This is a genomic window from Sinomonas flava (genome assembly GCF_039531875.1).
Classification (GTDB): domain Bacteria; phylum Actinomycetota; class Actinomycetes; order Actinomycetales; family Micrococcaceae; genus Sinomonas; species Sinomonas flava.
In genome coordinates, this window is record NZ_BAAAQW010000008.1 from 1 (window position 1) to 112,302 (window position 112,302).

107 protein-coding genes and 1 tRNA gene (1 of these 108 only partly in view) are annotated in these 112,302 nt (G+C 71.2%); 56 read left to right on the forward strand and 52 right to left on the reverse strand.

The window, feature by feature from the left end; translation table 11 throughout:
• Positions 1-121: 121 nt before the first annotated feature.
• The 10 genes from ABD298_RS13795 to ABD298_RS13840 form a co-directional block, all read right to left on the reverse strand.
• Positions 122-1,621 carry a nucleobase:cation symporter-2 family protein gene (locus tag ABD298_RS13795; RefSeq protein WP_344300319.1) on the reverse strand — a complete coding sequence of 500 codons (1,500 nt, stop codon included), beginning with the start codon at positions 1,619-1,621 and terminating at the stop codon, positions 122-124.
• Between the two features lie 172 nt (positions 1,622-1,793).
• On the reverse strand, positions 1,794-2,729 hold the full coding sequence (gene pucL / locus ABD298_RS13800) for a factor-independent urate hydroxylase (protein WP_344300320.1): 936 nt from the start codon (positions 2,727-2,729) through the stop codon (positions 1,794-1,796).
• Between the two features lie 4 nt (positions 2,730-2,733).
• On the reverse strand, positions 2,734-3,075 hold the full coding sequence (uraH, locus tag ABD298_RS13805; protein WP_208710368.1) for a hydroxyisourate hydrolase: 342 nt from the start codon (positions 3,073-3,075) through the stop codon (positions 2,734-2,736).
• 4 nt (positions 3,076-3,079) lie between these two features.
• Complete coding sequence (gene uraD / locus ABD298_RS13810; protein ID WP_344300321.1) at positions 3,080-3,616, reverse strand: 2-oxo-4-hydroxy-4-carboxy-5-ureidoimidazoline decarboxylase; 537 nt, start codon at positions 3,614-3,616, stop codon at positions 3,080-3,082.
• A gap of 539 nt (positions 3,617-4,155) precedes the next feature.
• Positions 4,156-4,629: a thioredoxin-dependent thiol peroxidase gene (bcp, locus tag ABD298_RS13815; RefSeq protein ID WP_344300322.1), complete on the reverse strand. Its 474-nt coding sequence runs from the start codon at positions 4,627-4,629 to the stop codon at positions 4,156-4,158.
• A 31-nt stretch (positions 4,630-4,660) separates the two neighbouring features.
• Positions 4,661-6,016, reverse strand: coding sequence for an allantoinase AllB (allB, locus tag ABD298_RS13820; protein WP_344300323.1), 1,356 nt, complete (start codon positions 6,014-6,016; stop codon positions 4,661-4,663).
• A complete protein-coding gene (locus ABD298_RS13825; protein WP_344300325.1) occupies positions 6,013-7,173 on the reverse strand; it encodes a glycerate kinase in 1,161 nt (386 codons plus the stop codon). The genes allB and ABD298_RS13825 overlap by 4 nt, the downstream gene beginning before the upstream one ends.
• A 23-nt stretch (positions 7,174-7,196) precedes the next feature.
• Positions 7,197-9,008: a glyoxylate carboligase gene (gene gcl, locus ABD298_RS13830; RefSeq protein WP_344300326.1), complete on the reverse strand. Its 1,812-nt coding sequence runs from the start codon at positions 9,006-9,008 to the stop codon at positions 7,197-7,199.
• A 137-nt stretch (positions 9,009-9,145) separates the two neighbouring features.
• A complete protein-coding gene (locus ABD298_RS13835) occupies positions 9,146-10,078 on the reverse strand; it encodes a 2-hydroxy-3-oxopropionate reductase (protein ID WP_344300327.1) in 933 nt (310 codons plus the stop codon).
• A gap of 34 nt (positions 10,079-10,112) precedes the next feature.
• Positions 10,113-10,904, reverse strand: coding sequence for a hydroxypyruvate isomerase family protein (locus tag ABD298_RS13840; RefSeq protein ID WP_344300328.1), 792 nt, complete (start codon positions 10,902-10,904; stop codon positions 10,113-10,115).
• Positions 10,905-11,022: 118 nt separating this feature from the next.
• Between ABD298_RS13840 and ABD298_RS13845 the strand changes: the two genes are divergently transcribed.
• Positions 11,023-11,421 carry a hypothetical protein gene (locus tag ABD298_RS13845; protein WP_344300329.1) on the forward strand — a complete coding sequence of 133 codons (399 nt, stop codon included), beginning with the start codon at positions 11,023-11,025 and terminating at the stop codon, positions 11,419-11,421.
• A gap of 285 nt (positions 11,422-11,706) precedes the next feature.
• Here ABD298_RS13845 and ABD298_RS13850 read toward each other — a convergent pair whose 3' ends face one another.
• A complete protein-coding gene (locus ABD298_RS13850; RefSeq protein WP_344300330.1) occupies positions 11,707-12,897 on the reverse strand; it encodes an MFS transporter in 1,191 nt (396 codons plus the stop codon).
• A gap of 56 nt (positions 12,898-12,953) precedes the next feature.
• Between ABD298_RS13850 and ABD298_RS13855 the strand changes: the two genes are divergently transcribed.
• Positions 12,954-13,226 (forward strand): dihydrofolate reductase family protein, encoded by a 273-nt coding sequence (locus ABD298_RS13855; RefSeq protein ID WP_344300331.1) that lies wholly within the window; start codon positions 12,954-12,956, stop codon positions 13,224-13,226.
• Positions 13,227-13,244: 18 nt separating this feature from the next.
• Positions 13,245-13,559 carry an MmcQ/YjbR family DNA-binding protein gene (locus tag ABD298_RS13860; protein WP_344300332.1) on the forward strand — a complete coding sequence of 105 codons (315 nt, stop codon included), beginning with the start codon at positions 13,245-13,247 and terminating at the stop codon, positions 13,557-13,559.
• 147 nt (positions 13,560-13,706) lie between these two features.
• Here the strand turns inward: ABD298_RS13860 and ABD298_RS13865 are convergent, their stop codons facing one another.
• From ABD298_RS13865 to ABD298_RS13880, 4 genes are all read right to left on the reverse strand, one after another.
• Positions 13,707-14,519 (reverse strand): bifunctional allantoicase/(S)-ureidoglycine aminohydrolase, encoded by an 813-nt coding sequence (locus tag ABD298_RS13865; protein WP_344300333.1) that lies wholly within the window; start codon positions 14,517-14,519, stop codon positions 13,707-13,709.
• Between the two features lie 18 nt (positions 14,520-14,537).
• Positions 14,538-15,890 (reverse strand): DUF6986 family protein, encoded by a 1,353-nt coding sequence (locus ABD298_RS13870; protein WP_344300334.1) that lies wholly within the window; start codon positions 15,888-15,890, stop codon positions 14,538-14,540.
• Positions 15,890-17,488 carry a malate synthase A gene (gene aceB, locus ABD298_RS13875; protein ID WP_344300335.1) on the reverse strand — a complete coding sequence of 533 codons (1,599 nt, stop codon included), beginning with the start codon at positions 17,486-17,488 and terminating at the stop codon, positions 15,890-15,892. Before aceB ends, ABD298_RS13870 begins: the two co-directional genes overlap by 1 nt.
• A gap of 68 nt (positions 17,489-17,556) precedes the next feature.
• Complete coding sequence (locus tag ABD298_RS13880; protein WP_344300336.1) at positions 17,557-18,939, reverse strand: NAD(P)-dependent malic enzyme; 1,383 nt, start codon at positions 18,937-18,939, stop codon at positions 17,557-17,559.
• 203 nt (positions 18,940-19,142) lie between these two features.
• On the opposite strand from ABD298_RS13880, the gene ABD298_RS13885 reads away from it, so the two are divergent.
• From ABD298_RS13885 to ABD298_RS13895, 3 genes are all read left to right on the forward strand, one after another.
• The gene (locus ABD298_RS13885) at positions 19,143-19,898 is read left to right on the forward strand and encodes an IclR family transcriptional regulator (protein ID WP_208710352.1); all 756 of its coding nucleotides are present in this window, start codon (positions 19,143-19,145) and stop codon (positions 19,896-19,898) included.
• 524 nt (positions 19,899-20,422) lie between these two features.
• Positions 20,423-20,614 carry a hypothetical protein gene (locus ABD298_RS13890; RefSeq protein WP_344300337.1) on the forward strand — a complete coding sequence of 64 codons (192 nt, stop codon included), beginning with the start codon at positions 20,423-20,425 and terminating at the stop codon, positions 20,612-20,614.
• 92 nt (positions 20,615-20,706) lie between these two features.
• Entirely contained in the window at positions 20,707-21,159 is a 453-nt protein-coding gene (locus tag ABD298_RS13895) for a hypothetical protein (RefSeq protein ID WP_344300338.1), read from the forward strand.
• Positions 21,160-21,336: 177 nt separating this feature from the next.
• Here the strand turns inward: ABD298_RS13895 and aceE are convergent, their stop codons facing one another.
• On the reverse strand, positions 21,337-24,147 hold the full coding sequence (aceE, locus tag ABD298_RS13900; protein ID WP_425564424.1) for a pyruvate dehydrogenase (acetyl-transferring), homodimeric type: 2,811 nt from the start codon (positions 24,145-24,147) through the stop codon (positions 21,337-21,339).
• A 158-nt stretch (positions 24,148-24,305) separates the two neighbouring features.
• Here aceE and ABD298_RS13905 point away from each other — a divergent pair, with 158 nt between their 5' ends.
• Complete coding sequence (locus ABD298_RS13905) at positions 24,306-25,073, forward strand: SDR family oxidoreductase (protein ID WP_344300340.1); 768 nt, start codon at positions 24,306-24,308, stop codon at positions 25,071-25,073.
• Here the strand turns inward: ABD298_RS13905 and ABD298_RS13910 are convergent, their stop codons facing one another.
• A complete protein-coding gene (locus tag ABD298_RS13910; protein ID WP_344300342.1) occupies positions 25,074-25,481 on the reverse strand; it encodes a sterol carrier family protein in 408 nt (135 codons plus the stop codon).
• Between the two features lie 14 nt (positions 25,482-25,495).
• Positions 25,496-26,506 (reverse strand): asparaginase, encoded by a 1,011-nt coding sequence (locus ABD298_RS13915; protein WP_344300343.1) that lies wholly within the window; start codon positions 26,504-26,506, stop codon positions 25,496-25,498.
• A 34-nt stretch (positions 26,507-26,540) separates the two neighbouring features.
• Between ABD298_RS13915 and purD the strand changes: the two genes are divergently transcribed.
• Together purD and ABD298_RS13925 are read left to right on the forward strand one after the other, a co-directional pair.
• Entirely contained in the window at positions 26,541-27,863 is a 1,323-nt protein-coding gene (purD, locus tag ABD298_RS13920; protein WP_344300344.1) for a phosphoribosylamine--glycine ligase, read from the forward strand.
• Positions 27,863-28,774 (forward strand): phosphoribosylaminoimidazolesuccinocarboxamide synthase, encoded by a 912-nt coding sequence (locus ABD298_RS13925; protein WP_344300345.1) that lies wholly within the window; start codon positions 27,863-27,865, stop codon positions 28,772-28,774. Before purD ends, ABD298_RS13925 begins: the two co-directional genes overlap by 1 nt.
• A gap of 60 nt (positions 28,775-28,834) precedes the next feature.
• Here ABD298_RS13925 and ABD298_RS13930 read toward each other — a convergent pair whose 3' ends face one another.
• Positions 28,835-30,106, reverse strand: coding sequence for a helix-turn-helix domain-containing protein (locus ABD298_RS13930; protein ID WP_344300440.1), 1,272 nt, complete (start codon positions 30,104-30,106; stop codon positions 28,835-28,837).
• A gap of 202 nt (positions 30,107-30,308) precedes the next feature.
• Here ABD298_RS13930 and ABD298_RS13935 point away from each other — a divergent pair, with 202 nt between their 5' ends.
• Both ABD298_RS13935 and ABD298_RS13940 read left to right on the forward strand, forming a co-directional pair.
• The gene (locus ABD298_RS13935) at positions 30,309-30,485 is read left to right on the forward strand and encodes a hypothetical protein (protein WP_344300346.1); all 177 of its coding nucleotides are present in this window, start codon (positions 30,309-30,311) and stop codon (positions 30,483-30,485) included.
• A gap of 202 nt (positions 30,486-30,687) precedes the next feature.
• Positions 30,688-33,420: a cation-translocating P-type ATPase gene (locus ABD298_RS13940; protein WP_425564426.1), complete on the forward strand. Its 2,733-nt coding sequence runs from the start codon at positions 30,688-30,690 to the stop codon at positions 33,418-33,420.
• A 68-nt stretch (positions 33,421-33,488) separates the two neighbouring features.
• On the opposite strand, the gene ABD298_RS13945 is transcribed toward ABD298_RS13940, so the two are convergent.
• The 5 genes from ABD298_RS13945 to ABD298_RS13965 form a co-directional block, all read right to left on the reverse strand.
• Positions 33,489-33,565: transfer RNA gene (locus tag ABD298_RS13945), tRNA-Pro, on the reverse strand.
• 100 nt (positions 33,566-33,665) lie between these two features.
• Complete coding sequence (locus ABD298_RS13950) at positions 33,666-35,576, reverse strand: ABC transporter ATP-binding protein (RefSeq protein WP_344300347.1); 1,911 nt, start codon at positions 35,574-35,576, stop codon at positions 33,666-33,668.
• Entirely contained in the window at positions 35,573-37,447 is a 1,875-nt protein-coding gene (locus tag ABD298_RS13955) for an ABC transporter ATP-binding protein (protein ID WP_344300442.1), read from the reverse strand. Before ABD298_RS13955 ends, ABD298_RS13950 begins: the two co-directional genes overlap by 4 nt.
• A 95-nt stretch (positions 37,448-37,542) precedes the next feature.
• On the reverse strand, positions 37,543-38,514 hold the full coding sequence (locus ABD298_RS13960) for a metallophosphoesterase (RefSeq protein ID WP_344300348.1): 972 nt from the start codon (positions 38,512-38,514) through the stop codon (positions 37,543-37,545).
• Between the two features lie 4 nt (positions 38,515-38,518).
• The gene (locus ABD298_RS13965) at positions 38,519-40,810 is read right to left on the reverse strand and encodes a transglycosylase domain-containing protein (protein ID WP_344300349.1); all 2,292 of its coding nucleotides are present in this window, start codon (positions 40,808-40,810) and stop codon (positions 38,519-38,521) included.
• A 36-nt stretch (positions 40,811-40,846) separates the two neighbouring features.
• Here ABD298_RS13965 and sp36 point away from each other — a divergent pair, with 36 nt between their 5' ends.
• From sp36 to ABD298_RS13980, 3 genes are read left to right on the forward strand one after another with little or no spacing between them, the layout of a single operon-like run.
• Positions 40,847-41,005, forward strand: coding sequence for a Sp36 family protein (gene sp36, locus ABD298_RS13970; RefSeq protein ID WP_208710342.1), 159 nt, complete (start codon positions 40,847-40,849; stop codon positions 41,003-41,005).
• Positions 41,002-41,505, forward strand: coding sequence for a RidA family protein (locus ABD298_RS13975; protein WP_344300350.1), 504 nt, complete (start codon positions 41,002-41,004; stop codon positions 41,503-41,505). The genes sp36 and ABD298_RS13975 overlap by 4 nt, the downstream gene beginning before the upstream one ends.
• A complete protein-coding gene (locus tag ABD298_RS13980) occupies positions 41,489-42,469 on the forward strand; it encodes an NUDIX hydrolase (protein WP_344300351.1) in 981 nt (326 codons plus the stop codon). The genes ABD298_RS13975 and ABD298_RS13980 overlap by 17 nt, the downstream gene beginning before the upstream one ends.
• 130 nt (positions 42,470-42,599) lie before the next feature.
• On the opposite strand, the gene ABD298_RS13985 is transcribed toward ABD298_RS13980, so the two are convergent.
• Positions 42,600-43,277, reverse strand: coding sequence for a Crp/Fnr family transcriptional regulator (locus ABD298_RS13985; RefSeq protein ID WP_208710340.1), 678 nt, complete (start codon positions 43,275-43,277; stop codon positions 42,600-42,602).
• A gap of 204 nt (positions 43,278-43,481) precedes the next feature.
• Between ABD298_RS13985 and ABD298_RS13990 the strand changes: the two genes are divergently transcribed.
• On the forward strand, positions 43,482-44,666 hold the full coding sequence (locus ABD298_RS13990) for a MarP family serine protease (protein WP_344300352.1): 1,185 nt from the start codon (positions 43,482-43,484) through the stop codon (positions 44,664-44,666).
• A 14-nt stretch (positions 44,667-44,680) separates the two neighbouring features.
• Here the strand turns inward: ABD298_RS13990 and aroQ are convergent, their stop codons facing one another.
• Together aroQ and acs are read right to left on the reverse strand one after the other, a co-directional pair.
• Positions 44,681-45,154, reverse strand: coding sequence for a type II 3-dehydroquinate dehydratase (gene aroQ, locus ABD298_RS13995; protein ID WP_344300353.1), 474 nt, complete (start codon positions 45,152-45,154; stop codon positions 44,681-44,683).
• 86 nt (positions 45,155-45,240) lie between these two features.
• Entirely contained in the window at positions 45,241-47,208 is a 1,968-nt protein-coding gene (gene acs / locus ABD298_RS14000; RefSeq protein ID WP_344300354.1) for an acetate--CoA ligase, read from the reverse strand.
• 285 nt (positions 47,209-47,493) lie between these two features.
• On the opposite strand from acs, the gene ABD298_RS14005 reads away from it, so the two are divergent.
• The 3 genes from ABD298_RS14005 to ABD298_RS14015 are packed head-to-tail and all read left to right on the forward strand — an operon-like array spanning position 47,494 to position 50,653.
• Positions 47,494-49,146 carry a hypothetical protein gene (locus ABD298_RS14005; RefSeq protein ID WP_344300355.1) on the forward strand — a complete coding sequence of 551 codons (1,653 nt, stop codon included), beginning with the start codon at positions 47,494-47,496 and terminating at the stop codon, positions 49,144-49,146.
• Entirely contained in the window at positions 49,143-49,979 is an 837-nt protein-coding gene (gene nth, locus ABD298_RS14010) for an endonuclease III (protein ID WP_425564435.1), read from the forward strand. Before ABD298_RS14005 ends, nth begins: the two co-directional genes overlap by 4 nt.
• Entirely contained in the window at positions 49,976-50,653 is a 678-nt protein-coding gene (locus tag ABD298_RS14015; protein ID WP_344300356.1) for an NUDIX hydrolase, read from the forward strand. The genes nth and ABD298_RS14015 overlap by 4 nt, the downstream gene beginning before the upstream one ends.
• A gap of 22 nt (positions 50,654-50,675) precedes the next feature.
• On the opposite strand, the gene ABD298_RS14020 is transcribed toward ABD298_RS14015, so the two are convergent.
• Positions 50,676-52,334, reverse strand: coding sequence for a bifunctional 3'-5' exonuclease/DNA polymerase (locus tag ABD298_RS14020; RefSeq protein ID WP_425564428.1), 1,659 nt, complete (start codon positions 52,332-52,334; stop codon positions 50,676-50,678).
• A gap of 158 nt (positions 52,335-52,492) precedes the next feature.
• Here ABD298_RS14020 and ssd point away from each other — a divergent pair, with 158 nt between their 5' ends.
• The 7 genes from ssd to ABD298_RS14055 all read left to right on the forward strand — a co-directional run bounded on the left by ssd (position 52,493) and on the right by ABD298_RS14055 (position 57,669).
• A complete protein-coding gene (ssd, locus tag ABD298_RS14025) occupies positions 52,493-53,644 on the forward strand; it encodes a septum site-determining protein Ssd (protein ID WP_344300358.1) in 1,152 nt (383 codons plus the stop codon).
• Positions 53,641-54,825, forward strand: coding sequence for a TadA family conjugal transfer-associated ATPase (locus ABD298_RS14030; RefSeq protein ID WP_344300359.1), 1,185 nt, complete (start codon positions 53,641-53,643; stop codon positions 54,823-54,825). The genes ssd and ABD298_RS14030 overlap by 4 nt, the downstream gene beginning before the upstream one ends.
• Complete coding sequence (locus tag ABD298_RS14035) at positions 54,822-55,697, forward strand: type II secretion system F family protein (protein ID WP_344300360.1); 876 nt, start codon at positions 54,822-54,824, stop codon at positions 55,695-55,697. Before ABD298_RS14030 ends, ABD298_RS14035 begins: the two co-directional genes overlap by 4 nt.
• On the forward strand, positions 55,694-56,296 hold the full coding sequence (locus ABD298_RS14040) for a type II secretion system F family protein (RefSeq protein WP_344300361.1): 603 nt from the start codon (positions 55,694-55,696) through the stop codon (positions 56,294-56,296). The genes ABD298_RS14035 and ABD298_RS14040 overlap by 4 nt, the downstream gene beginning before the upstream one ends.
• A gap of 461 nt (positions 56,297-56,757) precedes the next feature.
• Positions 56,758-56,892 carry a DUF4244 domain-containing protein gene (locus ABD298_RS14045; RefSeq protein ID WP_425564431.1) on the forward strand — a complete coding sequence of 45 codons (135 nt, stop codon included), beginning with the start codon at positions 56,758-56,760 and terminating at the stop codon, positions 56,890-56,892.
• Positions 56,893-56,966: 74 nt separating this feature from the next.
• Positions 56,967-57,272: a TadE family type IV pilus minor pilin gene (locus tag ABD298_RS14050; RefSeq protein ID WP_486387591.1), complete on the forward strand. Its 306-nt coding sequence runs from the start codon at positions 56,967-56,969 to the stop codon at positions 57,270-57,272.
• 37 nt (positions 57,273-57,309) lie between these two features.
• Positions 57,310-57,669 (forward strand): Rv3654c family TadE-like protein, encoded by a 360-nt coding sequence (locus tag ABD298_RS14055; RefSeq protein WP_344300365.1) that lies wholly within the window; start codon positions 57,310-57,312, stop codon positions 57,667-57,669.
• Between the two features lie 100 nt (positions 57,670-57,769).
• Here the strand turns inward: ABD298_RS14055 and ABD298_RS14060 are convergent, their stop codons facing one another.
• Together ABD298_RS14060 and ABD298_RS14065 are read right to left on the reverse strand one after the other, a co-directional pair.
• Positions 57,770-60,136 (reverse strand): DEAD/DEAH box helicase, encoded by a 2,367-nt coding sequence (locus ABD298_RS14060; protein WP_344300367.1) that lies wholly within the window; start codon positions 60,134-60,136, stop codon positions 57,770-57,772.
• A gap of 57 nt (positions 60,137-60,193) precedes the next feature.
• A complete protein-coding gene (locus ABD298_RS14065; RefSeq protein ID WP_344300368.1) occupies positions 60,194-60,880 on the reverse strand; it encodes a GNAT family N-acetyltransferase in 687 nt (228 codons plus the stop codon).
• 94 nt (positions 60,881-60,974) lie between these two features.
• Here ABD298_RS14065 and trhO point away from each other — a divergent pair, with 94 nt between their 5' ends.
• Complete coding sequence (gene trhO / locus ABD298_RS14070) at positions 60,975-61,919, forward strand: oxygen-dependent tRNA uridine(34) hydroxylase TrhO (protein ID WP_344300369.1); 945 nt, start codon at positions 60,975-60,977, stop codon at positions 61,917-61,919.
• Here trhO and ABD298_RS14075 read toward each other — a convergent pair.
• Entirely contained in the window at positions 61,898-62,482 is a 585-nt protein-coding gene (locus ABD298_RS14075; protein ID WP_344300370.1) for a hypothetical protein, read from the reverse strand. The genes trhO and ABD298_RS14075 overlap by 22 nt on opposite strands.
• A gap of 142 nt (positions 62,483-62,624) precedes the next feature.
• Here ABD298_RS14075 and ABD298_RS14080 point away from each other — a divergent pair, with 142 nt between their 5' ends.
• From ABD298_RS14080 to proC, 7 genes are all read left to right on the forward strand, one after another.
• On the forward strand, positions 62,625-64,193 hold the full coding sequence (locus ABD298_RS14080; RefSeq protein ID WP_344300444.1) for a DUF7059 domain-containing protein: 1,569 nt from the start codon (positions 62,625-62,627) through the stop codon (positions 64,191-64,193).
• A gap of 76 nt (positions 64,194-64,269) precedes the next feature.
• A complete protein-coding gene (locus tag ABD298_RS14085) occupies positions 64,270-64,941 on the forward strand; it encodes a MarR family transcriptional regulator (RefSeq protein ID WP_344300371.1) in 672 nt (223 codons plus the stop codon).
• A 155-nt stretch (positions 64,942-65,096) separates the two neighbouring features.
• Positions 65,097-67,877, forward strand: a complete 2,781-nt coding sequence (topA, locus tag ABD298_RS14090; protein WP_344300373.1) for a type I DNA topoisomerase — start codon at positions 65,097-65,099, stop codon at positions 67,875-67,877.
• Positions 67,874-68,350 (forward strand): SseB family protein, encoded by a 477-nt coding sequence (locus ABD298_RS14095; RefSeq protein WP_344300374.1) that lies wholly within the window; start codon positions 67,874-67,876, stop codon positions 68,348-68,350. The genes topA and ABD298_RS14095 overlap by 4 nt, the downstream gene beginning before the upstream one ends.
• A 7-nt stretch (positions 68,351-68,357) precedes the next feature.
• Positions 68,358-69,377 (forward strand): Ppx/GppA family phosphatase, encoded by a 1,020-nt coding sequence (locus ABD298_RS14100; protein ID WP_344300375.1) that lies wholly within the window; start codon positions 68,358-68,360, stop codon positions 69,375-69,377.
• Entirely contained in the window at positions 69,374-70,204 is an 831-nt protein-coding gene (locus ABD298_RS14105) for a sugar phosphate isomerase/epimerase family protein (RefSeq protein WP_344300376.1), read from the forward strand. Before ABD298_RS14100 ends, ABD298_RS14105 begins: the two co-directional genes overlap by 4 nt.
• Before the next feature lie 455 nt (positions 70,205-70,659).
• Positions 70,660-71,490 carry a pyrroline-5-carboxylate reductase gene (gene proC, locus ABD298_RS14110; RefSeq protein ID WP_344300377.1) on the forward strand — a complete coding sequence of 277 codons (831 nt, stop codon included), beginning with the start codon at positions 70,660-70,662 and terminating at the stop codon, positions 71,488-71,490.
• A 55-nt stretch (positions 71,491-71,545) separates the two neighbouring features.
• Here the strand turns inward: proC and ABD298_RS18710 are convergent, their stop codons facing one another.
• Complete coding sequence (locus ABD298_RS18710; protein ID WP_425564432.1) at positions 71,546-73,066, reverse strand: HD domain-containing phosphohydrolase; 1,521 nt, start codon at positions 73,064-73,066, stop codon at positions 71,546-71,548.
• A 92-nt stretch (positions 73,067-73,158) separates the two neighbouring features.
• On the opposite strand from ABD298_RS18710, the gene ABD298_RS14125 reads away from it, so the two are divergent.
• From ABD298_RS14125 to ABD298_RS14135, 3 genes are all read left to right on the forward strand, one after another.
• Positions 73,159-74,025 (forward strand): alpha/beta fold hydrolase, encoded by an 867-nt coding sequence (locus ABD298_RS14125; RefSeq protein WP_344300378.1) that lies wholly within the window; start codon positions 73,159-73,161, stop codon positions 74,023-74,025.
• Positions 74,026-74,044: 19 nt separating this feature from the next.
• Positions 74,045-74,848 carry an alpha/beta fold hydrolase gene (locus tag ABD298_RS14130; RefSeq protein WP_344300379.1) on the forward strand — a complete coding sequence of 268 codons (804 nt, stop codon included), beginning with the start codon at positions 74,045-74,047 and terminating at the stop codon, positions 74,846-74,848.
• An 88-nt stretch (positions 74,849-74,936) separates the two neighbouring features.
• Positions 74,937-75,767, forward strand: a complete 831-nt coding sequence (locus ABD298_RS14135; protein WP_344300380.1) for a uracil-DNA glycosylase — start codon at positions 74,937-74,939, stop codon at positions 75,765-75,767.
• Positions 75,768-75,832: 65 nt separating this feature from the next.
• On the opposite strand, the gene ABD298_RS14140 is transcribed toward ABD298_RS14135, so the two are convergent.
• Together ABD298_RS14140 and ABD298_RS14145 are read right to left on the reverse strand one after the other, a co-directional pair.
• On the reverse strand, positions 75,833-76,471 hold the full coding sequence (locus tag ABD298_RS14140) for a potassium channel family protein (protein WP_208713080.1): 639 nt from the start codon (positions 76,469-76,471) through the stop codon (positions 75,833-75,835).
• Positions 76,472-76,523: 52 nt separating this feature from the next.
• Positions 76,524-77,936 (reverse strand): TrkH family potassium uptake protein, encoded by a 1,413-nt coding sequence (locus ABD298_RS14145; protein WP_344300381.1) that lies wholly within the window; start codon positions 77,934-77,936, stop codon positions 76,524-76,526.
• A gap of 119 nt (positions 77,937-78,055) precedes the next feature.
• Between ABD298_RS14145 and ABD298_RS14150 the strand changes: the two genes are divergently transcribed.
• The 3 genes from ABD298_RS14150 to ABD298_RS14160 all read left to right on the forward strand — a co-directional run bounded on the left by ABD298_RS14150 (position 78,056) and on the right by ABD298_RS14160 (position 80,571).
• Positions 78,056-79,297, forward strand: a complete 1,242-nt coding sequence (locus ABD298_RS14150; protein WP_425564433.1) for an acetoin utilization protein AcuC — start codon at positions 78,056-78,058, stop codon at positions 79,295-79,297.
• A gap of 69 nt (positions 79,298-79,366) precedes the next feature.
• Complete coding sequence (locus ABD298_RS14155) at positions 79,367-80,086, forward strand: ArsR/SmtB family transcription factor (protein WP_344300382.1); 720 nt, start codon at positions 79,367-79,369, stop codon at positions 80,084-80,086.
• Between the two features lie 329 nt (positions 80,087-80,415).
• Positions 80,416-80,571, forward strand: coding sequence for a hypothetical protein (locus ABD298_RS14160; RefSeq protein ID WP_344300383.1), 156 nt, complete (start codon positions 80,416-80,418; stop codon positions 80,569-80,571).
• Positions 80,572-80,622: 51 nt separating this feature from the next.
• Here the strand turns inward: ABD298_RS14160 and ABD298_RS14165 are convergent, their stop codons facing one another.
• Complete coding sequence (locus ABD298_RS14165; RefSeq protein ID WP_425564437.1) at positions 80,623-81,351, reverse strand: IclR family transcriptional regulator; 729 nt, start codon at positions 81,349-81,351, stop codon at positions 80,623-80,625.
• 216 nt (positions 81,352-81,567) lie between these two features.
• On the opposite strand from ABD298_RS14165, the gene ABD298_RS14170 reads away from it, so the two are divergent.
• The 3 genes from ABD298_RS14170 to ABD298_RS14180 all read left to right on the forward strand — a co-directional run bounded on the left by ABD298_RS14170 (position 81,568) and on the right by ABD298_RS14180 (position 84,354).
• Positions 81,568-82,302 carry a CoA transferase subunit A gene (locus ABD298_RS14170; RefSeq protein WP_344300387.1) on the forward strand — a complete coding sequence of 245 codons (735 nt, stop codon included), beginning with the start codon at positions 81,568-81,570 and terminating at the stop codon, positions 82,300-82,302.
• A gap of 163 nt (positions 82,303-82,465) precedes the next feature.
• Positions 82,466-83,164, forward strand: a complete 699-nt coding sequence (locus ABD298_RS14175) for a 3-oxoacid CoA-transferase subunit B (protein ID WP_344300388.1) — start codon at positions 82,466-82,468, stop codon at positions 83,162-83,164.
• On the forward strand, positions 83,164-84,354 hold the full coding sequence (locus ABD298_RS14180; protein ID WP_344300389.1) for an acetyl-CoA acetyltransferase: 1,191 nt from the start codon (positions 83,164-83,166) through the stop codon (positions 84,352-84,354). Before ABD298_RS14175 ends, ABD298_RS14180 begins: the two co-directional genes overlap by 1 nt.
• Positions 84,355-84,484: 130 nt before the next feature.
• On the opposite strand, the gene ABD298_RS14185 is transcribed toward ABD298_RS14180, so the two are convergent.
• The 5 genes from ABD298_RS14185 to ABD298_RS14205 all read right to left on the reverse strand — a co-directional run bounded on the left by ABD298_RS14185 (position 84,485) and on the right by ABD298_RS14205 (position 89,125).
• A complete protein-coding gene (locus ABD298_RS14185; protein WP_344300448.1) occupies positions 84,485-85,516 on the reverse strand; it encodes a YihY/virulence factor BrkB family protein in 1,032 nt (343 codons plus the stop codon).
• A 182-nt stretch (positions 85,517-85,698) separates the two neighbouring features.
• Positions 85,699-86,361, reverse strand: a complete 663-nt coding sequence (locus tag ABD298_RS14190) for a nucleoside/nucleotide kinase family protein (RefSeq protein WP_344300391.1) — start codon at positions 86,359-86,361, stop codon at positions 85,699-85,701.
• Between the two features lie 64 nt (positions 86,362-86,425).
• Positions 86,426-86,938 carry a hypothetical protein gene (locus ABD298_RS14195; protein WP_344300392.1) on the reverse strand — a complete coding sequence of 171 codons (513 nt, stop codon included), beginning with the start codon at positions 86,936-86,938 and terminating at the stop codon, positions 86,426-86,428.
• Between the two features lie 201 nt (positions 86,939-87,139).
• A complete protein-coding gene (locus ABD298_RS14200; RefSeq protein WP_344300393.1) occupies positions 87,140-87,862 on the reverse strand; it encodes an ANTAR domain-containing protein in 723 nt (240 codons plus the stop codon).
• 240 nt (positions 87,863-88,102) lie between these two features.
• Positions 88,103-89,125, reverse strand: coding sequence for a LacI family DNA-binding transcriptional regulator (locus tag ABD298_RS14205; protein WP_344300394.1), 1,023 nt, complete (start codon positions 89,123-89,125; stop codon positions 88,103-88,105).
• 134 nt (positions 89,126-89,259) lie between these two features.
• Here ABD298_RS14205 and ABD298_RS14210 point away from each other — a divergent pair, with 134 nt between their 5' ends.
• A complete protein-coding gene (locus ABD298_RS14210; RefSeq protein WP_344300395.1) occupies positions 89,260-90,708 on the forward strand; it encodes a sugar porter family MFS transporter in 1,449 nt (482 codons plus the stop codon).
• Between the two features lie 61 nt (positions 90,709-90,769).
• Here ABD298_RS14210 and ABD298_RS14215 read toward each other — a convergent pair whose 3' ends face one another.
• The gene (locus ABD298_RS14215; protein WP_344300396.1) at positions 90,770-91,834 is read right to left on the reverse strand and encodes a LacI family DNA-binding transcriptional regulator; all 1,065 of its coding nucleotides are present in this window, start codon (positions 91,832-91,834) and stop codon (positions 90,770-90,772) included.
• A gap of 132 nt (positions 91,835-91,966) precedes the next feature.
• On the opposite strand from ABD298_RS14215, the gene gdhA reads away from it, so the two are divergent.
• The 4 genes from gdhA (at position 91,967) to ABD298_RS14235 (ending at position 95,123) form a co-directional block, all read left to right on the forward strand.
• Positions 91,967-93,307: an NADP-specific glutamate dehydrogenase gene (gdhA, locus tag ABD298_RS14220; RefSeq protein WP_344300397.1), complete on the forward strand. Its 1,341-nt coding sequence runs from the start codon at positions 91,967-91,969 to the stop codon at positions 93,305-93,307.
• Between the two features lie 242 nt (positions 93,308-93,549).
• The gene (locus ABD298_RS14225) at positions 93,550-94,695 is read left to right on the forward strand and encodes a 3-deoxy-7-phosphoheptulonate synthase (protein WP_344300398.1); all 1,146 of its coding nucleotides are present in this window, start codon (positions 93,550-93,552) and stop codon (positions 94,693-94,695) included.
• 10 nt (positions 94,696-94,705) lie between these two features.
• Positions 94,706-94,915: a helix-turn-helix domain-containing protein gene (locus ABD298_RS14230; protein WP_208710303.1), complete on the forward strand. Its 210-nt coding sequence runs from the start codon at positions 94,706-94,708 to the stop codon at positions 94,913-94,915.
• A 109-nt stretch (positions 94,916-95,024) separates the two neighbouring features.
• The gene (locus ABD298_RS14235; RefSeq protein ID WP_003792170.1) at positions 95,025-95,123 is read left to right on the forward strand and encodes a 30S ribosomal protein bS22; all 99 of its coding nucleotides are present in this window, start codon (positions 95,025-95,027) and stop codon (positions 95,121-95,123) included.
• 132 nt (positions 95,124-95,255) lie between these two features.
• Here ABD298_RS14235 and ABD298_RS14240 read toward each other — a convergent pair whose 3' ends face one another.
• On the reverse strand, positions 95,256-96,065 hold the full coding sequence (locus ABD298_RS14240; RefSeq protein ID WP_344300399.1) for an HAD family hydrolase: 810 nt from the start codon (positions 96,063-96,065) through the stop codon (positions 95,256-95,258).
• Positions 96,066-96,119: 54 nt separating this feature from the next.
• Between ABD298_RS14240 and ABD298_RS14245 the strand changes: the two genes are divergently transcribed.
• Together ABD298_RS14245 and ABD298_RS14250 are read left to right on the forward strand one after the other, a co-directional pair.
• Positions 96,120-96,374, forward strand: coding sequence for a glutaredoxin family protein (locus ABD298_RS14245; RefSeq protein WP_344300400.1), 255 nt, complete (start codon positions 96,120-96,122; stop codon positions 96,372-96,374).
• Positions 96,375-96,514: 140 nt separating this feature from the next.
• On the forward strand, positions 96,515-97,258 hold the full coding sequence (locus ABD298_RS14250) for a redox-sensing transcriptional repressor Rex (protein ID WP_425564434.1): 744 nt from the start codon (positions 96,515-96,517) through the stop codon (positions 97,256-97,258).
• Positions 97,259-97,385: 127 nt separating this feature from the next.
• Here ABD298_RS14250 and ABD298_RS14255 read toward each other — a convergent pair whose 3' ends face one another.
• The 4 genes from ABD298_RS14255 to ABD298_RS14270 form a co-directional block, all read right to left on the reverse strand.
• Entirely contained in the window at positions 97,386-98,054 is a 669-nt protein-coding gene (locus ABD298_RS14255) for a hypothetical protein (protein WP_344300403.1), read from the reverse strand.
• A gap of 4 nt (positions 98,055-98,058) precedes the next feature.
• The gene (locus ABD298_RS14260) at positions 98,059-98,913 is read right to left on the reverse strand and encodes a hypothetical protein (protein WP_344300404.1); all 855 of its coding nucleotides are present in this window, start codon (positions 98,911-98,913) and stop codon (positions 98,059-98,061) included.
• Positions 98,914-99,006: 93 nt separating this feature from the next.
• Complete coding sequence (locus ABD298_RS14265; RefSeq protein WP_344300405.1) at positions 99,007-99,693, reverse strand: hypothetical protein; 687 nt, start codon at positions 99,691-99,693, stop codon at positions 99,007-99,009.
• Between the two features lie 121 nt (positions 99,694-99,814).
• Positions 99,815-100,363: a YceI family protein gene (locus ABD298_RS14270; RefSeq protein WP_344300406.1), complete on the reverse strand. Its 549-nt coding sequence runs from the start codon at positions 100,361-100,363 to the stop codon at positions 99,815-99,817.
• A 208-nt stretch (positions 100,364-100,571) separates the two neighbouring features.
• Between ABD298_RS14270 and ABD298_RS14275 the strand changes: the two genes are divergently transcribed.
• Genes ABD298_RS14275 through ccsB form a run of 5 tightly spaced genes read left to right on the forward strand, consistent with a single transcriptional unit; the run spans position 100,572 to position 105,555 of the window.
• Positions 100,572-101,240, forward strand: coding sequence for a histidine phosphatase family protein (locus ABD298_RS14275; protein WP_344300407.1), 669 nt, complete (start codon positions 100,572-100,574; stop codon positions 101,238-101,240).
• 20 nt (positions 101,241-101,260) lie between these two features.
• Positions 101,261-101,896, forward strand: coding sequence for a TlpA family protein disulfide reductase (locus ABD298_RS14280; RefSeq protein WP_344300408.1), 636 nt, complete (start codon positions 101,261-101,263; stop codon positions 101,894-101,896).
• 1 nt (position 101,897) lies between these two features.
• Entirely contained in the window at positions 101,898-102,647 is a 750-nt protein-coding gene (locus tag ABD298_RS14285) for a cytochrome c biogenesis CcdA family protein (protein WP_208710294.1), read from the forward strand.
• Positions 102,647-104,443 carry a cytochrome c biogenesis protein ResB gene (gene resB / locus ABD298_RS14290; protein ID WP_344300409.1) on the forward strand — a complete coding sequence of 599 codons (1,797 nt, stop codon included), beginning with the start codon at positions 102,647-102,649 and terminating at the stop codon, positions 104,441-104,443. The genes ABD298_RS14285 and resB overlap by 1 nt, the downstream gene beginning before the upstream one ends.
• On the forward strand, positions 104,443-105,555 hold the full coding sequence (gene ccsB, locus ABD298_RS14295) for a c-type cytochrome biogenesis protein CcsB (protein WP_344300411.1): 1,113 nt from the start codon (positions 104,443-104,445) through the stop codon (positions 105,553-105,555). The genes resB and ccsB overlap by 1 nt, the downstream gene beginning before the upstream one ends.
• Positions 105,556-105,600: 45 nt before the next feature.
• On the opposite strand, the gene ABD298_RS14300 is transcribed toward ccsB, so the two are convergent.
• Positions 105,601-105,864, reverse strand: a complete 264-nt coding sequence (locus ABD298_RS14300; RefSeq protein WP_344300412.1) for a PLD nuclease N-terminal domain-containing protein — start codon at positions 105,862-105,864, stop codon at positions 105,601-105,603.
• A 25-nt stretch (positions 105,865-105,889) separates the two neighbouring features.
• Here ABD298_RS14300 and ABD298_RS14305 point away from each other — a divergent pair, with 25 nt between their 5' ends.
• Positions 105,890-106,264, forward strand: coding sequence for a DUF4229 domain-containing protein (locus tag ABD298_RS14305; RefSeq protein ID WP_344300413.1), 375 nt, complete (start codon positions 105,890-105,892; stop codon positions 106,262-106,264).
• Here ABD298_RS14305 and ABD298_RS14310 read toward each other — a convergent pair.
• The 4 genes from ABD298_RS14310 to ABD298_RS14325 are packed head-to-tail and all read right to left on the reverse strand — an operon-like array spanning position 106,261 to position 111,100.
• Positions 106,261-107,976 carry an HNH endonuclease signature motif containing protein gene (locus ABD298_RS14310; protein WP_344300414.1) on the reverse strand — a complete coding sequence of 572 codons (1,716 nt, stop codon included), beginning with the start codon at positions 107,974-107,976 and terminating at the stop codon, positions 106,261-106,263. The two genes, ABD298_RS14305 and ABD298_RS14310, sit on opposite strands and share 4 nt — an antisense overlap.
• Positions 107,977-108,021: 45 nt before the next feature.
• Positions 108,022-108,903: a 1,4-dihydroxy-2-naphthoate polyprenyltransferase gene (locus ABD298_RS14315; protein ID WP_344300415.1), complete on the reverse strand. Its 882-nt coding sequence runs from the start codon at positions 108,901-108,903 to the stop codon at positions 108,022-108,024.
• 53 nt (positions 108,904-108,956) lie between these two features.
• The gene (locus ABD298_RS14320; protein ID WP_344300416.1) at positions 108,957-110,129 is read right to left on the reverse strand and encodes an AMP-binding protein; all 1,173 of its coding nucleotides are present in this window, start codon (positions 110,127-110,129) and stop codon (positions 108,957-108,959) included.
• Positions 110,130-110,137: 8 nt separating this feature from the next.
• Entirely contained in the window at positions 110,138-111,100 is a 963-nt protein-coding gene (locus ABD298_RS14325) for a 1,4-dihydroxy-2-naphthoyl-CoA synthase (protein ID WP_344300417.1), read from the reverse strand.
• Positions 111,101-111,177: 77 nt separating this feature from the next.
• Here ABD298_RS14325 and ABD298_RS14330 point away from each other — a divergent pair, with 77 nt between their 5' ends.
• Positions 111,178-112,131: an L-lactate dehydrogenase gene (locus ABD298_RS14330; RefSeq protein WP_344300419.1), complete on the forward strand. Its 954-nt coding sequence runs from the start codon at positions 111,178-111,180 to the stop codon at positions 112,129-112,131.
• A 65-nt stretch (positions 112,132-112,196) separates the two neighbouring features.
• Here the strand turns inward: ABD298_RS14330 and ABD298_RS14335 are convergent, their stop codons facing one another.
• Positions 112,197-112,302: the 3' end of a VOC family protein gene (locus tag ABD298_RS14335; protein WP_208710284.1), read on the reverse strand. It continues 332 nt past the right edge of the window; 106 of the gene's 438 nt are visible here — the last part of the coding sequence; its start codon lies off the right edge, out of view; the stop codon is at positions 112,197-112,199.

Genomic DNA, 112,302 nt, shown 5'->3' on the forward strand with positions numbered 1-112,302 from the left:
GGCTCTCCGCAGCACGCCGCTGACCCGACAATCACAACCCACTTACACCGAAAAATTGACAGTCCCGGTGGGACGGGACCCCGCAACGGTGGAGGCGTTGCGGGGTCCCTGGCGGAGCGGTTCAGTGGCCGTGGGCGCCGTTGGGCTCCTGGACGGTGATCTCCTTGCCGTCCTTGTCGAGGATCTTCCCGTTCTCGCAGCGGTCGCCCTCCTCGAGGCACTCGAGGACCTGGATCGGGATGACCCGGGTCGGTGCCGCGGCGAACACCGACGGGTCATGGGGGTTGCCCCGCTTCACCACGTTGAAGACGAGGTTCAGCAGGATCGCCATGATTGCGGCCGAGCTGATGCCCGAGTCGAAGATGATCTGGAACCACGTCGGGAAGTGGCCGTAGAAGTCCTTGTTGATCACCGGGATGAGCCCGAACGCGATGGAGGTCGCGACGATGATCAGGTTCATGTTGTCCTTGTAGTCCACCCTCGCCAAGGTGCGGATCCCGGAGGCCGCGACGGTGCCGAAGAGCACGACGCCGGCACCGCCGAGGACCGGCGTCGGCACGGCGGCGACGACCCGTCCGAGGACGGGCAGGAGCCCGAGGAGCGTCAGGACGCCGCCGCCCGCGGCCACCGCGTAGCGTGACTTGATCCCCGTCACGGCCACGAGGCCGACGTTCTGGGCGAACGCGCTCTGGGTGAACGTGTTGAACACGGGCGCGATGGCCGAGGACAGCATGTCGGCGCGGAGGCCGTTCGCGATGCGCTTCGAGTCCACTTTGGTGCCCGCGATCTCGCCGACGGCGAGGATGTCCGCGGTGGTCTCGGTCAGGATCACGAGGATCACGATGACCATCGAGATGATCGCCGCGGGCTCGAAGGTCGGCATCCCGAACGCGAACGGACGCGGGAGCTCGAAGATCGGGCCGGTGCCGACCTTGGAGAAGTCCGCCGTGCCGAGGAAGGCAGCGACGACGGTGCCGATGACGATCGCGAGGAGGATCGACAGCCGCGAGATGACGGCGTTGCCGAGCTTGCTCAGGAGCATGATGACCACAAGGGTCAGGGCCGCGAGCCCGATGTTCGCCGGGGAGCCGTAGTCGGGCGCCTTCGCGTTGCCGCCCAGAGCCCAGTTCGCGGCGACCGGGGTCAGGGACAGGCCGATCGTGGTGATGACGACGCCGGTGACCACGGGCGGGAAGAAGTGGATGATCTTCGCGAAGAACGGCGCGACGGCCAGGCCGATGAGCGAGGCGGCGATGACGGCGCCGAACACCGCAGGGAGCCCGCCGCCGCCGCTCACGATGGCGAGCATCGTCGCGACCGACGCGAACGAGGTGCCCTGCACGAGCGGCAGCTGCGAGCCGAACCACTTGATGCCGAGCGTCTGGAGCAGGGTCGCGAGACCGCCGACGAACAGGCAGGACGTGATCAGCAGCGCGATGTCCGGGCCGCTCAGGCCGGCGGCGGAGCCGATGATGAGCGGCGGGGCGATGATGCCGCCGTACATCGTCAGCACGTGCTGGAACCCGTAGGCGAAGGCGGTGCCAATCGGCAGCCTCTGGTCCTCGGGGCGGACCGCCTCGGCGCTGTTGTGGCCGGGTGCGGGCGCATGGTTTCGGGACATAGCGGACCTCCTTGTCAGCTGTGATATCCGAGCGCGCAACGATGGATTTCGTGGGATGGTGGGGTGCCTCGGGCGAGGCGCGGGGAGCGGAAGGAGGACGACGGCGGCCGGAGTTCACCGCCGTCGTGCCTCCCTCCGGTTCAGCGCTGGGTCAGCGCGGGGCGGAGCCGGGTCAGCAGAAGCCGGTGATGCCGTCCCAGGCGTTGGAGTCATCCGAGATGGACTCGCGCTGGAAGTTCGCCTCGATGAGGCCGTACGGGCGGTCCGCCGCGTAGAAGACCTCGTTCGGGTTGTCGAGGCCGAACGGCGTCAGGTCGACGAGGAAGTGGTGCTTGTTCGGCGTCGAGAAGCGGACCTCCTCGATCTCGAGGTGGGCGTTCAGGACCTTCTGCGCCATCTGGAACAGGGTCTGCTGGAGCGCGTAGGAGTAGCCCTCCGTGAAGCCCTCGAGCAGGAGCGCCTTGACGTCGTCGTACGACTTGTTGAAGTCGACGGAGCCGTTCGCGACAGCCTCGGGGCTGTAGCGCCAGCGGGCCGAGACGTCGGTGGCCAGGATGCGGTCCGTGGTCTCCTCGAGCGTCGTGAAGCGGTCCTTCGGGTAGCCCACGAAGCCCGACTGCGTGGACTTCAGGACCGTGAGGTCGTTCAGGCCGGAGATCACCTGGACGGTGTCGCCGTCCTTCACGACCACCGCGTTGCGCACCTCCTGGCCCTTGCGGACGAACGAGTGGTCGTGGCCCTCGGCCTGGGAGCTCGTGGCGATCCGCTCCCACGCGAACTGCTCGGCCTCCCAGCGGCCGCCCGTGACCCAGTCGAATTCGGACGTGAAGTGGTTCGCGAGGCGGATGAGGAACTGCTCGGGCGAGCCCACGCCGTCGCGGGCGAACCCGAAGACCGTGTTCTTCTGGGTGTCCGTGGGGACCACGTGGCCGTTGTCCCCGTCGAAGTGCGCCGCGTCGAAGTCGCCGCGGAGCTGTGACGTGACGCTCAGGTCCTCGATCTCGTGACGCGCGGTGTCGCGGGTGATCTTGACGACGCGGACCTCGGCCTTGCCGTACTGGTTCTTGCCCAGGACGATCTTGGTGTTCTCAGTGTTGTTCTGCGCCATGGCGCTAGCTCCCTCGGTAAGTGGAAAAGGCGAAAGGACTCAGCAGGAGCGGCACGTGGTAGTGCGCCTCCGCCGCGTCGACCGTGAAGGTCAGCGAAACCTCCGGGAAGAAGGTGTCCTGTCCGATGCCGGCGAAGTACGGTCCGGTCGCGAACTGGAGGCGGTACTCACCGCTGTCCAGCCGTTCGGGGCCGAGCTCTTTCACCCGCCCGTCTGCATCGGTGATGCCCGTGCCAATCCGGGACCATGCGCCGCCGTCGCGGGCGTAGAGTTCGACGGCGACACCTGCGGCCGGCTTCCCGGCAGCGGTATCCAGAATGTGGGTGGTCACATGTGAGACGCTCATGCGCTCATGCCCCCTTCGACGCCCGGTCCGCGGCGAGGCTCTGCTCCAGCCGGAGCACGGCGATCTCGCGGAGCTGTGCGGCGACGACGGGCTCCTCCTGCTCCGGCGTGTGGCCGAGGCGCTCCTGGAGCGCGGAGAGGATCTCCTCGGCGGTGCGGCCGGCAGCGCGGATCAGGAAGACCCGGCCGAACTTCTCCTCGTACGCCCGGTTCCCCTCGGCCAGGGCGGTTGTCACCCTGTGGTCGCGGGGATCGACGCCGGCCTGCTCGCTGCGGGACATCGACGCCTCGGCGCTCTTGCCGGCGGCCCTTTCCCCGATGCGGGGATGGTGGGACAGCGCGCCCTCCAGCTCCTGCGGGGTGAAGGGGTCCGCGGCAGTGCGCGCTGCGGCGAGGAGGTCCTCGACGCTGGCATAGGGTCGGGCCCGGGTGATCTCATCGATCCAGCGGTCGACGTCGAGGCACGGCTTCAGGAGCTCTCTTGCCTGGTCGGCGGGGGCGGCATTGAACTGTTCAAGCAACATGGCTTGTCGGGTCCTCAACTGCTCAATGCTGGCATCCACGGTGACGGCTATACGGAACGTCTTTTTCTAGCGCCTCCAGGGAGCCGGCTAGGTTCCGTATCGTGGAACTGTTATTTCAGCATGTGCAATAAGTCTGCCCCATGGGTGGTGTGACTGTCAACACTATCCGGTGATGTGGGATACAGAAATTCTGCACCCCGTGTCCCCGCCGAGGTCACCCCGTGTGGGGCCGAGGTCACCGGGTGTGGTGTCGAGGTCACCCCGTGTGATGCCGAGGTCACCGGGTGTGGTGTCGAGGTCACCTCGTGCTTTGGAGTGGCTGCCGGCACCCCGGTCGTGACATGGGCGCCGCAGAGGTGATCTGGGAGCCAGAGGGGGTGACTTCAGCGGCAGAGGGGGTGACCTGGGCGCCGCAGGGGGTGACTTCGGCGGCAGAGGGGGTGACTTCGGCGCAGGGGCCGGGCGGGGCAGGGCCGGGACGCAGAAGGCCCCGGTGCCGGTCCACAGGGGACTGGCACCGGGGCCGCACGGCCAGTTGTGGCCGCCAGGGTGCTAGGTCAGAGGCCGAGCCTGTCGCGCAGGGCCGCCACGTGGCCGTCCGCCTGGACGCCGTACTCGATGGACTCGATCGTGCCCTCGGGGGACACGACGGCGGTCGAGCGCAGGATGCCCTCCTTGACCTCGCCGTTGACGATCTTCTCGCCCCACGCACCCCACTCCTTGGCGACCGACGCGCCGTCGTCCGCCAGGAGCGGGAAGGTGAGCGAGAAGTCCTCGGCGAACGAGGCGATGTCCTCGACCGGATCCGGGGAGATGCCGATGACGCTCACGCCGGCGGCGTTGAGGGCGTCGAGGCTGTCCCGGAAGTCGCAGGCCTCGGTCGTGCAGCCGGGGGTCGCGGCCTTCGGGTAGAAGTAGACGACAGCGCGGCGGCCGCGGAAGCCGGCCAGGGAGACGTCGTGCCCCGAGGCGTCCGGAAGGGTGAAGTCCGGGGCCTGCTGGCCGGTGGAGAGCTTGGTGGAGACTGTCATGGTTCCATCCTGGGGTCGGGCGGGCAGTGGATCAGGCAGTGCCGCGGCGGATCAGCCGGCCCTTGGGCTCGCTGAAGTCCACCTCGGTGCCGCGCACGAAGGTGCGGCGCACCACGCCGGAGAGCGCCTTGCCCTGGTACGGCGTGATGTGGTTCTTATGGTGCAGCCTGTCGGCGTCGACGATGAAGGTCTCGTCCGCGGCGAAGACGGCAAGGTCGGCATCGTACCCCGGGGCCAGCACGCCCTTGCGCTGCAGGCGCGCGAGCTCCGCCGGCTTCTCGCCCATCCAGCGCACGACCTGCTCGAGCGCGATCCCACGCCGCCGGGCCTCGGTCCAGATGATCGACAGCCCCAGCTGGAGCGAGGCGACCCCGCCCCAGGCCACACCGAAGTCACCGTTCTCGAGGTCCTTGAGGTCAACAGTGCTGGGGGAGTGGTCAGAGACGATGCAGTCGATCGTGCCGTCCTCGAGGCCCTGCCACAGCAGCTCCCGGTTGGAGGCCTCGCGGATCGGCGGGCAGCACTTGAAAGCCGTCGCTCCGTTGGGGATCTCCTCCGCGAGGAGGGTGAGGTAGTGCGGGCACGTCTCGACGGTCAGCTTCACGCCGTCACGCTTCGCCGAGGCGATCATCGCCAGAGCATCCGACGACGACAGGTGGAGGATGTGCGCCCGCGCGCCGGTCCAGCGCGCGCGTTCGATGACCTCCGCGATGGCCACGTTCTCGGCGCCGCGGGGACGCGAGTGGAGGAAGCTCTCGTAGACGTCGCCCTCGGGGTTCGGGGCGCGGTCGATCGCCCGGGAGTCCTCGGCATGGACGATCATGAGGCCGTCGAAGGACGCGATCTCGGTCAGATCCTTCTCGAGCTCGTCCACCTCCAGGTGCGGGAACTCGTCCACCCCGGAGTGGAGGAGGAAGCACTTGAACCCGAAGACACCCTCGTCGTGGAGTGCGCGCAGGTCCCCCGTGTTGCCGGGGATCGCCCCGCCCCAGAAGCCCACGTCGACGAAGGACTGCGTCTCCGCCGCCGCGCGCTTGACCTGGAGGGCGTCGACGTTGACTGTCGGCGGGATCGAGTTCAGCGGCATGTCGATGATGGTCGTGACCCCGCCGGCGGCCGCCGCCTTCGTGGCGGAGGCGAAGCCCTCCCACTCGGTCCGGCCCGGCTCGTTCACATGCACGTGCGTGTCCACGAGGCCGGGGATGAGGGTCTCGTCCTCGGCCAGCTCGATGGTCTCTCGGCCGGTGAGGCCGTTGCCGAGGGGCTCGAGCGCGACGATGCGCCCGTCGGTGATGCCGACCTCCCGCGGGGCGACGCCCGCCGTGGTGAGGACCCGCTGCCCGCGGATCACCAGGTCGAATGCCGGAGCGCTCTCTGCATTGCTCACGTCACAGGCTCCTTACTGTTCTCAAGGTCAACGATAGAGGCGGCCAGATCGATCCCGATCCGCCTCAGAAGGGCGCTCGCCTCGCGGATGCAGGTCTCCACATCCGGCTCGAGGCCTGTCAGCGCGTGGACCGAGCGGAAGCCGGCCGACGCGGCATTCGCGAGCTGGCTCCGCCCGCACACCGCGACGACCGGGATGCCCTGCGCGGTGGCCTCCTTCGCGACGCCGATCGGGGCTTTGCCCGAGAGCGACTGCGCATCGAGGCTCCCCTCGCCGGTGACGACGAGGTCCGCACCGGCGAGCCTCTCGCGCAGCCCGGTGAATTCGACGACGACGTCGATGCCCCGCCTCCGCGTCGCGCCCAGGGCGAGGGCCGCATACCCGACGCCGCCGGCCGCGCCCGCGCCGGGGAGGTCCTTCGCGGCTGCGGCCACCGGGCCCATGGCCTGGCCGAGGACGGCGGCGAATCGCGCCAGGGCGGCGTCGAGCTCCACGACGTCCGACGGCGAGGCCCCCTTCTGGGGGCCGAACACCGCCGCCGCCCCTTCCGCGCCGAGGAGGGGGTTGTCGACGTCGGCGGCGAGGACGAGCCGGGCGCGGTCGAGGCGGGCGTCGAGGCCCGACAGGTCCGCTTCGGCGATCCGCGCCAGGGCCGCGCCGCCGAGCGGGAGGTCGCGGCCGGCGTCGTCCGTGAAGCGCGCACCGAGGCCGGCCAGCATGCCGGCCCCGCCGTCGGTGCACGCGCTGCCGCCCACGCCGAGGACGATCTCGCGGCAGCCCGCGTCGAGGGCCGCCCGGATGAGCTGACCCGTGCCCAGGCTCGTGGCGCCGCGGGCGTCGCGGACGCCGGCCGGGAGCACGTCCAGCCCGGAGGCGGCGGCCATCTCGATCACTGCCGTGCGCCGGCCCTCGGGGCCTGCGGAGACGGCGAACTCGGCGGTGAGTGTCTGGCCCGTCGGGCCGGCCACGGCCGCCCGGCGTGGGGAGAAGCCCGCGCCGAGCGCCGCGCTCACGGTGCCCTCACCGCCGTCGGCCACGGGGACCAGGACGAGCTCGGCGTCGGGGAGCACCTCGAGGATGCCCTCGGCGAGCGCCTCGGCGACCTGGGCGCCGGTGAGGGAGCCCTTGAACTTGTCCGGGGCGAGGACGATCTTCATTCCTGATCCTGCCTTCGGCCCGGCTAGCTGCCCGCGCCCGCGAGGGCCACGATCGCGGTGGGAGCGTCCTCGGGGGTCTCGGCGAGGCCCTCGAACTCCGTCACGTTGTCCAGCTCGGTGCCCATCGCGATGTTGGTGACCCGCTCGAGGATCGCCTCCACCACGACCGGCACCCTGTGCTCCGCCATGAGTGCACGGGCCTTCTCGAAGGCGGGCCCCAGGTCCTCCGGGTGCTCGACCCGGATGGCCTTGCAGCCCAGGCCCTCGGCCACCTTGACGTGGTCCACGCCGTAGCCTGCGACGGTGCTGCTCATCGTGCCGATGCCCGGTTCCGCGTTGATGTTCTCGAAAGCGAGCGAGACGTGGTAGTCCATCTCGAAGCCGCGCTGCGACTGGCGGATGAGCCCCAGGTAGGAGTTGTTCACCACCACGTGGATGTACGGCAGCTGGAACTGCGCGCCCACGGCGAGCTCCTCGATCATGAACTGGAAGTCGTAGTCGCCCGAGAGCGCCACGACCGTCTCGCCCGGCTTGCCGCGCACGACGCCGAGCGCGGCCGGCCCGGTCCAGCCCAGCGGGCCCGCCTGGCCGGCGTTGATCCACTTGCGCGGGCCGAACACGTGCAGCATCTGCGCCCCGGCGATCTGGGACAGGCCGATCGTGGTCACGTAGGTGGTGTCGGGCCCGAACGCCTTGTTCATCTCCTCGTAGACGCGGAACGGCTTCATGGGCACGTTGTCGAAGTGCGTCTTGCGCTGCATGCGGCCGCGCTTGTCCTGGGCGGCCTCGGCCCACGCGGTGTAGTCGGGCAGCTGGCCGGAGGCCTTGCGCTCGCGCGCCACCTCGAGGACCGCGTCGAGGAACGCGCCGGCGTCGGAGACGATGCCGAAGTCGGGGGAGAACACGCGGCCGATCTGGGTCGGCTCGATGTCGACGTGCACGAACGTGCGCCCCGCGGTGTACTTCTCGATGGAGCCCGTGTGGCGGTTGGCCCAACGGTTTCCGATCCCGATCACGAAGTCGGACTCGAGGAACGTCGCGTTGCCGTACTTGTGCGACGTCTGCAGGCCCACCATGCCGGCCATGAGTCGGTGGTCGTCCGGGATGGCGCCCCAGCCCATGAGGGTCGGGACCACGGGCACGTTGAGGGTCTCGGCCAGCTCGACGAGCTGGGCGGCGGCGTCGGCGTTGATGATGCCGCCGCCGGCCACGATCAGCGGCTTCTGGGCGGCGGTGAGCATGTCCAGGGCCTTCTCGGCCTGCCTGCGGGTGGCGCGCGGCTTCTCGACCGGGAGCGGCTCGTAGGCGTCGATGTCGAAGTCGATCTGGGCCATCTGCACGTCGAACGGCAGGTCCAGGAGCACGGGGCCGGGACGGCCGGAGCGCATGAGCTGGAACGCCTTCTGCACCGCGCCGGGGATCTGGCCGGGCTCGAGGACGGTCATGGCCATCTTGGTCAGGGGCTTCGCGATGGACTCGATGTCCACGGCCTGGAAGTCCTCCTTGTGCAGCTTCGCGACGGGCGCCTGCCCGGTGAAGCACAGCATGGGGATCGAGTCCGCCTGGGCCGCGTACAGGCCCGTGATCATGTCCGTGCCGGCGGGGCCGGAGGTGCCGAGGCAGATGCCGATGTTGCCGGCCTTCGCGCGGGAGTACCCGTCCGCCATGTGCGAGGCGCCCTCGACGTGGCGGGCGAGCGTGTGGCGGATGCCGCCGTGGGCGCGCATCGCGGAGTAGAGGGGGTTGATCGCGGCGCCGGGCAGGCCGAAGGCCTCGGTGGCGCCCTCCTTCTCGAGGATGGCCACGATCGCGTCGACAGTGCGCATCTTTGCCATGTCGGAAGCTCCTTTGGAACGTTTTCGGGTGTGAGAAAGGGGCCGGCCCCGAGGTTGCGCGCCCGGGGCCGGCTGTCTGTGGGGGCACCGCGGTGGGTGCCTGGCGCACGACGGCGAGTGGTCGCCGTCGTGCGCGGCTACGCCTTGCCGGAGAGCCTGTCTTTGCCGGAAGACTCGGCCTTGCCGGAGAGCTCGGCGGTGAGCTTGAAGAGGCCCGAGTGGTCGAGGCCGCCGTCGCCCCGGGCGACGAGGGCCGTGACGAGCTGCGCGACCGCCGCGCCGAGGGGGACGACGACGCCGGCCTCGCGGGCCGCGGAGGTGACGATGCCGAGGTCCTTGTTGTGCAGGGCCAGGCGGAAGCCGGGGTCGAAGTTGCGGTCCAGCATCTTCTGGCCCTTCTGGTCCAGGACCTTCGAGCCGGCGAGGCCGCCGCCGAGGACCTTGAGCGCGGCGTCGGTGTCCACGCCGTACGCCTCGAGGAAGACGATCGCCTCGGAGAGCGCCTGGATGTTGACGGCGACGATCAGCTGGTTCGCGGCCTTGACGGTCTGGCCGGAGCCGGAGGGGCCCACGTGGACGATGGTCTTGCCGACCGCCTCGAGGACCGGGAGCGCGGCGTCGAAGTCCGCCTTCTCGCCGCCGACCATGATGGACAGGACCGCGTCGATGGCGCCCTGCTCGCCGCCGGAGACCGGCGCGTCGAGGGGGCGGATGCCGGCCTCGCGGGCGTCGGCGGAGAGCCGAGCGGCGACGTCCGGGCGGATCGACGAGGCATCGATCCACAGCGCGCCCTTCGGGGCGTTCGCGAAGACGCCGTCGGGGCCGGAGACGACGCCCTCGACGTCGGGGGAGTCCGGGACCATCGTGATGATGACCTCGGCGTCCTTGACCGCCTCGGCGATGCTCTTCGAGCTCCGGCCGCCCTCGGCGACGAGCTTGTTGACCTTGTCCTCGCTGCGGTTGTAGCCGGTGACGGCGTAGCCGGCCTTGACGAGGTTGACGGCCATGGGGAGGCCCATGATGCCGAGGCCGATCACTGCGATGCTGGACTTGGTCCCTGCGTTGCTCATGCTGTTCTCCTTCACGTCTGGTGGGTGGCGGCTGTCACGCGACCGGGCGGATGGCCCAGGCGAACGCCTCGGCCTGGGGCGCCTTGTACTCGAGGCCGATGTAGCCGGCGTAGCCGAGCTCGCGGGAGCGCGAGATCCACTCGCCGAGCGGGAGGCTTCCGGTGCCGGGGGCGCCGCGGCCGGGGTTGTCCGCAATCTGGATGTGGCCGAAGTCCTTGGCGTGCTCCTCGATCACGGCGGCGACGTCGTCGCCGTTGACCGCGAGGTGGTAGAAGTCCGCGAGGAGCCTGACGTTCTCGACCCCGGCTTCCTTCGTTGCGGCGATGACGCCGAGGGCGTCCGCCGCGGTCTTGAGCGGGTAGGCGGGAGTGCCGGAGACCGGCTCGAGGAGGACGGTGCCGCCGACCTTCGCGACGCCCTCGGCGGCCGCGACGAGGTTCTTCAGCCCGAGTTCGTCCTGCTCCCGCGGGGTGAACCCGTCCTGGCGGTTGCCGTAGAGGGCGTTGAACGCCTTGGTGCCGGTGCGCTCGGCGATGCCGACCACCACATCGATGTTGTCCTTGAACTCGCCGCAGCGGCCCTTCCAGGACACGAGGCCGCGGTCCCCTGCCGGCATGTCCCCGGCGAAGAAGTTGAGGCCGCTCAGCTGCACGCCGGCGTTCTCGAGCGCGGCGACGAACGCGTCGACGTCCTTGTCGGCGGGGACGGCCTCGGCGAACGGCCACCAGAACTCGACGGCGTCGAAGCCTGCGGCCTTGACGGCGGCAGGGCGCTCGAGCAGCGGCAGCTCGGTCAGGAGGATGGAGCAGTTCACCGTGTATGTCATCGTCGACACCTCTCTCATCTGTCATTTCCAGATAGTGGAAGAAAACTTTCTCTCAATGAAAGTGTAGGGGGATGATGTGAGGCCGGTCAAGCCGTCTTGGATACCAAAGGAGGGGCGTATGTCTCTGGTTCCTGAGGTCGTGGGGCCCCATGATGGAGACATGGTGACCTATTTCGGCATGGAGCATGCGTCAAGCAAGGACCCGCACGACTGGGGGCGGGCCATGTGTTCCGCACTGAACCGCCTCCTGGAGGAGGCCAAGGGCGACAGGAACTACCTCGAGCACAAGCACCTGCTCGGGCAGGACATCGTGATGCGCATCGAGGCGGAGGGCGACGGCGTCGCCGTGCACCTGAGCTGGAAGCCGCAGAACCAGGACGACGCCCCGCGGGACGACGAGGACGACGACCGTGAGGCGGTCGGCCGGAAGACGACCGCGGGGCGGGATGCGACGGAGCAGGAGGCGGCAGATCGGGAAGCGGCTGAGCTCGTGGAGGGTTCCGGCCGCGGCGGCTGACGTTTCGGGTACAGCTAATTTGCCCTCATGGCGTTTCGGGTACGGCTAATCAGCGCCTGACGCGTTTCGGGTACGGCGCACCGCTCTTTCGCGCGGGCACCCACTTCTCGAAGGTCTGGCGTGCGACGCCGCGGGGAACCCTGGGCGGGTGAGCTCACCACACGGAGCGAGGCCTCGGCGTCGTGCCTCGCGTACCCGTTGAGCAGAGGCAAACGAAGACCCGTACCCGAAACGGGTGGGGGAGTGAAGAGCTGTACCCGAAACGCCAAGGGGCGGGTCAGGGGGTCAGGGGGCCGGGCGAGCCGCTCGCCACCCGGCCGCCGAAGCCCCCAGCAGCACCCCGGCCGCCGTGAAGACTCCAGCCGACCCCATCCCGGCGGCGAGCAGCCCGACCGCGGGCGGGACGACGGCCTGCCCGAGGCGGTTGGCCGTGATCCGTGCGGCGAGCCAGGTCCCCCGGGTGCCGGGTGGCGCGGCGAGGGAGACGACGGTCATCGTCAGGGGCTGCACGATCCCGAGCGCGTACCCGGCCGCGACGAGTACGGCGCCGAGGGCCCACTCCGGCATCGGCACCGCGACGGCCAGGACGGCGGCGGCGCCCGCGGCGGTCGCCCACAGGATGAGCCCGGAGCGGCCGAACCGGTCCACGAGTCGTCCGAGCGCGAGCCGCGAGGCCATGGTCGCGAGCGCGCGGGCGGTCAGGAGCGCCCCGACCACGGAGGCGGGGATCCCGCGTTCCACCCCGAGGGCCGGGAGGTAGACCTGGATGAGGTCGATCGAGCACAGCACCATCATCGACACCCCGATCGAGGTCACGAGGGGCCGCCGGACGGCCGGATCGGCGGCGAGTGCCTGGCGCAGTGGAATCGAGGTCGTGCGCCTGCTGCCCCGGGTCCCTGACCGCCTGACGACCATCCACAGGGTCGTCGCGGACATGGAGGCAGCCGCGGCGAGGTAGAGGGCGAACAGCGGTCCGGTCTCGGGCAGCACGGAGCCGCCGCCCACCACGGCGAGCAGGGTCGGGGCGAGCGCCTGCCCGGCCGAACCTGCGAACGTGTAGAGGCCGAAGAGCGCGTCCAGGTTCCGCCGCCGCCCCGAAGCGGCCGCGGCCTCGGCGATGCGGCTCTGCTCGCCCAGGAGGCTGATGAGGTGCCCGAGGCCGAGGAGCGCGTTCCAGCCGAGGAGCCACCACACGTCCGGGGTCGCGAGCAGCAGCCCCACCCCGGAGCCGACCATGAGCAGCGCGCCGGCGAGGAGCAGCGGGCGTCCGTGGCCGGCGTCGTCCATCCGGCCCACCCACACCGCGGCCGCGAGCGGCAGGAGGGAGAAGCTCGCCACGACCAGTCCCAGCAGTGCCGGCTCGACGCCCAGCTCGAGCGCGCGGTAGGACGCCGTGGGCCGCACGGTGTACGCGGCGAGCTGGAGGAAGACGGCGTGGGCAAGCACGGCCCACGGGTAGCGAGCGGGAGATGTCATGGCGAAGCCAACGTTAGCCCTTGTTCACAGGCGGACTCCGGTGCCACGGTGGAGCCATGGGACGGCTCATTGTTCAGGAGACGGTCAGCGCCGACGGCTTCGCGGCGGACCCCGAGGGCGACATCGGCTGCTGGGGCAGCCTGAGCTTGGTCCGGGAGCTCCTGGACCCCGGCGAGGCTGACGGGCTGCGGCTGGTTGTGGCGCCGTCGAAGATCGGCCAGGGGCGGCGCTTCGGCCCGGCGGGACAGGTCCAGCTCGCCCGGCGCGAGGCAGCGACGTACGACGACGCGCTGGTCGCCCTGGTCTACGACCTCCGCAGCGCCGACTGAGCCCGGCGAGACCGAGCCGTGGCCACCGAGGAGGACGTCCGTGCGCTGTGCCTGGCCCTGCCGGGCGTCACCGAGCGGCCGAGCTGGAACCAGCCCGCGTGGTTCGCCAAGACGCTGTTCGCACGCATCTGGGAGCCCGGTGTCGTGACTCTCAAGACGGAGGAACGCGAGGCCCTCGCTGCGACGGACCCCGAGACGTTCTACTGGGAGATCCCGCACCACGTGGGGTCTCCGCAGCTCGTGCTCGTCCGGCTGGGGCGGATCTCGCGGGACGAGCTGGCCGAGATGGTCGAGGAGTCCTATCGGATCGCTGGAGGTCCGGGGAAGGACTGACCGCGTACCCGGAAGGCCCTCTCGTGGGATCTGGCGTACCCGAAAGGGTGAAATGCGCGAAGGATGTGTACCCGAAACGCGGGGGACGACGGCGCGGGGCGGCTCAGTGCCAGGCCGGCCCCGCGCCGTCGTGCTTGAGGGCTCCTCTCAGGTGAGCTTCACCTGGCGGTTGACGTCCTTGTAGAGGAGGTAGCGGAACTCGCCGGGGCCGCCGGCGTAGCAGGCCTGGGGGCAGAAGGCACGCAGCCACATGAAGTCGCCGGCCTCGACCTCCACCCAGTCGTTGTTGAGCAAGTACATCGCCTTGCCCTCCAGGACATAGAGGCCGTGCTCCATGACATGGGTCTCCGGGAACGGGATCACGCCGCCGGGCTGGAACGTCACGATGTTCACGTGCATGTCGTGCGCGAGGTCGTCGGGGTCGACGAAGCGGGTGGTCTTCCAGACGCCGTTGACGTCCGGCATCTCCCGGGGTGCCACCTCGGCGTCGGAGGTGACGAAGCTCTTGGCCTCGTAGCCCGGCAGCCGCTCGTACGCCTTGCGCACCCAGTGGAACGAGACGATGTCGTCCGAGACGTTCTCCAGGCCCCACTCGTCGCCGGCGGCGAGGTAGGCGTAGCCGCCTTCGCCGAGCTCGTGGGCCTCGCCGTTGAGCGTCAGGTTCACCGTGCCCTTGACCACGAACACGACGCCCTCGACACCGGGCTCGAACTCCGCCTTGGGAGCCCCGCCGCCGGGGGCGATCTCGACGATGAGCTGGGAGAACGTCGTCGCGAACCCGGAGATGGGCCGGGCGATGATCCACGAGCGGGTCTTCGCGAAGCCGGGCAGGTTGGACGTGACGATGTCGGTCAGGACGCCCTTGGGGATGACCGTGTAGGCCTCGGTGACGATGGCGCGCTCGGTGGTCAGGTGGGTCTGCGGCGGCAGGCCGCCTTCGGGGTAGTAGTACTTGCCCATGTCTCTTCCTTGGCGGGGTCAGTTCGGAACGGCGGCGCTGTGCGCGAGCCGGGGGTGCGCGAGCCGGGGATGTGCGAGGCCGGTGAGCTCGGCCTCGGTCAGCCCGGTCGAGGCGAGGACCTCGTCCGCACCGACCGCGCCGCACTGGAGGCCGCGCAGCACGAAGGCCGCGAGGGCGCGCGCGGTCGCCGGCTCGTCGAGGACGGCCCCCACGGTCTGCGCCACGTAGTTGCGCAGCCGCTCGGTGGCAGCGTCCAGCCCCTGCCGGTAGAACGCGTAGGTCGCGATGTACCGGGTGGGCAGCTGGTGCGCGTGGAGGTCCCAGCCCTGGTAGAAGCCCCGCTCGAGGGAACGGCGCACGAGGCGGGCGTGCAGCCGCCAGGCCTCCTGGCGCTGCGCGGCGTCCCCGAGCGGAAGGATGTTGGTCGAGCCGTCGGAGAGGCGGATGCCCGTCCCGGCGACCGCGAGCTGCATGACCTCCTTGGCGAAGTCGGCCACGGGGTGCTCCATCGACTGGTACGCGGCGGCGATCGAGAGCGACGCCGAGTAGTCGTAGGTGCCGTAGTGCAGGGCGGTGATGCGGCCGTCCGCCTTGTGCGGCAGCTGCGCGACCGGGTGGGATCCGTCCGCGCCGATGATGAGCTGCGGGGTCTCGACCTGGACCTCGAAGCCGAGCCGGCCGGGGTTCAGGCCGAGCGCGGACTCGAGGCGCTCGACGGCGTAGACCATCGCCTTGACCTGGTCCACCGTGGTCACCTTGGGCAGGGTCAGCACCAGGCCGTCGGGCAGCCCGTCGGGGCCGCCGACGGCGTCGACGAGCCGGACGACGAAGAGCTCCAGTGTGCGCAGGCCACGCCGGCGGGTGGCTTCCTCGAGGCACTTGAAGCGGATCCCGGCGAACGGCGTCGCGCTCCCTGCGGCGAGCGCGGCGGCGAGCTGGTCCGCCGCCCGCACCGCCTCGGCGTCCTCCGTCTCCTCCGGGTCCCCGCCGGCCTGGGCCGCGCGGCCGGGGGCGAGATACCCGTCCTCGAAGTCGAGGCGAAGGTCCTCGATCGGCTCGGTGCGCAGCTTGGCCTCAACCCGGGGCGCCACCTCGGCGGCGAGCTCGGGGGAGAGGCCCACGAGCTCGGCGAGTGCCCGCACGCCGCCGGCCTCCTCCGCGGCCGCGAGCGCGGCGGCGCCCCACTCCGCCGGGAGCGACGGCGTGAAGCGGTCCGCGGGCACGTAGACGGTGTGGACGGGCTGGCGCGACCCCGAGTCGCCGGGGTAGCCGACGGCGAGCAGGCGGTCCGTGTCGGCGAGGCCGGCGTCGATCCGCTCGTAGTCGGCTTCCCCGAAGACCGGGTGCGGCCTGGGGGAGTGGGAGCCCATCAGCCCACCAGCTCGTAGGCGGGGGTGGTGAGGAAGTCCGTGTACTCCTCGGACAGGCAGATGTCCGCGATGAGGCGGCTGGCCGGCTCGTAGAACTTCGCGAAGGCCTGCGGATCCACCTCGGTGCGCAGCCGCTCGGTCTCCTCGGCGAGGGCCTGCTCGACGAGTTCGCGGGTCACGGTGTTGCCCGTGTCGGCCAGGACCACCTTGTTCCGGATCTGCTGCCAGACCTGGGAGCGGGAGATCTCCGCCGTCGCGGCGTCCTCCATGAGGTTGTGGATGGCCACCGCGCCGTTGCCCGAGAGCCACACGGCCGTGTAGGCGACGGCGACGTAGAGGTTCAGATGCAGGCCGGCTTCGGTGGCCACGCCCTCCGTCGAGGAGACGTCGAGGAGCTGGTCCGCGGTCACGTGGACGTCGGGGCGGAGCCGGTCGACCTGGTTCGGCTTGTCGCCAAGGACCGCGTCGAAGACCTCCTGGCACGTCGGCACGAGGTCAGGGTGTGCCACCCACGAGCCGTCGAATCCGTCGGTCGCCTCGCGGGTCTTGTCTGCGCGCACCTTCTCGATCGCGGCGGCGGTGATCTCCGGCTCCTTGCGGTTGGGGATGAACGCGGCCATTCCGCCCATGGCGAAGGCGCCGCGCTTGTGGCACGTCTGCACGAGGAGCTCGGTGTAGGCGCGCATGAACGGCGCCGTCATGACCACCGAGGCGCGGTCGGGGAGGGTGAACCTCTCGCCCGCGTCGCGGAAGTACTTGATGATGCTGAAGAGGTAGTCCCAGCGGCCCGCGTTGAGGCCCGAGGCGTGGTCGCGCAGCTCGTAGAGGATCTCGTCCATCTCGAAGGCGGCCGGGATGGTCTCGATCAGGACGGTGGCCCGGATGGTGCCCTGCGGGATGCCGAGGTAGTCCTGGGCGAAGACGAAGATGTCGTTCCAGAGGCGGGCCTCGAGGTGGCTCTCCATCTTCGGCAGGTAGTAGTACGGGCCGCGGCCGGAGGCGATGAGGTGCTTGGCCACGTGGAAGAAGTGCAGGCCGAAGTCCACGAGCGCGCCGATGGCGGGCTCGCCGTCGACCATCACGTGGCGCTCCTCCATGTGCCAGCCGCGCGGGCGGGTGACCACGACGGCGAGCGGGGCGTCGCTGCGGAGGCGGTACTCCTTGCCCTCGGGAGAGGTGTAGGAGAGGGTGCCCTGCGCCGCGTCGCGGAGGTTGAGGACGGAGTCGACGACGTTGGCCCAGTGGGGGCTCGAGGCGTCCTCCATGTCCGCGAGCCACACGCGGGCACCGGAGTTGAGGGCGTTGATGGCCATCTTCGCCGGGCTGGCCGGCCCGGTCATCTCCACGCGGCGGTCCTGCAGGGCCGCGGGGGCCTCCGCGACCTTCCAGCCCCCCTCGCGGACCGAGGCGGTCTCGGGCAGGAAGTCGAGCCGGCCGGTGCTGGCCGCCTCGGCCCGGCGGGCCTTGCGGGCGGCCAGGCGGGCGTTGCGCTCGGCGCCGAAGCGGGCGTGGAGCTCCTCGATGAACGCGAGGGCCTCGTCGGTGAGGATCTCCCCGGCGCGCGCGACGGGCGCCGTGTCGGTCACGGTGATGGCCATGCCATCCTCCTTCTCTCTCCCGGTGCCGGGAGGTCAGTGGGCCTGGGTGCTCTGCTGTGCGCCTGCGGCTACGCGTGGGCGGCGGCGACGATCGCGGCGGCGACGTCCTGGGCGACGTGCGGGTCGAACACGCTCGGGACGATGAAGCTCGGGTTGAGTTCCTCGTCCGAGACTCGGGCGGCGATCGCCTGGGCCGCAGCCACCAGCATGGCAGGGGTGATGTCGGCCACGCCAGCGTCGAGGAGGCCACGGAAGACGCCCGGGAACGCAAGCACGTTGTTGATCTGGTTCGGGAAGTCGCTGCGGCCGGTGGCGACGACGGCGGCGTGGTCGGCGGCCGCCACCGGGTCCGTCTCCGGGTCCGGGTTGGCCATGGCGAACACGATCGCGTTCTCCGCCATGGTGGCGACGGCGTCGGGACCGAAGAGGTTCGGTGCCGAGACGCCGATGAACACGTCCGAGCCCTTGAGGGCCTCGACGAGGGTGCCCGAGAAGGCCTCGGGGTTGGTGTTCTCCGCGATCCAGATGCGGTGCGCGTCCGTGTGCTGCTGGCCGCGGTGGATCGCGCCCTTGCGGTCGCACGCGATGATGTTCTTCGCGCCCTGGGCTTGGAGGAGCTGGATGATCGCGTTGCCCGCTGCGCCCACGCCGGAGATGACGATGCGGACGTCCTCGATGTTCTTCTTCACGATCTTGAGGGCATTGACGAGGGCGGCCAGGGTCACGATCGCGGTGCCGTGCTGGTCGTCGTGGAAGACCGGGATGTCGAGCTCCTCGCGGAGGCGGGCCTCGATCTCGAAGCATCGCGGGGCCGCGATGTCCTCGAGGTTCACGCCGCCGTACACCGGGGCGATCGCCTTGACGATCCTGATGATCTCCTCGGTGTCCTTCGTGTCGAGGCAGACCGGCCACGCGTCCACGTTGGCGAACTGCTTGAAGAGCGCGGCTTTGCCCTCCATCACGGGCAGGGCCGCGGCTGGCCCGATGTCGCCGAGGCCCAGCACGGCGGTGCCGTCGGTGACCACCGCGACGGTGTTCCGCTTGACCGTGAGCCGGCGTGCGTCCTCGGGGTTCTCGGCGATCGCACGGCACACGCGGGCGACGCCGGGCGTGTAGGCCCGCGAGAGGTCGTCGCGGTTGCGGAGGGGAACCTTCGGGACGACCTCGAGCTTGCCGCCCAGGTGCATGAGGAAGGTGCGGTCGGAGACCTTCCGGACCGTCACGCCCTCGAGCGCCTCGAGGGCCGCGGCGACCTCCTCGGCGTGCTGCTCGGAGGTCGTGTTGCACGTGATGTCGACGACCAGCTGGTCGTGGTGGGACTCGCTGATGTCGAGCGCGGTCACGGGGGCGCCGGCGGCTGCGACGGCCGCGGCGAGCTCGCTCGTGATGCTGATGCGGCTTGGGGCGTCGACGCGGAGGGTGATGGAGTTGCCGGGGCTGGGACTCGCCATTGAATCGTCCTTCTGTCGGGAGGCATCAGCCTCGGTCATGTTTTCCGTACTACGGATATTATTCTCTGCATCTTGGAAAGTTCAAGTCCCATTGCTTCCGCGCGTCCCTATCTGACGATGGGAGCGTGGGGTATCGTTGAAGAGCCGCAGAATTCCGGGATGCGGATAATTTTTGTCGGAAGCTGTGGCATTCAGGAGGAGACATGGCCGAGAAGGCATCGGGCGGCGTCCAGTCGGTGGAGCGCGTCTTCGAGCTGCTCGAACTCATCACCGACGCCGGGGGAGACGTCACGCTCAGCGAGCTGTCGTCCTCGACCGAGCTCCCCCTGCCCACGATCCACCGGCTGCTGCGCACGCTGGTCGCCCTCGGCTACGTGCGGCAGCTGCCGAACCGCCGCTACGCCCTCGGCCCGCGCCTGATCCGCCTCGGCGAGGGCGCCAACAAGCAGCTCGGCGCGCTCGCGCAGCCCCAGCTGAAGATGCTCGTGGACAAGCTGGGTGAGACGGCCAACATGGCGGTCCTCGACTCGGACATGGTCATCTACGTTGCCCAGGTCCCCTCGCCCCACGCGATGCGGATGTTCACGGAGGTGGGCCGGCGCGCTCACACGCACGACACCGGCGTGGGCAAGGCCATCCTCGGCGAGCTCGGCGACGAGCAGGTCCGCTCGATTGTCTCCCGGCAGGGCATGCCCACCCCCACGCCCTACAGCATCGGCGACGTCGACTCTCTCCTCTCCGACCTCGACAAGATCCGGGCCCGCGGCTACGCGATCGACGAGCAGGAGCAGGAGATCGGCGTCCGCTGCTTCTCGATGGCCGTCCCCCATGCGCCGACGCCCACCGCGATCTCCGTCTCCGGGCCCATCTCCCGCGTGGACGAGGCCTTCGGCGAGCGCGCCGTCCCGCTCCTGCGTCAGGCCGCGGAGGCCATCTCGGCAGAGCTCAACCGCACCTGACCCACGCCCGTTCCGGGTACGGCACCTCCCCGCCCACCCCCTTCTCGGGTACGCGAAAAGTGCGCCGCTGGCGTCTCGGGTACGCGAAGTCTGCGCCGCCGCCGTCTCGGGTACGCGAAGTCTGCGCCGCCGCCGCCTCGGGTACGCGAAGCCTGCGCCGCCGCCGTCTCGGGTACGAGCTCCGCGGTCTGACGCGACCGCCGCGGGCAGGCCTTCCTCCGTCATCGAAAGCGGACGACGCCGCGCGCCGGCCAAGCCGAGGCGCGCGCCCGCCGTCGTGCGTACCCGAGATGGGGTGGGGCGCGATCTGGCGTACCCGAGATGGGGTTGGGCGTAGTCTCGCGTACCCGAGATGGGGTTGGGCGTAGTTTCGCGTACCCGAGATGGGGGAGGGGGTTGCGCGTCGACTGCCACGCAACCCTTGACCGGTGAGGTGGTATACCCATAAGATTTCATATAACAAGAAGAAGTTTCCACGATACGATAAATCTACACGCGATCTCACTGGACGAAAGGGGAAGTCGATGTCCGCGAAAGCAAGCACCGCGCAGGAAGCGCCGGTCCTGGCGTCTGCGCCGAGGGAGAGCTACATCCCGAAGGTCACGAACGTCGACCCCGACTTCGCGATCCAGCCGGACCGGCACGATCGCGCACGGGCGGAACGTCGCTCGTGGCTCGGCCGCATCCCGCTCCTCGGCTGGTTCGCCGCCCGCTAGCGGTTACCTGGCCACCCGCGCTGGCCGCGTCCGGGAAGTGCGGGGTCGAAAGCCCCTGCCCTCCCGCCGGGCGTGTGCGGTGTGATGGATCCATGGCACGGAGTGAGTCGGCCGCATCGGTCCGCGCTGGGGCGGTGCCGGGCATCATCGTCAACGGCGTGCTGCTCTATGCGGCCAACGTGTGGCCGGGATGGTGGTCAGTGCCGTTCCTGACGCCGAGCACGACGAGGGTCATGGATGCGGTCAACGCCGCGTGGATCGCGGGCCTGGTGGCCAACGCTGTCTACCTGCTCGTCGGGTCGCCAGCGATCCGGGCGCTCGGGGAAATGGTCGTGCTCGTCTTCGGCCTCCTCGCGACACTGCGCGTGTGGGACGTGTTCCCCTTCGACTTCGCGGACGGCTCCTTCGACTGGGCCCTCCTGATGCGCATCGTCCTGGTGGTCGCCGTCGTGGGCGCGGTCATCGGGCTGATCGCCCAGCTGGTCGCGTTCGTGCGGGCGCTCGTGCGCCTCGGCGGGGGCGGCCGCGAGCTCAGGCACCCGTAGGGGACCTCGCGGTCCCAGGCCTCACACGCCCGTGGACTAGTGCGGCTCGGCGACGGGCTTCGACTCGGCCGAGCCGCGCTCGCGGAGGAAGCTGTACTCCTCTGCGCCTCCGAGCGCGTGATGCGGCAGCGGCCCTCCTCCCGCTCAGGGAGGAGGGCTGCTGCCTGGGGCCGGAGGCTATGCGTCGCCGCCGGCGTTCCCGGTCGTGCCCGCGTTGACGTCGAGCAGGCGGTACTTCTCGATCGCCTCGCGCGGCGCCCCCGCAGGGACCTCGCCGCGGCGCGCGAGCTCCTGGAGCGTGCGCACCACGACGGAGTGCGCGTCGATCTTGAAGAACCGCCGGGCGGCCGCGCGCGTGTCGGAGAAGCCGAAGCCGTCCGCGCCGAGCACGGCGTAGTCGCGGGGGACGAACTGGCGGATCTGGTCCGGAACGGCCTTCATGTAGTCGCTCACCGCCACCACGGGTCCGGACGTTGCGGCGAGCTGCCGGGTCACGAAGGGAACGGGGGCCTCGAGCTCCGGGTGGAGGAACGCCTGCTCCTCGGCGGCGAGGCCCTCGCGGCGCAGCTCGGTCCAGCTCGTCACGCTCCACACGTCCGCGGCCACGCCCCAGTCCTCGGCGAGGATCTGCCGGGCCTCGATCGCCCACGGCACCGCGACGCCCGAGGCGAGCACCTGCGCCCGGGGAGCGTCGGCACCGAGTCGAGCGAATGCGGAACCGGCGTCGTCCGCGGCGGTGTCCCCGCCCTCGCCGGGGGCGGGGAGCGGAAGCCGGTACATCCCGCGCAGCAGCGCGTCGACGTCGAGGCCTGCCGGTTCCGCGGGCTGGACGATCGGCTCGTTGTAGACGGTGAGGTAGTACATGACGTTGGGGTCCTCATGGGCGCCCCCGTACATCCGCTCGAGGCCCGCGCGCACGATGTGCCCGATCTCGTACCCGAAGGCGGGGTCGTAGGCGACGACCGCGGGGTTCGTCGAGGCCAGGATCGGGGAGTGTCCGTCGGCGTGCTGGAGTCCCTCGCCGGTGAGCGTGGTCCGGCCGGCCGTCGCGCCGATGACGAACCCGCGGGCCATCTGGTCCGCGGCGGCCCAGAAGGAGTCGCCGGTGCGCTGGAAGCCGAACATCGAGTAGAAGACGTAGACGGGCACGAGCGGCTCGCCGTGGGTCGCGTAGGAGGTGCCGGCCGCTGTGAACGCCGCCACCGCGCCGGCCTCGTTGATGCCGGGGTGGATGAGCTGCCCGGCAGGGGACTCCTTGTACGCGAGCACGAGGTCGCGGTCCACCGAGAGGTAGTTCTGGCCCTTCGGGTTGTAGATCTTCGCGGTCGGGAAGAACGCGTCCATGCCGAAGGTCCGGCTCTCGTCCGGGACGATCGGCACGATCCGGGAGCCGAACTCCTTGTCCCGCATGACGTCCTTGAGCAGGCGGACGAAGGACATCGTCGTGGCCGCCTGCTGCTTCCCGGAGCCGCGCTTGGCGATCTCGTAGGCCTTCTCGGAGGGGAGCGCGACGGCGCGGTGCTCCTTGCGCCGCTGCGGCACCGACCCGCCGAGCTCGCCCCGGCGGGCGAGGAGGTAGCGGATCTCCGGGGCGTCGGGGCCCGGGTGGTAGTACGGCGGCTCGTAGGGGTTCGCCTCGAGCTGCTCGTCAGTGATCGGGATCCGCAGGTGGTCGCGGAAGTCCTTGAGGTCCTGCAGGGTCATCTTCTTCATCTGGTGGGTCGCGTTGCGGCCCTCGAAGTGCGGACCCAGGCCGTACCCCTTGACGGTCTTGGCGAGGATGACGGTGGGCTGTCCCTTGTGCTCGACGGCCGCCCGGTAGGCCGCGTAGACCTTGTGGTAGTCGTGGCCGCCGCGCTTGAGGTTCCAGATCTGCTCGTCCGTGAGGTCCGCGACGAGTTCCTTCGTCTCCGGCGACTTGCCGAAGAAGTGGTCCCTCACGAACGCGCCGTTCTCGGCCTTGTAGGTCTGGTAGTCGCCGTCGGGGGTTTCGTTCATGATGCGCACGAGGTGCCCCTCGCGGTCCTTGGACAGGAGCGAGTCCCACTCGCGGCCCCAGACGACCTTGATGACGTTCCAGCCCGCGCCGCGGAAGAACGCCTCGAGCTCCTGCATGACCTTCCCGTTGCCGCGCACCGGGCCGTCGAGGCGCTGCAGGTTGCAGTTGACCACGAAGGTGAGGTTGTCGAGGTTCTCGTTGGCGGCGAGCTGGAGCAGGCCGCGGGACTCGGGCTCGTCCATCTCGCCGTCGCCGAGGAAGGCCCACACATGCTGGTCCGAGGTGTCCTTGATCCCGCGGTTGTGCAGATAGCGGTTGGACTGGGCCTGGTAGATGGCATTCATCGGCCCGATGCCCATCGAGACGGTCGGGAACTCCCAGAACTCAGGCATGAGCCGCGGGTGCGGGTAGGAGGAGAGGGCGTGGCCCTCACGGGACTTCTCCTGGCGGAAGCCGTCGAGGTCCTCCTCGGACAGGCGCCCCTCCATGAACGCGCGCGCGTACATGCCGGGGGAGGCGTGCCCCTGGAAGAAGACCTGGTCGCCGCCGCCTGGGTGGTCCTTGCCGCGGAAGAAGTGGTTGAACCCGACCTCGTAGAGGGTCGCCGCGCCGGCGTAGGTGGAGATGTGCCCGCCCACGCCGATGCCGGGCCGCTGCGCCCGGTGCACGAGTACGGCGGCGTTCCAGCGCATCCACGCGCGGTAGCGGCGCTCGGTCTCCTCGTCGCCCGGGTACTCGGGCTCCTGGTCCGCCGGTATGGTGTTCACGTAGTCGGTGGTGTGCACCATCGGCACGCCAACGCTCTGGGCGCCCGCGCGCTGCAGGATGCTCTTGACCATGAACTGGGCGCGTTCGGTGCCGCGCTCCGCGACGAGCGAGTCGAAGGACTCGATCCACTCCGCGGTCTCTTCCGGGTCACGGTCCAGCCCGGCAGCTGGGCTGCCGCCAACCTGGCCGCTGAGGAACTGGGTAGGCTCTCCAGTCAACACGTCCAACCTCTTTCTGCGCGCTCAGGTGGTGCGCGCGGAGTCTGGGGGACCTCGTCATCCCCAAAATTCCGCAATACGGAACTGAAATACTACGATGTGAAACTAGACTGGCGTCCTGACGTGATGCCCGTCAAGTTCGCGACGAACGGAGACAAACGATGACAGACACCGCGAGGTCCCGTGTGGCCGTCGTGACGGGCGCGGGAAGCGGGATCGGGCGAGCGGTCGCCCGCCGGCTGCTCGCCGAGGGCTGGAGCGTGGCGCTCGCCGGGCGCCGAGAGGCCCAACTGCGCGAGACGGCGGCTCCCGTCCCTGCTCCGGGACGCGCGCTCGTCGTGCCCTGCGACGTGACCCGGCCCGACGACGTCGAACGCCTCTTCGACGAGACCGGGGCCGCCTTCGGCCGCCTGGACGTCCTCTTCAACAACGCCGGGACGTTCGGGCCCGCCGGGGACGTGGGCGAGATCGACCTCGCCGACTGGGAGTCGACCCTCGCCGTGAACCTCACGGGGAGCTTCCTGTGCGCAGCCGCGGCGTTCCGCGTGATGAAGGCGCAGAAGCCCCAGGGGGGCAGGATCATCAACAACGGCTCGATCTCCGCGCACAGCCCGCGGCCGCGGTCCGTCGCGTACACCACGACGAAGCACGCCATCACGGGCCTCACCAAGAGCATCGAGCTCGACGGCCGGCCCTACGGGATCAGCTGCGGGCAGATCGACATCGGCAACACCCGTACCGAGATCATGACGACGCTCGGCGTCGGCGAGGGCGCACTCCAGGCCGACGGCACGCGGCGGGTCGAGCCGACGTTCGCGGTCGAGGAGGCCGCGAAGGCCGTCGCATTCATGGCGTCCCTGCCCCCGGAAGCAACAGTCGGGAACTTGCTCATCACGGCCGCGGGCATGCCCTTCGTCGGCCGCGGGTAGCTACGCGAGAGGCAGGAACTCGCTCAGGTCCGTCCTGATGCCCGAGGCGCTGAGCTTCCCGGACGCCAGCGCCTCGGGCCATACAAGGGCCCCGGTCGCGAGCGCGAGCCAGGTCTCGGCGTCGGTCTCCACCACGTTCGGGGGAGTGCCGCGCGTGTGCCGCGGCCCCTCGACGCACTGGGCGACCCCGAACGGCGGCACCCGCACCTCGACCGAGTTCCCCGGGGCCCGCTCGGCGAGCTCCTCGAGGAGGTAGCGCACCGCCGTCGCGAGCGTCTGCCGGGGCACGGTCCCGCGCACGACGGCGCCCTGGTCGCCTTCCCCGCTGCCGTCACCCGACCGTGCGGCGCGCCAGTCGGCGACGGCGGCGCGGCCGGCGTCGTGCGCGATCCTGCGGCGGACAGCCATGAGCGTCAGTCCTCCTAGTCCAGCAGCGCCGAGACGGCGCGCCCGAGGCGGATGCGGCCCACCTGGCGGCTGCCGCCCATGACCGGCTCGACGACGCGCTCGAGGACGCGGGCCACCTCGGGGACATCCACGGCGTCGGCGGCCGCGAGCATGGTCAGGCCCACGAGCGTCGTGGCGCGGAGGCTGCCGTCGAGGACCTTGACCGCGGCGGCGGCTCCCTGCGGGGTCGCGAGCACGAGGACGCCCTCAGCCCCGATCTTGGCCAGGATCCCAAGCTCCTCCATGACCACGGTGTTCTCCCTGTCGCGGCCTTGGACGGCCCACGGGTAGTCGAGCATCGACGTCGCGACCGTTGCCGCCCGGGCGTTCGCACCGGGGTCTCCCGGGGCCTTCGCGAGCTTCGAGTACGCCCTGGCCAGGCCCTGGAGTGAGAGGGCGGCCACCGGCGCGCCGCACCCGTCGATCCCCAGGTGGGCGATGAGCTCCTCGGCGTACTCCTCGATGGTGGCCCGGACCCGGTGCTGGAGGGGGTGGTTCGGCTCGAGGTAGCTGCGCCGGTCCCATCCGTTCTCCACACACGCCCAGAGGAACGCCGCGTGCTTGCCGGAGCAGTTGTAGGCAAGCTTCCGCCGTCCCTGCCCGGCCCGGACGAGCCACGCGCGGGCATTCTCGTCGGCCGGCCAGTCCGCCGGGCAGAGGAGGTCGTCCTCACGCAGGCCCGCGGCGTGCAGCATGCCCTCCACGACGTCCATGTGGTCCAGCGAGCCAGTGTGCGAGGCGCACGCGAGCGCCACCTGGCTGCCCCTCAGCGGGACGCCCGAGATCATGGACGTGAGCGCCTGGAAGGGCTTGAGCGTGGACCGGGCGAGGATCGGGCTGCGGATGTCGCCCAGCTCGGTCACGACGCTGCCGTCCCCGGCGACCACGACTCCCGCGCCGAGGTGCCGCGACTCGATGAAGCCGCTGCGCTCGATCACGGCGAGCTCGACCGCGTCGTCCGCCGCGAAGGTTGCGTGAGAGGCCATGGCGACAGTCTATGGTCGGGATACCCTTGGGGGCGTGAAGGTTCTCGTGATCGGCCCGGGTGGCCGCGAACACGCCATTGTCCGCTCTCTCCTCGCCGACCCGGGCGTCTCCGAGGTCCACGCGGCGCCGGGCAACGCCGGAATCGCGCAGGACGTCCCCGTGCACACCATCGACGCCAACAGCCCCGAGGCCGTCACGGCCCTCGCGCAGGAGCTCGGCGTGGACCTCGTGGTGGTCGGCCCCGAGGCGCCGCTGGCCGCCGGTGTGTCCGATGCCGTCCGCGCGGCCGGCATCCCCGTCTTCGGCCCGAGCCGGGCCGCGGCGCAGCTCGAGGCCTCGAAGTCCTTCGCCAAGCAGGTCATGGCCGAGGCCGGGGTCCCGACGGCGATGGCACGCGTTGCCGTGAATGCCCAGGAGGCCGCTGACGCCCTCGACGCGTTCGGCGCCCCCTACGTCGTCAAGGACGACGGGCTCGCCGCCGGCAAGGGCGTCGTCGTGACCTCGGACCGTGACGCGGCGCTCGCCCACGCGCAGGCCTGCTTCGACGCTGGCGGCTCGGTGGTGATCGAGGAGTTCCTCGACGGGCCCGAGGTCTCCCTCTTCGTCCTCTCCGACGGCTCGACAGTGGTCCCGCTGGCCCCGGCCCAGGACTTCAAGCGGATCTTCGACAATGACGAGGGCCCCAACACCGGCGGAATGGGCGCCTACACGCCGCTCGAGTGGGCCCCCGAGGGCCTCGTCGAGGAGGTGGTCGAGCGGGTCGCCCAGCCCACCGTGGACGAGATGGCCAAGCGCGGCACCCCGTTCGTGGGCGTCCTCTACTGCGGCCTCGCCCTCACCTCCCGCGGCACGCGCGTCATCGAGTTCAATGCGCGCTTCGGCGACCCGGAGACCCAGGCTGTCCTCGCCCGGCTCACGACGCCGCTCGGCGGGCTCCTGCTCGCGGCCGCGACCGGGCGGCTGGACCGGGCCGAGGAGCTGCGCTGGGCGCCCGAGACCGCGGTCGCCGTCGTGCTCGCCTCCAAGGACTACCCCGACACGCCCCGCACGGGCGACCGCATCCGCGGCCTGAAGAAGGCCAACGCTCTCGAGGGGGTGCACGTGCTCCACGCGGGGACGAAGCTCAACGACGCCGGCAAGGTCGTCTCCTCGGGCGGCCGGGTCCTGGCGGTCGTCGCCCTCGGGGACGGGCTGGCCCAGGCGCGCCGACGCGCGTACGAGGGCATCGCCCAGCTCGGGCTCGACGGCGGGCAGTTCCGCACGGACATCGCCGCCAAGGCCGAGCGCGGTGAGATCACCGTGCCGGGAGGGCGCAATCCGGTCGAGTCCGGTGCTGCCGGGACGGGGGCCGAATGATGGCCGGCTACCAGACCGAGACGCTCGATCTCCCGGGGTGGCGCCACGTCTACTCCGGCAAGGTCCGCGACCTGTACGAGCCGGCGGACTCCGGGCCGGGCGAGAGCGACCGCGTCCTCGTCGTCGCGAGCGACCGCATCTCCGCCTACGACTTCGTGCTCGCCAGCACCATCCCGGACAAGGGCCGCATCCTCACCCAGCTGAGCCTGTGGTGGTTCGACCAGCTCAACGTGGCCAACCACGTTCTCGGCTCGACCGCCGAGGACGGCGTCCCCGTGGAGGTCGAGGGCCGTGCCATGATCTGCCGCCGGCTCGAGATGTACCCCGTGGAGTGCATCGCGCGCGGCTACCTCACGGGATCCGGCCTCGCCGAGTACCGCGAATCCGGCACGGTCTGCGAGATCCCGCTGCCCACCGGGCTCGTGGACGGCTCGCGCCTGCCCGAGGCCATCTTCACGCCCTCGGCCAAGGCCGCCGTCGGCGAGCACGACGAGAACATCACCTATGAGGACGTGACCGGCATGGTGGGCGACGACGCCGCCGCCCAGCTGCGCGACCTCACCCTCGAGATCTACCGGGAAGCCGAGAAGATCGCCCGCGAGCGGGGCATCATCCTCGCGGACACGAAGGTGGAGTTCGGCCTCGACCCGGTGACCGGGTACATCACCCTCGGCGACGAGGTGCTCACGCCGGACTCGTCGCGCTTCTGGGACTCCAAGACCTGGGAGCCGGGAAAGGCGCAGCCCTCGTTCGACAAGCAGTACGTCCGCGACTGGCTCACCTCCGCGGAGTCCGGGTGGGACCGTGCCTCCGGCCAGGAGCCGCCCGCGCTTCCGGCCGCCGTCGTCGAGCGCACCCGCGCCCGCTATGTCGAGGCCTACGAGAAGCTCACGGGCCGCACGTTCGCGTGACGCGTCCGCGCGGAGCGGGCGCCTGACGCGTCCGCCGGGCCCCGTGCCCGGCGGACGCGCTCAGCTTCCGTTCGAGACTGCGCCCCTCTCGGCCCGCTGCTCCGCGAGGCGGATCTCGAGGATCGCGTCCATGGTCTGCTGGACCTTGTCCGAGGCGCCCGCGTAGCTGAACTGCTCGCGCGCGTCCTTGAGCATCTCGAGGGCTTCGTCGTTCCGGGCGAGGGCCTTGAGGGCGCGCCCGTAGAGCAGCGCCACCTCGCCGGCCGTGTGCCGCCCGAGCACGGACTTCTCGGCGTGGATCGACTTCAGGATCTCGATGGCGCGCGAGATCTCCCCGTTGAGGTAGAGCCAGCGTGCGCGGATGAAGCTCACCTCGAGCTGCTCGGTCCGAGAGCCGCCCACGATGCTCAGGGCGAGCTCGGCGCGCTCGATCGCGGCGAGGGTCTCCGGCTCGATGATGCCGCCCGAGAGGCGAACCGCGGCGGAGGCCTTGTTGAACCGGGCCCACAGCTCGATGTCGTTCGCGGGGGAAAGGAGCTTGGCCGCACGCTCGTGGTGCTTGACGCCCTCCTCGTAGTCGGCGCGCATGAAGGCGACGTTCCCGATCACCCATTCGACCTCGCCGGCGAGCTGGCCCATGGAGTCCTCGTCGATGAGCGTTGCGAGGATGCGGCACTGGTCCCACGCCTCCTCGAGCTTCCCGCTCTCCGCGAGGGCGCCGATGAGGGCGCGCAGCGCCCCGACGTAGATGGTGGAGCCGGCTGGAAGCTGCGCGCCGAGCCGCACGGCCTCGCGGGCGTGCTCGATGGCGGTCCCGAGCTGCCCGAGCCCGTGGCAGACGGCGGCGAGCATCTGGCGCGCGCGCACGGCGAGGCCCCTGGACTCCGAGACGATCGGATGCTCGAGGAGGTGCTGGACGATCCGCTGGCACTCCGCGAGCTCGCCCTGCTTCATGAGGCACTCGGCCTGCATGTAGGTCATGTTCCACCACGCGCTGTTGTTCTTCCCCTCAAGGGCGAACTGGGCGGCGGTGGCAGCGTGGGTCGCGGCCTGCGCGTAGTCCCTCAGGTCCCACGCCTGGCGCGCGTAGAGGCCGGCCAGCACGTACTCGGCGTCGTTGGCGCTCACGGGCTGGCTCCAGGCCTCGAGCGCCTTGGGCGCGAGCTGCAGCCTGCGGGCCAGCTCCTGGATCACCTCGGCCGTGGGCTCCCGGCGGCCGGTCTCCAGGAGGGAGATGTAGCTGGGCGAGTACAGGTCTTTCCCGAGTTCGGCCTGCGTGAGCCCGCGTTCGAGCCGCTCCGCGCGCAGCTTCTCGCCGAATCCACTGCCCACACTGTCCTCCTGGCCCCCGGCGCCGGTCGTACCGGCCAATTACACCTTCTACTATGGACAATCATCGCGGACCCCGCCGCGTCTTGACAGGCCATGTGGAAATTATTTTACTTGGTGTGTCAATCATGACAAAGCACGCTCTGCCCGATCCACGCACCCTTTCCCGGGTCGCTCCCGGGATGAAACCCACAAGGACATGATCATGCTCAAGAAACTCATTGCCGCCCTGGCCGTGGCCGGTTCTCTCGCGATCTCCGGGGTTGCCGTTGCTCCCACCGCGATCGGCAACTGGCCTGACCCGATGAGCGCCCCGGTCGCCGGCTCCGCCAAGGGCGGCTCGACGACCCCGATGATCGGGAACTGGCCGGACCCGATGTAAGAGGCACGCTGTTCAGGGGGCTTCCAGAGGGGCGCTTCGGAGACGTTCTCCGAAGCGCCTCTCTGCTGTCTGCAGGAGGGCTGTCCCCGGGGCGGCTGTCTCCCGGCGACTGTCTTCCAGCGGTCCGCCCTTGTTCCGACCGCACCGCCGCGGGACCTTCGTCCCCTTCCCGCCCCGGCTCTGCTGACGAAGAATGAATGGCGTGAGCGCAACGGACCATGCACCGGTCGGGTCCCGCCGTCCTCACTCCGCCGCGCATGGCATTCCCGCCGGGCTGGACGAGGCCGCCGCCGCAGCGCTCAGGGAACAGGTGGGACCGAATGTCCTCCCGCGGGAGAGGCCGCGCCCCTGGTGGGTCCGGCTCGGCGCCGAGCTGGGCCACTTCTTCGCGCTCATGCTGTGGGCGGCGTCGATCCTGTCGTTCGTCGCCGGGATGCCCGAGCTCGGCTGGGCCATCGCCGCCGTCGTCGTGGTGAACGGACTCTTCGCGTTCCTCCAGGAGGCGAGGGCAGAGCGCGCCTCGGCGAAGCTGCGCGACCTGCTCCCGAACCGAGTCCAGGTCAGGCGCGGTGGACACACACGCGTGGTCGACGCCGCGGACCTTGTGCCCGGGGACATCGTCCTCCTCGCGGCGGGGGACAGGGTGCCAGCCGACCTCGACCTCGTGTCCACTTCGTCCCTCGCCCTCGACGAGTCCATGCTCACCGGCGAGAGCCTTCCGGTCCCCCGCGAGGCGGGTGACGCGGCGGCCGGCGGCACGTTCGTCGCGGCGGGAGACGCCGTCGGACGCGTGAGCGCCACCGGAGCGGCCACGAAGCTCGCCGAGATCGCCAGCCTCACCACGCGCGCGGTGCCGCCGGCGAGCCCCCTCGACCTCGAACTGCGGCGCATCGTGAGGATCATCGCCATCGTCGCCGTGACCGTGGGCGCGGTGTTCTTCGTCATCTCGCTCCTGATCGGGAACCCGATCACCGGGGCGTTCCTGTTCGCCATCGGGGTGACCGTGGCGCTCGTGCCCGAAGGGCTCCTCCCGACGGTGACGCTCTCGCTCGCCATGGGGGCCCAGCGCATGAGCCGCAGGCACGCCCTCGTCCGCAACCTCGAAGCCGTCGAGACGCTCGGGTCGACCACCTTCATCTGCACCGACAAGACCGGGACGCTCACCCAGAACCGCATGAGCGCCGTCGAGGTCTGGACCCCGCACGGCACCGTCGTCCTCGAGGGGACCGGGTACGCCCCGACGGCGGCGGTCAAAGGCCCCGACGACGCGCGGTCGGCGGCTGCGCGGCTCGCGACGGGCGCCCGCGCCGCCTCGCAGGGAGACGTCGAGGAGCACGACGGCGAGTGGCGCGCCGTGGGCGATCCGATGGAGGCCGCCCTCGTGGCCCTGGACCGGCGGCTCGGCGGGACGGAGACCGGCGCCGTTCCCACCGCCGGCTTCGCCTTCGACGAGGAGCGCAAGCGACAGAGCGCGGTCCTCGCGCATTCGGGCGCGGCGGAACTGTGGGTCAAAGGCGCGCCCGAGACGCTGCTCGGGCTCTGCGTCGGCGACGGCGTGGAGCGCGGCGTGGAGCGCGGCGTGCCGGGAGGAGCGGACGAGCGCGCATGGCTCGTCCGGGCCGAGGAGGCCCTCGAGGCGCTCGCCTCCCGGGGCCTGCGCGTGCTTGCCGTGGCGTCCCGCGGGCTAGCGCCGGCCGAGGCGGCCGACGCCGAGCAGGGCCGGGCGGACGCCGTCGTGCTCGAGGAGCGGCTCGTGCTGCGCGGGCTCATCGGGCTGCACGACCCTCCCCGGCCCGCCGTCGCGGGAGCGATCCGGCAGGCGCGGGACGCCGGGATCCGCCTCGCCATGGTGACCGGGGACCATCCGACGACCGCGGCGGCGATCGCGCGGGAGATCGGGCTCATCGTGCGAGGCAGCGGCGCCGACGCGGTGATCGAGGGCGATTCCCTGCCGGAGGACCTCCAGGTCCTCGGCGCACTCCTGGACCGGGACGGCGTGGTCATCTCCCGGGTGAGCCCCGAGCAGAAGCTCGACGTCGCCCGGGCGCTGCAGGCCCGTGGGCACGTCGTCGCGATGACCGGCGACGGCGTCAACGACGGCCCGGCGCTCGAGGCGGCCGACATCGGGGTGGCGATGGGCCGCAGCGGGACCGACGTGGCGCGGAACGCGGCAGATCTCGTGCTCCTCGACGACGACTTCGCGACCATCATCGCCGCCGTCGAGCAGGGCCGGGCGACCTACGCCAACATCCGGCGCTTCCTCACCTACCACCTCACCGACAACGTCGCCGAGCTGACGCCGTTCATCGTCTGGGCGCTTTCGGCCGGGCACTTCCCGCCCGCGATCGGCGTCCTGCAGATCCTGTTCCTCGACATCGGCACCGACCTGTTCCCGGCGCTCGCCCTCGGAAGCGAGCGGCCGAGCGAAGGGGTGCTCAAGCGGCCTCCCGAGCGGCGGCACCTCATGGACGGGAGCCTCCTGTTCCGCGTGTTCGCGGTCCTCGGCCCCGTCGAGGTGCTGTTCGAGATGGCCGCGTTCACCGTGGTCCTGTGGCTCGGGGGCTGGCGGCCGGGCGGCGACCTCCCGGCGCCCGGCGTCGTGGCGGCGGCTTCCGGGGCGGCGTTCACGGCAGTGGTGCTCGGCCAGCTCGCCAACGCCTTCGCGTGCCGGAGCGCGAGCAGGCCCGCATGGCGGCTCTCCTGGACGGGGAATCCGCTCCTGCTCTGGGCGGTGGGGGTCGAGGGGGCCCTCCTCGCGGTGTTCCTCTTCGTGGGGCCGATCGCCCAGCTCCTGGGCCAGGCGCCGCCGCCATTGGCGGGGTTCATCCTCGCGGCGCTCGCGATCCCGGGAGTCCTCGCCGCAGACGCGCTGCACAAGTGGTCCCGCCATCGGCTCGGACGGGGGCATACGCATCCGGTGCTGCCGCACCACTGACCCCGCCGTCTTCGGGCGCGATCCGGGCATGCGAAAGGCCCCGCAGCTCTGGCTGCGGGGCCTCTCTGTGGTCGGGATGACAGGATTTGAACCTGCGACCTCTTCGTCCCGAACGAAGCGCGCTACCAAGCTGCGCTACATCCCGATCCGTCCCCCGGGTCTCCCCGGAGCAACTCATCCAGAGTACCCGATTCGCCCCCGAAGGCGAAATCGACCAGCCCTGCCGTGAGGGGGTCCCGCGGGGGTCAGACGAGCGAGTCGCGCCACGCGCCGTGAAGCGCTGCGAAGCGGCTGCCGCCCGAAAGGAGGTCTGCGGGGGAGCCGTCCTCGACAATCCGTCCCCCCTCCATGACGAGCACCCGGTCGGCGATCTCCACCGTCGAGAGCCGGTGCGCGATGATGATCGCCGTCCGGGCTGCGGGTGCCGCCGGACTCCCGCCGCCTGCCGCGGGCGAGCGGGCGCCGTCGTGCGGGCTACCGTCCAGCAGCCGCGCCAGCCCGGCTTGGACGAGCCGCTCCGAGGGGATATCGAGTGAGCTCGTGGCCTCGTCGAGGATGAGCACGGCGGGGTCCGCGAGCACCGCCCGCGCGAACGAGATGAGCTGCCGCTGCCCCGCCGAGACGCGGCCGCCGCGCTTGGTCACGTCCGTGTCGTAGCCCTCGGGGAGGGCGGCGATGAAGTCGTGGGCGCCGACGGCGCGGGCCGCCTGCTCGATCTCGGTCCGGGACGCCTCGGGCCGGCCGAGCGCGATGTTGTCCGCGACGGAGCCCGAGAAGAGGAACGCCTCCTGGGTGACCATGACCACCGCCCGGCGCAGGTCCCGCGTCGAGAGCCTCCGGAGGTCGACGCCGTCGAGCGTCACGGAGCCTGCCGCGGGGTCGTAGAACCGGGCCACGAGTTTGGCGAGGGTCGACTTCCCCGCCCCGGTCGCGCCGACGAGCGCGACGGTCTGCCCGGCGGGGATCCGCATCGAGAACTCCGGCAGGACCTCGGGACCCTGGCCGTAGGCGAATGCGACCGACTCGAACGCGATGTCGCCGCGGGCCTGGGGGAGGGGGACCGGGTCGGGGGGCGGCTGGACGGTCGGGACCTCCTCGAGCAGTCCCGACACCTTCTCGAGGGCGGCCTGGGCGCTCTGGAAGGAGTTGTAGAACATCGCCATCTGCTCCAGCGGGGCGAAGAACCGCTTCGTGGAGAGCACGACGGCGAGGAGCACGCCGACCTCGAGGCTTCCCCCGAGCACACGGAACCCCGCGACCAGGAGCACCACCGCGACCGTCACATTCCCGATCAGCACGAGGCCCGGCTGGAACACCCCGTGCAGCCTGATCGAGCGGAGGGTCACGCCGGCATAGTCGTCGGCGAGCCGCCCGTACACGTCCGCGTTCTCGCGCTCCTTCCGGAACGCCTTGACGGCGCGGATCCCCGTCATCGTCTCCACGAAGTGCACGATCAGCCGCGCCGACACCACCCGCGACGCCCGGAAGGCCCGCTGCGAGCGGATCTGGTACCAGCGGGCCAGCAGCGCCATGGGGACCGCGGCGCCGAGCATGATCAGCCCCGAGCGCCAGTCGAGCAGGAAGACGGTCACGGCCGTGAAGCCCATGAACAGCAGCCCTGACGCGAGCGCGCTCACCCCCGAGTCCAGGAGCTCGCGAAGGGCCTCGAGGTCGGAGGTCTGGCGGGAGATGATCCGCCCCGAGGTGTACGACTCGTGGAAGTCCAGGCTCAGCCGCTGGGTGTGCCGGAACACCCGCACACGCAGGTCGAGGAGCATGCTCTGGCTCATCCTCGCGGTGGAGGTGACGTAGCCCGCGGTGAGCAGCGCCGTCGTGAGCGCGGCGGCAAGGTAGCCGCCCCCCGCGAGCCAGACGGGCGCGGAGTCCCCGGCCGCGAGGGCAGGGAGTGCGCGGTCGATCCCGAACGCGATGAGCGCCGGGCCGGTGGCCCGCGCCGCCTGCGAGACGACGACCATCGCGAGTGTCGCCCACAGCCGGGTCCGCACGGGCCGGATGAGGTCGCCGAGGAGCCTGAGCGAGCGCCGCCGCGCGGCGCGGCTCTCCTCCCGGGACAGGTCGACGGCGTCTTCCGACGCGGTGCCGCGGCCAACCGGCCGCCGCGGCTGCCCGTGCCCCGCGCCTGTCCCGTGGCTCATCGTGCCTCCTCCAGCGTCTCGTCGAGGTCCGGGTCCGCGCGGCCGTCCAGGTCGCGCGGTCCTGCCGGAAGGCTCGCGATGACCCAGCGGTAGTGGGCGCTGCGCCCGAGCAGCTCCGTGTGGGTCCCCACGTCCTCGACCACGCCGTCGCGCAGGAGCGCGACGCGGTCCGCGAGGGCAACTGTCGAGGGCCGGTGGGCCACGATGAGGGTCGTCACGTGGGCGAGGGCGTCACGCAGGCGTGCCGAGACGCGCTCCTCGGTGGCGACGTCCAGTGCGGAGAGCGGGTCATCGAGGACGAGCACCGCAGGCTTGGCCGCGATGGCCCTCGCCAGCGCGATGCGCTGCCGTTGGCCGCCCGAGAGGCTCAGCCCTTCCTCGCCGATCGTCGTCGCGAGGCCATCTGGGAGCGAGTGCGCGAACTGGGCCTGGGCGACCTCGAGCGCCTCCTCGAGCGCGGCCTCCGCCTCGGGCCCTTCCCGCACCGGGGCCCCGAGCAGGACGTTGTCCCGCACCGAGGAGGAGAAGAGGATCGTGTCCTCGAACGCCACGGCGACCAGGCTCCGCAGTTCCGCGAGCGGCAGCCGGCGGACGTCGACGCCGTCGATCTCCACGGCGCCGCCGGTCACGTCGTAGAGCCGCGGGACGAGCTGCAGGAGGGTGCTCTTCCCGGAGCCCGTCGCCCCGACGAGCGCCATCGTCTCGCCCGCACGTACCTCGAGGTCGACGCCGCGAAGCACCTCCCCGGACGGGCCGGCTCCCGCCTCGGTCCCGTCCGCGCCTGGCCGGGCGGCGCCGTCGTGCGCGAAACCGAACCGCACCCCACGGAAGGTGAGCGCACCGCGGGGGGACGGAAGGTGCACCGGTTCCGCAGGGTCGATGACGGTGCGGCGCGCGTCCATGACCTCGAAGTGCCGGTCCACGGCCGTCTTCGCGGTGAGCGCCATGCCCACGAGCATGCCGCTGGCCTCGACCGGCTGCGCGACGGCGGCGGCCGTGGCGAAGAAGGCCGCGAGGGACCCGATCGAGATCTGCCCCGTGGAGGCCAGCCAGATCCCGGTCACGAGCCCGGCGCCGAGGGCGAGCTCGGGCAGGAGCGTCACCACGAGGCTGAACAGGGCCTGATGCCGGGCCTTCGCGACCTCCGTGTCGCGCAGCTGCTCAGCCTGCTCCGCGAAGTTCTCGAGCGCCTCCCGTGCGCGGCCGAACGCCTTGAGCACGCGGATGCCGTGCACGGACTCCTCGACGGTCGTGGCGAGGTCGCCGGCCTGGTCCTGGCTGCGTCGTGTCGCGAGGGAGAACCGCCGGCGGAACACGGCCCCGTACACCATGATGGGCAGCGCCGCGGCGAGGAAGATGAGTGCCAGCTGCCACGAGATCGAGAACAGGAGCACCACCCCGAGTGCCACCGTGCTGACGGAGACGACGAGGAAGATCGCGCCGAAGGCGAGCCAGCGGCGCAGGAACCCGAGGTCGGCGACCGAGCGCGAGAGAAGCTGCCCCGAGCCCCAGCGGTCGTGGAAGGCCACCGGCAGGTCCTGCAGGTGGCCGTACATCGTCAGGCGCATCTCGCGCTCGAGCCGGACGCTCGGCTCGATCACGAGGCGCCGGCGCAGCACCATCATCCCCGCCTCCGCTGCGCCCAGCACGAGCACGACGCCGGCCGCCCACCACACGGCGGACGGCTGGGTCCCCGGGCGCACGAGCTCGTCGATGACGCGGCGCAGCACCTGCGGGATCGACAGGGCGAGGGCGGCCCCGGCGAGGGCGACGACGAGGCCGAGGACGAGCCGGGGGACGATGGGGCGCACGATCGGCCCGAGACGGGCGATGGAACGGATGAACGAACTCTGCGGGACCTGCTGGCGCATGCCGGCGCTCACGACCTTCCGGGGAGGAGGAAGTCAGCTGGGGGTACCTACCCTACGCCCGAGAACCGGTTTCCGGCGGTCCGGGGGCGCCGACGTCAGGGGCGGGCGGTGAGGGTCAGCAGGACGGCCTCGGGCCGGCAGGCGATGCGGACGGGCGCGAAGCGGGAGGTCCCGATGCCGCCCGAGACGTTGAGCGGCACGACCCGGCCGTCGTTCTCCCACGGCGTCAGGCCCTTGGCCCGCCACGTGGGCAGGTCGCAGTTGGAGACCAGGGCGCCGAAGCCGGGGAGGCAGATCTGGCCCCCGTGCGTGTGGCCGGCAAGGATCAGGTCCGCGCCGGCGTCGGTGAAGTGGTCCAAGACGCGCTGGTATGGGGCGTGGATCACCGCGACCCTGATGTTGGGCTTCGTCTCGTAGCCCGACGCTCCCCGGGGCCAGTCGGCGTACCGCTCGCGCCTGAGATGGGGGTCGTCGACGCCCGAGAAGTCGAAGCGGACGTCGTCCAGGTTCAGCGACTGGGAGCGGTTCGTCAGGTCGATCCACCCGCCGGCGCCGAAGCCGGTGAAGAGGCGCCGCCAGTCGAGCTCGATCCTCCGCGGCAGCGGCTTCCTGTTCGAGGGCCCGACGAGGTAGCCGGCCGGGTTCTTCAGGACGGGGGCGTAGTAGTCGTTGGACCCGGGAACGAAGACCCCGGGGAACCGCAGCAGCGGTGCGACCGCCGCGAGCAGGGGCGCCACCGCGTCGGGGTGGCTCAGGTTGTCCCCGGTGTTGACCACGAGGTCCGGCTCGAGGTCGGCCAGGCCGGAGAGCCACCGCGCCTTCTTCTCCTGGCCGGGAACGAAATGGATGTCGCTCAGGTGCAGGACCCGGACGGGCCGCGAGCCCGCGGGGAGGACGGGGACGGTCTCCTCGCGGAGCACGAACTGCTCCTTCTCCCACCATCCGTAGGCGGCCGCCGCGGCGCCGGCACTGGCGCAGAGCCCGGCGGCCAGCGCAGCCCGGCGAGCCCCGGTGAGCGTGGCCGCGGACAGCCGGGCCGCCGTCGTGCGCGGTGCGGTGCGGTGCATGCGGCTAGCCGTTGCCGTTGCCGTTGTTGCGCTTGGTGCTGTTGTTCCCGCCGGGCGCCGGAGCCGGCGCAGGCTGGGGGGCCTGCGGCTGTGCCGGCTGCTGCTCAGGCGTGGACGCCTGCGGGGACGTGGTGGTCCTGTTCGTGGTGCTGCCGCCGGTCATCGAGGCGGGCGGGGCCTCGAAGGGGTCGGTCTTGTACAGCTTGGCGACCTGGGCCATGTAGTCGCCCCACTGCGGACCGGCGATGTACGCGCCGTCCACCACCGGGTAGAACTTGCCGTTGATCGTCACGTTGCGGCCCAGACGCGAGCTCGGATCCTGGAGCGCCTCGCCGAAGAACGACGCCGTGACGAGGCCCGTGGTAAAGCCGAGCACCCACGTCTGGCTGTTGAAGTTGTTCGTACCGGTCTTCGCGGCCGAAGGCGCGCCGATCTTCGGGATCTGGTAGCCGGAACCGCGGACCAGGACGTCCTGGAGCGCGAAGTTCACGCCCTTGGCGACATCCGGCTTGATGACGTTCTGCTGGCAGCTCGGGGCCTGCCCGCCGATCTTGTCGCCCTTGACGTCCGTCACTTCGGCGATGCTCATCGGGGCGCAGTAGGTGCCGCCGCTCGCGAACACCGCGAACGCGCTCGCCATGGTCATCGGGGAGACGTTGTACGGGCCGAGGAGGCTCGAGAGCGTGGACATGTCCAGCTTCTCCTTGCCCTCGCCGTCATGGAGCTGGACCGCGTCCGCGATCCGCTGGATGTCGCAGAAGTCGTTCAGCCCCGCGGCCGTCGCGTACGTGGCGGTGTTGATCGAGTTGTAGAGGCCGTAGTTGATGGGCATCGACCGGTAGAAGCCCTCGTCGTTGTTCTGCAGCGTCGGGGCAGCGCCGAGGCTCTCCTCGGCGCTGTTGAAGGCGCCGGTGACCCGGTTGCACGTGGTCTTCCAGGGGTAGTTCAGCGGGTAGACGCGCCGGGACGCGTCGATCGTCTGCGTCGCGGACTTGCCCTCGGTGAGCCACGCGGAGAACGTGAACGGCTTCATCGTCGAGCCCGGCTGGAACCCGCCGGCGCCTCCGATGTCGTTGCCGTTGGCGTCCTTGCGGTCCACGTTGAAGTTGTAGACGGTCGAGAAGTTGGAGCCCTGCCCCGGGAGCATCCGGGAGTTCTGCGCCATCGCGAGGACCTTGCCGGTGCCCGGCTCGATGGTCAGGAGCGAGGCGCCCCACTTGTCCGGGTTCGCGCCGGCGGTCGCGTCCACCCGGGCCTGGGCCGGGGCCTGGAGGCGCGGGTCGAGGGTGGTCTTGATCGTCAGGCCGCCACGGAAGACCTTCTTCTCGCGATCGTCCGGGGTGGCCCCGTAGGCCGGGTCGTTGAGGATCTGGTGCAGGACGTAGTCGCAGAAGTACGCGGCCTGGGACGCGTACGCGCAGCCCTGCTTCGGCGGGTTGACCTTGAGCTGGATCGGCGTGGCGATGGCCTCGTCGTGCTGCTGCTGGTTGATCTTGCCGTGCTGGAGCATCGCGTCGATGACGAGGTTGCGCCGCTGCAGCGCGTTGTCCGGGTTGATCTCCGGGTTGTACATCGTCGGGCTGTTCACCAGCCCCGCGAGCATCGCGGCCTGCGGGATCGTCAGGTTCTTGGCGTCCGTCGAGAAGAAGTACTGGCTCGCTGCCTGGATGCCGTACGCGTTGCGGTTGAAGAACACGATGTTGAGGTAGCCCTCGAGGATCTGGTCCTTCGAGTACTGCTTCTCGAGTGCGATCGAGAGCTTCATCTCGCGCAGCTTGTCGCCCACGCCCTTCTGGCCGTTGAGCACGACGTCGGCGTCCTTGCCCTGGGCCACGAGCGACTCGTTGATCACGTTGGTGACGTACTGCTGGGTGATCGTCGAGGCGCCCTGGCGGCTGCCGCGGACGTTGGCCGCGAGGGCGCGCAGGATGCCGGTGGTGTCGACGCCGCCGTGCTCGTAGAAGCGCGCGTCCTCGATCGCGATGATGGCGTCCTTGATGTTCGGCGACATCTGGTCCAGCGGGACGCGCGTCCGGTTCTCCGCGTACAGGCTCGCGATCTCGGATCCGTCCGCGGCGAGCACCCGGGTCACCTGCCCCGGCTGGTCCACCTTGAGCTCGCCCGGGAGGCTGTCGAAGAACTGGACGGAGCCGTTCGCCGCACTGCCCGTGACGGCCGCCGCGGGCACCATGAGACCGGCAACGAGCACGCCGCAGATCGCACTCACGCCAAGGAATGCGAGGATCTTGCCCAAGGTGGTGGCCGTGTCAAAGACAGGGTTCTTGCCAGACGCCATGTGTGCCAGTCTACCGGGAGGGGCTAATCTGGCCTCATGACCGCCTGGGAATACGCCACCGTGCCGCTGATCGTGCACGCCACGAAGCAGATCCTCGACCAGTGGGGCGCGGACGGCTGGGAACTCGTCCAGGTCGTTCCCGGGCCCGGCGGAAACGGGCTCGTCGCCTACATGAAGAGGGAGAAGCAGGCATGACCCAGGAGGCATCCAAGACCGGCACGGACGCCGAGGTGGCCAGCGCCGTCGAGCGCCGTCTGGCAGACCTCGGCCTCGCGCTGCCGGAGGTGGCCGCCCCCGTTGCCGCGTACGTCCCCGCCGTGGTGACCGGCTCGACCGTGTACACGTCCGGCCAGCTGCCCTTTGTCTCCGGCCAGCTCCCCGCCACCGGAAAGGTCGGCGCCGAGGTGACGGCGGACGACGCGAAGAAGTACGCGGAACTGTGCATCATCAACGCGCTTGCCGCGGTCAAGGCCCAGATCGGGGACCTCGACCGCATCACGCGGATCGTCAAGGTCGTGGGCTTCGTGGCCTCCGATCCGCAGTTCACCGGCCAGCCCGGGGTCGTCAACGGGGCTTCGGAGCTGCTCGGCAAGGTCTTCGGCGATGCGGGGACCCACGCCCGCTCCGCCGTCGGCGTCGCGGTCCTGCCGCTCGACGCCCCAGTGGAGGTTGAGTTGATTGCCGACTTCGCTTAGGCGCCGTTTCATCCTGCCCAAGCGCCTGCAGGGCGCGGCGCGCAGCTGGCTCGACGAGGTCGAGCGCGCGCCCCGCAAACCCCGGTTCGCCTCGTCCGTGGCGCTCGTGCGCGACTCCGCGGACGGGACCGAGACCTGGCTGAGCTACCGCGGGGGTGAGTCACCGCTCGGCGTCGTGGGCTTCCCCGGCGGTTCGGTCGAGAACACCGACCTCGACAGCTTCGACTGGTTCGGCCCCTCCGTGGGGCAGTGGGCCGAACTCCTCGGCACCGAGGACTACGCACTGGCCCGCACGCACGTCGTGGCGGCCATCCGCGAGCTCTTCGAGGAATCCGGCGTCCTCCTCGCTGGGTCCGACGAGTCCGTCGTGGTCGAGGGCACGAGCACCCCGGACTGGACGCGCGCCCGCGAGGCCCTCGCCGGGCAGGAGATCACCTTCGCCCAACTCCTCGCCAAGAGGGGACTCGGGCTGCGCACGGACCTCCTGCGGCCGCTCGTCCACTGGGTCACACCGGACTTCGCCCACCGCCGCTTCGACACGCGCTACTTCGCCGCGACCCTGCCGGTCGGGCAGACCCCGACCCTGCTGCCGAGCAAGGGCGTGTGGGGCCAGTGGGTGTGCGCCGGGAAGGTCGTCGCCGAGCGCGAGACCCCTGCCCTCGGAGACGAGATCGGCCAGCCGGACACCCGCGGGCTGCCGCTGCCCGAGCTGCTGGTGCCGGCCACGGAGATCATCCTGGCCAAGATGGCCAAGGCCAAGGGCTGCATCGCCTACCTCAACATCCGGCGCACGACCCACACCTACCAGGCCCAGCTGGCCGAGGACTCGGGCCAGCTCTTCCTCGAGGTCGAGGCTCCGGGCGCGGTCGCGCCGCCCACCGAGGCGCTCCACACTGTGCCGCACGGCGGCGGGGCGCACCCCGCATCGCACCCGTCCGCGGTGGCCCACGACGGCGGGGCCTGACCGCCGCTGCGTCCTCGCCCGAGCATGGGGCCCGGCGAACAACGAAACAAGGAGCCGGGCCCCTGCAGGGGACCGGCTCCTTGTCTTGTCGGAGGCGCCTTGCGGCGGCGTCTTGTCGGCGGCCGGGCGGTCAGCGCGAGCGCTGGCGGAGGCGCTGCATGTCCAGGATCACGACGGCGCGGGCCTCGAGGCGGATCCAGCCGCGCTGGACGAACTCGGCGAGGGCCTTGTTGACGGTCTCGCGGGAGGCGCCCACCAGCTGGGCCAGCTCCTCCTGCGTGAGCTCGTGGGCCACGAGGACCCCGTCCGTCGCGGGACGGCCGAAGCGGTCCGCGAGGTCCAGGAGGGCCTTGGCGACGCGGCCCGGGACGTCGGAGAAGACCAGGTCCGAGAGCGAGTCGTTCGTGCGCCGCAGGCGCCGTGCGAGGGCCTGGAGCAGCTGGGCCGAGACCTCGGGACGCGAACGGAGCAGGGCGTTGAGGGACTCGTTCTTGAGGCCGGCGAGGCGGGTCTCGGAGACGGCGGTGGCCGTCGCGTTGCGCGGAGCCGGGTCGAAGAGGGCCATCTCGCCGAACAGCTCGCCCGGGCCGAGGATGGCGAGGAGGGATTCGCGGCCGTCGGGGGAGGTGCGCCCGAGCTTCACCTTTCCGGAGACGATGAAGTAGAGCTGGTCGCCCTGGTCGCCCTCGCGGAACACCGACGCGCCGCGGGACAGGTCCACCTCGGTGAGCTCGTCCGTCAGCAGGCGGAAGGCGTCGTCGTCGAGAGTCGCGAAGAGGGGGGCCCGGCGCAGTACTTCGATGTCCAATTCAATCTCCTCTGGTGATGTTCAGTGCAGGCGCTGCGGTCATTGTTTCAGATTCCGCGCGGGTTTGTGACGTACTTGGCAGGCGACACAGGGGCGGCGAACCCGAATGGGGCGGCACCACAGCTATAGCAAACGTAAAGCCCACGCGTTCTGTTCCGCTATTGCGGTCAGTGCGCGCTCAGGCGCCGCCGATAGACTCCGAGGGTGCTTCTCGGCGTGAACCTCCTCGACGTGCTCCTCCTGCTCGTCCTTGTCGGCTATCTGGCCAACGGGATCCGGGCCGGGTTCGTCGTGAGCCTCGGCGGGATCCTCGGCTTCGTGGCGGGCGGCGTCGCGGCGTTCTTCGCCGTGCCCCTCGTGAGCGGTTGGCTCGTGGACTCCGGGTGGCGCGTCGCGGGGATCATCATCACCGCCGTCCTGCTCATGGCGGCCGGCAACGCCGTCGGCTCCGCGCTCGGCCACCGCGTCAGGCGGGGGATCCGCTGGAAGGGGGCCACCGCCGTCGACCGTGGGCTCGGCGGGCTCGTGAGCGTCGTCGTCGCCGCCCTCGTGGTCTCGATGACGGCCTTCACGGTCTCGAGCATCGGTGTCCCACTCCTGTCGCAGCAGATCGCCGACTCGAAGGTCGTGCGCGCGATCGACGATCTCACGCCCGATCCCGTGAAGGAGCAGGCGGCAGGGCTGCGGGCCTTCGTGATCGGTGACGGCCTGCCCAAGCTCATCGAGGGCATCGGCCCGATCCAGCCGGTCCCGGTGCCCGACTCGGTCGACACCCCGGAACTGCGGGCAGCGTCGGAGTCTGTGCTGAGGATCACGGGCACCGCGTACCAGTGCGGGCAGAACCAGACAGGCAGCGGCTTCGTCGTCTCGCCCGGGCGTGTCGTCACGAACGCGCACGTGGTGGCGGGCGTGTCTGAGCCCGTCGTCGAGGTTCAGGGGGGAGGCGCGCGGACGGGGCGCGTCGTGTACTTCGACGCAGTCCAGGATCTCGCCGTGATCGCCGTCGACGGACTGCGCGCGCGGCAGCTCCCGCTCACCTCGACCAGCCCGTCGGGGACCACCGCGGCGTTCGCCGGCTACCCGCTCGGCGGCCCGTACCAGGTGCGGCCGGCCGTCGTCCAGGGGACGACGACGGTGCTCGCCCCGGACATCTACGGCGCCAACGAGGTGCCCAAGCGCGTGTACCAGCTCTCGGGCAACGTCCAGCAGGGCAACTCCGGCGGCCCGCTCCTGACCCTCGACGGACACGTCACCGGGGTGGTCTTCGCCAAGAGCGAGTCGACGGCGGACGTCGGCTACGCCCTCACGATGGAGGAGCTGAGCCCGGTGGCGCAGGAGGCTGCGTCGCTGAGCCAGCCCGTCCAGCCCGGGACCTGCACCCGCAAGTGAGCCGCGGCCGGGGTTCAGACCTGGACGGGAAGGCGCGTATCCGTGAGGTCTGCGAGGTAGTCGATGCCGAAGCGGTACCCGAGGACGCCCGCCCCGGCGATCACGGCCTTGGCGATGTCGCTCAGGTACGAGTGGTGGCGGAAGGGCTCGCGGGCGTGGACGTTGGTGATGTGGACCTCGACCGTCGGAAGCTGCGCCGCGGTGATCGCGTCCCGGATCGCGACCGACGTGTGCGTGTAGGCACCGGCGTTGATGACCAGGCCCAGGGCCGTTCCCCGGGCGGCGTGGATCGCGTCGATGATCTCGCCCTCGTGGTTGGACTGCACGCAGTGGACCTCGAGGCCGTGGGCCGCGGCCGCTTCGGCACACAGCCGCTCGACGTCCATGAGGGTGTCTGTCCCGTACTTCTCGGGCTCGCGCGTCCCGAGGAGGTTGAGGTTGGGTCCGTTGACCACGAGGATCATGCCGCGGGGGGTCTCTTCCGTCATGGCATCACTCTAGGCGCTCCCGCCATACGACGGCGGCGCCCCACCCCGGGGGGTGAGGCGCCCCCGTCGTGCGCTGGCGGGGTGCGCTACTTCCGCAGATCCGCGGCGATCTTCTGCATGACCGTGGGGTCCGCGAGGGTCGTGGCGTCGCCCGGATCGCGGCCCTCTGCGACGTCCTTGAGGAGGCGGCGCATGATCTTGCCCGAGCGGGTCTTGGGCAGCTCGGGGACCACCAGGACGTGGCGCGGCTTGGCGATCGGGCCGATCTCGTGGCCCACGTGGGCGCGCAGGACAGCGGAGGGATCCTCTCCCTCGGCGATCTGCGCCTCGCCGCGCAGGATCACGAACGCCACGACGGCCTGGCCGGTCGTCTCGTCCGCTGCGCCCACGACGGCGGCCTCGGCCACCCACGGGTGGGAGACGAGGGCAGACTCGATCTCGGTCGTGGAGAGGCGGTGGCCGGAGACGTTCATGACGTCGTCGACGCGGCCCAGCAGCCAGATGTCGCCGTCGTCGTCCTTCTTGGCGCCGTCGCCCGCGAAGTACATGCCCTCGAAGCGGGACCAGTAGGTGTCCTTGAACCGCTCCGGGTCGCCCCAGATGCTGCGGAGCATGGCCGGCCAGGGCTCGCGGATCACGAGGAAGCCCCCGTGGCCGTTCGGGACCGCGTGCCCGGCCTCGTCCACGACATCCACCGCGATGCCGGGCAGCGGGACCTGCGCCGAGCCGGGCTTCGTGGCCGTCACGCCGGGGAGCGGGGCGACCATGATGGCGCCGGTCTCGGTCTGCCACCACGTGTCGACGATGGGCGCCTTCCCGTGCCCGATGACCTCGCGGTACCACATCCAGGCCTCGGGGTTGATCGGCTCGCCCACGGACCCGAGCACCCGGATGCTCGAGAGGTCGTACTTGGCCGGGATGTCCTGACCCCACTTCATCATGGTGCGGATCGCCGTCGGGGCGGTGTAGAGGATCGAGACCTTGTACTTCTCGACGATCTCCCACCAGCGGCCCTGGTGCGGGGAGTCCGGGGTGCCTTCGTACATGACCTGCGTGGCGCCGTTGATGAGCGGGGCGTACGCGACGTAGGAGTGGCCGGTGACCCAGCCGATGTCCGCCGTGCACCAGTACACGTCCGTGTCCGGTTTGAGGTCGAACACCGCGGAGTGGGTGAAGGCGGTCTGCGTGAGGTAGCCGCCCGTGGTGTGCAGGATGCCCTTGGGCTTCCCCGTGGTGCCGGACGTGTAGAGGATGAACAGCGGGTGCTCTGAATCGTGGCCCACCGCGGTGTGCTCGGGGGAGGCGGCGGCCATGACCTCGGACCAGTGCAGGTCCCGGCCCTCGGTCCACTCGACGTCCTGGCCGTTGCGCTTGACCACCACGACGTGCTGGACGGTGTGGCCGTCCTCGGCCAGCGCCTCGTCGACGGCCGGCTTGAGGGAGGAGGGCTTGCCACGGCGGTAGGTGCCGTCCGCGGTGACCACGAGCTTGGCCTCCGCATCGTCGATGCGCGAGCGCAGCGCCTCGGAGGAGAAGCCGCCGAACACGACAGAGTGGACGGCGCCGATGCGGGCGCAGGCCAGCATCGTCACGACGGCTTCGGGGATCATCGGCAGGTAGACCGCGACCCGGTCGCCCTTGGTGACCCCGAGGGACTCGAAGGCGTTCGCCGCGCGCTTGACCCGCTCGGTCAGGTCGGCGTAGGTGATGGTTTCGGTGTCCCCGGGCTCGCCCTCGAAGTAGATGGCCACCCGGTCGCCCAGACCGTTCTCGACGTGGCGGTCCAGGGCGTTGTACGCGGCGTTGACCTCACCGCCGACGAACCACTTCGCGAACGGCGGGTTGGACCAGTCGAGCGCGGTCTCGAAGTCCTTGGACCACGTCAGAAGGGCCCGGGCCTGATCGGCCCAGAACGCGGTGCGATCGGCGTTGGCCTCTGCGTAGATGCCCTCCTGGACGTTCGCGGAGGCCGCGAACTCCTTCGACGGCGGGAACTGCCGCTCCTCGCGGAGCAGGTTCTCGAAGGCGTCTCCTTTGACGGTTTCCTGGGACATTGATGTCCTTTCGGCTCGTTCCTCGCGTGTTCCAGCCGGCGCATTGCCCAGCCGGAGGACTTCCGCCTCCAGATGTGACGCCGCGCACTTCTGCTGCCGCTTCCACAGTAGCGCGGCTGGAGTCGCACGAACGTTGCGTCGATCACATTCCGGCGCTGGGCGGTCCGTTCCCTGCGCCGGGCGGTACGCGTCCGACGGCGAGCGGTCGCCTTCCGGGGCTGGCCCCATCTAGGTGGAGGCGGCGGGGTTTGGCTAGGCTGAACGGGAAGACCGAAGGAGTGACTCATGTCTGTTCCCAGCAAGAGCCCGTCCGAGGGGCGCCACAGCCAGGCCGTTCTCGGGCCGTTCACCGTCCGCGACCTGACCCTCTTCGGCGGTGTCCTCATCCTCTTCGTGGGCTCGCTCCTTCCCCTCCTCGAGCGCACCGTGCTGCTGAACCTGTGGAATTCGCAGAGCATCTTCTTTCTCGCGATCGGATTCCTCGTCCCGGCGGCGGCCGCTGCCCTCTTCGCATGGCGCCGCGTCGAGCCGCACCGGCCCCTGCGGGTCGGGTCGCTCTCGGTGGACCAGTTCGCGTCCGTGGCGGCTGTGCTCTGCGCCTCCTACTTCTTCGTCTTCACGGTCATGACCCTCACGCCGGGCGCCGTCGTCGGCCTCCTGGGCGCCGCGGGACTCCTGGCCTCCACGACCTTCGCGAGGCTGATCCCGGCGTTCGCAGCGGACTTCGCCGACCGGCCGGAGTCGCCCGCGCACATCGTGGCCCGTGACGCAGCACGCCCCGCTCCCAAGGCCCCTCACGGGAAGTCGGACGACCGGGCAGCGCGCGAGCCCCGAGCCTCAGTGCCGGCGGGGAGTGCTGTGCCGGCGGGGAGTGCTGTGCAGGCGGGGGGTGCTGCGCCGGCTGCAGGGGGTGCTGCCGCCGCCGCGGCCGCCGCCGGAGCATGGGGCGCCACTGCCGGAGCGTGGGGCTCGCACGCGGGCGAGCCCGAAGGCGCGGCAGAGCCGTCGCCTGCCGAGTCTCCCCGCCCAGCAGCGGCGTGGGCGCGCCCGGCCGAGGCGGCCTCGTCCACGAGCGGCGCGTCGTCGGCGGCCGGGGAGCTGCCCGAGGACACCCCCGTCGCGGACGACATCGCTGCACCCGACACGGACCAGGGACCCGCGGCCGGGCGCGGCGCTGAGGGCGGCTCCCATGCGGCAGGTGTCCCCTCGGAATCCGACGGCGCCGCACCGGCGGAGGTCGCCCCGGCGGAGGTCGCCCCGGCGGACGTCGCGCCGGCGAACGCCGCCTCGGCGGATGCACCGGGTGCGGGCGGCGGTGACCTCGCCTCGCGGATCCTCGCTACCGAACCGGAGCCGCCCACTCGCGTCTCCCCATCGGTGGATCCCACCCTCGGTGGGGGAACCTACGCGCAGGCTGACGGCGAGGCCTACGGCGCTCCACAACCCGCCGTCGCCGAACCAGTCTCGGTCGAACCGGCAGCGCCGGAACGGGCGGCATCCGGAGCGGCAGCGCCAGGGCCTGCGGCACCCGAAGCGGCAGCGGGACCGGCAGCGCCCGAGCCGGTGGCGCCGACGGCTCCTGGAGCCGGGCGGGAACCGGAGGAATCCGTGCGCTCCGCCGGCGAGCCTGCGGCGTCGGCACCCGCAACCGCAGTCTTCCCGGCGTGGTCCAGCCAGCCAGCGGACGAGCCCGACCGTTCACGGGGAATTGAGGCGAGCCGGGCCTATGAGGAACCGGAGGCCCAGTATGAGGCGTTCTGGTTCGCGGTGAGCCAGCCCCGCACTGCGGTGGATCCCACCACTGGCCAGCCGGCGTTCCCTCTCGAGCCCGGCCAATGGATCCTCGCCCTTCAGGACCGCGGGCACGAGTTCGTGGTCCAGAGCACGGACGGGCGCGTGGGAGTCCTTCGCGACCTGTCCGGAATTGAGCGGGGCTGAGCCGGCTGGCGGGGGCGCCGACGCGTCGCCGCCTCACCCCGGACGAATCCCCGCTCGCGCTCAAGCGGCGGGCCCGGAAGATCAACCGGGTGCTCGCCGAACAGTATCCATACGCGCACGCAGAGCTCGACTTCCGGAATCCGTTCGAGCTTCTGGTCGCCACCGTCCTGAGCGCCCAGACCACTGACGTTCGCGTGAACCAGGTGACGCCCGTCCTCTTCGCCCGCTACCCGGACGCGCGGTCCCTCTCTGAAGCCAACCTGACGGACATCGAGGAGATCATCCGTCCCACGGGGTTCTTCCGGGCCAAGGCGAAGAGCCTCCACACCCTCTCCCAGCGCATCGTGGACGAGTTCGACGGCGTCGTCCCCGGCACGCTTGCCGAGCTGGTCACGCTTCCTGGAGTGGGACGGAAGACGGCGAACGTCGTCCTCGGCAATGCCTTCGGCGTTCCCGGCATCACGGTCGATACACACTTCGGGCGGCTCGCCAAGAGGTTCGGGTGGACGGCCTCGGACGACCCCGTCGTGGTGGAGCGCGACGTGATGGAGCTCTTCGAACCCCGCGACTGGACCATGCTCTCCCACAGGGTCGTCTTCCACGGCCGCCGGGTGTGTCTGGCGCGTCGGCCCGCCTGCGGCGCCTGCGCGGTGGCGACGCTGTGCCCCTCTTTTGGGGAAGGCGAGACCGATCCCGCGAAGGCGCAGAAACTGCTCCGCTTCGAGCTCGCCCCGGGGAAGGAAGCACTCCACGCCGAGATGCTCGCGAACACCGACAACGCCGCGGCCATCCGGCAGCGGACCGAATCCGACGCCGCGGGGGTGTCCCCATGACTGCGCGCAGCGACCTCCAGGCCCTCGTGGCCGCGATCCTTGCCGGCGAGAAGGATCCCTTCGATCGGCGGTGGCACCCCCGGACGCTCCAGGGGGACTACCGCTCGGCCGCGGTGCTCGTCCTCTTCGGCGTCCTCGACGAAGTCCCTGCCGTCTCCCAGCGCCCGATCGCCCCCGCCGACCTCGACGTGCTGCTCCTCGAGCGCGCTCCGGAGCTCGACGCCCACCCCGGCCAGGTGGCCTTCCCCGGCGGCAGCCGGGACCCCGAGGACGCCACGCTCGTCGCCTGCGCCCTTCGGGAAGCGGTCGAGGAGACCGGACTGGACCCGGCAGGCGTCGAGGTTCTCGGTGAACTCCCGCCCCTGGGCATGGCGTACACCGGGTTCCTCGTGACCCCGGTGATCGGGTGGTGGGCATCGCCGTCGCCGGTCGACGTCGTCGACTACCGGGAGTCTGCGCAGGTCTTCAGGACCCCCGTGCGGGACCTGCTCGACCCGGACAACCGGGTCATGGTCGTGTTCTACCGGGGCGGTTCCCGGTTCGCGAGCCCCGGCTTCACCGTCAACGGTGTGCTGGTCTGGGGGTTCACCGCCATGGTGCTCGACTCGCTGTTCACCGCCCTCGGCTGGACCGTCCCGTGGGACCGCACCCACGAATACCGCCTCGAGCTGTGACCCGCGGTCCCGCCCGCGTGCGCTATTTCGCCTGATCGTACGAGCCGACCACGGCGACGCTCAGCGGGAACTCGACCGGCGCCCCGGGGAACAGGAGCCTCCCTGCCGCACGCGCTGCGTCCCGTACCGCTTGCGCACACGCCTCGGCGGCCGCCTCTTCTGCGTGGACCATGACCTCGTCGTGGAGGAAGTAGGTGAGCTCGGCGTGGAGCCCCCGCTCGCGGAGCCCGCGCAGCCGTCCGCGCAGTTCCGCCATCCAGCACTCGGCCCACTCCGCGGCCGTTCCCTGGATGACGAAGTTGCGTGTGAACCGCCCCCGCTCCCGAGCGAGCGCGTCAGCGCGGCGCTGCTCCTCGGCGCTGCCCGTGCGCTGGGATGCCGTCCAGCGCGCGGATGGCGGTGGTGTGCTGCGGCCGAGGTGCGTCGTGACCGTGAGGCCGCGTTCGCCGTCGCGCGCGGCCTTCTCGACGAACCCGACCGCGCGGGGGTAGAGCCGCGCGAGCTTCGGCATGAGGCGCCCCGATTCGCCCGTGGTGGCGCCGTAGATCGCCCCGAGCAGGGCGACCTTCGCCTGCGACCGGTCACCGCCGAACCCGGCCGCGGCAATCCCGGCGTAGAGGTCCCGGTCGCGTGCGGCCTCCGCCATCGCGCTGTCCCCGGCGAGTGCGGCCAGGATCCGCGGCTCGAGCTGAGAGGCATCGGCGACGATCAGGCGGTGGCCCGGGCGTGCCTTCGCCGCTGGCCGGACCTCTGCGGGGATCTGCATCGCGCCACCGCCGCGCGAGGACCAGCGCCCGGTCACGACACCTCCGACCGTGTAGTCGGGACGGAAGCGGCCGTCGCTGACCCACGTGTCGAGCCAGGCCCAGCCGTGCGCGGACAGCAGGCGAGCCATCTTCTTGTACTCCAGCAGCGGCAGGATGGCCGGGTGGGTGTACCTGCGGAGTTCCCACGCCCGGGTTGTCTGCGCCTCGATGCCCTCGCGGCGCAGGGCGCGCATGAGCTCCTGAGGCGAGTCGGGGTTGAGCGCAGGCGCGTTCAGCAGGGAGCGGAGCTCGCGGGCCTTCTGCTCAAGCAGCGCGGGCCGGGCTGTTCCCACGGGACGCGGCCCCAGACGGTCGCGGAGGATGGCGTCGTGGACGGTGGCGTCCCAGGGCACTCCGGCGTGCCGCATCTCCGCGGCGGCCAGGGCCCCGGCCGATTCGGCGGCCAGGAGCAGGGCGAGGCGGGGCCTGTGGGGCGAACCGGCGACGGCCGACAGCTGGCTGTGCAGCTCCTCGGCCAGCAGCTCAGTCCCGAAGCCGCCCGCTGGCCGGTTCTCGATCGGCACCTCGTCGAAGAGCGCGTCCTGATAGGGCGCTGCGCCTGAGGGCAGGCGGTGGGGGATCCCGTCCCCGGCGCCGTGAGGGGATCCGGCGACGCCGGCACCCGGGGTGTACTGGCCTTCGGCGACGTACGACGAATGCCTGAGGATCGCCGCGCAGAGCGAAAGGTCGTGGCACCGTCCCAGGGGGACGCCAGCGTGGAGCAGCCGCGGATACCAGTCCCCGGTGCGCAGCCACACCCACCGCGGGCCGTCCTGGGCCTCGATACGCGCAGCCTCCGCGGGGAAGCGGCTTCGTGGGACCACGTCCGGTCCGGCGACGGGGCGGCCTGCACGGTCCAGCCTCTGCAGTGCCACGCCTCCGTCCGGAGTGGTTGCCACGAGTTCGTACACCCGTCCATTCTTCCCCGCGATCAGCCGCTCCTTTCCTCCTCCACAGGCGGGGGTCGGGGCGTGTTGTCCACATAGGCGTAGCCCGGCTTCCGGCGGTCGCGCTGCCTCGCGAGGCTGGGGGCATGGACAGGCAAGAGCAGGACAGGCGGGAACCGGGCGGATGGGTCCCCGGCACCGCCGCAGCGGTGTGCTGCATCACCGCCGACGAGAGGCTGAGGGAGGACTGCGCGCGGGCTGCGGCGGTTGCAGGCGCGGCGTTCGAGGCGGCGTCGTCCGCGGGAGAGGCTGCGGCGCTCTGGTCCCGAGCCGACCTGGTGCTCGTGGGTGCCGACGTGACGGAGCTTCCGCCGCAGCGCAGGGATGCCGCGGTACTTGTCGGGCGCGGGTCCGACCGCGGCCTGCTCTGGCAGCGCGCGGCGGACCTCGGCGTCGACCACGTGGCGGAGCTGCCCGAGGCCGCCGAGTGGCTAGTCGAGTTTCTGGGACGCCGCGGATCGGACCGGTCATCGGGGTCCGTCGTCGGCGTGGTGGGCGGCTGTGGGGGAGCGGGCGCAAGCACAGCGGCGGCTCTGATCGCCGGGGCCGCCGCGCTCGACGGCGCTTCCGTCCTCCTCGTCGACGGGGACCGCTTGGCGGGGGGCCTTGAGGCGTCGATGAGCGAGCGCGGCGCCGAAGGGCTTCACTGGCCGGATCTGATCTCAGCGAGCGGGACGATCAACCCGGAGCAGCTCCGTTCGGCCCTGCCCCGTGTCAGGGGCGTGGGGCTGCTGTCCTGGCCGGCGAGCCCTCAGCGGGCAGCGAGGATCGGCGCCGCGGCGGTGTCGGGGGCCATTGGGGCGGCGCGGTCCGTGTTCGACCTCGTGGTCGCGGACGTCGGTCGGGGACGGGAAGGACTGGAGGACTTCGCGTGGGCGTGCGACCGTCTCCTCGTCGTCGTCCCGGGCCGTCTGGGCGGTGCGCTGTCCGCGGCGCAGCTTCTCCACGAGCTGCCGCCGGTGCCGGTGGGAGTCCTGGTGAGGGGACGCCCCGCCGAGGGAATCGATGCCGAGCAGCTCGCCGAGGCGGTCGACTGCCCGCTGGTGGGCACGGTGCCGCACGTCCGCGGCATTCCCGCCGCCGCGGAGGCAGGGCGCCTCCTCGAGTTCTCCCGGCTCCGGGCCTTCCGCCGGCTCGCGGGCTCGGTGCTGGACGGAGCTCACCTGCCCATGGACGACGGCGAGGCCCTCGCGGTGGGTGCGAGGCTGGCTTCACGCGGTCGGAGGGCCGGGCGATGAGGGCGCAGCGGGTCATCGACCGCGACCTCCTCGACTCCGTGCGCCGGACTGTCCTGTCGGAGCCGGGTCCGGTGACGACGGCGCGCATCGCGGCAGCCGTCCACGACAGCGGCCGGCTGCTGGGGACGGCCGGTGCGCTTGCCGCCGTCGAGCTCATCTCCGCGGAGCTGCGCGGACTGGGCCCGCTGCAGGTGCTCGCCAACGACCCCGCAGTGACGGACATCTTCGTCAATGCCCCGGACGACGTCTGGTTCGACCGGGGACGCGGTCTGGAACGGAGCCGTATCTCGTTCCCGTCCGAGGACGCGGTGCGCTCGCTGGCCGTGCGCCTCGTCGCCGCCGCTGGACGCCGACTGGACGAGAGCTGTCCGTGCGTGGATGTCCGGCTTCCCGAGGGATACCGGGTCCACGCAGTCCTGCCGCCCGTCTCCACAGGTGGGACGCTCCTGTCCGTGCGCATCCGGCGGGAACGCAGCCTGACCCTCGACGAACTCGTCGATGCGGGCACCGTCCTGCCCGACCAACGGCGGGTCCTCGAGGCCCTGGTCGAGCGGCGGCGCAGCTTCCTCGTCAGCGGTGCCACCGGGTCGGGGAAGACAACACTGCTGAGCACCCTCTTGGGACTTGTCCCCCAGAGCGGGCGGATCGTCCTCATCGAGGACGCAGCAGAACTGGCGCCCGACCACGATCATGCCGTCACCCTGGAGGCGCGCCACGGCAACGTCGAGGGGGCCGGGAGCGTGGACCTCGCCGACCTCGTCCGGCAGGCGCTGAGGATGCGGCCGGACTGGCTCGTGGTGGGCGAGTGCCGGGGTGCGGAGGTCCGCGAGCTGCTTGCTGCCCTGAACACCGGCCACAGCGGAGCAGGCACGATCCATGCGAACACGGCCCGGTCCGTCGTCGCCAGGCTCGCAGCGCTCGGCGCTCTCGCGGGGCTCGGCCCCGAGGCAACGGCCCTGCAGGCCGCCAGCGCACTCGACGCCGTGGTCCACCTCGAGCGCGACGCGGCGGGGCGGAGGGTCGCGAGCATCGCAGCAGTCCGCGAGCAGAACGGCGTGCTCGTCATCGAGGACGCACTCGTCCGGCCACCCGGGGAGTCTCGGTCGTGCGGGCGCGGACCGGGATGGCCGGCGCTCGCTGCGCTGACCGGAGCCGGCCTCGGAGGGGAGACGGGGGCATGAGCGGCGACTGGGGCGCCTCCGCTGCTGTCGCGATAGGCCTGTTCGGGGGGGCCGTGCTCGCGCAGCACCGTGCGGGAGCGGCACGCCTGCGGAAGCCCCTGTGGTCCGTCGATGGCGCCGTCGGGAGGGCAGCGAGGAGACGGTGGGGAGTCCCGTCGTCCGTCGCTACGGGTCGGGCTCCGTGGCGCGGCCCGGGGCATGCGAGTCCCGCGGAGGAACTCCAGAGCGTCGCGATCCTGGTGGCCCAGCTCTCGGCGCTCCTCCGTGCCGGCCGCAGCCCCGTCCAGATGTGGCACCAGGCCGCGGCAAGCCACGCCCGTCCGGGATCCAGCGAGGAACGGGGAGCGCGGGCGGGCCGGAGCGCATCGGGCGGCGCCACCGACCCGGAGGGCGCGGACGGGCTCGCGGGGGAGGCCGCGTTCGTCCTCTCGGCCGCTGCGCGCGCCGCGCAACTCGGGCGACCCGTCGGCGACGCGATCCGTTCGGCGGCCGCTGCCCGGCGGCGGGGAAGCCGTGGCAGTGCGGTGTGGGAGGGGCCGTGGACCAGCGTCGCAGCGTGCATTGAGACCGCGGAGGCCTCGGGCAGCCCGCTGGCAGGAGTTCTCGACCGGCTGGCTGCGCTCCTCGAGGCAGACGCGGATGCGGCGGCCGCGCGCGCGGTCGCCCTCGCCGGACCCCGCGCCACAGCGCAGGTGCTCAGCGTCCTCCCCGTGGCAGGGCTCGGTCTCGGGTTCCTCATGGGAGTCGATCCCGTCGGGGTGCTGCTCTCCACGCCGGTGGGTGCCGCTTGCCTCTCGCTCGGCGCGATCCTCACCCTTGCCGGGCGCTGGTGGTCAGCCCGGCTGGTTCGTTCCGCATCGGAGGCCCGATGAGCGTCCTCCTGGCGGTCGGCATCGTGGCTGGGGTGCTGGGGAGTTCACTCGCGCTCCGCGGGGCCACCTTCCGACTCCCTCTGCATCTTCCACCGGACTCCCATGGGCGGCAATCTTCCGCGCGCGATGCGGGACCCCGTCTCCTGGGCGCGCCGTCGGTCCCCTCGGGCGCCGACGAGGTCCCGCTGCTCCTGGAGCTGTTGGGGGCAATGCTCCAGGCGGGACTGAGTCTGCAGCGCGCGCTGGCAGTCGCGGCACGCATTCCCGGTGCCGAGTCAGAGGCCCTGGGGAGAGCGGCGGCCGCCCTCGAACTCGGCGTCGCATGGGAGCACGCCTGGCCGGCCTCGGGACAGGACATGTCGGCGGCGGGCCGTGAGATCAGGGATGCGCTGCATTTCGCCGCCGCGACCGGCGCGCCCTCCGCCGAGCTCCTCTTCTCCAGAGCAGGCCAGATCCGCCGGCGCCGGCACCGCGAGCTTGAACGCCGCGCCGCCGCTCTGGGAGTCCGGCTGGTCGTGCCCCTGGGCGTCTGCTCGCTGCCGGCGTTCCTCTGCCTCGGCGTCGTGCCCGTCCTCCTCGCCATGCTTCCTGCCCCCTGATCCACACCCCGGCTGACCGGCCACGAAGACTCCTGCCGCTTCCCGGCAGGCGGCGTCCCGACGCCACCTCCTTCCGACAGCAGTCGGAGGGATCCCACCCACAAGGAGGAACCATGTCCACCACCGCGATGGCAACCGCTTGGCTCGATCCCAGCGCCGGCCCGGCTCCAGAAGCACTCCCGCGCCCAGAATCGCTCACGGCCCCAGAACCACTCAGGGGCTCCGCATCGCTCCCGGTGCACGCAGGGAGCCTCGCCCGGGTCTTCGAGCTGTATCCGGTGACGGGCAGGCGGAGCCCTGGGCGCGGCCTGGGGTCCCCGGTGGGCCCGTCCACCGGTGACCCCCAAGGACGACGCCCCCACGGCGCTCCCCGCCGCTCCAGCAGGCAGCGCCGTCGCTGGCCGGCCAGGCTCGAGAGGCTCGCCCGCGGACTCGCGCGGCGGATGTCTGGGCAGGGCGGCATGGCGACCGCTGAATATGCGATCGCCACTCTGGGCGCTGTGGCCTTCGCAGGGCTGCTCGTGGTGATCATGCGCAGCGACGAGGTCCGCGGCTTCCTGCTCGGCATCATCCGCGCCGCCCTCGCCCTGCCGTGACCAGGACCCCGAGGGACGTCAGGCGCGGAAAAGGTCCGGCGTCCCTCCGGGGAGCAGTCACCGCAGAATTCGCGGTGGCCATCCCGGCGGTCATTCTGCTCCTCGGCCTCCTGCTCGCAGCGGTGTCGGCCGGCGTGGCGCAGATACGCGTCGAGGAGGCCGCCCGTTCGGCTGCGCGGACGCTTGCCCGGGGAGACGATCCAGATGCCGTGGCCCAGGAGGTCCGCCGCATCGCGGGAGGGGAGGCGGAGCATACCGTCGAGCCAGGCACGGGCACGGTGACTGTCAGGGTCACTTCTGCCGTGCCGGGTCCGGTCGCCGCCGCCGCCGGACTGCGCGTGGCGGCCTCGGCGACCCTGGCCCTCGAGGGACCCCGATGACCACGGCCGGGTACCCATGACGGGCCGGCTCGGAAGGATGCGCCCGAGGGGAACCGAACGCGAGCGCGGCGCCGGCACCGTCCTTGCCCTCGGACTGGGCCTGCTCCTGATCGCGGCCTGCGCGGCCGTGCTGACGCTCGCGCAGGCTCTCTCCTCGGCAGCCAAGGCGGCGTCAGCCGCTGATCTCGCGGCCCTCGCGGCGGCCGACGCCGAACGCGGCCTCCGCAGCGGGAATCCGTGTGAGCTCGCCGGGACCGTGGCCTCCCTCAACGGGGCAGGCATTGCCTCGTGCGAGGTCGAGGTCGCCGGACGCACCGTGCGCGTCGTCGTGCAGGTCACCACCGGGGCGCCGTGGGGGCCCGCGATCGGACGCGCCAGAGCTGGCCCCCCGCCGTGAGCACGCGCCCCAGCAGGGCTCGCCCGGCGGATCTACGCTGCGCTCCGACCTCGCGCATCTACCCCTGGGCGCCTACCACTGCGCACCTACCCCTGCCGGCCTATCCTGCGGCGGGCGCGGCCTGCGCGGACGACTCCGGGCGACGCGAGTGGGCGAGGATCGTCCCGAGCAGGGACACAGCCCCCGCCTTGTCCAAGGGGTTGTTCTTGTTGCCGCACTTGGGACTCTGGACGCACGAGGGGCACCCGGCCTCGCATTCACAGCCCTCGATGGCCTCGCGGGTCGCAGTGAGCCACTCCCGGACCCTCTCGTACCCGCGCTCCGCGAACCCGGCGCCGCCCGGGTGCCCGTCGTACACGAAGATCGTCGGCTGCTCGGTGTCGGCGTGCAGAGCCGTGGAGACGCCGCCGACGTCCCAGCGGTCGCTCGCCGCCACCAGCGGGAGGAGACCGATTGCGGCGTGCTCAGCTGCATGCAGGGCTCCCGGGAACTGGGCCTCGAGCAGGCCGCCCGAGGCGATCGTCGGCGCGGGGACCGTCAGCCAGACGGCCTTGGTGAACAGGTCGCGCGCGCCCAGGTCCAGGGGCTCCTCGCCCAGGACCTCATTCGAGACGAGCGCCTTGCGCTGAAAGGAGACCACCTGAGTCGTCACCCTGACCTCGCCGAAGTGCACGCCCACCGGGCCCCACTGCTCCGCACGGAGCTCGCTGATCACCTCGACGGTCGTGATGTCGCGCGCCGTCGTGTAGTAGTCGGGGTTCACCCTCTCGACCACCACGCAGTGCTCCGCCTCGTTGAGCTCGCGTACGAGGTAGCTCGCGCCCTGATGGACGTAGATCGCGCCCTCGTGGGCCTGGTAGTGGGTCTGAGGCGAGTCCATCGAACCCAGCAGCAGCCCGGTCTCCGCCTCGATGATGCTCACCGGGCCACCCCCGTCTGCGCGCAGGCTGACCATCGCCGCCGCGCTTTCCGGGTGGGTCCAGAACCAGCCGGACGGTCGGCGGCGGAGGTAGCCCTGGGCCTCGAGCTGGGCAAGGAGCCCCTCCGCGGCGGGGCCGAACAGGGCCAGGTCGGCCGGACCGATCGGCTTCTCCGCTGCGGCTGCGCACAGGTGGGGCCCGAGGACGTAGGGGTTGGAGGGATCGAGGACGGTCGCCTCGATCGACGTGTCGAAGATGGCCTCCGGATGGTTGACAAAGTAGGTGTCCAGCGGATCGTCGCTGGCGACAAATGCGGCAAGCGCCTCCTGGCCCGAACGGCCGGCCCGGCCGATCTGCTGGAAGAACGACGCGCGGGTCCCCGGCCACCCTGCGACGAGCACGGCGTCGAGCCCCGAGATGTCGATGCCGAGTTCGAGCGCCGACGTGCTGGCGACACCGAGGAGCTCCCCCGAGCGGAGCCGACGCTCCAGCTCCCGGCGCTCCTCCGGCAGGTATCCGGACCGGTAGGCCGCCACGCGGCCTGGAAGGCTCGGGTCCACATCGTCCAGGAGCCGCTGCGCGATCGACGAGATGGACTCGGCTCCGCGGCGGGACTTGATGAAAGCGATCGTCCGCACCCGCGCGGAGACCAGGTTCGCGAGGAGGTCCGCGGTTTCGGCGATCGCCGTGCGCCGCTGGGGGGCGCCGTTCTCCCCCTTCGCCTCGGTCAGCGCCGGCTCCCAGAAGGCCACCTCCGTCGCGCCGTGGGGAGAGCCGTCCCCGGTGACGGCGCAGACCTCGGCGCCGACCAGCCGCCCCATCGACGCCTCGGGGTCGCCGGAGGTGGCGGAGGCGCCGATGAAGGTCGGGGCGGAACCATAGTGCTGGCAGATCCGGCGCAGGCGGCGGAGCAGGTTTGCCACATGGGAGCCGAAGACCCCCCGGTAGCTGTGCGCCTCGTCGATCACCACGAAGCGGAGCCGGCGGAAGAACGAGGACCACCAGGCATGATTGGGCAGGATCCCGAAATGCAGCATGTCCGGGTTGGCCAGGACCACGTTCGCGTGCTCGCGGATCCACCTCCTTGCCGACTGCTCCGTGTCGCCGTCGTAGGTCTCGGCCCGGACTGTCGGGAGCCGAAGCGCCCGGATCGCGGCGAGCTGGTCCGCCGCGAGCGCCTTGGTGGGGGACAGGTAGAGCACGACGGCGCCGTCGTCGTGAAGGCGGCCCGGATGTGCGGCGGTGCGCAGTTCGGACCGGTGGACGGCGTCCAAGGCGGGCAGCTGGTAGGCAAGCGACTTCCCGGAGGCGGTGCCGGTGGCGAGGACGACGTGGGTGCCGGCATGGGCGAGATCGGCCGCGGCGACCTGATGGGTGTACGGCTCGTGGATGCCCAGGGTGCGGTAGGCCTCGACGAGGTCGGGATGGGCCCACTGCGGCCACGGCGCGAACTGGGCGCTGCGGGCAGGCAGGACGCGGAGGTGGCGCAGCTGGTCAGGATCGGCGGAGAAGCCGAGGAGGGTCACGAGGGAGTCATGCGCTGCCACCCGAGCATTCTGCCAGCCTCGGCTGGAGAGCGTCGGGGAGCGCTGCAGTGCCCGGGGTCAGTCGCTGAGCGACCCGCCCTTCGTGGTGCCGGGGTTGGCGAGCATGAGCACCCCGGAGATGTCGCTCCACCCGAGGTGGTGGTACAGGTGCTGGCCGTCGGTGGAGGCGATCAGGAGACCCTGCTCGAGATCGTGCTCGCTCATGGCGGCAGTGAGCGCGCGCATCACGAAGCTTCCGAGCCCGCGGCGGCGGAAGTTCGGCTCCGTGACAATCCGGTCGAAGACGGCGTAGCCCTGGGTGACGGCGACATGTCCGCGGGCCGCCAGAGTCCCGTCCACTGTTCCCACTGTGACCGTCGCACTGTGGTCTTCGAGGTCCGTGGTCAGCTTCAGCTCGTCGTCGTTGAGCCACGGCTCTTCGACGTCCTTGCCCTCGAAGTCCATGATCATGAGCTCCTGGTCCGCGGCGAGGACCGCGAGGCCGTGCTTCTCAGCGAGGGAGCGGTAGGCTGCGTGGTCGTCGGTGAGGACCGTCAGCAGGCGCGGCGCGGAGTCCTTCACGAACGCTGCGAGACGGGCGAACTCGTCATCGCTCGGGTTTGCGGCGAAGACCTCCCAGTCCCCGGACTTGTCGACGAGCTGCACTGCCTTGAAGGCATCCACGTCTCCCACCGGGTAGTGGCGCGTCGAAGCCCACCCTTCGACCCAGATGCCCAGAAGTTCGCTCAGAGTTGCCTCGCCCATAGCCATGACCATAACGGGTACGACCGAGGCCTGATAAGGGCCGTGACAGAACTGTCACCGCATCGCCCAGGCACCGCCCGGCTACCCTTGATGGGTGGCTCTGCACCGTATTGTCCTTTTCTACTGCTTCACCCCTCTGCCGGATCCGGAAGCCGTCCGGCTGTGGCAGCGCGCCCTGGGCGAGGGGCTCGGACTCCGCGGCCGCATCATCGTCTCCCCGGACGGGATCAACGCGACGGTGGGCGGCGAGCTCACCGCCGTGAAGCGGTACGTGCGCGCCACGAAGGAGTATCCGGCGTTCCGTGCGCTCGACGTGAAGTGGTCGGAGGGCGGCGCGGAGGACTTCCCCAGGCTCAGTGTGAAGGTCCGGCCCGAACTCGTCTCCTTCGGAGCACCGGACCGACTCGCGGTGGACGCTCAGGGAGTGGTAGGCGGCGGCACGCACCTCACGCCGGAGCAGGTGCACGATCTCGTAGACGCGGGCCGGTCGGCGGGACGCGAGGTCGTGTTCTTCGACGGGCGCAACGCGTTCGAGGCGCAGATCGGTCGCTTCAAGGACGCGGTGGTCCCGGACACGACGACGACGCACGACTTCCTGGACGAACTCGACTCGGGCAAGTACGACCACCTCAAGGACAGGCCTGTCGTCACCTACTGCACCGGCGGGGTGCGCTGCGAGGTCCTGAGCGCGCACATGCGCACCCGCGGGTTCCAGGAGGTCTACCAGCTCGACGGGGGGATCGTGCGCTACGGCGAGCGGTTCAAGGACTCAGGACTGTGGGAAGGCTCCCTGTACGTCTTCGACCGCAGGATGCGGATGGAGTTCAGCGAGGATGCCGTGACCATCGGCCGGTGCGCCCGCTGCGCCTCGCCCACGAGCGACTTCCACAACTGCTCGAATCCTGCGTGCCGCAGCCTCACCCTGTACTGCAGCGACTGTGCCTCCTCCCCGGCGACGCTCCGCTGCCCCGAGGGCTGCGACAGCGCGTCCCCCACCCCTGTGGGATCGGCCGTGCCTCAGGGGCGCACCAGCCGATAGGCGACATTCGACGGCGTGCTCCCCGCCACGAAGGCGATGTCGACCGCCCCGGACCCCGCCAGTGCGACGGTGCGCGCCCAGGGCCGATTGCAGTCGAAGGCCAAGTCGACCGCGGGAGCGCCCTCGACGGTGGCGATGATCCTGGCCGTGGTCGTGCCCCGGCAGGCGAACCTCAGGGTGGCATCCCCGGGAGTTCCCTGCGCCCTCAGGGTGAACCTCGCCCCGTCCGGCCAGACGGCACCGGAACCGGACGCAACCGAGGTCCCGCCCTCGTCGGGGAGCACGGTGTCGGCCCACCCCCGCAGCGCATAGCCCGAGAGGATCTGGTCCAGCGGCGCCCGCAACGCGCTCCTGGCTGCTCGCTCCCGCCGCTGCGCCGCCTCCCCGGCAGCGGAGGCAGAGGCGGAGGCCTGAGCGGCTTCCGCCGAGGCCTGGGCTGCCGCCTCGCGCTGGCCCAGCGGCGGCAGGCCGTCGTCGTACTGGTAGGAGCAGCCCGCCGCGGCGAGGCCCACCACGACGGCGGTGAGCCGCCGCGCGGCCTTCGCGGCGGGCATCGACACCATGCCCCCATTCTGGACCCGCGAGGGCCTACAGCCTCCGGACCACCGGTGCCGGGCAGCCTCCGCCTAGACTTTCGGGGTGACAAGCGCGCCCCCCGACCAGCCCGCTCCCGGATCCGTCCCGGGTCCGGAACCGCTCCCGGCCCTGCGGGATGTCCCCCGCTCGGACCGCCCCGGCCTTCTCGCGGCCCTCGCGGAGGACCTGGCCGCCGCCGAGTACCGCGTCGACGCCGTCGCCGGGCTCCTGGGCCCCGAGGCCCACGCGGCGCTTTCCCGCGACCAGATCGTGCCCGCCCTCGTGGCGACCCGTCGCGCCGGCGAGGATCCCGCCCGACGGCACCTGACCGCCGTCGTGCGCTTCTTCCTGCTCGCCCGGCCCGCGTCGCGGGAGGAGCTCGACGTCGCGCTGCCCACGCTCGGCGCCGAAGGCCTGGTCGCGCTCGGGCTCGCGGAGGCGCACGACGACGGGCGGCTCGCCGCCACGCTCGACCTCCGCCCGTACGCGTGGGACGGGCCGGAGGGCCAAGTCGAGATGTGGGTCGCGTCCGACCTTGCAGCCCACCAGAGGCCGGGTGTGCTCCGGGCCGACCACGTCCTGGGGATCGGCCACGCGTCGGCGACGCTCGTGCAGACGACTGCCCGCCGGCCGGTCGCCCGCGCGCTGGACCTGGGCACGGGATGCGGGATCCAGGCATTCCACCTGCTGGCCCACGCGCACCACGTCGTGGCGACGGACGTCTCCGATCGGGCCCTGGCCTTCGCGCGGTTCAACGTCCTCCTCAACGCGCAGGTCCTCGGCGTGGACCCGGACCAGCCTGAACGGCGCATCGAGCTGCGCCACGGCTCCCTGCTCGAGCCGGTGCAGGGGGAGCGCTTCGACCTCGTGGTCTCGAATCCGCCGTTCGTCATCACCCCGCGCAGTGCCGAGGAGAGTGCCGAGGACAGGTTCACGTACCGCGACGGGGGCCTGCCGGGGGACCGCCTCGTGGCTGACCTCGTCGCCGGGCTGGGCGATGTGCTCGCGGAAGGCGGCACCGCCCAGCTCCTCGGCAACTGGGAGATCCCCGACGGCGCGCCGTGGCACGAGCGTGTGCGGACGTGGGTGCCGCCCGGCGTCGACGCGTGGGTCCTCCAGCGCGAGCAGCTCGGCCCGGGACAGTACGCGGAGACGTGGCTCGCCGACGCGTCCCAGCAGCGCGACCCGGATGCCTACGAGGAGGCGTACGCGGCCTATCTGGACGACTTCGCCTCGCGGGGAACGGCCGCGATCGGCTTCGGCGCGGTGTGGCTGAGGCGCCCCGGCCCTGGGCAGGCGCGTCTGGACAGGTTCGAGGAGCTGACCCATCCCCTCGAACAGCCCATCGGCCCCCACTGGTCTGCGGCCATCGACCGCGCCGACTGGCTCGCCGCACACCCGGACCTCGGCCCGGAACGCCTCGTCGTGGCCGAGGACGTGACCGAGGAACGCCACCAGCGGCCGGGGGCCGAGCACCCCGGGGTCATCCTCCTGCGCCAGGGTGCCGGCTTCCGCCGCACGAGCCTGATGAGCACGGAGCTGGCCGGGTTCGTCTCCGCGTGCGACGGCGAGCTCACGGCTGGGCAGATCGCGTCGGCGCTCGCGGCACTCCTGGAGCGGGACGACGACGCGTTCCGCCCGGGCCTGCTGGCCGAGGCCGCGAACCTGGTCGCCGACGGGTTCCTCGTGCCCGCGTAAAGCGTGAAAAAAGAGCTTGACATCTCTGGAACTGTGGCGTTAATTACATTCAACATCCGCACGACGAAAAAGCAGCATGACTGAGAAGAAGCGCAGCCCCCGCACCGAGAACCCCGTGCGGATCACCGATCCCAAGGCCATCCGAGCCCTCGCGCACGCGGCGCGGCTTGAGGCCATCAACGAGCTCTACTCGAGCCAGAAGAGCCGCACGGCCACGGAGCTGGCGGCCTTCACGGGCCTCACCCCGAGCGCCATGAGCTACCACCTGCGCGCCCTGAAGAAGTGGGGCATCGTGGTCGATGCGCCGAGCGACGGCGACGGCCGTGAGCGCCGGTGGAAGGCTGCCGGCACGGACCTCAACCTCGACACCGCGACGACCGGCCAAACGCCGGGCCTCGCCATCGTGGACATCGAGCTGGAGGCGCTGCGCAAGCGCATCGCCAGCCACGCGAAGCTGCGCGACGCCGCGCGCCGCCGCGGGGAGCCCGACGAGACGCCGGTGATGGTCGTCTCCGGCAACGTCCTCAAGCTCACCCTCGAGCAGCGCGCGGAGTTCAAGCGCCGCATGTCGGAGCTGCTGGACGAGTTCGAGCCGGACGACACAGGGGAGACGGACCCGGAGGGCACGGAACGGATGTACGTCCTCTGGTCGATGCTCCCCGAGGGGCGGGAGGCTGCCAGGCCCAAGTCCTCGCCGAAACGGGTCGCCGAGAAGGTCGCCGAGAAGAAGGGTGCTGCGGGCTCCTGACGACGCCGGCCATGCCGGACGTTGTCCACAGGTGAGGGCCGCGGCTTGCACTCCGACCGCAGTCGTATGGTGAACTAGGGACTTGCGCGGTCCGCCGCGCCCCCACGCTCCCGCAAGATCGGGCGGGAGCGGTGCAGCTGTTCTCGAGGAGTACCGTGGCCACCAAGGCTAAAACCGGCAAGAAGCTCGTGATTGTGGAGTCGCCGGCCAAGAGCAAGACCATCGCCCAGTACCTGGGCGAGGGCTTCGAAGTCGACGCCTCGATGGGCCACATCCGCGACCTCCCACAGCCCTCCGATCTCCCGGCGGAGCTCAAGAAGACCTCGGTCGGCAAGTTCGCCGTCGACATCGAGAACGGGTTCGAGCCCTATTACGTGGTCTCGCCGGACAAGAAGAAGAAGGTGGCCGAGCTCAAGGCCAAGCTCAAGGACGCCGACGAGCTCTTCCTGGCCACCGATGGCGATCGCGAGGGCGAGGCCATCGCGTGGCACCTCCTCGAGGTCCTCAAGCCGAAGGTGCCGGTGCACCGCCTGACCTTCCCCGAGATCACCAAGGAAGCGATCCAGCGCGCCATGGCCGAGCTGCGCGACGTCGACGAGTCGCTCGTCGACGCGCAGGAGACCCGCCGTGTCCTCGACCGCCTCTACGGCTACGAGATCTCGCCGGTCCTGTGGCGCAAGGTGGCCAGCGGCCTGTCCGCAGGCCGTGTCCAGTCGGTCGCGACCCGCCTCGTCGTCGAGCGCGAGCGCGAGCGCATGGCGTTCCGTGCTGCTGACTACTGGGACCTCACGGCCATCGTCGCCCCCGCGTCCGGCGGCGCTTCACAGCCGCACGACGCCGCCGCGCGGCAGAGCTTCCAGGCCCGCCTCGCGCAGGTGGACGGCAAGAAGGTGGCCTCGGGCCGCGACTTCGACGACCGCGGCCGGCTGACCGCCAAGAACGCCGAGCTCCTCACCGAGGCCACCGCACGGGCCCTCGCCGAGGGGCTTGAGGGCGCCGCCTTCGCGGTCCGGGCCGTGGAGGAGAAGCCCTACACCCGTCGGCCGGCTGCCCCGTTCACCACGTCGACCCTCCAGCAGGAGGCGGCGCGCAAGCTCCGCTTCTCCGCCCGGGTCACGATGCAGGTCGCGCAGCGCCTGTACGAGAACGGCTACATCACGTACATGCGAACCGACTCGACGGCGCTCTCCGACCAGGCGGTCACGGCTGCGCGCCGGCAGGCCTCCGAGCTGTACGGTCCCGAGTACGTGCCCGGCCGTCCGCGCGTGTACGCCTCCAAGTCCAAGAACGCGCAGGAGGCCCACGAGGCCATCCGCCCCGCGGGCGACTCGTTCCGCACGCCGGCGCAGGTCGCCAAGCAGCTCTCGGGGGACGAGTTCCGCCTCTACGAGCTCATCTGGAAGCGCACGGTCGCCTCCCAGATGGAGGACGCCAAGGGCTCCACCGCGACCGTCAGGCTCGGCGCGCAGGCGCTCTCCGGCGAGGCTGCGGGGCGCGACGCCGAGTTCACGGCCTCCGGCACGGTGATCACGTTCCGCGGGTTCCTCGCGGCCTACGAGGAAGGCCGGGACGAGGTCCGCGAAGACTCGGAGAACGGTGCGGGCGGATCCGCTGCGGGCGAGAGCGCCCGGCTGCCGGTGCTGGCCAAGGGCCAGGCACTCGACGCGCTCGAGCTGACTGCGAACGGCCACCAGACCTCCCCGCCCCCGCGGTACACCGAGGCCTCCTTGGTCAAGACGCTCGAGGAGCGGGGCATCGGCCGCCCGTCCACGTACGCGGCGACGATCTCGACGATCATGGACCGCGGCTATGTCCGCAGCCGCGGAACGGCCCTTGTGCCGAGCTGGATCGCGTTCTCGGTGGTGCGGCTGCTCGAGGAGCACTTCCACGATTACGTCGACTACGACTTCACGGCGGAGATGGAGGAGGACCTCGACCGGATCGCTGCAGGCGAGCAGGCCGGTGCGGACTGGCTGAGCCACTTCTACTTCGGCGACGACCACAACCCGGGCTTGACCAAGATCGTCGGCGGCCTCGGCGAGATCGACGCGCGGGAGGTCAACTCGGTCGAGATCGCGCCGGGCATCGTGCTGCGCGTGGGCAAGTATGGGCCGTACCTCGAGAAGCCACTCCCGGCAGACGCGCCTGAGGGCACGGCCCCCGAGCGGGCGAACGTTCCGGAGGACCTCGCCCCCGACGAGCTCACCGCCGACAAGGCGCGCGAGCTCATGGAGAGCGCCGGTCCGGAAGAGCGCGTGCTCGGCACGGACCCGCTCACGGGTCACACGGTGGTGGCGAAGAACGGCCGGTACGGCGCATACGTCACCGAAGTCATCCCCGAGCCCACGCCTGAGCAGCTCGCGGCCCAGCCCGTGGAGTACTACAAGAACGGCAAGCCCAAGCCGCCCAAGAAGCCGGCGAAGGTCAAGCCCCGCACGGGTTCGCTCTTCAAGTCCATGTCGCTGGACACCGTCACGCTCGAGCAGGCGCTGGACCTGATGAGCCTGCCGCGCCGCCTCGGCGAGGACGCGGAGGGCAACGCCATCACCGTCCAGAACGGCCGCTTCGGCCCGTACCTGAAGAAGGGCACTGACTCGCGCTCGATCGGCTCCGAGGAGGAGATCTTCACGATCACCCTCGAGCAGGCTCTCGAGATCTACTCCCAGCCCAAGACGCGCGGGGGCCGCACGGCGGCGGCCGCCCTGGCCGAGTTCGGCGAGGACCCAACGTCGGGCAAGCCGATCGTGGTCAAGGAGGGCCGCTTCGGCCCGTACATCACCGACGGCGTCACGAACATCACCGTCCCGCGGTCGACCTCGATCGAGGAGCTCACGCGCGAGCGCGCCATCGAGCTGCTCGCCGAGAAGCGCGCCAAGGGGCCCGTGAAGAAGCCCGCCCGGCGCACCGCCGGCCGGACAAAGGCGGCGGCGAAGTGAGCGCGCACGACGGCGAGCATGTTCCGGCGCACCTCGACCCCACCCCATTGACGCGCCTCGAGGAGGTTCTCGACTCGGCCTCCCGCGGCCAGTCCGAGGAGGACCCGATGGCGCCGATCCTGGAGTTCCTCAACAGCCTCGTGTGCCTGCTCGTCCCGGAGCCGGCCACGGGGGAGACGGAAACGGTGGAGCCTCTCGTGCTGAACAACGCCGACGGGAATCCGGTCGTGGCAGCCTTCACGCATCGGGCCCGCATCCGGCCGGACTTCCTCGAGTTCGCCCCGACCGTGGTGGAGACGCAGGGCGCGCTCCTGCTGCAGAACCTTGGCACCGAGCTCGGGCTCGTGCTCAACCCGGGCAGCGCGTTCGGGTTCGAGCTGAGCACCGAGCACGTCGCCGCGGTGCTGCGCGACTTCCGGCCCGCGGAGCCGGGCGAACACCCAGACGTTCCGCCCGGTCGGGCCGGGGAATAATGGGCTCATGCGTCTAGGCGTCCTCGACATCGGTTCGAACACCGTGCACCTGCTGCTGGTGGACGCCCATCCCGGCGCGCAGCCCGTCGCCTACGCATCGCACAAGAGGCCGCTCTCGCTCGTGAAGTTCCTCGAAGACGACGGAAGCATCAATGAGAAGGGCCAGGGCGAGCTGGTCGACTTCGTCAAGGAGGCCTGGGAGTTCGCCGGGCGCCACAAGGCGGAGGACCTCCTGGCGTTCTGCACCTCTGCCATCCGCGAGGCCGCCAACGGCGACGCGGTCCTCGCCAGGGTCCAGAGTGAGGCGGACGTCGTCCTCCAGGAGCTCACGGGACGTGAGGAAGCCGCGATGACCTTCTTCGCGGTCCGCCGCTGGTACGGCTGGGGTGCTGGCACCATCCTCGACCTCGACATCGGCGGCGGCTCGTTCGAGCTCGCGATGGGCCATGACTCCCTCCCCGCGGCGGCGACCTCGGTGCCGCTCGGGGCCCAGAGGCTCACCCGCGACTGGCTCCCCGAGGACCCGCCCACGGCGAAGAGCATCAAGGACCTCCGCCGCTACGTCCGGGACACGCTCAAGCCGGTGGTGAAGGAGTTCAAGGACCTGGGCGTCCCCAACCTCGTCGCCGGAACGTCGAAGACCTTTCGCTCGCTCGCGCGCATCGCCGGTGCGGCGCCCTCCGGTGCAGGCCCCTATGTGCGTCGCGTGCTGACCCGCACCGACCTCGGCCTCTGGGCCCAGCGGATGTCCGCGATGGCCGCCTCCGACAGGGTCCACCTTCCCGGCGTCTCCGAGGCCCGCGCCAGGCAGCTCCTCGCCGGGGCGCTCGCCGCAGAGGCAGCGATGGAGCTCTTCGACATCGATGAGCTCGAGATCTGCCCCTGGGCGCTCCGCGAAGGCCTCATCCTCCGCAGGCTCGACCAGCTCGTCTTCGAAGGGCCACTCGAGCCGCCTGCCCACATCGGTCCGATCCAGAGCGAGCGGCAACGCGCCGAGCGCATGCACCCCGCGAGGTCCCGCGTATGAGCATTGCCGAGTCCACCCCGACCCCCCGCCACATCCCCGTCGCGCTCTCCAGCGCATCCGTCTACCCGCTCAGCGTCCACGACGCCTTCGCGGTCGCGGCGGACCTGGGCTTCGACGGGGTCGAGGTGATGGTGACGAACAATTCGACGAGCCAGAAGGCCGACGAACTCGTCCACCTCGCGGAGCGGTACGAGCAGCCCATCGTCTCCATCCACGCCCCCACCCTCCTGCTGACCCAGCAGGTGTGGGGTTCCGCGTGGAACAAGATCAGCCAGTCCTGCCGGATGGCGCTCGACGTGGGATGCGACACCGTCGTAGTGCATCCGCCCTTCCGCTGGCAGGGCTCGTACGCGGAGACCTTCTCCCAGGGCGTCCGGGACCTCGCAGAGGCGTTCGGCGTCCACATCGCCGTGGAGAACATGTACCCCTGGCGCGTCCGCGGCCGGGAGACCCTCGCGTATCTGCCGCACTGGGATCCGATCGGCCAGGGCTACCAGGACATCACCTGGGACTTCTCCCACGCCGCGACCGCCAGGATGGACAGCCTCGCGGCACTCAAAGCCCTCGGCGATTCGATCCGCCACGTGCACCTCACCGACGGCTCGGGGCGCTCGTTCCGGGACGAGCATCTGGTGCCTGGGCAGGGGACCCAGCGCGTCGGGGAGTGCCTCGCACATTTGGCGGGGAACGGGTTCGAGGGCGCGGTCGTCGCGGAGATCAGCACCCGCAAGGCCCGCGGAGCGGGAGACCGCGAACATCTCCTGGCGCAGACGCTCGACTTCGCCCGCACGCACCTGGGCCAGCAGGCCGGTGTCGAGGCGGTCTGACGCGCCAGCAGACCCGCACCCGAGTTGCACCTCTGAGATGCGAAACGCCGGGCGGCCGGTAGGAGACATTGGGGGGAAATCTCCTGGCCACCCGGCGCTCGGGGTCCAGCCGGCTAACCGGTGGAACCCGTCACTCGCACCTAATGAGTGAGTTCACTGTATGAGCCGTCCCTCAAGGGAAGCCCCGATTTCTCTGAGAGAAGTCTGAGAATCAGCAGGGCGCACATCAGATCCTTAAATGAGTTCGGCACTGGCAGTCGAGCGAATCCGGAGGGATTCGGAACCCGAACTGCCAGTGCCGCGGCGGCCGGCCTTGGGGGGAGGCCGGTCGCCCCATCACTCGCACCCTGTGAGGTAGTTACTACTCTAAGGACCGACCTTGTGAGGGCCCTTGGGGACGCATGGGAGGATGCTGGGAATGCGGGCCGCACCCCGGGACTGGCAGGATGGGCAGCATGACGAATCACATCGCATTCCTCGGCACAGGGTCCATGAACGAGGCCATCATGGCCGGGCTCCTCGCGGCGGGCTTCCCCAAGTCGGACGTCACGGCCACCGTTCGCCGGGGCGAGCGGGCCGCGGAGCTCGCCCAGCGGTACGGGGTGACCGCCATGGCCACGGCGGAGGACGACGACGTCAACGCCCAGGCGGTCCGCGGCGCCTCGGTCGTGGTCCTCGGGGTCAAGCCTGTCGGCATCGCCGACGTCGCCCGCGAGATAGCATCCGCGCTGCGTCCCGACGCCATCGTCGTCAGCGTCGCCGCCGCCGTCTCGATCGCCCAGCTCGAGAAGGCGCTCCCCGCCGGCCAGCCGGTCGTCCGCACCATGCCCAACACGCCCGCGCGGCTCGGACACGGCGTCGTGTCGGTGTCGGGTGGCACCAACGCCTCGCGCGACCACGTCGAACGCGTCGTCAAGCTCTTCAAGTCAGTGGGCCTCGTCGTCGAAGTGCCCGAGGACCAGGTCGAGGCTGTGGGCGCGCTGAGCGGGTCGGGCCCCGCGTACGTCTTCTACCTCGCCGAGGCCATGGCGAAGGCCGGGGAGTCGCTCGGGCTTGACCCCTACCTCGCGCTCAAGCTGGCCCGCGAGACGGTGGTGGGCGCCGCCCACATGCTCGCCGAGCCCGGTGCGGACCCCGTGGCGCTGCGCCGCGCCGTCACGAGCCCGAAGGGCACCACTGAGCGGGCCATCGCGGTCTTCGAGGAGCGGGGCCTGCCCGCCATCATCGCCGACGGCGCCCGCGCGGCCGCCGAGCGGTCCCGGGAGATCACCCGCGAACTCGACTGACCCTCGAACGAGCTCGACTGAGAGACTCAGCCCCGGCTCCCCGCACCGGGACGGGCTACAGGAGATCGTGCTCGACGGCGAACAGGGTCGCCGCCGCGCGCGAGGAGACCCCGATCTTGCCGTAGATGTGCCGGACATGGTGGTCCGCGGTGCTGGGTGAGATCCGCAGGGCCGCGGCGACGTCCTTCTTCCGCGCGCCGCGGCACAGGAGCCTCAGGACCTCCACCTCGCGCTCGGTGAGCCCTCCGGGCCATGCGGGGCGCGTCCGCCGTGACCGCACGCCTGCGGAGGCCAGCACGGCGTCGACCGCGTCGGCGTCGAGCTGGGCCGGCGCGAGCCGCAGGAGCCCCTCCGCCGCCCGGGCGGGCGTCCGGGCCTCGTCCGGACGCCCCGGAGGTGCGAGGAGGAGGGTCTGGAAGGCGTCGGCTGCGGCGAGGATGCGCGCCTCCCACGGGATCTCGGCCGCGATGGCTCCGCGGTAGTAGCCGGACCCGTCGAGGCGCTCATGGTGCATGCCGGCCAGCCGCGCGAGGGGAGCGGAGGCCGCGAGGCGTCCGAGGATCCGTTCGCTGTAGTAGGGGTGGAGCCGGAGCCGCTCGTCACGGGCTGGGGACGCCGTGCCGGCTGGACCGGCGGGGACGGCGGCGCGGCCCAGATCTTGGGCCAGGCCGGTGCTGTGCAGGACGGCCCGGTGGTCCGGCGCCGCCCCGGCGGCGAGGGCGGCCACCTCGCGGGAGAAGCCCGCGCGGGCCGGGTCCTTGAGGTCGGCGAAATCGGCGAACACGCTCAGCACCTCGTCGAGCCGATCAGCCGGGATCGAGGCGGCGGGATGGGGCTCGCGCGCGAGCACCGCCTCCCACGGCATGTCCGTCAGGCTGGCGTAGATAAGGGTGTCTAGGGCGCCCAGGGCGGCCGAGGCCAGCTCCGGATCGAGCGCGGCGCCTGCCCGCTCACGCAGCACCGCTGCGAGCGCCTCGCGCCCGCGCAGCCGCCCGATCACCTCCACGTCCCTGGCGATGAAGACGATGCGGGCCGCGAGCGGGATCCTCTCGCCGGAGAGCCCGAGCGGGAACCCGCTGCCGTCCCAGGCCTCGAACGAGGCGGCCAGGGAGGCCCGGGTCCCTTGGGGGAGCCCGAGCCGCACGGCGAGCATCTCCGCAGCCTCGCAGTGCGCCCGCACGCCCTCGCGCATCCGCTGCTTCCCGGTGGCGAGGAAGCGGGCGGCGAGCGCCGCGCGACGGGGGGCCGGCATCCCGCCGCCCAGTGCCGGCAGCACCGCCGTGAGGAACTGCGCGGGCGGCGCCCCGAGGACAGGGGCGATCGCCGCGCGGAGGGCCGTCTCGTCGCCTCCGGCGAGGGACGCCGCGTCAGAGGCGTCCGCGGTGCAGCCGAGGAACCGCAGGAGGGCGGTGTAGTACACGGTGCGCAGGTCCTCGGGAGGGAGGCGGGCGTCGTCGGCAAGCTCGAGCGCGATGAGGCATGTCCGCAGCCCTTGCTCGAGGGGCTGCCCCATGCCCAGGTCCGTCGCGAGGGACATCGCCGCGATGAACTCCGCGAGGCGCAGGGGCTGGGTCATGGTCCGATCATCGCCCCGCGCGGCGCCCGCGGATAGCCCCGGCGCGCGAACGCGCGATGCGGCCTGGACAGCCTCGGGCACACACTCGGTCCATGGACATCACCCCAGCATCCCCCCACCGCGTGATCCTGCTTCCCGGCAGCGTCCTCCCCGCCGCGCCGGCCTACGGCGCGCTCCTCGCCGCGCTCCGCACCAGGCTCGGCGACGCGGTCCAGGCCGTCGCGAAGGACCTCGAGGTGTACTCCGGCCCGACGCCACCCCGGGACTACTCCCTCGACGCCGAGGTCGCCGGCGTCCTCCGCACGGCCGACGGCCTCGGGTGGGACACGTTCCACCTCGTCGGCTACTCGGGCGGGGGAGCCTCCGCGCTCGCCGTCGCCGCGAAGCACCCCGAACGGCTCGAGTCGCTCGCACTCCTCGAGCCCGCGTGGGCGGGCCGGTGGGGGTGGAGCGCGGCGCACCGGGCGCTGTGGGAGCAGTACCGCCAGCTCGAGGGGCTCGGCCCGGAGGACTTCATGCGGCGCTTCGTCCGGCTCGGCGTCCGTCCCGGGGTCACCGCCGGGCTGCCCACCGGCGGCGGCGAGCAGCCGCCGTGGATGGCCCAGCGGCCCGCCGGCATACGCGCCTTCCTGGCCACCTTCGCCACCTACGACTTGGACCGGGAGGCGCTCGCCCGGTTCGACCGGCCGGTCTACTTCGCGCTCGGGGCGCTCTCGAATCCGGACGACTACGGCGAGATCGCCGAGCGTCTCTCGGCCGTCTTCCCACACTTCCGGCTCGAAGTCTTCCCTGGCCGCCACCACTTCGATCCCCCGCACCGGGTCGAGCCGGAACGCGTGGCGGCGTCGCTAGCGGCGCTCTGGGCGGAGGCGCGCACTACTCCGGCGCGCAGCACGCCGGCAGGCCCAAGCGAGGCTTCCACTTCGCCGAGCGCCAGCGGCGTGCGGATGGAGGCGTGAGATGGAGCCGACGCGCAGGATGACTGTCGCCTCCGCAGACGGGACGCTGATCGCCGTCTGGATCACCGGGGTGGGCCCGACGCTGCTCGCGGTCCCCGGAACCGCGGCCGACCACACCGCGTGGGACCGGGTTGTGCCGCTCCTGGCGCCACACGCGACAGTCGCCGTCGTCGACCGTCGCGGCCGCGGCGAGAGCGGGGACGTCGAGCCCTACCGGATCAGGCTTGAGGTGGACGACCTGGTCGCCGTCGCCGCCGCACTCCCCGGCCCGGTGCACCTCTATGGACATTCGTTCGGCGGATACCTCGCCCTGCACGCCGCACCGCGGGTTCCGAACCTCGCGAGCCTCGCGCTGTACGAGGGCGGACTCCTGCCGCGCGGTGTGCAGCTGTTCTCGGCCTCATTCATCGCCGAGCTGGACCGGCTCGTCTCTGCCGGACTCCGGGAACAGGCACTCGACCTCTTCATGCCCCATGCCGCTGGCTTGCGAACCTCGGAGCTGGCCGCTCTCAGGGCGCAGCCGAACTGGCAGGGGCGGCTCCGGTCGGCGCACACCATCCCGCGCGAACTCAGAAGCCTCGCCGAGCACGGCGCCGATCCAGTGCCGACAGAGCAGATCGCGGTGCCTGTGCTGCTCATCGTCGGGGCCGAGACAAAAGCGATGCGGCGGTCCTGGTTCGAATCCATGGCCGGCCTCTTCGCGGACGCCCGGGTCGCCGTGCTTCCGCGGCAGGGCCACGCCGCCCACATGACGGCCCCAGAGCTCCTCGCGGGAGCCCTCGCGGAGTTCGTAGGCACGGGGACGGCCGCCACGGCCCGCTGATCTCCCCGCCGCCCCGGCCGCGGCACCCCCCCAGCGGTCCGGCCGCGGGAGGCCGAGGCTCGCGGGACGCCGAGGCTACGGTGGACCCATGCACGCCGAACCCCACCCGATCACGGGCCAGCCCTTCGACTCGCCCGTGCCGCCGGGGACGGGGTGGCCGGGCGACCCCGCGACGGCGCAGACGCCTGTGGCGCACACCGCGGCCGAGGCCGCGAGCCTCGCGGCGTCCGCCTCCACGGTCCGCGACCTCGATGCCCTCAGTTCGGTGTGCCGGGCATGCCCCCGCCTGGTCGCGTGGCGCGAGTCGGCGGCCGTCTCGGGGCGCCGGGCCGCCTTCGCCCATCAGCCGTACTGGGGCCGGCCGGGGCCCTCGTTCGGCGACCAGTCGGCGTCGCGCCTCATCGTGGGCCTGGCACCGGCGGCGAACGGCACCAACCGGACGGGACGGATGTTCACCGGAGACCGCTCCGGCGACTGGCTCTACGCGGCCCTGCACCGCACCGGCTTCGCAAACCAGCCCGCCTCCACGGGCGCCGGGGACGGGATGGTGCTCACCGGGGTCCGCATCGTCGCCTCAGTGCGGTGCGCCCCGCCCGAGAACCGGCCGACGCCGGCCGAGCTCGCCGCGTGCGGGCACTGGCTCGACCGCGACCTCGGGCTCACCGCCGCATCCCCGGGGCTCGACGCGGTCCTGGCCCTCGGGGGAGTGGCGTGGAACGCCGTGCTCGCCGCGGCCCGGCGGCTCGGCTGGGCCGTGCCCCGGCCCAAGCCGCCGTTCGGGCACGGCGCCGAGGCGCGGCTCGGCCTGCCGAACGGCGGCGAGGTGCGGCTCCTCGGCTGCTACCACGTGAGCCCGCACAACACCTCGACCCGCAGGCTCACCGAGGAGATGCTCGACGCCGTGCTCCGCCGCCTGTGAGCGGACCCGCCGCCGGCGGGCGGCGGCAGGCCACGCGCCGTCGTGCGGGATGGGGGCGGTACAGCCTACGGCCGTGCGGCGAACCGCTCGAGCAGGTCCACGTGGCCGGACACGATCAGCATGTCCCGGCTCGTGACCTTGGTGTGGGGCTGCGCGTACGTGAAGTCCTCGCCGGGGCTCTTCACGCCGACGATGGTCACGCCGTACTTCGAGCGCACCGCCGATTCGGCCAGCGTGAATCCCTGGGTCTCCTTGGGCGGGTACATCTTCACGATGGCGAAGTCGTCGTCGAACTCGATGAAGTCGAGCATGCGACCGCTCACGAGGTGCGCGGCGCGCACCCCCGCGTCCGCCTCCGGATAGATCACGTGGTTCGCCCCGATGCGGGCGAGGATCTTGCCGTGCGAGGGCGTGATCGCCTTCACCCACAGGTGCTCGATGCCGAGGTCCACCAGGTTCGCCGTGATGAGCACCGAGGACTCGATCGAGGTGCCCACCCCCACCACCGCGGACTGGAACTCCTGGGCGCCCAGCTGCCGGAGCGCGTCGATGTTCGTCGCGTCCGCCTGCACCACATGCGTGAGCGTCCCCGACCACTTCTGGACGAGGTCGACGTCGCGCTCGATCGCGAGGACCTCGCGGCCCTGCTTCACGAGCTGCTCGGCTGTGGCGGACCCGAACCGGCCCAGGCCGACCACGAGCACGGGCGCGTTGGGATTGGGGCGGCGGCTCGCGGCCGCTGCAGAGGTAGTGGGATTAGCCAATGATCGGCCTCTCTTCCGGGTAGTGGTACAGCTGGATGCGCTGGCGGACCGCGAGTGCGGACGCGAGGGTGATCGTGCCGAGGCGGCCGGCGACCATCAGGCCCGTCAGGACGTACATGCCGGCCGGCGGTGACTCGGCGCTCAGGCCGGAGCTCAGCCCACAGGTCGCGAAGGCGGAGATGACCTCGAACAAGACCCTGTCGAGGGACTGCTGGGTGATCGCGGACATGAGGAACGAGCCCACGAGCACGAGGGTCGCTCCGGCGACGATGACGGAGATCGCCACCCGCAGCGCGCTCTGGGGGATGGTCCGGCCGTAGACCTTCACGTCGGAGTCGCCGCGGCCCTCGGCCACGATGGCCAGGAACAGCACCGCGATGGTCGTGACCTTGATGCCGCCAGCCGTCGACGCGGAGCCGCCGCCGGCGAACATGAGCGCGTCGGTGAGCAGCTGCGTGGTGCCTTCCATCTGGTTCTGGTCCACGAGGTTGAAGCCGCAGGAACGCGTCATGATCGACGCGAACACGGCGTGGATGAGCTTGTCGCCCACGCCCATGGCACCGATGGTGCGCGGGTTGTCCCATTCCATCCAGCCCCACAGCACGCTCCCGACCAGGACCAGGATCGCCGAGACCTGGATCGTCAGCTTCACGTGGAGGCTCCACTTCGACCAGCGCAGCCCAGACTGGCGCAGCCCGAGGATCACGGGGAAGCCGAGCGATCCCACGAACGCTCCGACGGACAGCGGCACGAGGATCCAGAGGTCCTCCTCATACGGGACGATTCCGTCGGAGTGCGGCGTGAAGCCAGCGTTGTTGAACGAGGAGATGGAGTAGAAGACCCCGTGCCAGACCGCCTGCCACCAGTCCTCGCCCAGGCTCAGGAACCTCCCCGTGAGCACGACGGCGAGCGAGCCCTCGATCACGACCGACGTGACGATGACGATCCGCAGCAGCTCGCCGACCTCCCCGAGGCGGCTCGAGTTGTTCAGCGCCTCCTGAGCGATGAGCTTGCTGCGCAGCCCCAGCCGGCGGCTCACCATGAGGGTCAGGAGCGAGGCGATCGTGAGGGTTCCGAGGCCTCCGACGAAGATGGCCAGCAGGATCACGAACTGGCCGAAGAACGACCAGTGCACCGCCGTCGAGACGACCGTGAGGCCCGTGACGCACACCGCGGAGGCGGCCGTGAACAGGGCCTCGTGCAGGGGCGTGACCGCGCCGTCGGCCGCCGAGACCGGCAGCGAGAGCAGGAGGGTGAAGACGACGATCACGACGGCGAACGTCAGCATCGCGAGGCGGGCGGGGGAGGACGCGGCGAGCCGGTCGACGACGTCACGCAGTCCCGTGAGCGGACCGAGGCCCTCCCGGTCAGGGGCTGGATGCCATGTCGGCGGGGTCTCGGGCATGGAATGCGCGTCCTGTGGAGGTCCGGGCAGCCCGGGTGCCGGGCGGCGCTACGTGTCACAGTAAACCACCAACCGCCCGCGGGAGCGGGACGGGGAGGCCCTTCCGGTAGCCTAGGCGCATGTCCGAAGGTGCACAGCCGCAGCAGGCTCCGACGTCTGCGAGCGCCGTGGTCCGGACGGAGTACACGACGCGCGTGGTGTGGGGCGAGGACCTCCTCGAGTACAACTTCGGCAAGCACCATCCCATGAGCCCCGTGCGCCTCGACCTCACGGCCCGCCTGTGCCGGGAGCTCGGCCTGTTCGACCTCCCGCGGGTGAGCGTCGCCGAGCCCTATGTCGCCTCCGACGACGAGCTCGCCACCGTGCACACGCGCGAGTACGTAGCCGCCGTCCGCCGGGTGAGCGCCGACCCGGACCGGCCCGAGCCGGAACGCGGCCTCGGGACCGAGGACGATCCGGCGTTCGCCGGGATGCACGAGGCGAGCGCCCGCATCGTGGGAGGCTCCCTCGTCGCCGCGGAGGCGATCCTCGAGGGCTCCGCGGTCCACGCCGTGAACTTCGCCGGCGGCATGCACCATGCAGCCGCGGACCGGGGCTCGGGCTTCTGCATCTACAACGACGCCGCGGCCGCGATCCAGCGGCTGCTGGACCGGGGCGTGGGGCGCGTCCTGTACGTCGACGTCGACGCCCACCACGGCGACGGCACCGAGCGGATCTTCTGGGACGAGCCGCGGGTCATGACCATCTCGCTCCACGAGAGCGGCCTGACGCTCTTCCCCGGGACGGGCTTCCCGAGCGATGTCGGCGGACCCGGGGCGGAGGGCACGGCGGTCAACGTGGCCCTGCCCGCCGGGACGCGCGACGCCGGGTGGCTGCGCGCGTTCCACGCCGTCGTTCCGCCGCTCGTGGAGGCGTTCCGGCCGGAGGTGATCGTCAGCCAGCACGGCTGCGATGCCCACCACCTCGACCCCCTGACCAACCTCAAGGTCACCGTCGACGCCCAGCGGGAGCTCGCCCTGTCCGTCTCGGCCTTGGCCCGGCGGTTCTGCGAGGGCCGATGGATCGCGACCGGCGGGGGCGGGTACGAGGTCGTGCAGGTAGTGCCGCGGGCGTGGGCCCATCTCGTGGGCATCGCCGCCGGCCACCCGGTCCACCTGCAGACGCCCACGCCGCAGCCGTGGCGCGACTACGTCCGCGAACGGTACGGGAAGGACGCCCCGACGCTCATGGGGGAGGGCGCGGACACCTGGTGGCGTTCGTGGGAGATCGGCTTCAACCCCAACGATCCGGTGGACCGTGCGGTGATGGCCACGCGCAAGGAGGTCTTCCCCCTGCACGGCCTCGACCCGTGGTTCGACTGAGCGCGTGGGCAGGCGGCAGGGACAGGCGGCAGGGTCAAGGGGGCGCTCGACAGTGGGTAGGCTGGAGGCATGGTGACTGACATCTTCGCCGTCATCGCGGACCGCACCCGCCGGGACATCCTGGACACGCTGCGGTCGGGGGACAAGGCGGTGGGCGAACTCGTCGAGGCGCTGGCTGCGAGCCAGCCGACGGTGTCCAAGCACCTCAAGGTCCTCCGCGACGCCGGCCTCGTCACCACCCGCGCCGTGGGACAGAAGCGGTACTACACCCTCCGGCTCGAGCCGCTCGACGACGTCGGCGCCTGGCTCGCCGGCCTGCGCACGACGCCGGAGTCCCCGGCTCCCGACGCCTCCTCGCCCGCCGCGGCGGCCGAGGATGGCACGCGGGGTCGGGACGGCCTCGCGTTGGCGGGCGGCGTTGCTCTGGCGGACGCCACGGTTGCGGACGCTGCCTTCGCCGCGGCGGACGGCCGGCACGCTGACGATGGCCTCGGCGCCGCCGACAGCCCGGCGAGCCCGATGGGCCGTCCGGAACCGGCGGCGGCTGAGGTCCGGGAGGCCCCGCTGGCACGGGCCGAGCCGATCGAGGCGACCACGACGACCGGCGACGAGCTCGTCCTGGTGCCGGCCGCCGTCGTGCCTGCCCCGGTCCAGAAGCCGTCGGCGGCGGGCGACCACAGCCGGCCTGCCCAGATCCAGCGCACGGTGGAGCGCACCGTGGAGCGTGCTGCCGCCCGCGCCACCGAGATCATGGCGAACCTGCCGAAGTTCGGGCGCCGGGGCAAATAGGCGCTAGGGTCTTTCGGCCCTGTCCGGGGCGCCGGCGATTCGGCGATCCTATGGAAGACGCGCCTCCCTTCGATGACGGAGGCCGAACCGTGCATGCGGCAAGGGACCGAGGACGTCCCGCAGTCCTGCTTGGCGGCGCGACGTTGCCTCGCCTCAGGCCTCAACCCCCGGTCCACTGCTCACGACCGTGACGCCCTCCGGGGCCCGACCGAAGCCGAGGACTGAAGACATGCATCGAGCCACCGCCCGTCCGTCCACCGCCCAGCACCCCGCCCCCCCACACCGGCGGGCCTCACGGAGGCGGTCCTCACCCCGGTGAAGGGGGACTCGTGCTGCCGCACCGCGCCGAGCCGCACTCCCACGGGTCGCGCGAGCGCCGGGCCCACGGACGCGGGCTGGAGAGCCTGGTTCAGGCCGGGCTCAGCCATGAGGACGCCCAGGCCCAGATGGTCCGGCTTGCCGCGGGAGACGTCTGGGGAGGCTGACCCCCACGGCGCCCGCCAGCGCGCGCGCCGGGGCCTGGTCCGGGGCCTGGTTCAGGGCCTCGGCGCGGCGATCGCGGTCGAGAGCCTGTGGGCCTCCGCCAGGAGCAGTTCGCCGAGCTCCTCGCGCCGCCCGGGCCGGAAGCGCGGCTCGATGCCCGTGAGCGACAGCGCCCAGGCGGGGCGCCCGGCCGGGTCGAACACCGCTGCCCCGAGGCCGTAGGACCCTTCCACGACGAGTCCCGGATTCACCGAGTAGCCCAGCTCGCGCGTCTGGGCCAGCCGATCCCGCAGGGGACCCGCCGCGTGGGTGGGCCCGAAGCGCTCGGTGCGCTCGCCGTCGTCATCGATGATCGCCTCCGCCTCCGCCTCGGGCAGGAAGGCGAGGATCGCGATGCCCGCCGACGCGACGCCGAGGGGGAAGCGCACGCCCTCGTAGAGCACGAACGAGCGGACGGGGAAGCTGCCCTCTTCCCGGGCCAGGCAGACGGTCTCCTCGCCGCGGCGGATCGAGAGGAACGCGGATTCGCCGGTGGCCTCGGCGAGCCGGCGCAGGGCGGGCCGGGCGAGGTGCTCGACGGCGAAGCGGCCGGCCGCGACCGTGCCCATGACGTAGAGCTCGGGCCCGAGGTGCCATCGGCCGGATGCCTCGTCGAGGTCGAGGAGGCCGTTCGCGGCCAGGGCCTTGAGGAGCCGGTGGACCGTCGGGCGGGAGAGGCCCGAGGTGCGGACGATCCCCGGGAGCGAGAGGCCGGTGCCGCCCGCCTTCGCCACGATGCGCATCAGCAGGGCGACCCGTCCCACCACCTGCGTGCCCTGGATATCGCTCACGATGCGCTCCTCCCGGAAATCAGCCACATTGTGGACAGTCTAGGGGTGGACTGCCACCAAGTGAACACTTGGGCGGGGGAACGGTTGTGACGCACGCGACATCCTGCCTAGGCTCGCTCATCAGAACAGTCCACAACGTGGATAGACCGCCAGCTCGAGGAGGAGCACATGCCCACGCTGCACACGGACGCCACCGAGGCCCTGGCCGGAGCGCTCGCCGACGGGATGACGCTAGCAGTCGGAGGCTTCGGCCTCAGCGGGATCCCCGCCGACCTCATCGACGCCGTCCGCGACTCGGGGGTCCGGGACCTCACCGTCGTCTCGAACAACATGGGTGTCGACGGGAAGGGCCTGGGCGTGCTCATCGAGGCCGGCCAGGTCGCGAAGGTCATCGCGAGCTACGTCGGGGAGAACAGGCTCTTCGCGGAGCAGTACCTCGCCGGACAGCTCGAGGTCGAGTTCACGCCGCAGGGCACCCTCGCCGAGCGGCTCCGCGCGGGCGGCGCGGGCATCCCGGCCTTCTACACGAAGACCGGCGTGGGCACCCTCGTCGCCGACGGGAAGCCGCATGAGACGTTCGAGGGTGAGCTGTACGTGCGGGAGCGGGGGATCGTGGCCGACGTCGCGCTCGTCCACGCGCACACCGCGGACACCGCGGGCAACCTCGTCTACCGCTACACCGCCCGGAACTTCAACCCCGTCGTCGCGACGGCAGGCCGGCTCACCATTGCCGAGGCCGAGCACATCGTGCCCGCCGGGGAGCTGGACCCGAACCACATCGTCACCCCCGGCGTCTACGTCCAGCGGCTCGTCCAGGCCACGGACCGCGTGAAGCACATCGAGCAGGTGACGACGCGCCCGCGGCCCGCGGCCCAGAAAGCGGCGGCCAGCGTCGCCGGCTGACCCCTGTCTCCCTCTGGGGGTCACCTCCTGAGGGTCAGCTCCTGAGAGTCACCTTAGGCGACCCCCAGAAGGTGACCCCCAGAAGGCGACCTTCAGAAGGTGACCCTCAGAAGGTGACCCTCAGAACCTCACTCACAGACTTCGACTTCCCAAGGAGACCTCCATGCCCTGGACCCGCGACGAGATGGCAGCCATCGCCGCCACCGAGCTTTCCGACGGCGACTACGTGAACCTCGGGATCGGCATCCCGACCCTCGTGGCCAACCACCTGCCTGACGGCGTGACCGTGCACCTGCAGAGCGAGAACGGCCTGCTCGGCATGGGCCCGTTCCCCTACGAGGGCGACGAGGACGCCGACCTCATCAATGCCGGCAAGCAGACCGTGACCATCCTTCCCGGCGGCTCCATCTTCGATTCGGCGACGAGCTTCGGCATGATCCGCGGCGGACACGTCAAGGTGGCGATCCTCGGCGCCATGCAGGTCTCCGGTTCCGGCGACCTCGCGAACTGGCAGATCCCCGGGAAGATGGTCAAGGGCATGGGGGGTGCCATGGACCTAGTCGCCGGGACGCCACGCGTCGTCGTGCTCACCGAGCATGTCGCCAAGGACGGTACCCCGAAGATCGTCGCCGACTGCACGCTCCCGCTCACGGGCGTCGGCGTCGTGGACCGGATCGTGACGGACCTCGCGGTCTTCGACGTCGTGACGGCGCACGACGGCGCGCGGCGGCTGACGCTCGCGCGGCTCGCCCCCGGCGTCGGGATCGAGGAGCTGCGGGAGAAGACGGGCGCGGCCTTCGACGTCGACCTCGAGGCCGACGCCGCAACGGGCGCCCAGGCCCTCGCGGAGGCGACCCGCTGATGCCGCTCAAGGACCAGTTCGGGACCGACGTCCTCATCGCCGGGTGGGGCCACACGAGGTTCGGCAAGCTCGAGGGCGAGACGCTGGAATCGCTCCTCGTCGCGGCGGCAGGCGAGGCCCTCGCGAACTCCGGGCTCGAGCCCGGCCAGATCGACGAGGTCTATGTGGGCACCTACAACGCCGGCATGGTTCCGCTCGCGTTCGCCTCATCGCTCGCGCTGCAGGTCTCGGACGAGCTAGCGAACGTCCCCGCGACCCGCGTGGAGAACGCCTGCGCCTCCGGGTCCGGGGCGTTCCAGCAGGGCGTCAAGGCGCTCCTGGCGGGGACGGCCCGCAACGTGCTCGTGATCGGGGCCGAGAAGATGACGGCGGCCGGGCCCGAGGTCGTGGGCGCCGCGCTGCTGGGCGCGGGCTACGAGTCGGCGGGCCACCCGTCGCGCACGGGCTTCACCGGCCTGTTCGCCGAGGTCGCCCGGGCGTACGAGGACCGCTACGGTCCCGTCTCGGACGTGCTCGGCTCGATCGCCGCCAAGAACCACCTCAACGGCATGGCCAACCCGTACGCCCACATGCACCGGGACTTCGGCGAGGAGTTCTGCCGGACAGTCTCCGAGAAGAACCCGATGGTCGACGCGCCGCTGCGCCGCACCGACTGCTCCCCGGTGTCCGACGGCGCCGCCGCCCTCGTCCTCTCGGCCGGCCACGCGCCGTCGGGCGCCGCGACCGCCCCCGTGCGCGTGGCTGGCTTCGGGCACGCGAACGACTTCCTGCCCGCCGCCAAGCGGGACCCGCTCGAGTTCGCGGGCAGCCGCGCCGCGTGGTCCCGCGCCCTAGGCATGGCAGGAGTCGGACTCGCGGACCTGGACCTCGCCGAGGTGCACGACTGCTTCACCATCGCTGAGCTCATCATGTACGAGGTCATGGGCCTGGCCGAGCGGGGGAAGGCGAGCGTGGCCGTCGAGGACGGGTCCGTGTACCGCGGCGGCCGGCTGCCGGTGAACCTCTCGGGCGGCCTGAAGGCCAAGGGCCATCCCGTCGGCGCGACGGGTGTGTCGCAGCACGTGGTCGCAGCCATGCAGCTGTCCGGGACGGCGGGGGAGATGCAGCTGGCCGCGGCCAGGCGGGCGGCGGTGCACAACATGGGCGGCCTCGCGATCGCGAACTATGTGAGCGTGCTCGAGGCGGTATGACGCGGCTGTGAGGTGGATGGGAAGCCCTGACGCCGTTGGGGGTCCTGACGCCGCTGGGGCCCGCCCCGATCCCCGCCGTGGGGGACCGGGGCGGGCCCTGAGACAGTCCTCAGCGGGCTCGCGCCGGCTCCTATTCCGCCGGCCGCTCCCCGCGGTTCTCGCGCAGGGCCTCGCCGTCGCGGATAATCTGCTCCTCCTGCTTCTGCCGCTTGTCCGAGGCCTTGGTGTCCTTCGGGGGCAGCTGGAGCGTCTTCTCCGCCTCCATTCCGGCCTGGAGCTCGCGCCCACGCTCGACCTCGGCGTCGAACTCCGCACCGAAGAGCAGGGACATGTTCAGGAGCCAGACCCACAGGAGCAGGATGATGACGCCGCCGAGTGCGCCGTAGGTCTTGTTGTAGTTCGCGAAGTTGGCCACGTAGAAGCCGAACCCGGCCGTGGCGATCGCGAAGACCAGGAGCGCGATCAGGGAACCGAGGCTCATCCAGCGGAACTTCGGCTGGCGCACATTCGGCGTGAAGTAGTACAGGACCGCGATGAGCGAGATCGCGAGGGCGATGGCGACAGGCCACTTGGCAATGTCCCAGGCCATCACTGCCACGTCGCCGAGCCCGATGGCGCCGCCCACGGCCTTGGCCACCGGCCCGCTGAGCACCAGCATCGCCGAGATGACGGCCGCGACGACGACGCCGGCGACCGTCACGCCCAGCATGGTGCCGCGCAGCTTGATGAAGGGCCGCCCCTCGTCGATCTCGTAGATGCGGTTCATGGCGCGGCCGAACGCTCCTACATAGCCCGAGGCGGACCAGAGAGCGCCCACGACGCCGCCGACGAGCGCGAGGCCGGCGGCCGGGCTGTGGACGAGCTCCTCGATCGGCTTGCGGACGGTGTCAGCCGTCGATCCCGGCGCCACGCCCTCGATGATGTCCATCACGCCATTGGTCGTCGTCTCGGCCTGCCCGAAGAGGCCCAGGAGGGAGACCAGCGCGAGAAGCGCTGGGAAGAGGGAGAGGATGCCGTAGTAGGTCAGGGCCGCGGCGAGGTCGGGGCACTGGTCCCGGCTGAACTCGCGGAACGTCTTCTTGACGATGAACTTCCACGAGGGCTTGGTGACCTTGGGCGGACTCTTCGGCTTCCGGGAGTCGTTGGGGTCCGGCGCCGTCATCTCCTTGTCGGTGCTTGCGGTGCTCGAGGTGCTTGCGTCGTCTGACGCTCCGGTTCTGCCGGACGTGCTGGCGCTCGCCGAATGTCGCTGACTCACAGGATCACTCCTTCGAGGGACGGTTACACGTCCACTCCCCAAAGGCGCCCCACCTGAAACCGCCCGGCCCGAGGCCACTGCCGGGGTCAGCCCTCCGAGGCCGACGCCGCGGAGCAGGACTGTCCCACAACCACGTCCGCGCGGTGTCTCGTGGCTTCCACCAGCCGGGCGTTGGCCTCGTCTGAGCGGAGCACCCATTCCCGCGCGTCCTCCGGCGTCTTGCCGAACTGGACATGGCGGGCGATGAGCCGTTCCCGCCGCAGGGCGGCGTCGGCGTCCACGTACCAGACTTCACGCATCCAGGACCGCGCGGCAGCCCACTGGGGGTCCTCGAGGAGCAGGTAGTTCCCTTCGGTGACCACCAGGCGCGTTTCGGAAGGGACGGCGATCGCCGCGGCGAGGGGCTGCTCGAGGTCGCGTTCGAACCCCGGGGCGTACACGACCGCGCCGCTGCCGGAGGCGAGCCGGCCCAGCAGCGCGGTGTAGCCGTCGGGGTCGAAGCTCTCGGGAGCGCCCTTGCGGTCCGCCAGCCCGAGCTGCCTCAGCTGGACGTCGGCAAGGTGGAACCCGTCCATCGGCACCTGGACGGCCCAGCGCTCCCCATGGCTGTCCGTGAGGCTCCGGACCAGGTCCTCCGCGAGCGTCGTCTTGCCCGCCCCGGGCGGCCCGCAGATCCCGAGGATGGCCCGCCGTCGTCCATCGGCGGGGACGAGGGCTGTGGCACGGCGGCTGAGCTCGCAGAGTTCCATGAGCCCATGATGGCCGGTCGTCCCGCCGTCCGCGCACCAGGGGTGGCCGAGAGCGGTATCCCGGTCATCCTGCGTGCTGGCTCCCCCTTGCCGCGAGGAACGCCTCAAGCGCGGCGAAGGCCTGTCCCGTGCGCTCGAGCTCGGGATGCGGGCGGTGGAGCCGCTGGAGGAGTTCGCGGTTGTGCTGGAGCCGCAGCCGCGCCCTGGCGATGGCGTTCCTGGCCGCAGGGAGGTCTCCGGGCCGCAGCGTGAGGGGCTGCAGGACTCCCCGGACCGACTGAAGCGTCAGGGCGACTGCGCGCGCGTCCTCACGCTCGGCCGCGGCCCGGTGGCCCCTCAGGCGCGTCGCGGCGTCGGACCAGAGCTCGTCTGCGGCGATGCGCGCCACCTCGGTCCAGGCCTGCTCCTCGTCGAGCCCGGCGTTCACGAGTGTTGCGTGGAGGCGGCCCCATCGTCCCGCGAGGTCCTCGTCGGTGGCCGGCCGCGGTGCACACGCCGGGACATGGCTCGACGGGTGGGCGCGCAGCGCAGCGGAGCGGCGCAGGCGAAGGGGCTGGCGGTCTGGAGCTGTGGTCATGGCATTCCGTCAATCTGCACCGGTCCTGCAGCGCTGGAGGACGCGGATGGCTCGTGCGTCGAACTGGGGCCTGTCCCGGACCGGCCCCGAGGAAGCGGGGACCCGGATGACGGCGGCCTCCACCAGAATCCACGATGGGGCCTGGATCTCTGGAGGGCCAAAAGTCCCGAGTCCTGCCGCGCAGCCGCCGTCAGGATCACCTCACTCGCTGAAAGCGGTCTCCGGCAGGGCGGGGTGGATGCGCTGCACGAGCTCAGCGGCGACCGTGTGCAGCTTGACGTTGCGGTTGTTCGAGGCGCGCCGGAGGACATCGAAGGCCTCTGCGGCGGAGCAGCGGCTCTGCGCCATGATCACGCCGATCGCCACATCGATGACGGTGCGGTTCTGCATGGCCTGGGCGCGGTGCTCGGCGAGCTCGTTCCAGTCGCTGAGCCTCACGGCGAGCTGGAGGGCCCAGGAGGCCTGGTTGCGCACACGTCCGACGGCGGCCAGCAGCGTGCGCCGCGCGTCGTCGTCGACCGGGTCGGTACCCACGACGGCGAGGGCCGCCGCCGCGGAGGAGCCCGCTGGGGCGGGAACCACGAGGAGGCCCGCGTCGACACCCCACGCCATACCCGAGGTCCAGGACGCGGGCAGGCGGGGCTCGATGGTCAGCTGGGAGCGCTCGAGGGCGGCCGCGAGCCGCTGGTCGTCGTCGGACAGCCGCTCCTCGACGACGGCCGCGAGCGCTTCGCTGCTGGCGCCGGTGATCGCGGGCCGGTTGCGGCGGCGGAGGACGAGGGCACAGTCATGGGTCCCGAGGGCGGCCAACCGCCGGTGCGTCCTCTCGGCGAGCGCGGGGAGGAAGGCCGTGAGCGACGAGCATGCCAGCAGCAGGTGCATCAAGTCGTGCGTGGCGTCGTCGTTCTGAGGCCGGGCGGCCATTGGTGCGCTCCTTTAAGGCAGCAGCCACTGCGGGGGGCGTGGCCGCGTGGATAGCGGATGCCCATTTCTTGAGCGCACGGGGGCCACGCGAGCGTTGCCCTGCGGATCATCTTTGACGAAGCGCGAGGGCCGGTCAAATCGGCGGCCCGTGCTGTGAAGGGCGGTGACCGTGGCGTCGGCTCTCGGGGTGACTCCCAGGAGGTGACCTTCAGGAGGTGACCCCCAGACAGGGGGCGGGCGTCAGCTGCTGGCGGGGCCGGCGGTCGAGGCCCGGAGGACGAGGTGCGGCTCGGAGCGCCTCTCCATGGCGGGAGCCTCGGGCTGGGCGAGCCGTTCGAGCGCTGCCTCGCCCGCGGCCTTCCCCAGATCCCGGGCGTGGAGGTCCACGGACGTGAGGTCGATCCCCCGAAGGCGGGCCAGCCGCGAGTTGTCGTAGCCGATGAGGGACAGGTCCTGTGGGACCCGGAGCCCCAGCGCATAGGCCGCTTCGCGGACGCCGAGCGCGAGTTCGTCGTTGTGCGCGAAGACGGCGGTAGGGCGCTCGGGTGCGGCGAGGAGGGCGTGGGCTGCGCGTTCGGCGGCCTCCTGGGTGTAGTCCTGCGCGGGCACGACCCGGGGTTCGAGCCCGGCGGAGACCATGAGGCGCTCGTACGTCCTGCGGCGCTCGAGGTGCCCTTCGTGCGGAGGTCCCGCCATGTGCGCGATGCGCGTATGCCCGAGGCCGAGGAGGTGCGACACTGCGGCGGATGTGCCGGCACGGTCATCGGAGTAGATGCTGTCGACGCCAGGGACCCGCCGGGCGACGTTGACCACCGGGACCGTCTGCGTGAGCTCGCGGATGTAGGCATCCGGATCGGTCAGGGTCGCCGCGATCAGGACGCCGATGCGGGCCTCGATGAGCGAGTCTGCCGCCGCGCGTCCGGATCCGCTGGGGCTGTCCGTCACGCCGAGGATCAGGCGATGGGCGCCGTCGCCGAGGGCCTCGCTGACACCGGCGAAGATGTCCGCGTAGACCTCGTTGTGCAGGTCAAGGAGGTAGAGCCCGACGGCGGAGGCCCGCTTGCTCGCGAGGCCGGCGGCGAGCACATTGTGGCGGTAGCCGAGCCGCCGGGCGGCCTCGAGAATCGCGTCCCGCGTCTCAGGGCTCACCCCGGGGGCGCCGCGGAACGCGAAGGACACGAGGGTCCGGGACACCCCGACGGCACGTGCGACGTCCTCCTGGGTCACGGGACGGCGGCGTCCGGATGCGGCGGGAAAGCTCACGCGGCCATCCTCGCATGCGATGGGCGCAAAGTTTGGCGCTTTGTCTTTACATACTGTCTTTCGCGCGTTAGCGTGGGATGTGATCCAGCGCACCAGCGCAAGTACCAGACCTCGGTCACGACGAAGGAGTCATGATGGCAACATCGCAACGGATCGCCCCAGCCGAAGCGCCCGGCACACTCCCGGCCCTCACGGCCGGGCCCCACAGCAAGAGGCTCGGCGTTGTCGCGATGGTCGCGACGTTCGGCGGCCTGCTGTTCGGCTACGACACGGGCGTGATCAACGGGGCGCTGCGCCCGATGACCGAGGAGCTGGGGCTGACCCCGCTCACCGAGGGCATCGTGACGAGCTCTCTGCTCTTCGGTGCCGCTGCCGGCGCGATGGCTGGCGGACGCCTCTCCGACGCGTGGGGACGCCGGAAGACCATCCTCCTGCTGGCCGTCATGTTCCTCACGGGCGCCCTGGCCTGCGTCTTCGCCCCGAACTTCGGGGTCATGGTCCTGGGCCGCGTGGTCCTGGGACTCGCAGTCGGCGGCGCGTCCACGGTCGTCCCCGTGTTCCTCGCCGAGCTTGCCCCCTACGAGATCCGCGGCTCCCTCGCCGGCCGCAACGAGCTCATGATCGTGATCGGCCAGCTCGCCGCATTCGCCGTCAACGCCGTGATCGGCAACCTCTGGGGCGAGTACGGCGGAGTGTGGCGCGTCATGCTTGCCGTCGCCGCGCTTCCCGCCGTCGCGCTGTTCGTCGGCATGCTGCGCATGCCCGAGTCTCCGCGATGGCTCCTGTCGAAGGGCCGGGCCGCGGACGCCCTCGAAGTCCTCATGACCGTGCGTTCCCCCGAGCGTGCTGTGGCGGAGATGGCCGACGTGAAGCACCTCGCCGACGAGGAGAAGGTCTCCCGGAGCAGCGGCTGGGGCGCCCTGAAGAACAAGTGGATCCTGCGGATCGTGCTCGTCGGGATCGGCCTAGGCGTGGCCCAGCAGCTCACCGGCATCAACTCGATCATGTACTACGGCCAGTCCGTGCTCGTCGAGGCTGGCTTCAGCTCCAGCGCCGCACTGATCGCCAACATTGCCCCCGGCGTCATCGCCGTGGTGGGAGGCGTCATCGCCCTGCGCAACATGCAGACCATGAACCGCCGGACCACACTGCTCATCGGCTTCGCCCTCACGACCGTGTGCCACTTCCTCATCGGCGCGGCCTCCATCCTGCTGCCGGTCGGCAACGGCGCCCGCCCGTTCGTGATCCTGTTCCTCGTGGTCGCGTTCGTCGGCTCGATGCAGACGTTCCTGAACATCGCCGTGTGGGTCATGCTCTCGGAGATCTTCCCCCTGCACATCCGCGGCTTCGCGATCGGCGTCTCCGTGTTCTGTCTCTGGATCGCCAACGCGTTCCTCGGCCTGTTCTTCCCGAGCCTCGTCGCCGCCGTCGGCATCACCGGGACCTTCTTCCTCTTCGGCATCGTCGGCCTTGCGGCTCTGGTCTTCATCTACACCCAGGTCCCCGAGACGCGCGGCCGCACCCTCGAGGCCCTCGAGGAAGACGTCACGACCGGCGCCATCTACCTCGTCCACAAGAAGTAGCGACGGCGTCCAGGCCCCGCCCCCCGCGCGCGGGAGCGGGGCCTCCGGCGTGCATGCTGGGTCAGGTGTGCCGGGTCCGATGAGGCGCGTCAGGGAAGGCGCGTGAGGGGAGGGCCGGCGCTGGCCCCGAGCTGGCCCTGGGCTCAAGCCGGGGGTTGATGTCGACGTCGGGCGGGGGCGCCTGGCCGTCGAGCAGCGCGAAGAGGCGGTCCCACGCCTGCTCGCCGAGCCGCGTCTGGGGGACCGACGCCGTGGTGAGGGCCGGCGACGTGTAGCGCGCGAAGGCGATGTCGTCGAAGCCCGTGACGGAGAGCTGCTCCGGGACCGCAACGCCGGCCTCGTGCAGCGCGCCGAGCAGGCCCATGGCCACGACGTCGTTGAAGCACACCGCAGCGGTCACGCCCGAGCGGAGCACCTCCTCCCGCACGGAGTGGCCGTCCTCGAACATCGCTCCACAGGGGATCACCACGACCTCGGCCCCCGCGGCTTCGGGGAGGGGATGCGCGAGGCCCTCGCGGCGGGCACGGTCTCCGGCGCTCGCGCTCGGTCCCGCGACGTAGGCGATGCGCCGGTGGCCCAGCTGGGCGAGGTGGGCGACCATGGCGCGGATGCCCGAGGCGTAGTCGACGGCGAGCACGGGCACGCCGGGGATCCCCGTGGTCCGGTTGACGAGGACGACCGGTGCAAGATCGGGCAGGAGTTCCTCGAGCTGCGCACCGTCCATGCGAGGCGCGACGAGCACGAGACCGTCGCACCGGCGTCGTGCCTCACGCGCGAGGATCACCTCCTCGGCGGGGTTCTCCACCGAGTCCGCGACGAGGACCCGGTAGCCCTCCCGGGCGGCGGCGCGCGAGAGGCCGCGCAGTGTCTCCTGGAACATGGGGTTTGCGAGGTCCGGCACCACGATCGCCACGGTCTGCGTCCGCCCGATGGCGAGGCTCCGCGCCACCGTGCTGGGGGAGTAGCTGAGCTTCGCCGCGGCGGCGCGGACGCGTTCCCCGATCGCCGGGTCCACCGTCGAGAGCCCGTTCATCACCCGGGACACGGTGGCCCGGGAGACGCCGGCCTCCGCGGCAACATGGGCAATCGTGGCGCGGCCGGAAGCACGGGTGCTCGTGCGGGCCATGGAACCTCCGTCGGTGGGCTCCGCCCAGCTTAGCAACCGGGTTGCGGCCTGCGACTTGACCGTATCGTTTTCTGGAATACTTGCGGTGCCCGTGGGGTATACCGGGCATCGCACCGACAACGAAGGGTCACCATGCACGCGAAGCTGCTTGCCGCCCGGGACCAGGTTCTGGCCCGTAACCCAGGGGAAATCGAGTTCCACCAGGCCGTGGACGAGGTCTTCGAGAGCCTCGGCCCAGTGATGGACCGGCACCCGGAGTTCGTTGAGGCGGCGGTGCTCGAGCGGCTCTGCGAGCCGGAGCGGCAGATCATCTTCCGCGTGCCGTGGACCGACGACTCAGGCAAGGTCCAGATCAACCGCGGCTTCCGCGTCGAGTACAACTCCGCCCTCGGTCCCTACAAGGGCGGCCTCCGGTTCCACCCCTCGGTGTACCTCGGAATCGTCAAGTTCCTCGGCTTCGAGCAGATCTTCAAGAACGCCCTCACCGGCATGCCGATCGGCGGCGGCAAGGGCGGCTCCGACTTCGACCCCCGGGGGCGGTCCGACGCGGAGGTCATGCGGTTCTGCCAGTCCTTCATGACGGAGCTCTACCGCCACATCGGCGAGTACACGGACGTGCCGGCGGGAGACATCGGCGTGGGCGGGCGCGAGATCGGCTACCTTTTCGGCCAGTACAAGCGGATCACCAACCGCTACGAGTCGGGCGTGCTCACGGGCAAGGGGCTCTCCTGGGGCGGCTCCCTCGTCCGCCCCGAGGCGACCGGCTACGGCACCGTGCTGTTCGCGAACGAGATGGCCAAGACCCGCGGGCGCAGCATCGAGGGCCGCCGCGTCGTCGTGTCCGGATCCGGCAACGTCGCGATCTACGCGATCGCGAAGGCCCAGCAGCTCGGAGCGCAGGTCGTGGCCTGCTCGGACTCGTCCGGCTATGTGGTGGACGAGGACGGCATCGACCTCGACCTGTTGCGGCAGGTCAAGGAGGTCGAGCGGGGGCGGCTCAAGGACTACGCCCTCCGCCGCGGCTCGGCCGTGGCCTACGTGGAGGGCGGGAGCGTCTGGGACGTCGACGCCGAGGTGGCGCTTCCCTGTGCGACCCAGAACGAGCTCGGCGAGACTGCCGCAGTCCGTCTCGTCAAGGCCGGGGTGAAGGTCGTGGCCGAGGGTGCGAACATGCCGTCCACTCCCGAAGCGGTGGCGGTGTTCCAGAAGGCCGGCGTCCTGTTCGGCCCCGGGAAGGCGGCGAATGCCGGCGGGGTCGCGACGTCGGCCCTCGAGATGCAGCAGAATGCGAGCCGCGACTCGTGGACCTTCGAGCACACCGAAGAGCGCCTCAGCGAGATCATGGTCGGCATCCACGACCGCTGCGCCGCGACGGCGGAGGAATATGGGCAGCCCGGTAACTACGTGCTGGGCGCCAACATCGCCGGCTTCGTCAAGGTGGCCAAGGCGATGCTCGCCCAGGGTCTCATCTGACCGACGGGTCAGCTGTCCATCATGCGGGCGCACGTTTGCGCTGCGGACGCGGCGCCCGCTATGGTGAGCCCATGATCAAGCGTTGGTATGCGTATTTTGCGTTGGCTCTGGAGGGCCAAGCGTAGGATTTCGCGTACCGACTCCAGAGCCAACAGGGCAGGGACCTCACGGTCCTTGCCCTTTGCCATTCCAGCGGCAGGCTCTGGTCCTTCGGGGCCTGTCACAGACAAGGACAGGACTCCATGAATCCGCTCACCGCAACAGCAGCCCCGGCACCCGGCGACGTCTCCTCGACGACCAACAACCTCCGCGTCGCCGAGTTCACCCCGCTCCCCACCCCGGGTGAGCTCCTGGCCGAGCTGCCGCTCGCCGGGGAGGCGCAGCGCACCGTGGCCCGCGGCCGCGACGAGGTGAGGGCCATCATGGACGGCCTCGACGACCGCCTCCTGGTGATCGTGGGACCCTGCTCCATCCACGACCCCGAGGCGGGCCTCGACTACGCGCGGCGACTCGCCGCCGTCGCCCGCGACCTGCGCGAGGACATCCTCGTCGTCATGCGGACCTATTTCGAGAAGCCTCGGACCACGGTGGGCTGGAAAGGCCTCATCAACGACCCGCACCTCGACGGCAGCCACGACATCGCCGCCGGGCTCCGCGCCGCCCGGGAGTTCCTCATCGGCGTGCTCGAGCTGGGCCTGCCCACCGCGACGGAGTTCCTCGAGCCCATCAGCCCGCAGTACACCGCAGACGCCATCGTGTGGGGCGCGGTCGGCGCCCGCACCACCGAGAGCCAGATCCACCGCCAGCTCGTCTCCGGCCTGTCCATGCCGGTCGGCTTCAAGAACGGGACCGACGGCGGCCTTCAGGTGGCGATCGACGCGTGCGGCGCCGCCTCCGCGCCCCAGGCGTTCCTGGGGATCGACGACGCCGGCCGCGCGTCGCTCGTCTCGACGGCCGGCAACGCCGACACCCATGTGATCCTCCGCGGGGGATCCGACGGTCCGAACTACTCGGCCGACCAGGTCCGGGCCGCCTCCACGGCGATGGCCGGCAAGGGCCTGAACCCCCGACTCATCGTGGACGCGAGCCACGCCAACAGCGGCAAGGACCACCACCGCCAGGCCGAGGTGGCCCTCGAGATCGGCGCCCAGCTTGCGAACGGGGGCGACGCGGCCGAGGCAGTGGCCGGCGTTATGCTCGAGAGCTTTCTCGTCGGCGGGGCCCAGGCGCTCGACGTCGTCGAGCACGCGGCCGGCCGCACACAGCTGGTCTACGGCCAGAGCGTGACCGACAAGTGCATGGAGTGGGACGTCACCGGGGAGGTCCTGGAGCGGCTTGCGGAAGCTGCCCGGACGCGCCGCGTTCACAGGAGCCACTCCAGCCACTAAAGTAATTTGCATGACTGCGATGGATTTCTCTTCCTCGCGTTTCCTCACCGTCGCTGAGGTCGCCGAGATGATGCGCGTGTCCAAGATGACGGTGTACCGGCTGGTCCACTCCGGGGAGATGCCAGCGGTGAGGTTCGGGCGGTCCTATCGGGTGCCCGAGGCGGCCGTCGAGCAGTACCTAAAGAACGCCGTGGTCGACGGCCGGAGCGAGACCGCCTGACGGGTACGGTATTCTGTTCAGGAACGTTTAACGTCACGTCACCAGCAGTTGGTTGAAGCCGCCCTGTGCGCCCGGCCAGCAGCCGGGACAACTACTGTAAGGAACTTACGTGGGTTCGGTTATCAAGAAGCGCCGCAAGCGCATGGCCAAGAAGAAGCACCGCAAGCTGCTCCGCAAGACTCGTCACCAGCGCCGCAACAAGAAGTAGCCGCGCCGCCCCCGTCCGGGGTGCCAGTGACACGAGGCCCGTCCCCGACCGGGGGCGGGCCTCGCTGCGTCCCCGCCGAGGTCACCCCGTGTGGCGCCGAGGTCACCCCGTCCCCGCAGTGCGTACGCTGCGCTACTTGCGCAGTCGGGCGTAGCCGCGCCAGAGGCCGTATGCGGCCCCTCCGACGGTGGCGAGCTTGAGCCCGAGGGTGGCGGCCTGCCGTCCCGAGCGGAAGTCGTAGATGGGCCAGTTGCGCGCATGGGCGTGCATGCGCAGCCGCGTGTCGGGATTGATCGCCACAGGATGCCCCACCATGGTCAGCAGCGGGATGTCGTTGTGCGAGTCGGAGTACGCCCAGCAGCTCCGCAGGTCGAGCCCCTCCCGCTCGGCGAGCTCGGCGACCGCCTCGGCCTTGGCGGACCCGTGCAGGATCTCGCCGACCAGCCGGCCCGTGTACGCTCCGTTCTCGATCTCGCCCACCGTTCCCAGCGCCCCGGTCAGGCCGAGGCGCTCCGCGATCACCGAGGCCACCTCGATCGGTGTGGCGGTGACGAGCCAGACCCGCCGGCCGACGCGGAGGTGCTGCTCGGCCAGGGCCTTCGTGCCGGGCCAGATGCGGGACTCGATGAACTCGTCGTACACCTCGTGCCCGAGGGTCCTGACGTCGTCGCTGAGGATCCCCGCGGCGAGGGACAGCGCCGAGGCCTGGATGGAGTGGATGTCCTCGAGGCTCTCGCCGCGGAAGATGAAGGCCGCCTGCTTCCACGCGAATCCCAGCGCGTCGCGGAAGGTGAAGGCCCCCCGCTCGTACATCTTGCGCCCCACGTGGAAGAGGCTCGCGCCCCGCATGAGGGTGTTGTCGACGTCGAAGAACGCCGCCTCCCCCGGCCGGTGGGGCTGTGCTGCGCGCACGCCGGCAGCCGTCTTCCTCTCCAAGGGCATGGTCCGAGTCTAGCGACGGGCCCCGCAGCGCGGCGGCGCGCTACCGTTGGTCGCATGCGCACGCCCGAGATCGTCCTCGTCACGAAGCACCAATGTCATCTCTGCGACGACGCACGCGACGTCGTCGCCCGCGTCGCCTCTGAGGCGGGCCTTGCCTGGGAGGAGCGCAGCATCGACGATGACCCCGCCCTCCACGAGCGCTTCGCGGAGGAGGTTCCCGTGGTCCTCGTGGACGGGACCCAGCGCGACTTCTGGCGCATCGACGAGGCCCGCCTGCGCCGCATAGTAGAGGCCGCACGGGCCGTGTGAGGCGCTTGCCCTCCAGACCGCAGGGGCGCTCCGGGCCGCGTGGCTTTTGGCCGAGCCCTCGCGGCGGTTCTAGAGTGGATGGGGCCGCCGACGCGGCCGCGTGTGAGGGAAGACCCCGCGCGAGGGAATGAGGTGTGCAGGTGGCAGGACGGGCCCGGACGGGGAACGAGGGGCCTGCCGCTGCGCCCGACGGGAAGAGGCTCCCGCCTGCGGTGGTCGCCCGCCTCACGGTGTACCTGCGAGCCCTCAATACCTTCATCGCGGACGGCACGGAGCGCGTGTCTTCCGACGCCCTCGCCGACGCCTCCGGGGTGAGCTCGGCGACCCTCCGCAAGGACCTCTCCCAGCTGGGCTCGTACGGCACGCGCGGGGTCGGCTACGAGGTGGGCAACCTCGAGGAGCACATCTCGGCCGCTCTCGGCCTCACGCGCCACTGGCGGGTCGCGATCGTGGGAGCGGGCAACCTGGGTCGCGCGCTGGCCCGCTACGGCGGGTTCGGAACCCGCGGGTTCGACGTTGTGGCACTGCTGGACACCGATCCTCAGATCATCGGCAACGAGGTCGGCTGGCTGCGGGTCTCCGACGCTGCCAACCTCGAGGCGATCTTCGACCGGACCCGCACGAATATGGCGGTGCTCGCGCTGCCGGCGTCGGTCGCGCAGACGGTGTGTGACCGCGTCGTCGCCGCCGGCGTCCGCAGCATCCTCAGCTTTGCCCCGACCATCCTGCAGGTTCCTGAGGGCGTGACGCTGCGGAAGGTGGACATGGCCACCGAGCTCCAGATCCTCGCCTACCACGCTCAGCGCGGGGAGTCGGGTGGGGAGAGCGGCCTGCCTGCCCCGGCGCACGACGACGATGCCCACCCGGGCGGGGACGCCGCCTGATCAGGGCGCACGATCAGGGCGCAGCCCGTAGAGCCCCCGCCCGAGGAGCGCACGACGGCGCCACGCGCCCGGGGTGCCGGGCCCGGCTGAGGCGTGGGCCGGCGTCGTGCGCTGGTGAGGCGGCAGGTCAGCGCAGGTATCCGCCCCCGAGCTTGGCGGCGCGTCGGGCTGAGACATAGCGGCTGGAGGACGGCAGCCACGAGACGACGACCGCTGCGAGGAAGAGGGCAACGGTCGCGAAGGAGACAGCGTAGGCCCCCGCCGGGAGGGGGAACATGAGCTGGGCGGGAAGGCCGAGGGCGGCCATGAGGGCGAAGGAGCCGACCGTGCTGAGCAGCGAGAGGCCGGCCCACACGGTGAGCAGGATGCGCACCCAGTTCATTCCGGCGCGCAGCCCCAGACCGAGCAGCACGGCGATGCCCGCGCCGACGATCCCCGAGACCCACGCCATCGGCGTCATCATCGATGTGAACTGCTGCATGAAGCCCGGCGGAACGGTGCGGCCGCTCTCGGCGGCGGCCATCGCGATGCTGTCCCGCATGTACGCCTCGGCCCACTCGATGATGAAGGGGATGCTCAGGAGCGGCAGGACCCCGTACGCCACCATGAGCCAGAACGCCACGGTCAGGCTGACCGGCCGCTGCAGGCCGACCACGGGCATGCCCGGGAAGGTCCCGCTCGGGAGCTGGCTCGGCCACGGGCCTTGGTACGAGCCCTGCGGGGGCATCGGCTGGTAGGCCGGAGCCTGGGGCTGCTGGCCTGAGGAGGGGTACGGGTTCCCGTGGGGCTGGGTCATGGCGTCACTGTCCGTAGGGGTTTCCGAGGGAGGGGCCCTTGGGGCCCGAGTACGGGTTGGCGAACTGGTTCTGCGCGGCGAGGAACGCAGTCACCGGTGACCGGAAGAGGGCCACGATTGCCGCGACCGCGAGCGCGATCGTCACGAGGGCGAACAGGCCTCCCGAGAAGACGCTGCCGATGGTCAGGCACAGGAAGATGGTGCCGGTGGTGCGCGCCCAGCGTCTCCCCTTCGGGAGGAAGATCCCGCAGACGACCAGCACGGCGGCGTTGACGACCACGCACGCGAGGGCGAACCAGACGAATCCGCTGATGAACTGGCGGAACTGCGCGAAGGACATGCCCGACGACGACCCGCTCGCCTGGTCGTACAGCTCCCGAAGCGCGTCGGCCGGGATCGCCAGGGCCACGATGGTGGCGAGCACGGCGATCACGAGCTCCACCGCCGCCGTTGCGAACAGGAGCACGGACGCCGACCGGACGGCAGACCGCTGCTGCTGTGGGGACGGGGCCCCGAAGCCTGCCGTGGTGCCGTAGGGCGGAGGATACGCGGGCTGGCTGTACTGGCCTTGGCCGTACTGGGGCGGCTGCTGGCCGTACTGGGGTGGCTGCTGCCCGTACGGCGGTTGGCCGTACTGCGGTGGCTGCTGCCCGTACGGCGGTTGGCCGAACTGCGGTTGGCCGTACTGCGGTGGCTGCTGGCCCTCGTGCCCGGGAGCGTATTGACCGTAGCGGGGCGCGGGGCGGCCGGCTGCGCCCGGGCCCTGCTCGGATGGATTGCCCGAGGGCTGTCCACCGGAGTCGCCAGTCTCCCGGCGCTCCGGCTGCTCGCTTCCGGGCGGGAAGGAGGGCGTGCTCATGAGGGTCCAATCATCGAAGGACCGACGGGAGCGGATGCGCGCCCCCGCCGCGTTGACCACAGCCTACCTTCTGGCCGCTGGCGCATCCGCGACTCAGGCGTGCCTCGCCACTCCGTCGAACCAGGTCCGCGAATTGGGCACCCACATGAGGACTGCGGCGGTGACCGAGATGAGCGCACCGAACCAGTTGGGGCCGCCGTTGCCGCCGGAAGCCATGATCGCAAGGATCAGGTTCAGGGCGGCGACGCCGGAGAGGGCAAGGCGGGCCCACTGCCTGCCCTCCTTCATCTTCATCGCGAGGATGATCTGCGCCGCGGCGAGCACGAGCCCGATGAGCACCAGGACGAGCAGGAGGGCCCCGAACGCGCCCGCCAGCGCGAGGGCCGCGAGCCCTGCGAGGATGCCGAAGAGGCCGAAGACCACGCCGAGCGCTCCGCCGATGAGCCAGATCCAGTAGGACACCTTGAGCTCTGTCGGCAGCCCGTTGGTCGTGAAGATGCCCGAGAAGCCCCCGACCGGCATGACGTCCTGCACGCTGCGCGGGGCGTCTGTCGGCATTTCGAAGCGGAACCCTCCCGGCTGCTGGTACCCGGGCTGCTGGTACCCCGGAGCGCCCGCGTACGGACCGGTCCCGGGTGGCGGCGGAGGAGGAGGGTTCTGGCTGTAGGGGTTCGGGGCCTGCGGGTTCTGGCCTTGTGGGTTCTGCCCCTGAGGATTCGGGCTGTGCGAGTCTCGGCCCTCGGGGCTGTCGGAGGCCGGCTGCTCATACGGGGTGCTCATGGCGGTCACTGTATCCCTGCGTGGGCATGCGTACTAGAGGCCGTCGCCCATATGGAAAGGCCCCGCCCCCTTCACGGGAGCGGGGCCGGTCGTCTCGGCCCGGAGGCCGGGACGGAAGGGGTTACGCCTGGGCGGCGACGAACGCGAGGTCGAGGGAGATGACGACCTTGTCGGAGACCAGGACACCGCCAGCCTCGAGCACAGCGTTCCAGGTCAGGCCGAACTCCTTGCGGGAGATGGTCGTCTCGCCGGAGACGCCGGCGCGGGTGTTGCCGAACGGGTCGACCGCCACGCCGTTGAACTCGGTCTCGATAGTGACCTGCTTGGTGGTGCCCTTGATCGTGAGGTCGCCGGTCACGTCGAACTCGTCGCCGTTCGCCTCGATCGAGGTCGCGGTGAACGTGATCTCTGGGAACTGCTCGACATCGAAGAAGTCGGGGCCCTTGACGTGGGCGTCGCGATTGGCGTCGCCGGAGTCGAACGAGGCGGTCTTGATCGAGGCGGTGGCCTTGGTCTCGGCGAGGGAGTGCCCGACCTCGACGGTCGCCGTCGCGTCCGCGAAGCGGCCGCGGACCTTGCTGATGCCCGCGTGGCGGACGGTGAAGCCGATCTCGCTGTGCGAGGCGTCGAGGTTCCAGGTTCCAGTGGTCAGGCCGTGGGGCAGCGTCACGGGGCTCATCTCCTTGAAGGTTGATTGAAGCGTCAACTAAACGATGCATCCATCAAAGCATGCATTTGCATATAAGCACAAGGGGTGTGATGCGGTTCATGCAGGGAACTCTCGGGTGGGCGTGATAGTTCTACCTTTCGTAGAACTGGCTTCGCTGGCCGAGCCCGCGATTTCGCTGCCGCCCGCAACCTTTGAGAAACTGGATGTCATGCCCACCTCCACCGTCCATCTTCTGCGCCACGGCGAGGTTCACAACCCCGCCCGGGTGCTCTACGGCCGACTGCCGGACTTCCACCTGTCCGCACTCGGCCGGGAGATGGCCGAGTGCCTCGCCGAGCACTTCGTGCGGCAGGCGCACGACGGTGCGCGGTTCGTCCTGCTCGCGGCGTCGCCCCTGACCCGGGCCCAGGAGACGGCGGCGCCCACCGCGGCCGCGCTCGGACTCGAGGTGGAGACGGAGCCGCGCATCATTGAGGCCGAGAACCACTTCGAGGGCCTGCGGGTCACCAAGGGCGAGCTCCTGCGGCCGCGACACTGGCGCTACCTCGTCAACCCGCTCCGGCCCTCCTGGGGCGAACCCTACGAGGAGCAGGCGGCCCGCGTGCTCGGGGCCGTCGCGGACGCGGCGCGCGTCGCCGTCGAACGCGGCGGAAACGGCGCCGAGGCGATCCTCGTCGCGCACCAGCTGCCCATCTGGGCGGCCCGGCTGAAGGCCGAGGGTCGCAGGCTCGCCCACGATCCCCGCCGCCGCGAGTGCACCCTGACCTCGGTCACGTCCCTCGACGTCGACGCGGACACCGGCGCCGTCATCCGCGTCCGCTACTCCGAACCCGCCGCCCGGCTCCTCCCCGGAGCAGCCTCGACCCCCGGCGCATGATGCGCGGAAGAACGAAGAGCATGACCCAGCAGACCCCCGTCCCCGGAACCTCGAACGGCCTCTCGCGCCGGCGGATCCTCTCCGCAGCAGGAGCGGCGACCGCGTTCGGGCTCGCGGCCGTGCTCTCGGGCTGCGCCGCGGACGACCCGCTGGCCTCGCAGGCCCGCGCGGGAGACAACAAGAACTACGTGGCCGGCGACGGCTCGGTGACCGAATACGCGAAGGAGACGCGCAAGCCGCCCGTTGCGTTCACCGGGACCCTGTACGACGGCACCAAGGTCAACTCGGCCGACTTCGCGGGGAAGGTCACGGTCCTGAACTTCTGGTTCGCAGCCTGCGCGCCGTGCCGCGTCGAGGCCCCCGAACTCAGGGACCTCCACACCGAGTTCGCCGCTCAGGGCGTCGCCTTCTACGGGGTGAACCTCCGCGACGAGCAGGGTACCGCGCAGGCATTCGAGCAGAACTTCGGCATCACCTACCCGAGCTTCAACGACAAGGACGGCCAGGTCCTCCTCGCGCTCTCCGGCATGGTCCCCCCAGGCGCCGTCCCCACGACCCTCGTGCTCGACAAGCAGGGCCGCGTGGCCTCGCGCGTGCTGGGGCAGCTCGAGAAGGGCACGCTGAAGGCCCTCATCACGTCCGCGGTGGGCGAGTAGCGTGGGCGGCGTCTTCAGTGACACCGTCCTCAACGGTTCCCTCCTGCTCGCCCTCCCTGTGGCGCTCCTCGCGGGGCTCGTCTCGTTCCTCTCCCCGTGCGTCCTCCCGCTCGTGCCCGGGTACCTCGGCTACGTGACCGGCCTGACCGGCGTCGACCTCGCGAAGCAGCGCCGCGGGCGCATGGTCGCAGGCATCGGCCTGTTCGTGCTCGGCTTCACGGCGGTCTTCGTCGCCACGGGCGCCGTCTTCGGCCAGCTCGGATCGTGGCTCGCGATCTCCTCGGGCTGGCTCACGCGGGTGCTGGGCATCGTCGTCGTGATCATGGGCATCGTCTTCATGGGCGGCCTCGGGATCTTCCAGCGTGAGGCCCGCGTCCACGCCCGGCCGCCGGCCGGACTCTGGGGGGCGCCGCTGCTCGGCATCACGTTCGGCCTGGGCTGGGTCCCGTGCATCGGGCCGACCCTCGCGGCCGTGCAGCTGCTCGCGTTCTCCGACGGGGCGAGCGCCTACAAGGGGGCGCTGCTGACATTCGTCTACTGCCTCGGGCTGGGCGTGCCCTTCCTGCTCATCGCCCTGGGCATCCGCCGGGGCCTCGGGGCTATGGCCTTCTTCAAGAAGCACCGCCGCGCGCTGCAGGCGACCGGCGGCGGCCTGCTGATCCTCGTCGGAGTCCTCATGGTCTCCGGCGTGTGGAGCCATTGGATCAGCCAGCTGCAGATCTGGATCGGAACCGTGGAGCTGCCCGTCTGATGACCGAGACAAAGACCAAGACCCCCAAGGGCGCGAAGAGCCGCGGGAAGCAGGCGCGGCGCGACGACGTCGCGCTGCCGGCCCTCGGTGTCACCGGCATGCTCCGGTGGGCGTGGACGCAGCTGACGAGCATGAAGACCGCGCTCTTCCTGCTGCTCCTCCTGGCGGTCGCCGCCGTTCCGGGCTCCCTGTTCCCCCAGCGGCCGGCCAACCCCGCTGTGGTGACCCAATACCTCAAGGACCACGCGGACTACGGGCCGATCCTCGACGCGCTGCAGATGTTCGACGTCTACTCGTCGGTCTGGTTCTCGGCCGTCTACCTGCTGCTGTTCATCTCCCTCATCGGGTGCGTTGTCCCGCGGGCGATCGCCCACTGGAAGGCTTGGCGGTCCAAGCCCCCGCGCACTCCTGCGCGGCTGTCCCGCCTGCCGGTGTACGGCACGCTGGTCGTCCCCGCCGACCGCGGCCTCACCGCCGCCGACGCCGCCGGGCAGGCCGCGGCGCTGCTGAAGAAGCGCGGCTACCGCGTGGACCTCCGCGCGCCCGACGACGCCCCCCCGAACCGTGCTCTCTACTCCGTGGGGGCCGAGAAGGGGTACCTGAAGGAACTCGGAAACCTCTGCTTCCACTCGGGCCTGGTCGGGGTGCTGGTCTCGGTGGCACTCGGCGGCCTCTTCGGCTACAGCGGCCAGCGCACCCTCGTCGAGGGGGAGACGTTCGTCAACACCCTCGTCGGCTACGACACCTTCAACCCCGGCACGAACTTCCAGTCGGGCTGGCTCCAGCCGTACTCCTTCCAGCTGGACAAGTTCGAGGTCCGCTACGACCGCGAGTCGGTCAAGCAGTTCGGCCAGCCGCTCGACTTCACGGCCAGGGTCACCACGAAGGACTCGCCTGACGCGCCCTCCGAGGAACGCGTACTCAAGGTCAACGATCCTGTCTCGATCGGCGGGACCAACGTCTACCTCGTCGGGAACGGCTACGCTCCGGTCGTCACGGTCCGCGGCGGCGACGGGCAGATCGCCTTCCAGGGCCCCGTGCCCTCGATCCCCACCGACGCGGTGTACACCTCGACCATCGTGGTCAAGGCGCCGGACGCGAAGCCGACCCAGCTCGGATTCGTCGGCTTCTTCCTGCCCACGTCCCAGATGGGCGAGAGCGGCGTGGCGTTCAGCGCAGACCCGGATCCGCTCAACGTCCAGCTCAACCTCAACTCCTACGTGGGGGACCTCGGCCTGGACAAGGGCAAGCCGCAGAACGTCTACGCCCTCGACGTCGCCAAGCTCACCCAGGTCAACGGCCGCGACAAGCCGGCGGGCGGCATCGTGCTCGGCGCCGGCCAGACGTACACGCTTCCGGACGGTCAGGGCTCCATCAGCTTCGACGGCCTCAAGCGCTACGTGGCGCTCGACATCCACCACAATCCCGGGCAGGAATGGGCGCTCGGCTTCGCGCTGTTCTCCCTCGCCGGGCTCATCGCCTCCCTGTTCCTCTCACGCCGCCGCCTCTGGGTGCGTGCAGGGCAGCACGAGGATGGGCGCACCATGGTGGAGTACGGTCTCCTCACGCGTGGGGAGGACCGCGGCGGCCTCGCGGCGGAGGGTGCCGCCGTGAAGGCCGCGCTCGCCGAAGCGTGGGGCGTCGTCTCCGCCGAGGCGCCGCCAGGCAGGAACGCCGGGGCCTCCACCCCCGGAACGACCAGCCCGGACTCGGCCAGCCCCGACTCGACCAGCTCCCACTCGACCAGCTCCCACTCGACCAGCCCCGACTCGACCAGCACTGCGAAGGACGTCTGATGCTCTCCACGATCAACCAGTCATTGGGTGCGTACAGCGAGCTGTTCATGCTGCTCGCGGCAGGAACGTACACGGTGGCGTTCCTCGCCTTCGCGTGGGACATGGCCACGAGCGGACGCGTCGCCCAGCGCGACGCCGCCCTGCTCGCGGACGCCAAGGATTCTGCGGCCTCCGCCCAGGCTGGCAAGCATCGCTCGCTCGCGGCCGTCGGTGCCGCAGGGGCCGCCGGAGCGGTCGACGCCGCCGGCGACCGGTCGGCGTCGTCCGCACCGGCCGCGGGTGGCGCGCAGGGCGCACGGACCGGAGCGACCGCCGAGGTCGCCGAGTCCGACCTGAAGTACCGCGACCGGCGGAAGGCCGCCCGTGTGGGCGTCGCGCTGAGCGCCCTCGGCCTCGCGATCCACGCGGCCGGAGTCCTGACCCGTGGCGTTGCTGCAGGGCGCGTGCCGTGGGGCAACATGTACGAGTTCTGCACGACCGGCGCGTTCATCGTCGTCGCGGTCTTCCTCGCCGTGCTCATCCGCCGCGACCTGCGGTTCCTCGGCACGTTCGTGCTCGGACTCGCGGTGGTCATGATGGTCGCCGCCTCGGTAGCCTTCTTCGTCCCCGTGGGGCACCTCGTCCCGGCACTGCAGAGCTACTGGCTCGTCATCCACGTCTCGATCGCGGTTCTCTCGTCCGCGCTCTTCACGCTGACCTTCTCGATGGGTGTCCTGCAGCTGATCCAGGGCCGGCGTGAGGCGAAGATCGCCGCAGGGGAGCCCGACCGCGGAGGGTTCATGCGCCTCGTCCCGAGCGCCCTCACGCTCGAGACGCTTGCCTACCGCATCAACACGATCGCGTTCGTCGGCTGGACCCTGACCGTCATGTTCGGAGCAATCTGGGCCGAGAAAGCCTGGGGCCGCTTCTGGGGCTGGGACACCAAGGAAGTGTGGAGCTTCGTGATCTGGGTGGTCTACGCCGCCTACCTGCACGCCCGCGCGACCCGAGGCTGGACCGGCGCCCGCGCCGCGTGGCTCTCGATCGTGGGGTACCTGTGCGTGATCTTCAACTTCACGATCGTGAACGTGTACTTCTCGGGCCTGCACTCCTACGGCGGCGTCACGCCCTGATCGTCGTCACGCCCTGATCGGGGCTGCCAACGTGTGCGGGGAGCCTCAGAGGCCGCGCAGGAAGTCGGGGTCGTCGTCCGGAGCAACCGGGCGGCGGCCCTGTCCCCTGTCCGCGCGGGGCGGAGTCGTGCCGCGGGGCCGGCCCAGCGCGAACCACAGGACGATGCCGACCACCGGAAGGACCGAGATGAGGAACCACGTCGTCTTCGACAGGCCGCCGCGGACCTGGCGGCGGTCGCTCAGCGCGCAGTCCACCATGCCGTAGAGCCAGAAGACCAGGATCAGGAGGTAGGGGAGAACGCGGAGCATATGGCCATTTTAGTAAGCTCGTCCAGTGGCATCCCTCAAGTACTTCCTGATCCGCACTGTCCTGTTCGTCGTCCCGTTCGCTGTGTGCATGGCCTTGGGGGTCGGTCCCATCTTCTCGGCGGTGTTCGCCGTCCTGATTGCGTTCGGAATCAACTACCTGTTCCTCTACAAGCAGCGCGATGCGGCAGCCGCCGAGGTGCGTGACGTGTTCGGCGGGCGGAAGCAGGCCCGTACGAAGCGCGAAGTGGAGGACGCGGCGGCGGAGGACGCCGCCGATGAGGCGCTGCGCGCGCAGGACCCGGGTCCCCAGACGCGCGGCCACGACGGCCCGTCTTCGGACACCTCGGAGCGCAGGCGGCCGCGCACAGACGACGGCGACGACGAGCAGGGGCCCCGCTAGAAGGGCGGCGGTGAATCCGCCTCGGGGCGGGTGAGGTAGCGCCGACCCGTAGGCGACGTCCACTCGATCGTTCCCGGAGGTTCACCCCGAGCCCCGCGCGTTGCCGCGACGCCGACGCAGGCGCCGGCTCCCACGCCCAGTCCGGCTGTCGTCGTCGCCGGGTCTCGTCGCGGCGGCTCACCGCCCCGGCCGACCTGTTTCGCTGTCCAGTAGCCGAGCGTCTTGAGCCGGTGATGTTCCGGACAGAGCAGGGCGAGATTGTCTGTGCTCGTCGGACCGCCCGTGGACCAGTCGCGCGTGTGGTCCGCCTCGGCGGCAGCCCCGGGCTTGTCGCAGCCAGGGAAGCGGCACGTGCAGTCTCGTGCGCCTAGGAAGCGACGCATCGCTGCTGTCGGCGTGTACCGTCGACGCCCGACGGCGAGCGGCGCGCCGCTTGCCGGATCGACCCACATGCACGTCCAGGTCGAGGCGCGGGCGGCGAGAAGCCGGGCCGTGTCGGCATCGATGGGCCCGTAACCGAGGACCTCTGCGACGTCGTCGCGAGCCTGTTCTCCGCTCCCCCTCGCCTCCCGAACTCCACCCTCGGTGCTTCCGGTCGTCGGGACGGTACCCGCAAGCATGCGCGCCGGGATGGTCACGATCACCTCGGTGCGCGTGCCGGTCGCGGGGCCGCTCTCCGGCACTCCGTCGGTGAGGAGGTCGGCGAAGACGTCGGCCCGGCGCTGAGCCACGGTTCGGCCTTCACGCGGCGAGGCGAGCGAGCGGGCGATGGCCTCGAGGCGTGTGTCGATGGCAGCGGCCGCTTCAAGGGGCAGGTAGGCGGTGAGCCAGCACATGCCGTCTCCGGCCGGTTCGATGTCCACCTTGCGGCGCTCCAGCGCCGCGGCCTTCCGGGCAGCGAGGGGCTCGGCGGCGTGCTTCTCGGCGAGCCGGCGCAGACGCCTGCCCAATGCTCCGGGGCTCGGCAGGCTGTCCGTGTCCAAAGTCCCGTCGGAGCGGGAGGGGCCGGCAAGGGCCGCCGCCTCGGCGGCGAAAGCGGCGAGGTTCTGCGCGGGAACCGGCACGGCGGCGTCGAGGATCGTACGGACACGACGGTGCGGGATGCGCCCGGCGGACATGGCTTCCAAGACCGGTGCCCAGGCGCCGCGGGTCAATTCGAGGGCCTCGTGGACCATGGCCTTGGCAGAGCGGGCGGAGACCCGGAGCGCCGCGGAGACCTCGCCGCTGGCGAGGGTCGGTGCGTCGAGGCGACGGAATGGGTCCTCAGAGGCGCCGCCGAGGCACTGGACGAGGGCGGCCAAGGTCGCGGCGAGCTCAGCCGAGCGCGCCGCACCCTCGCGGTCCAGCCGCTCGATGCGGGCGACCAGGAAATCCGCAGCCTCATCCTGCAGTCCCGCGACGACTGCCTCGGGAAGCGGGAAGCCGTCCGTGCCTTCACCGCCATCGCAGTCGTCACCGCCGTCGTCACACCCCTCTGCTACGAGGTCGACGAACGACTCGTCGAGGCTCGGCGCCCTGACGCGTCGGCTCCGCGGATCGTCGAGCAGTTCCCATTCCTGGAGCATCCAAGGCTCCGGTTCCGGCGGTGTGGAAGCGACGGCGCTGGCCCACGAGGCCTCCGACTCGCGGATGTCGGCGAGCTCGAGCTCGAGCCACCACGGCCGGGCCGATGAAGCCCTCCCCGGCACCTCGAACCTACGTTCCCCACCCATGATGCAAGGCTAGAACAGGCCTACGACAGTTCTCGCTGGAACAGGTTAGAAGACCGTCCCCAGGACGATCGCGAGGGAGAACAGCGCGGCGTAGCCGAGGTTGATGAAGCCGGTCTGCTGGAGGACCGGGATGAGGCGCGGCCCCTTCTTGCCGCCGAGCATCAGCCACGCGGGAGTGAGGCAGGCGGGAACGAGCAGCAGGACCATGAGCATCCATGGGTTCCACGGCACGACCAGGAGGGAGGACAGCACCGCTACGCCCAGCATCCCGACGTACGCACGCCGCGACCGGTAGTCGCCCAGGCGCACCGCGAGGGTCCGCTTGCCGGAGACGCGGTCCGTGGGGATGTCCCGGACGTTGTTGGCCATGAGCAGGGCGTCCGCGATGAGCCCCGTGCCGACCGCACCGATCCACGCGGACGGGCTGAGGGTCAGCGCCTGCGTGTACGTGGTGCCGAGCGTCGCGACGAGGCCGAAGAACACGAACACGAACACGTCGCCGAGGCCGAGGTAGCCGTACGGGTTCTTCCCGCCCGTGTACCCCCAGGCCGCCGCGACGCAGCCGAGGCCCACGAGCAGGAGCCACCACGTCTGGGACAGGACCACCAGGAACAGCCCGAAGACCATCGCCGCACCGAACGCGATGAACGCCGCGCGCTTGACCTGTGCCGGGTCAGCGGCCTTCGATCCGGTGAGCCGGAAGGGGCCCACACGGTGGTCGTCGGTGCCGCGGATCCCGTCGGAGTAGTCGTTGGCGTAGTTGACGCCGACCTGGAGCAGGAGCGCAACGAGCGCGGCGAGGACGGCGTTCACCGGCTTGAACTCGCCCAGGCCGAAGGCGGCCGCACTGCCGATCACGACGGGCGCGACCGCCATCGGCAGCGTGCGCGGCCGGGACCCGGCGATCCATTGGGCGAGTGTTGCCACGGGTTGAATCCTCTGCAGTTGGTCGGTGATGGGTGCGGGGACGGAGGCGCGCCTCACGCCCGGTGCTCCGCCCGCAGGAGCTCGGAGATGGCCTGCCGGTCCGGCTTGCCGTTGGGCAGGAGCGGGATCTCGGCGAGCACAAGCCACGTCTTCGGCGCGAGCCGCCCCAGACGCACGACGGCGGCGCCCCGCACCGCCTCGAGGGTCGCCTCGGGCGACCCCTCCTCGCCCGGCTGTAGCACGACCGCTGCGGCGAGCGCCTGGCCCCACTCGGCGTCGTCCACCCCTGCGACGAAGGCCTCGCGCACGGCGTCGAGCGCCTCGAGCTCGGCCGCCACGCGCGCGGCGGAGGCCTTGACGCCGCCGCTGATCACGACGTCGTCCGCGCGGCCGAGGATGTGGAGGCGGCCATGGCCGTCCACTTCGCCCAGATCCGAGCTCACGTACCAGCGAGTGCCGCCGTCGTCGGTGCGGAAGTGCTCCGCGGTGCGCTCCGGGTCGCCCACGTACCCCGCCGCCACGACCGCCCCTCCGAGCCACACGCGCCCGTCGACGAGCTGGACCTCGACGCCCTCGAGCGGCTCGCCGTCGTACACGCATCCGCCGCAGGTCTCCGCCGAACCGTACGTCGTCACGACCCTCACGCCAGCCTCGCGCGCCGTGTCCAGGAGCCCCGGCGGGATGGCCGCGCCGCCGAGAAGGACCGCGTTGAAACGGCGCAGGGCGGCGAGGACACGCGGCGTGCCGTCCTCGAGCAGGCGGCGGAGCTGCGTCGGGACGAGCGAGGTGTAGCGGATGGGGTCGGTGAGGGCCGCCGCGGCCTCCGCGAACGCCTCAGGGCTGAACCCGGCGGTGAGGTCCATGGCCCACGGACGGGTCCCGGCGAACAGCGACCGCACCAGCACCTGAACTCCCGCCACGTATTCGAGGGGAAGCGCGAGGAGCCACTGCCCCTCGCCCCTGAGCCGGATCGCCGTGGCCATCGAGGAGGCCGCGAGCGCGTCGACGGTCAGGGCCGTCGCTTTAGGTGCCCCCGTCGAGCCAGAGGTGCGCACGACGACGGCCGTCCCCCCGGGGAGCTCGGCGGCGGCCTCCGTGGGGCGCCAGAGCCGCCACGCGGCGTCGTGCGCGGCGGGGTCGTGACGGCCCGAGGGGCCGAACTCCACAGCAGGCCCCTCGCCGGCGAGCGCGGCGGCGAGCGCCTTGAGCACAGGGTCCAGGTTCACGGTGCGCCTCAGAAGTAGTACGGGAAGGGGGACCAGTCGGGGTCGCGCTTCTGCAGGAACGCGTCCCGGCCCTCGACGGCCTCGTCGGTCATATAGGCCATGCGCGTGGCCTCCCCGGCGAACACCTGCTGCCCGGCGAGGCCGTCGTCGGCGAGGTTGAACGCGAACTTGAGCATGCGGATCGCCTGCGGGGACTGGCGTGCGATGTCCTCCGCGTACCCGAGGGCGACCTCCTCGAGCCGCGCGTGATCCACGGCCTCGTTCACGGCACCCATGGCGACCATGTCCTCGGCCGAGTACTCGCGGGCGAGGAAGAAGATCTCCCGCGCGCGCTTCTGCCCGATCTGGCGGGCCAGCAGCGCCGAGCCGTACCCGGCGTCGAACGATCCGACCGTCGCGTCGGTCTGCTTGAACTTCCCGTGCTCGCGGCTCGCGATCGTGAGGTCGGCGACGACGTGCAGCGAGTGCCCGCCGCCGGCTGCCCACCCGTTCACGACCGCGATGACCACCTTGGGCATGGTCCGCATGAGGCGCTGCACCTCGAGGATGTGCAGGCGGCCGGCGCGGGCCGGGTCGATGGTCTCGGCGGTGTCGCCGGAGGCGTACTTGTAGCCCTCGCGGCCGCGGATCCGCTGGTCCCCGCCCGAACAGAACGCGTGGCCGCCGTCCTTGGGGGAGGGACCGTTGCCGGTCAGGAGCACAGTCGCGACGTCGGGCGTCATGCGCGCGTGGTCCATTGCGCGGTACAGCTCGTCCACGGTGCCCGGGCGGAAGGCGTTGCGCACCTCGGGCCGGTTGAACGCGATCCGCACGGTGGGGAGGTCGCGCACGACGGCGCCGCTCGCGTCCCGCTCGACCTGGCGGTGGTACGTGAGGTCCTCGAACTCGAAGCCCTCGACGACCCGCCAGTGCGTCGGGTCGAAGGTGTCGGAGACTTTCTCGGGCAGGGCAGGAACGGCGGAGGTGGTCACATGAGGAGAGTCTAGTCCGGGCCGCTACGCTGGCCTCAGTCGGCCGCACGGGCGGCCACGGACCCCAAGGGGCTGGGATGGCAGCACAGGCAGGGAAACTCGTGGTGGTCGGTGCCGGGGCGGTGGGCAGCTCGACCGCCTACGCCGCGTTGATCCGCGGCTCGGCCCGCGATGTCGTGCTCTACGACATCGACCAGGCCAAGGTGGAGGCCGAGGTGCTCGACCTCGCCCACGGCACCCAGTTCACCGGCGCCTCAAGCATCACCGGCGGGACCGACATCGCGCTCACGGCGGGGGCCGACGTCGTCGTGATCACCGCCGGCGCCAAGCAGAAGCCGGGCCAGACCCGCCTCGAGCTCGCTGGCACCAACGCCCGCATCCTCGAGGCCCTGATGCCGCAGCTCCTCGAGCACTCACCCGAGGCGGTGTTCGTCCTCGTGACCAACCCGTGCGACGTGCTGACGGTCGTCGCGCAGCGGATCGCCGGGCTTCCGGCGGGACGGGTCTTCGCGTCGGGGACTGTGCTGGACACATCGCGGCTCCGCTGGCTCCTCGGCGAGCGGGTCGGGGTCTCGCGGTCCTCCGTGCACGCGTACATCGTCGGCGAGCACGGCGACACGGAGTTCCCCCTGTGGGCCTGCGCGACCATCGGCGGCGTCCCGCTGCGCGACTGGGCAGCCGACGGCGGCGGGAAGGCCTTCAGCCCCGAGGCCCTGGAGGAGCTCGCGCAGGAGGTGCGCACCGCCGCCTACCGCGTGATCGAGGGCAAGGGGGCCACCAACTACGCCATCGGGCTCTCGGCGGCGCGCATCGTGGAGGCGGTCCTCGGGCGGGAGGACGCCGTCCTGCCGGTCTCCACGGTCCTGTCCGGGCAGTACGGGATCGACGGGGTGGCGCTGAGCCTCCCGTCGGTGGTCGGTGCCGGGGGAGTGCGGCGCGTCCTCGAGGTCCCGATGGACGACGGCGAGCTGGCGCGGCTCGCGCGCTCGGCCGAGGCGCTGCGGGCCTCGGCGAGGTCGCTGGGCTACTGACCCGCAGGCCTGTGGACTACTGGCCGGAATCCTGAGGCCTGCGCAGTCCGCGAGATGCGGGACGTTCACGAGATGCAGAACTCGTTGCCCTCCGGGTCCGCCATCGTGTACCACCAGTTCGGGCCCTCGCTGCCCTTCCAGAGGAAGGTGGCGCCGCGTGCCTCGAGCGTG

Coding starts and splice junctions, on each gene's coding strand:
- ABD298_RS13795 (WP_344300319.1), bottom strand. CDS start 1,621: ATGTCCCGAAACCATGCGCCCGCACCCGGCCACAACAGCGCCGAGGCG.
- pucL (WP_344300320.1), bottom strand. CDS start 2,729: ATGGCGCAGAACAACACTGAGAACACCAAGATCGTCCTGGGCAAGAAC.
- uraH (WP_208710368.1), bottom strand. CDS start 3,075: ATGAGCGTCTCACATGTGACCACCCACATTCTGGATACCGCTGCCGGG.
- bcp (WP_344300322.1), bottom strand. CDS start 4,629: ATGACAGTCTCCACCAAGCTCTCCACCGGCCAGCAGGCCCCGGACTTC.
- ABD298_RS13825 (WP_344300325.1), bottom strand. CDS start 7,173: ATGAAGATCGTCCTCGCCCCGGACAAGTTCAAGGGCTCCCTCACCGGC.
- gcl (WP_344300326.1), bottom strand. CDS start 9,008: ATGGCAAAGATGCGCACTGTCGACGCGATCGTGGCCATCCTCGAGAAG.
- ABD298_RS13835 (WP_344300327.1), bottom strand. CDS start 10,078: ATGAGCAACGCAGGGACCAAGTCCAGCATCGCAGTGATCGGCCTCGGC.
- ABD298_RS13840 (WP_344300328.1), bottom strand. CDS start 10,904: ATGACATACACGGTGAACTGCTCCATCCTCCTGACCGAGCTGCCGCTG.
- ABD298_RS13845 (WP_344300329.1), top strand. CDS start 11,023: ATGTCTCTGGTTCCTGAGGTCGTGGGGCCCCATGATGGAGACATGGTG.
- ABD298_RS13850 (WP_344300330.1), bottom strand. CDS start 12,897: ATGACATCTCCCGCTCGCTACCCGTGGGCCGTGCTTGCCCACGCCGTC.
- ABD298_RS13855 (WP_344300331.1), top strand. CDS start 12,954: ATGGGACGGCTCATTGTTCAGGAGACGGTCAGCGCCGACGGCTTCGCG.
- ABD298_RS13865 (WP_344300333.1), bottom strand. CDS start 14,519: ATGGGCAAGTACTACTACCCCGAAGGCGGCCTGCCGCCGCAGACCCAC.
- ABD298_RS13870 (WP_344300334.1), bottom strand. CDS start 15,890: ATGGGCTCCCACTCCCCCAGGCCGCACCCGGTCTTCGGGGAAGCCGAC.
- aceB (WP_344300335.1), bottom strand. CDS start 17,488: ATGGCCATCACCGTGACCGACACGGCGCCCGTCGCGCGCGCCGGGGAG.
- ABD298_RS13880 (WP_344300336.1), bottom strand. CDS start 18,939: ATGGCGAGTCCCAGCCCCGGCAACTCCATCACCCTCCGCGTCGACGCC.
- ABD298_RS13885 (WP_208710352.1), top strand. CDS start 19,143: ATGGCCGAGAAGGCATCGGGCGGCGTCCAGTCGGTGGAGCGCGTCTTC.
- ABD298_RS13890 (WP_344300337.1), top strand. CDS start 20,423: ATGTCCGCGAAAGCAAGCACCGCGCAGGAAGCGCCGGTCCTGGCGTCT.
- ABD298_RS13895 (WP_344300338.1), top strand. CDS start 20,707: ATGGCACGGAGTGAGTCGGCCGCATCGGTCCGCGCTGGGGCGGTGCCG.
- ABD298_RS13905 (WP_344300340.1), top strand. CDS start 24,306: ATGACAGACACCGCGAGGTCCCGTGTGGCCGTCGTGACGGGCGCGGGA.
- ABD298_RS13910 (WP_344300342.1), bottom strand. CDS start 25,481: ATGGCTGTCCGCCGCAGGATCGCGCACGACGCCGGCCGCGCCGCCGTC.
- ABD298_RS13915 (WP_344300343.1), bottom strand. CDS start 26,506: ATGGCCTCTCACGCAACCTTCGCGGCGGACGACGCGGTCGAGCTCGCC.
- ABD298_RS13925 (WP_344300345.1), top strand. CDS start 27,863: ATGGCCGGCTACCAGACCGAGACGCTCGATCTCCCGGGGTGGCGCCAC.
- ABD298_RS13935 (WP_344300346.1), top strand. CDS start 30,309: ATGCTCAAGAAACTCATTGCCGCCCTGGCCGTGGCCGGTTCTCTCGCG.
- ABD298_RS13950 (WP_344300347.1), bottom strand. CDS start 35,576: ATGAGCCACGGGACAGGCGCGGGGCACGGGCAGCCGCGGCGGCCGGTT.
- ABD298_RS13955 (WP_344300442.1), bottom strand. CDS start 37,447: ATGCGCCAGCAGGTCCCGCAGAGTTCGTTCATCCGTTCCATCGCCCGT.
- ABD298_RS13960 (WP_344300348.1), bottom strand. CDS start 38,514: ATGCACCGCACCGCACCGCGCACGACGGCGGCCCGGCTGTCCGCGGCC.
- ABD298_RS13965 (WP_344300349.1), bottom strand. CDS start 40,810: ATGGCGTCTGGCAAGAACCCTGTCTTTGACACGGCCACCACCTTGGGC.
- sp36 (WP_208710342.1), top strand. CDS start 40,847: ATGACCGCCTGGGAATACGCCACCGTGCCGCTGATCGTGCACGCCACG.
- ABD298_RS13975 (WP_344300350.1), top strand. CDS start 41,002: ATGACCCAGGAGGCATCCAAGACCGGCACGGACGCCGAGGTGGCCAGC.
- aroQ (WP_344300353.1), bottom strand. CDS start 45,154: ATGACGGAAGAGACCCCCCGCGGCATGATCCTCGTGGTCAACGGACCC.
- acs (WP_344300354.1), bottom strand. CDS start 47,208: ATGTCCCAGGAAACCGTCAAAGGAGACGCCTTCGAGAACCTGCTCCGC.
- ABD298_RS14005 (WP_344300355.1), top strand. CDS start 47,494: ATGTCTGTTCCCAGCAAGAGCCCGTCCGAGGGGCGCCACAGCCAGGCC.
- ABD298_RS14015 (WP_344300356.1), top strand. CDS start 49,976: ATGACTGCGCGCAGCGACCTCCAGGCCCTCGTGGCCGCGATCCTTGCC.
- ssd (WP_344300358.1), top strand. CDS start 52,493: ATGGACAGGCAAGAGCAGGACAGGCGGGAACCGGGCGGATGGGTCCCC.
- ABD298_RS14030 (WP_344300359.1), top strand. CDS start 53,641: ATGAGGGCGCAGCGGGTCATCGACCGCGACCTCCTCGACTCCGTGCGC.
- ABD298_RS14035 (WP_344300360.1), top strand. CDS start 54,822: ATGAGCGGCGACTGGGGCGCCTCCGCTGCTGTCGCGATAGGCCTGTTC.
- ABD298_RS14040 (WP_344300361.1), top strand. CDS start 55,694: ATGAGCGTCCTCCTGGCGGTCGGCATCGTGGCTGGGGTGCTGGGGAGT.
- ABD298_RS14045 (WP_425564431.1), top strand. CDS start 56,758: ATGGCGACCGCTGAATATGCGATCGCCACTCTGGGCGCTGTGGCCTTC.
- ABD298_RS14055 (WP_344300365.1), top strand. CDS start 57,310: ATGCGCCCGAGGGGAACCGAACGCGAGCGCGGCGCCGGCACCGTCCTT.
- ABD298_RS14065 (WP_344300368.1), bottom strand. CDS start 60,880: ATGGGCGAGGCAACTCTGAGCGAACTTCTGGGCATCTGGGTCGAAGGG.
- ABD298_RS14075 (WP_344300370.1), bottom strand. CDS start 62,482: ATGGTGTCGATGCCCGCCGCGAAGGCCGCGCGGCGGCTCACCGCCGTC.
- ABD298_RS14085 (WP_344300371.1), top strand. CDS start 64,270: ATGACTGAGAAGAAGCGCAGCCCCCGCACCGAGAACCCCGTGCGGATC.
- ABD298_RS14100 (WP_344300375.1), top strand. CDS start 68,358: ATGCGTCTAGGCGTCCTCGACATCGGTTCGAACACCGTGCACCTGCTG.
- ABD298_RS14105 (WP_344300376.1), top strand. CDS start 69,374: ATGAGCATTGCCGAGTCCACCCCGACCCCCCGCCACATCCCCGTCGCG.
- proC (WP_344300377.1), top strand. CDS start 70,660: ATGACGAATCACATCGCATTCCTCGGCACAGGGTCCATGAACGAGGCC.
- ABD298_RS18710 (WP_425564432.1), bottom strand. CDS start 73,066: ATGACCCAGCCCCTGCGCCTCGCGGAGTTCATCGCGGCGATGTCCCTC.
- ABD298_RS14125 (WP_344300378.1), top strand. CDS start 73,159: ATGGACATCACCCCAGCATCCCCCCACCGCGTGATCCTGCTTCCCGGC.
- ABD298_RS14130 (WP_344300379.1), top strand. CDS start 74,045: ATGACTGTCGCCTCCGCAGACGGGACGCTGATCGCCGTCTGGATCACC.
- ABD298_RS14135 (WP_344300380.1), top strand. CDS start 74,937: ATGCACGCCGAACCCCACCCGATCACGGGCCAGCCCTTCGACTCGCCC.
- ABD298_RS14145 (WP_344300381.1), bottom strand. CDS start 77,936: ATGCCCGAGACCCCGCCGACATGGCATCCAGCCCCTGACCGGGAGGGC.
- ABD298_RS14150 (WP_425564433.1), top strand. CDS start 78,056: ATGTCCGAAGGTGCACAGCCGCAGCAGGCTCCGACGTCTGCGAGCGCC.
- ABD298_RS14155 (WP_344300382.1), top strand. CDS start 79,367: ATGGTGACTGACATCTTCGCCGTCATCGCGGACCGCACCCGCCGGGAC.
- ABD298_RS14165 (WP_425564437.1), bottom strand. CDS start 81,351: ATGCGCATCGTGGCGAAGGCGGGCGGCACCGGCCTCTCGCTCCCGGGG.
- ABD298_RS14170 (WP_344300387.1), top strand. CDS start 81,568: ATGCCCACGCTGCACACGGACGCCACCGAGGCCCTGGCCGGAGCGCTC.
- ABD298_RS14175 (WP_344300388.1), top strand. CDS start 82,466: ATGCCCTGGACCCGCGACGAGATGGCAGCCATCGCCGCCACCGAGCTT.
- ABD298_RS14180 (WP_344300389.1), top strand. CDS start 83,164: ATGCCGCTCAAGGACCAGTTCGGGACCGACGTCCTCATCGCCGGGTGG.
- ABD298_RS14185 (WP_344300448.1), bottom strand. CDS start 85,516: ATGACGGCGCCGGACCCCAACGACTCCCGGAAGCCGAAGAGTCCGCCC.
- ABD298_RS14190 (WP_344300391.1), bottom strand. CDS start 86,361: ATGGAACTCTGCGAGCTCAGCCGCCGTGCCACAGCCCTCGTCCCCGCC.
- ABD298_RS14195 (WP_344300392.1), bottom strand. CDS start 86,938: ATGACCACAGCTCCAGACCGCCAGCCCCTTCGCCTGCGCCGCTCCGCT.
- ABD298_RS14200 (WP_344300393.1), bottom strand. CDS start 87,862: ATGGCCGCCCGGCCTCAGAACGACGACGCCACGCACGACTTGATGCAC.
- ABD298_RS14210 (WP_344300395.1), top strand. CDS start 89,260: ATGGCAACATCGCAACGGATCGCCCCAGCCGAAGCGCCCGGCACACTC.
- ABD298_RS14215 (WP_344300396.1), bottom strand. CDS start 91,834: ATGGCCCGCACGAGCACCCGTGCTTCCGGCCGCGCCACGATTGCCCAT.
- gdhA (WP_344300397.1), top strand. CDS start 91,967: ATGCACGCGAAGCTGCTTGCCGCCCGGGACCAGGTTCTGGCCCGTAAC.
- ABD298_RS14225 (WP_344300398.1), top strand. CDS start 93,550: ATGAATCCGCTCACCGCAACAGCAGCCCCGGCACCCGGCGACGTCTCC.
- ABD298_RS14230 (WP_208710303.1), top strand. CDS start 94,706: ATGACTGCGATGGATTTCTCTTCCTCGCGTTTCCTCACCGTCGCTGAG.
- ABD298_RS14240 (WP_344300399.1), bottom strand. CDS start 96,065: ATGCCCTTGGAGAGGAAGACGGCTGCCGGCGTGCGCGCAGCACAGCCC.
- ABD298_RS14245 (WP_344300400.1), top strand. CDS start 96,120: ATGCGCACGCCCGAGATCGTCCTCGTCACGAAGCACCAATGTCATCTC.
- ABD298_RS14255 (WP_344300403.1), bottom strand. CDS start 98,054: ATGACCCAGCCCCACGGGAACCCGTACCCCTCCTCAGGCCAGCAGCCC.
- ABD298_RS14260 (WP_344300404.1), bottom strand. CDS start 98,913: ATGAGCACGCCCTCCTTCCCGCCCGGAAGCGAGCAGCCGGAGCGCCGG.
- ABD298_RS14265 (WP_344300405.1), bottom strand. CDS start 99,693: ATGAGCACCCCGTATGAGCAGCCGGCCTCCGACAGCCCCGAGGGCCGA.
- ABD298_RS14275 (WP_344300407.1), top strand. CDS start 100,572: ATGCCCACCTCCACCGTCCATCTTCTGCGCCACGGCGAGGTTCACAAC.
- ABD298_RS14280 (WP_344300408.1), top strand. CDS start 101,261: ATGACCCAGCAGACCCCCGTCCCCGGAACCTCGAACGGCCTCTCGCGC.
- resB (WP_344300409.1), top strand. CDS start 102,647: ATGACCGAGACAAAGACCAAGACCCCCAAGGGCGCGAAGAGCCGCGGG.
- ccsB (WP_344300411.1), top strand. CDS start 104,443: ATGCTCTCCACGATCAACCAGTCATTGGGTGCGTACAGCGAGCTGTTC.
- ABD298_RS14300 (WP_344300412.1), bottom strand. CDS start 105,864: ATGCTCCGCGTTCTCCCCTACCTCCTGATCCTGGTCTTCTGGCTCTAC.
- ABD298_RS14310 (WP_344300414.1), bottom strand. CDS start 107,976: ATGGGTGGGGAACGTAGGTTCGAGGTGCCGGGGAGGGCTTCATCGGCC.
- ABD298_RS14330 (WP_344300419.1), top strand. CDS start 111,178: ATGGCAGCACAGGCAGGGAAACTCGTGGTGGTCGGTGCCGGGGCGGTG.